The sequence below is a fragment of the uncultured Dokdonia sp. genome (assembly GCF_947492815.1).
In the GTDB taxonomy this organism is placed as follows: domain Bacteria; phylum Bacteroidota; class Bacteroidia; order Flavobacteriales; family Flavobacteriaceae; genus Dokdonia.
Map to the genome: position 1 here is coordinate 1 of NZ_CANLOB010000012.1, position 115,343 is coordinate 115,343.

At 33.1% G+C, this 115,343-nt stretch carries 87 protein-coding genes (1 of these 87 running past the window's edge); 45 read left to right on the forward strand and 42 right to left on the reverse strand.

Annotated elements, in window-relative coordinates:
* Positions 1–442: 442 nt before the first annotated feature.
* The 3 genes from Q1A01_RS12340 to Q1A01_RS12350 all read left to right on the forward strand — a co-directional run bounded on the left by Q1A01_RS12340 (position 443) and on the right by Q1A01_RS12350 (position 3,750).
* Positions 443–832, forward strand: a complete 390-nt coding sequence (locus Q1A01_RS12340) for a nuclear transport factor 2 family protein (protein ID WP_299681078.1) — start codon at positions 443–445, stop codon at positions 830–832.
* A 295-nt stretch (positions 833–1,127) separates the two neighbouring features.
* On the forward strand, positions 1,128–2,609 hold the full coding sequence (locus Q1A01_RS12345; RefSeq protein ID WP_299681331.1) for a carboxypeptidase: 1,482 nt from the start codon (positions 1,128–1,130) through the stop codon (positions 2,607–2,609).
* A gap of 127 nt (positions 2,610–2,736) precedes the next feature.
* Positions 2,737–3,750 carry a pirin family protein gene (locus Q1A01_RS12350; protein WP_299681081.1) on the forward strand — a complete coding sequence of 338 codons (1,014 nt, stop codon included), beginning with the start codon at positions 2,737–2,739 and terminating at the stop codon, positions 3,748–3,750.
* A 219-nt stretch (positions 3,751–3,969) separates the two neighbouring features.
* Here Q1A01_RS12350 and Q1A01_RS12355 read toward each other — a convergent pair whose 3' ends face one another.
* Both Q1A01_RS12355 and Q1A01_RS12360 read right to left on the reverse strand, forming a co-directional pair.
* Positions 3,970–4,866: a M57 family metalloprotease gene (locus Q1A01_RS12355; RefSeq protein ID WP_299681084.1), complete on the reverse strand. Its 897-nt coding sequence runs from the start codon at positions 4,864–4,866 to the stop codon at positions 3,970–3,972.
* A 345-nt stretch (positions 4,867–5,211) separates the two neighbouring features.
* Positions 5,212–5,850 (reverse strand): LON peptidase substrate-binding domain-containing protein, encoded by a 639-nt coding sequence (locus Q1A01_RS12360; protein ID WP_299681087.1) that lies wholly within the window; start codon positions 5,848–5,850, stop codon positions 5,212–5,214.
* 147 nt (positions 5,851–5,997) lie between these two features.
* On the opposite strand from Q1A01_RS12360, the gene lysA reads away from it, so the two are divergent.
* The 4 genes from lysA (at position 5,998) to Q1A01_RS12380 (ending at position 9,740) form a co-directional block, all read left to right on the forward strand.
* Complete coding sequence (lysA, locus tag Q1A01_RS12365) at positions 5,998–7,221, forward strand: diaminopimelate decarboxylase (protein ID WP_299681090.1); 1,224 nt, start codon at positions 5,998–6,000, stop codon at positions 7,219–7,221.
* A gap of 90 nt (positions 7,222–7,311) precedes the next feature.
* Complete coding sequence (locus Q1A01_RS12370; RefSeq protein ID WP_299681093.1) at positions 7,312–8,442, forward strand: serine hydrolase; 1,131 nt, start codon at positions 7,312–7,314, stop codon at positions 8,440–8,442.
* The gene (locus tag Q1A01_RS12375) at positions 8,439–9,044 is read left to right on the forward strand and encodes a hypothetical protein (protein ID WP_299681096.1); all 606 of its coding nucleotides are present in this window, start codon (positions 8,439–8,441) and stop codon (positions 9,042–9,044) included. Before Q1A01_RS12370 ends, Q1A01_RS12375 begins: the two co-directional genes overlap by 4 nt.
* A 129-nt stretch (positions 9,045–9,173) precedes the next feature.
* On the forward strand, positions 9,174–9,740 hold the full coding sequence (locus tag Q1A01_RS12380) for an alkylphosphonate utilization protein (protein WP_299681099.1): 567 nt from the start codon (positions 9,174–9,176) through the stop codon (positions 9,738–9,740).
* Here Q1A01_RS12380 and Q1A01_RS12385 read toward each other — a convergent pair.
* A complete protein-coding gene (locus tag Q1A01_RS12385) occupies positions 9,737–10,723 on the reverse strand; it encodes a T9SS type A sorting domain-containing protein (protein WP_299681102.1) in 987 nt (328 codons plus the stop codon). The genes Q1A01_RS12380 and Q1A01_RS12385 overlap by 4 nt on opposite strands.
* Before the next feature lie 450 nt (positions 10,724–11,173).
* On the opposite strand from Q1A01_RS12385, the gene Q1A01_RS12390 reads away from it, so the two are divergent.
* A complete protein-coding gene (locus tag Q1A01_RS12390; protein ID WP_299681105.1) occupies positions 11,174–12,124 on the forward strand; it encodes a T9SS type A sorting domain-containing protein in 951 nt (316 codons plus the stop codon).
* Positions 12,125–12,521: 397 nt separating this feature from the next.
* On the opposite strand, the gene Q1A01_RS12395 is transcribed toward Q1A01_RS12390, so the two are convergent.
* The 6 genes from Q1A01_RS12395 to Q1A01_RS12420 all read right to left on the reverse strand — a co-directional run bounded on the left by Q1A01_RS12395 (position 12,522) and on the right by Q1A01_RS12420 (position 18,976).
* Complete coding sequence (locus Q1A01_RS12395) at positions 12,522–13,424, reverse strand: M57 family metalloprotease (protein ID WP_299681108.1); 903 nt, start codon at positions 13,422–13,424, stop codon at positions 12,522–12,524.
* A gap of 292 nt (positions 13,425–13,716) precedes the next feature.
* Positions 13,717–15,975 (reverse strand): aminotransferase class III-fold pyridoxal phosphate-dependent enzyme, encoded by a 2,259-nt coding sequence (locus Q1A01_RS12400; RefSeq protein ID WP_299681111.1) that lies wholly within the window; start codon positions 15,973–15,975, stop codon positions 13,717–13,719.
* Positions 15,976–16,008: 33 nt separating this feature from the next.
* Complete coding sequence (locus Q1A01_RS12405) at positions 16,009–16,869, reverse strand: M43 family zinc metalloprotease (protein ID WP_299681113.1); 861 nt, start codon at positions 16,867–16,869, stop codon at positions 16,009–16,011.
* A gap of 121 nt (positions 16,870–16,990) precedes the next feature.
* Positions 16,991–17,461, reverse strand: coding sequence for a RidA family protein (locus Q1A01_RS12410; protein ID WP_299681116.1), 471 nt, complete (start codon positions 17,459–17,461; stop codon positions 16,991–16,993).
* A 33-nt stretch (positions 17,462–17,494) separates the two neighbouring features.
* The gene (locus Q1A01_RS12415) at positions 17,495–18,295 is read right to left on the reverse strand and encodes a Rid family hydrolase (protein ID WP_299681118.1); all 801 of its coding nucleotides are present in this window, start codon (positions 18,293–18,295) and stop codon (positions 17,495–17,497) included.
* 264 nt (positions 18,296–18,559) lie between these two features.
* Complete coding sequence (locus Q1A01_RS12420) at positions 18,560–18,976, reverse strand: VOC family protein (protein WP_299681121.1); 417 nt, start codon at positions 18,974–18,976, stop codon at positions 18,560–18,562.
* A 166-nt stretch (positions 18,977–19,142) separates the two neighbouring features.
* Here Q1A01_RS12420 and Q1A01_RS12425 point away from each other — a divergent pair, with 166 nt between their 5' ends.
* Positions 19,143–19,553 carry an Lrp/AsnC family transcriptional regulator gene (locus Q1A01_RS12425; RefSeq protein WP_299681124.1) on the forward strand — a complete coding sequence of 137 codons (411 nt, stop codon included), beginning with the start codon at positions 19,143–19,145 and terminating at the stop codon, positions 19,551–19,553.
* A 177-nt stretch (positions 19,554–19,730) separates the two neighbouring features.
* Here Q1A01_RS12425 and Q1A01_RS12430 read toward each other — a convergent pair whose 3' ends face one another.
* Positions 19,731–22,382: a T9SS-dependent M36 family metallopeptidase gene (locus Q1A01_RS12430; RefSeq protein WP_299681127.1), complete on the reverse strand. Its 2,652-nt coding sequence runs from the start codon at positions 22,380–22,382 to the stop codon at positions 19,731–19,733.
* A gap of 757 nt (positions 22,383–23,139) precedes the next feature.
* On the opposite strand from Q1A01_RS12430, the gene Q1A01_RS12435 reads away from it, so the two are divergent.
* The 4 genes from Q1A01_RS12435 (at position 23,140) to Q1A01_RS12450 (ending at position 27,452) form a co-directional block, all read left to right on the forward strand.
* On the forward strand, positions 23,140–23,607 hold the full coding sequence (locus tag Q1A01_RS12435; RefSeq protein WP_299681130.1) for a hypothetical protein: 468 nt from the start codon (positions 23,140–23,142) through the stop codon (positions 23,605–23,607).
* A gap of 5 nt (positions 23,608–23,612) precedes the next feature.
* Positions 23,613–25,511: a GMC family oxidoreductase gene (locus Q1A01_RS12440; RefSeq protein WP_299681133.1), complete on the forward strand. Its 1,899-nt coding sequence runs from the start codon at positions 23,613–23,615 to the stop codon at positions 25,509–25,511.
* 2 nt (positions 25,512–25,513) lie between these two features.
* Positions 25,514–26,740 (forward strand): ferritin-like protein, encoded by a 1,227-nt coding sequence (locus Q1A01_RS12445; protein WP_299681136.1) that lies wholly within the window; start codon positions 25,514–25,516, stop codon positions 26,738–26,740.
* A 316-nt stretch (positions 26,741–27,056) separates the two neighbouring features.
* Entirely contained in the window at positions 27,057–27,452 is a 396-nt protein-coding gene (locus Q1A01_RS12450; RefSeq protein WP_299681139.1) for an antibiotic biosynthesis monooxygenase, read from the forward strand.
* A gap of 478 nt (positions 27,453–27,930) precedes the next feature.
* Here Q1A01_RS12450 and Q1A01_RS12455 read toward each other — a convergent pair whose 3' ends face one another.
* The 15 genes from Q1A01_RS12455 to Q1A01_RS12525 form a co-directional block, all read right to left on the reverse strand.
* The gene (locus Q1A01_RS12455; protein ID WP_299681142.1) at positions 27,931–28,710 is read right to left on the reverse strand and encodes a transglutaminase-like domain-containing protein; all 780 of its coding nucleotides are present in this window, start codon (positions 28,708–28,710) and stop codon (positions 27,931–27,933) included.
* The gene (locus Q1A01_RS12460; RefSeq protein WP_299681145.1) at positions 28,694–29,353 is read right to left on the reverse strand and encodes a flagellar motor protein MotB; all 660 of its coding nucleotides are present in this window, start codon (positions 29,351–29,353) and stop codon (positions 28,694–28,696) included. The genes Q1A01_RS12455 and Q1A01_RS12460 overlap by 17 nt, the downstream gene beginning before the upstream one ends.
* Positions 29,354–30,157 (reverse strand): hypothetical protein, encoded by an 804-nt coding sequence (locus Q1A01_RS12465; RefSeq protein ID WP_299681148.1) that lies wholly within the window; start codon positions 30,155–30,157, stop codon positions 29,354–29,356. It lies immediately after the preceding gene.
* A gap of 2 nt (positions 30,158–30,159) precedes the next feature.
* Positions 30,160–31,764 carry a hypothetical protein gene (locus Q1A01_RS12470; RefSeq protein ID WP_299681151.1) on the reverse strand — a complete coding sequence of 535 codons (1,605 nt, stop codon included), beginning with the start codon at positions 31,762–31,764 and terminating at the stop codon, positions 30,160–30,162.
* A gap of 13 nt (positions 31,765–31,777) precedes the next feature.
* Positions 31,778–33,046: a hypothetical protein gene (locus Q1A01_RS12475; RefSeq protein ID WP_299681154.1), complete on the reverse strand. Its 1,269-nt coding sequence runs from the start codon at positions 33,044–33,046 to the stop codon at positions 31,778–31,780.
* Positions 33,036–36,422 (reverse strand): hypothetical protein, encoded by a 3,387-nt coding sequence (locus Q1A01_RS12480; RefSeq protein WP_299681156.1) that lies wholly within the window; start codon positions 36,420–36,422, stop codon positions 33,036–33,038. The genes Q1A01_RS12475 and Q1A01_RS12480 overlap by 11 nt, the downstream gene beginning before the upstream one ends.
* A 5-nt stretch (positions 36,423–36,427) precedes the next feature.
* Positions 36,428–37,876, reverse strand: coding sequence for a hypothetical protein (locus tag Q1A01_RS12485; RefSeq protein WP_299681158.1), 1,449 nt, complete (start codon positions 37,874–37,876; stop codon positions 36,428–36,430).
* 3 nt (positions 37,877–37,879) lie between these two features.
* Positions 37,880–38,308 carry a hypothetical protein gene (locus Q1A01_RS12490; protein WP_299681160.1) on the reverse strand — a complete coding sequence of 143 codons (429 nt, stop codon included), beginning with the start codon at positions 38,306–38,308 and terminating at the stop codon, positions 37,880–37,882.
* A gap of 4 nt (positions 38,309–38,312) precedes the next feature.
* Entirely contained in the window at positions 38,313–39,821 is a 1,509-nt protein-coding gene (locus Q1A01_RS12495; protein WP_299681162.1) for a hypothetical protein, read from the reverse strand.
* Positions 39,822–39,981: 160 nt separating this feature from the next.
* A complete protein-coding gene (locus Q1A01_RS12500; protein ID WP_299681164.1) occupies positions 39,982–40,356 on the reverse strand; it encodes a glyoxalase superfamily protein in 375 nt (124 codons plus the stop codon).
* Positions 40,357–40,359: 3 nt separating this feature from the next.
* Positions 40,360–41,310, reverse strand: coding sequence for a nitronate monooxygenase (locus tag Q1A01_RS12505; RefSeq protein WP_299681334.1), 951 nt, complete (start codon positions 41,308–41,310; stop codon positions 40,360–40,362).
* Complete coding sequence (locus Q1A01_RS12510; protein ID WP_299681166.1) at positions 41,307–42,920, reverse strand: S8 family serine peptidase; 1,614 nt, start codon at positions 42,918–42,920, stop codon at positions 41,307–41,309. The genes Q1A01_RS12505 and Q1A01_RS12510 overlap by 4 nt, the downstream gene beginning before the upstream one ends.
* An 18-nt stretch (positions 42,921–42,938) precedes the next feature.
* The gene (gene mnmA, locus Q1A01_RS12515; RefSeq protein ID WP_299681168.1) at positions 42,939–44,198 is read right to left on the reverse strand and encodes a tRNA 2-thiouridine(34) synthase MnmA; all 1,260 of its coding nucleotides are present in this window, start codon (positions 44,196–44,198) and stop codon (positions 42,939–42,941) included.
* 85 nt (positions 44,199–44,283) lie between these two features.
* Positions 44,284–45,669 carry a DUF3179 domain-containing protein gene (locus Q1A01_RS12520; protein WP_299681170.1) on the reverse strand — a complete coding sequence of 462 codons (1,386 nt, stop codon included), beginning with the start codon at positions 45,667–45,669 and terminating at the stop codon, positions 44,284–44,286.
* Positions 45,670–45,762: 93 nt separating this feature from the next.
* Complete coding sequence (locus tag Q1A01_RS12525; RefSeq protein WP_299681172.1) at positions 45,763–46,458, reverse strand: hypothetical protein; 696 nt, start codon at positions 46,456–46,458, stop codon at positions 45,763–45,765.
* A 68-nt stretch (positions 46,459–46,526) separates the two neighbouring features.
* On the opposite strand from Q1A01_RS12525, the gene Q1A01_RS12530 reads away from it, so the two are divergent.
* Positions 46,527–47,927, forward strand: a complete 1,401-nt coding sequence (locus Q1A01_RS12530; RefSeq protein ID WP_299681174.1) for a fasciclin domain-containing protein — start codon at positions 46,527–46,529, stop codon at positions 47,925–47,927.
* 351 nt (positions 47,928–48,278) lie between these two features.
* Positions 48,279–49,679, forward strand: a complete 1,401-nt coding sequence (locus Q1A01_RS12535) for a fasciclin domain-containing protein (protein WP_299681176.1) — start codon at positions 48,279–48,281, stop codon at positions 49,677–49,679.
* Between the two features lie 133 nt (positions 49,680–49,812).
* Here the strand turns inward: Q1A01_RS12535 and Q1A01_RS12540 are convergent, their stop codons facing one another.
* Complete coding sequence (locus tag Q1A01_RS12540; protein ID WP_299681178.1) at positions 49,813–50,664, reverse strand: CPBP family intramembrane glutamic endopeptidase; 852 nt, start codon at positions 50,662–50,664, stop codon at positions 49,813–49,815.
* Positions 50,665–50,965: 301 nt separating this feature from the next.
* Between Q1A01_RS12540 and Q1A01_RS12545 the strand changes: the two genes are divergently transcribed.
* Positions 50,966–51,352 (forward strand): hypothetical protein, encoded by a 387-nt coding sequence (locus Q1A01_RS12545; RefSeq protein WP_299681180.1) that lies wholly within the window; start codon positions 50,966–50,968, stop codon positions 51,350–51,352.
* Positions 51,353–51,412: 60 nt separating this feature from the next.
* Here the strand turns inward: Q1A01_RS12545 and yidC are convergent, their stop codons facing one another.
* Both yidC and Q1A01_RS12555 read right to left on the reverse strand, forming a co-directional pair.
* Positions 51,413–53,299, reverse strand: coding sequence for a membrane protein insertase YidC (yidC, locus tag Q1A01_RS12550; RefSeq protein WP_299681182.1), 1,887 nt, complete (start codon positions 53,297–53,299; stop codon positions 51,413–51,415).
* A gap of 96 nt (positions 53,300–53,395) precedes the next feature.
* Positions 53,396–55,012, reverse strand: a complete 1,617-nt coding sequence (locus tag Q1A01_RS12555) for a CTP synthase (RefSeq protein ID WP_299681184.1) — start codon at positions 55,010–55,012, stop codon at positions 53,396–53,398.
* Between the two features lie 242 nt (positions 55,013–55,254).
* Here Q1A01_RS12555 and Q1A01_RS23910 point away from each other — a divergent pair, with 242 nt between their 5' ends.
* Positions 55,255–55,959, forward strand: coding sequence for a DUF805 domain-containing protein (locus Q1A01_RS23910; protein ID WP_366520097.1), 705 nt, complete (start codon positions 55,255–55,257; stop codon positions 55,957–55,959).
* A gap of 239 nt (positions 55,960–56,198) precedes the next feature.
* Here Q1A01_RS23910 and ychF read toward each other — a convergent pair whose 3' ends face one another.
* From ychF to Q1A01_RS12590, 6 genes are all read right to left on the reverse strand, one after another.
* Positions 56,199–57,293, reverse strand: a complete 1,095-nt coding sequence (ychF, locus tag Q1A01_RS12565) for a redox-regulated ATPase YchF (protein WP_299681187.1) — start codon at positions 57,291–57,293, stop codon at positions 56,199–56,201.
* A gap of 195 nt (positions 57,294–57,488) precedes the next feature.
* Positions 57,489–58,082: a hypothetical protein gene (locus tag Q1A01_RS12570; protein ID WP_299681189.1), complete on the reverse strand. Its 594-nt coding sequence runs from the start codon at positions 58,080–58,082 to the stop codon at positions 57,489–57,491.
* Between the two features lie 122 nt (positions 58,083–58,204).
* Positions 58,205–59,593, reverse strand: a complete 1,389-nt coding sequence (locus Q1A01_RS12575) for a hypothetical protein (protein WP_299681192.1) — start codon at positions 59,591–59,593, stop codon at positions 58,205–58,207.
* A 661-nt stretch (positions 59,594–60,254) separates the two neighbouring features.
* The gene (locus tag Q1A01_RS12580; RefSeq protein WP_299681195.1) at positions 60,255–61,088 is read right to left on the reverse strand and encodes an alpha/beta hydrolase; all 834 of its coding nucleotides are present in this window, start codon (positions 61,086–61,088) and stop codon (positions 60,255–60,257) included.
* Between the two features lie 111 nt (positions 61,089–61,199).
* Positions 61,200–61,730, reverse strand: a complete 531-nt coding sequence (locus Q1A01_RS12585; RefSeq protein ID WP_299681198.1) for a hypothetical protein — start codon at positions 61,728–61,730, stop codon at positions 61,200–61,202.
* A gap of 203 nt (positions 61,731–61,933) precedes the next feature.
* Complete coding sequence (locus Q1A01_RS12590; RefSeq protein ID WP_299681201.1) at positions 61,934–62,803, reverse strand: alpha/beta fold hydrolase; 870 nt, start codon at positions 62,801–62,803, stop codon at positions 61,934–61,936.
* A 213-nt stretch (positions 62,804–63,016) separates the two neighbouring features.
* Here Q1A01_RS12590 and Q1A01_RS12595 point away from each other — a divergent pair, with 213 nt between their 5' ends.
* From Q1A01_RS12595 to Q1A01_RS12625, 7 genes are all read left to right on the forward strand, one after another.
* Entirely contained in the window at positions 63,017–65,893 is a 2,877-nt protein-coding gene (locus tag Q1A01_RS12595; RefSeq protein WP_299681203.1) for a pitrilysin family protein, read from the forward strand.
* Positions 65,894–66,303: 410 nt separating this feature from the next.
* Entirely contained in the window at positions 66,304–67,758 is a 1,455-nt protein-coding gene (locus Q1A01_RS12600; protein WP_366520098.1) for a BCCT family transporter, read from the forward strand.
* A gap of 141 nt (positions 67,759–67,899) precedes the next feature.
* Entirely contained in the window at positions 67,900–68,484 is a 585-nt protein-coding gene (locus tag Q1A01_RS12605; protein WP_299681206.1) for a hypothetical protein, read from the forward strand.
* Positions 68,485–68,625: 141 nt separating this feature from the next.
* On the forward strand, positions 68,626–69,177 hold the full coding sequence (locus tag Q1A01_RS12610) for a hypothetical protein (RefSeq protein ID WP_299681209.1): 552 nt from the start codon (positions 68,626–68,628) through the stop codon (positions 69,175–69,177).
* A 14-nt stretch (positions 69,178–69,191) separates the two neighbouring features.
* The gene (locus tag Q1A01_RS12615; protein WP_299681212.1) at positions 69,192–70,484 is read left to right on the forward strand and encodes a hypothetical protein; all 1,293 of its coding nucleotides are present in this window, start codon (positions 69,192–69,194) and stop codon (positions 70,482–70,484) included.
* 551 nt (positions 70,485–71,035) lie between these two features.
* Positions 71,036–73,096: a hypothetical protein gene (locus tag Q1A01_RS12620; RefSeq protein ID WP_299681215.1), complete on the forward strand. Its 2,061-nt coding sequence runs from the start codon at positions 71,036–71,038 to the stop codon at positions 73,094–73,096.
* Between the two features lie 346 nt (positions 73,097–73,442).
* Positions 73,443–73,802 carry a hypothetical protein gene (locus tag Q1A01_RS12625; protein ID WP_299681218.1) on the forward strand — a complete coding sequence of 120 codons (360 nt, stop codon included), beginning with the start codon at positions 73,443–73,445 and terminating at the stop codon, positions 73,800–73,802.
* 52 nt (positions 73,803–73,854) lie between these two features.
* Here Q1A01_RS12625 and Q1A01_RS12630 read toward each other — a convergent pair whose 3' ends face one another.
* Positions 73,855–76,152 (reverse strand): ATP-binding protein, encoded by a 2,298-nt coding sequence (locus Q1A01_RS12630; RefSeq protein ID WP_299681221.1) that lies wholly within the window; start codon positions 76,150–76,152, stop codon positions 73,855–73,857.
* Between the two features lie 109 nt (positions 76,153–76,261).
* Here Q1A01_RS12630 and Q1A01_RS12635 point away from each other — a divergent pair, with 109 nt between their 5' ends.
* The 3 genes from Q1A01_RS12635 to Q1A01_RS12645 all read left to right on the forward strand — a co-directional run bounded on the left by Q1A01_RS12635 (position 76,262) and on the right by Q1A01_RS12645 (position 78,296).
* On the forward strand, positions 76,262–76,459 hold the full coding sequence (locus Q1A01_RS12635; protein ID WP_299681224.1) for a hypothetical protein: 198 nt from the start codon (positions 76,262–76,264) through the stop codon (positions 76,457–76,459).
* Positions 76,460–76,636: 177 nt separating this feature from the next.
* Positions 76,637–77,635: a phytanoyl-CoA dioxygenase gene (locus Q1A01_RS12640; RefSeq protein ID WP_299681227.1), complete on the forward strand. Its 999-nt coding sequence runs from the start codon at positions 76,637–76,639 to the stop codon at positions 77,633–77,635.
* Between the two features lie 133 nt (positions 77,636–77,768).
* Positions 77,769–78,296, forward strand: coding sequence for a hypothetical protein (locus tag Q1A01_RS12645; protein WP_299681230.1), 528 nt, complete (start codon positions 77,769–77,771; stop codon positions 78,294–78,296).
* Between the two features lie 22 nt (positions 78,297–78,318).
* Here the strand turns inward: Q1A01_RS12645 and Q1A01_RS12650 are convergent, their stop codons facing one another.
* Complete coding sequence (locus Q1A01_RS12650; RefSeq protein WP_299681233.1) at positions 78,319–79,122, reverse strand: lysophospholipid acyltransferase family protein; 804 nt, start codon at positions 79,120–79,122, stop codon at positions 78,319–78,321.
* Between the two features lie 58 nt (positions 79,123–79,180).
* Complete coding sequence (locus Q1A01_RS12655; protein ID WP_299681236.1) at positions 79,181–79,825, reverse strand: CoA pyrophosphatase; 645 nt, start codon at positions 79,823–79,825, stop codon at positions 79,181–79,183.
* A gap of 2 nt (positions 79,826–79,827) precedes the next feature.
* Here Q1A01_RS12655 and Q1A01_RS12660 point away from each other — a divergent pair, with 2 nt between their 5' ends.
* Positions 79,828–80,541: a peptidylprolyl isomerase gene (locus Q1A01_RS12660; protein ID WP_299681239.1), complete on the forward strand. Its 714-nt coding sequence runs from the start codon at positions 79,828–79,830 to the stop codon at positions 80,539–80,541.
* A gap of 31 nt (positions 80,542–80,572) precedes the next feature.
* Positions 80,573–80,992 carry a hypothetical protein gene (locus tag Q1A01_RS12665; RefSeq protein ID WP_299681242.1) on the forward strand — a complete coding sequence of 140 codons (420 nt, stop codon included), beginning with the start codon at positions 80,573–80,575 and terminating at the stop codon, positions 80,990–80,992.
* A 34-nt stretch (positions 80,993–81,026) separates the two neighbouring features.
* On the opposite strand, the gene Q1A01_RS12670 is transcribed toward Q1A01_RS12665, so the two are convergent.
* Together Q1A01_RS12670 and Q1A01_RS12675 are read right to left on the reverse strand one after the other, a co-directional pair.
* Positions 81,027–82,271, reverse strand: coding sequence for a M48 family metallopeptidase (locus Q1A01_RS12670; RefSeq protein ID WP_299681245.1), 1,245 nt, complete (start codon positions 82,269–82,271; stop codon positions 81,027–81,029).
* Positions 82,272–82,325: 54 nt separating this feature from the next.
* The gene (locus Q1A01_RS12675; RefSeq protein ID WP_299681248.1) at positions 82,326–83,123 is read right to left on the reverse strand and encodes a TrmH family RNA methyltransferase; all 798 of its coding nucleotides are present in this window, start codon (positions 83,121–83,123) and stop codon (positions 82,326–82,328) included.
* Positions 83,124–83,190: 67 nt separating this feature from the next.
* Here Q1A01_RS12675 and Q1A01_RS12680 point away from each other — a divergent pair, with 67 nt between their 5' ends.
* The 5 genes from Q1A01_RS12680 (at position 83,191) to Q1A01_RS12700 (ending at position 90,161) form a co-directional block, all read left to right on the forward strand.
* Entirely contained in the window at positions 83,191–85,059 is a 1,869-nt protein-coding gene (locus Q1A01_RS12680) for a T9SS type A sorting domain-containing protein (RefSeq protein WP_299681251.1), read from the forward strand.
* A 7-nt stretch (positions 85,060–85,066) separates the two neighbouring features.
* Entirely contained in the window at positions 85,067–87,496 is a 2,430-nt protein-coding gene (locus tag Q1A01_RS12685; protein ID WP_299681254.1) for a T9SS type A sorting domain-containing protein, read from the forward strand.
* 55 nt (positions 87,497–87,551) lie between these two features.
* A complete protein-coding gene (locus tag Q1A01_RS12690) occupies positions 87,552–88,448 on the forward strand; it encodes a T9SS type A sorting domain-containing protein (RefSeq protein ID WP_299681257.1) in 897 nt (298 codons plus the stop codon).
* Between the two features lie 7 nt (positions 88,449–88,455).
* Complete coding sequence (locus Q1A01_RS12695; RefSeq protein WP_299681260.1) at positions 88,456–89,250, forward strand: DUF6503 family protein; 795 nt, start codon at positions 88,456–88,458, stop codon at positions 89,248–89,250.
* 146 nt (positions 89,251–89,396) lie between these two features.
* Positions 89,397–90,161: a hypothetical protein gene (locus Q1A01_RS12700; protein WP_299681263.1), complete on the forward strand. Its 765-nt coding sequence runs from the start codon at positions 89,397–89,399 to the stop codon at positions 90,159–90,161.
* Between the two features lie 58 nt (positions 90,162–90,219).
* Here the strand turns inward: Q1A01_RS12700 and Q1A01_RS12705 are convergent, their stop codons facing one another.
* Positions 90,220–92,259 carry a dihydrofolate reductase gene (locus tag Q1A01_RS12705; protein ID WP_299681266.1) on the reverse strand — a complete coding sequence of 680 codons (2,040 nt, stop codon included), beginning with the start codon at positions 92,257–92,259 and terminating at the stop codon, positions 90,220–90,222.
* Positions 92,260–92,351: 92 nt separating this feature from the next.
* Between Q1A01_RS12705 and Q1A01_RS12710 the strand changes: the two genes are divergently transcribed.
* The 4 genes from Q1A01_RS12710 to Q1A01_RS12725 are packed head-to-tail and all read left to right on the forward strand — an operon-like array spanning position 92,352 to position 94,334.
* Positions 92,352–93,374 (forward strand): GyrI-like domain-containing protein, encoded by a 1,023-nt coding sequence (locus Q1A01_RS12710; RefSeq protein ID WP_299681269.1) that lies wholly within the window; start codon positions 92,352–92,354, stop codon positions 93,372–93,374.
* 16 nt (positions 93,375–93,390) lie between these two features.
* Positions 93,391–93,762 carry a fluoride efflux transporter CrcB gene (gene crcB, locus Q1A01_RS12715; RefSeq protein ID WP_299681272.1) on the forward strand — a complete coding sequence of 124 codons (372 nt, stop codon included), beginning with the start codon at positions 93,391–93,393 and terminating at the stop codon, positions 93,760–93,762.
* A gap of 13 nt (positions 93,763–93,775) precedes the next feature.
* Positions 93,776–94,120 (forward strand): hypothetical protein, encoded by a 345-nt coding sequence (locus Q1A01_RS12720; RefSeq protein WP_299681275.1) that lies wholly within the window; start codon positions 93,776–93,778, stop codon positions 94,118–94,120.
* On the forward strand, positions 94,077–94,334 hold the full coding sequence (locus tag Q1A01_RS12725) for a hypothetical protein (RefSeq protein ID WP_299681278.1): 258 nt from the start codon (positions 94,077–94,079) through the stop codon (positions 94,332–94,334). The genes Q1A01_RS12720 and Q1A01_RS12725 overlap by 44 nt, the downstream gene beginning before the upstream one ends.
* A 68-nt stretch (positions 94,335–94,402) precedes the next feature.
* Here the strand turns inward: Q1A01_RS12725 and Q1A01_RS12730 are convergent, their stop codons facing one another.
* Both Q1A01_RS12730 and Q1A01_RS12735 read right to left on the reverse strand, forming a co-directional pair.
* The gene (locus tag Q1A01_RS12730) at positions 94,403–97,114 is read right to left on the reverse strand and encodes a carbohydrate binding domain-containing protein (protein ID WP_299681281.1); all 2,712 of its coding nucleotides are present in this window, start codon (positions 97,112–97,114) and stop codon (positions 94,403–94,405) included.
* A 443-nt stretch (positions 97,115–97,557) separates the two neighbouring features.
* Positions 97,558–100,362, reverse strand: coding sequence for a two-component regulator propeller domain-containing protein (locus tag Q1A01_RS12735; protein WP_299681284.1), 2,805 nt, complete (start codon positions 100,360–100,362; stop codon positions 97,558–97,560).
* A 453-nt stretch (positions 100,363–100,815) separates the two neighbouring features.
* Here Q1A01_RS12735 and Q1A01_RS12740 point away from each other — a divergent pair, with 453 nt between their 5' ends.
* The 7 genes from Q1A01_RS12740 to Q1A01_RS12770 all read left to right on the forward strand — a co-directional run.
* On the forward strand, positions 100,816–103,932 hold the full coding sequence (locus tag Q1A01_RS12740; protein ID WP_299681287.1) for a glycosidase: 3,117 nt from the start codon (positions 100,816–100,818) through the stop codon (positions 103,930–103,932).
* 6 nt (positions 103,933–103,938) lie between these two features.
* The gene (locus Q1A01_RS12745; RefSeq protein WP_299681290.1) at positions 103,939–106,224 is read left to right on the forward strand and encodes a carbohydrate binding domain-containing protein; all 2,286 of its coding nucleotides are present in this window, start codon (positions 103,939–103,941) and stop codon (positions 106,222–106,224) included.
* Positions 106,225–106,353: 129 nt separating this feature from the next.
* The gene (locus Q1A01_RS12750; protein WP_299681293.1) at positions 106,354–107,220 is read left to right on the forward strand and encodes a glycoside hydrolase family 16 protein; all 867 of its coding nucleotides are present in this window, start codon (positions 106,354–106,356) and stop codon (positions 107,218–107,220) included.
* Positions 107,221–107,410: 190 nt separating this feature from the next.
* Positions 107,411–110,881: a hypothetical protein gene (locus Q1A01_RS12755; protein WP_299681296.1), complete on the forward strand. Its 3,471-nt coding sequence runs from the start codon at positions 107,411–107,413 to the stop codon at positions 110,879–110,881.
* A 119-nt stretch (positions 110,882–111,000) separates the two neighbouring features.
* Complete coding sequence (locus tag Q1A01_RS12760; protein ID WP_299681299.1) at positions 111,001–112,290, forward strand: glycosyl hydrolase family 17 protein; 1,290 nt, start codon at positions 111,001–111,003, stop codon at positions 112,288–112,290.
* 5 nt (positions 112,291–112,295) lie between these two features.
* Positions 112,296–113,804, forward strand: a complete 1,509-nt coding sequence (locus Q1A01_RS12765) for a glycoside hydrolase family 30 protein (protein WP_299681302.1) — start codon at positions 112,296–112,298, stop codon at positions 113,802–113,804.
* A 134-nt stretch (positions 113,805–113,938) separates the two neighbouring features.
* A protein-coding gene (locus Q1A01_RS12770; protein ID WP_299681304.1) for an MFS transporter crosses the window boundary here: on the forward strand, positions 113,939–115,343 show its 5' portion. It continues 920 nt past the right edge of the window; the window shows 1,405 of its 2,325 coding nt (coding positions 1–1,405); it begins with the start codon at positions 113,939–113,941; its stop codon lies beyond the right edge, outside the window.

Below are 115,343 nucleotides of genomic sequence, written 5' to 3' on the forward strand. Positions count from 1 at the left end.
AAAATGATTTGTAGCTTTTGGCACAAATCAGTTTTGAATCTTCCGTTATTATAATGCTAAAGGCATCAGTAAAAGTAGGAAGTACAAGGTTTGAAGTACGAAGGTTGAAATGAAAAAAGTTCAAATAGCATCCATGGTGGTGGTGTATTCAAAATGGTTTGTAGCTTTTGGCACAAATCAGTTTTGAATCTTCCGTTACTATAAAGCTAAAGGCATCAGTAAAAGTAGGAAGTACAAGGTTTGAAGTACGAATGACGAATATTGAAATGATAATGAGATTCCCGCCTTCGCGGGAATGAAAAGAAATCTTCCCTCCTAAGAAGGCGCTGCACTGAGCCTAGCCGAAGTGAGAGATTGAAGGAGGTGTAAAAAATAGCTATTGACTATTAGTCGTTAGCTTTTAAGATTGACTCAAAATAAAGTGATTATACAATACTAAGACATGAGTACTGTAGATAAACAAAAACTAGAGGTTATCAAAAGTTATGTGAATGCATATAACAGTTTTGATGTGGAAGGAATGTTAAAGAGCCTATCGCCAAATGTTATATTTAAAAATAGTACGAATGAAATTGTTGACTTAGTTACAAATGGAATTGATGAATTTAAAGTACAAGCAGAAAAAGCAACATCCTATTTCAGTAATAGAGAGCAAAAAATAATAAATACTATACAAGAGAATGGTATTATAACAATTGATATTGATTATACTGGAACGCTAGCTATTGATTTACCTAATGGATTAAAAGAAGGAAGTATACTTGAAATGCAAGGAAAATCAATTTTTAGATTTGAAGGATTACAAATCATTGAGATTAATGATTTTAGTTAAATATGTTGAAAAATAAAAAATACCTTGATGTAGGAGACTGAGTGATTTTATTTCGCCGAAAGGCAGAGAGAAAATAGTATCGAAGTCCCATTTTATAACTATAAAAATAGAGTACTACTCTAAAATAGAACAATACTCTATTTTAGAATAACCATAATAATGAGATTCTGCTTTCGCGAAAGCAATAACAAGACCTCCGCCGGAATTTATGCTGAGCATAGTCGAAGTACGGAGGTAAAAATAAATAACCATGAAAAAAACACGATCCCTATTTGTATTAGTTAGTCTTTTATGCATGACGTCCTATGCACAAGACAAGATGATGTCTAAAGAAATGATGTCACAACAAGTACGCGTTCCAGTAGATGAAACGATGGTCACGAATCATACAACCACCATTAAAGGAAAAACAATTCCATATAGCGCAACAGCTGGTTTTCAACCAGTATGGGATGACGAAGGGAATCCTGTGGCTTCACTATTGTATACCTATTACAAACGTAGCGATATTAAAAATGATGAAAACAGACCTTTAGTGATCTCTTTTAATGGGGGTCCAGGATCTGCTTCGGTATGGATGCATATTGCGTATACAGGACCTCGCATTTTAAAAATAGATAACGAAGGGTTTCCTGTACAACCTTATGGCATAAAAAGTAATCCAAACTCTATTTTGGATGTTGCCGATATTGTTTTTGTAAATCCTGTAAATACAGGCTATAGCCGTATGTTACCTGGAAAGGATGGGAAGATGCCAGACAAAAAAATGTTCTTTGGAGTAAATGCAGATATCAAATATCTCGCTGACTGGGTAAATACCTTTGTAACAAGAGTAAACCGTTGGCGTTCGCCAAAATATCTTATTGGAGAAAGTTATGGTACCACTCGTGTTTCTGGGCTTGCTGCTGCACTTCAAAACAGAAAATGGATGTATATCAATGGAGTGATTTTAGTATCTCCTACCGAAATTGGGTTTGAATTTGATGGTCCTGTAGAAGTGGCTAATCGTCTTCCCTATTTTACAGCGGCGGCATGGTATCATAAAGCCTTACCACCAGCTTTACAAAGTAAAGATCTCACAGAAGTACTTGCCGAAAGTGAAGCCTATGCGGTAAATGAGTTACTTCCTGTAATGGTTAATACGGGGTTTATAGATCCAGCTAAAAAAGACGCAGTAATCAAAAAAATGGCATATTATTCTGGATTGTCTGAACGTACCATAAGACAACATAACTTAGAGGTTCCTAAAGCATATTTCTGGAAAGATCTTTTGAGAGATCGCGACGGACTTACCATAGGTCGTTTAGATTCTCGTTATAAAGGATTAGATGTAAAAGAGGCTGGTGATCGTCCAGATTATAATAGCGAACTCACCGCTTGGTTACACGCCTTTACGCCTGCTATTAATTATTATTATCAGCAAGAGCTTAATCTTAAAACAGACTTGAGTTATAATATGTTTGGTCCTGTACGTCCTTGGGATCGTACGAATAATAATACGGGAGCTAGTTTAAGAGAAGCAATGGGGATTAATAAAAATCTACACGTTATGATTCAAAGTGGTTATTTTGATGGTGCAACTACCTACTTTAACGCAAAGTATGTGATGTGGCAACTTAATGCTTCAGGAAAGCTTTCTGATCGCCTTAGTTTTAAAGGGTATCGTAGTGGACATATGATGTATTTGCGTAATGAAGATTTGATTCAGGCAAATGAGGATATACGCGATTTTATTCAAAAATCTTCTGCAAATATTAGCCAGGGAGCTCGCTACTAAGACTGTAAAAAAGATATACTAAATACGACTCATCTGGAGTGTTTATGGGTACGCTTTCGCGAAAGCGTATACAGGAATGCTTCATGCTAAATTAGTATGTTTAAAATACTAAAGTCACTTATAGAATATGAAAGCAATAAAAAAGATTAGACAATTAGGTGCACAATGGGAAACACAAGATCCCTTTTTATTTTGTGCGTATCATTTAGACAACTACCCGAAAGGAAATGCGACTTTAGGTCCTGATGCTTCGCTTGCTGGACGTAACATAGGCATGGATTTTCACGGAAAAGATGGTTGGAATATGTATCATGGCACTACGGTTCCAGGTTTTCCTGCACATCCACATAGAGGATTTGAAACGATTACCGTTGTAGAAAAAGGACTCGCAGATCATAGTGATTCTTTAGGAGCGGCAGGTCGTTTTGGAGAAGGAGATGTACAATGGATGACCGCTGGAAAAGGAGTGCAACATAGTGAAATGTTTCCATTACTAAATCAAGAGGAAGAAAATCCGTTGTTACTATTTCAATTATGGCTAAATCTTCCTAGAGCTAGTAAAATGGTAGAACCACATTATAAAATGTTATGGAATGAAGATATTCCTATTGTGACACATCAAGATGAGGAAGGTCATGATATCCGTGTGAAAGTGATTGCAGGTTCTTACCAAGACACAGAAGCACTAGCGCCTGCTCCAGATAGCTGGGCAGCTCAAAAAGAAAATGGTGTCGAGATTTGGTTAGTCACACTTGCGGCTAATGCAACATGGTCTGTTCCCAAAGGAGCCGTAGGACTTAATAGAACGCTCTATTTTTATGAAGGTCACGAAATAATAACTGAAGGATATCAAATTCCAAAAGAACATGGTCTTGATCTTATTTCTAATGAAGAGATCACTATTCAAAATGGAAATCAGACAGGATCTTTCTTATTTATTCAAGGAAAACCTATTGGAGAGCCTGTGGCAAAACAAGGGCCATTTGTTATGAATAGTTATCAGGAAATCAATGAAGCTATTCAGGAGTATCGTCAAACAGAGTTTGGAGGTTGGCCTTGGCCTAGTCGTGATCATACGCACGATAGAGAAAAAGGTAGATTTGCTACTCATGCAGATGGCACCGAAGAAATAAGAGACTAAATCTCTAATAAGTACTGGATTAAAAAAATTAAGTAAAAGAACGAGTTATTAATCATAGGGAACCCTACTGAAAAGTAGGATTAATTTAACGAGTTTGAATTAAATTTGTTCTTCACACTTTTTAAAACAGTATTTCACTCATAAAAAAACGCTTCCTGGGGGATAAGGAAGCGTTTTCAATTTTAAACTAAATAAATTATTTCACTTTACAAATAATTCCTAGTACATATTACGAAGTGCTGTAATATCATTATTATTAAATTCTCCATCTTCATTATTCGAGAAACAAGCTTGCATGATAGAAGTAACATCTCTTCCTGTTGGTGTTCCCGCAACGTGTACAGCTCCAGTAGATCCTGCACTTTCTCCTCCACCGCTTCCACAACTTAAACGATCAAACCAATCTGAGTGACGGAAACCTACTGAGTGACCAATCTCATGAGTAATTACATGCTCATTTACATTTGTAGAAAATCCATCAAGATTATAAATCTGGATAAATTTATGTGGAGCTCCTGCGTTTGTTGGAAATCCAGCGACACCTCCAGAACCACTATTATTTGCAGAGTTATCATACACAACCATATCTGCTGCATTAAAGTTTGTTCCAAAAGTTAGGTTAAACTGTAATGAAACACCACTTAAACGATTGTAATTGTTTACAGCCCAACCTAGTGCAGTTCTTCCCTTATTGGAAAGCCCAAACTGATCATTTCCTGTATACCCTAGAATATCGATAGTACGGTTATTTCCAGTTACTAGATTAAAAGTACGATACTGACGACTTTGAGCGTCTACAGCTTGCATTGCTTTTAATTGTTCTATTGTAACTACGATATCATCTCCAATATAGATACGTTCTTCAATCGAACCATCTGGTAGATGAAAATCTCCTTTTGTGATGCTTCCCGCATCAATTTCTAAACCTCTAATAAGGTCTAATACTGTTTCGTCTGTGACTGCATCTCTAGGGGTTGTATCAGAGTTTACAATGTCGGTAACTTCACTCACAAGATTTGCATCATCATCGATAGAAGCCTCGTCGCGTTCACAGCTAGAGAATAATAACATAGCCCCTGCTGCTAAAAGAAAAACTGATTTAAAATTTGTTTTCATTTTGATAAATATTTTGATTAGTAAGGTATAAATATACTAACAAAATGCTAAAACAATGAATATTATTTAAAAAATTAACATAAATTATATTAAAATTTACGGTAAAACCACAAAAAACACGGTTTTATATAGTTTTCTGTAAAGTGATTTTACAAGTAAATAAATAAAGAGAATTGATTTTTGTTGCACTTTTACAACGTGAAGTATTAGATATACGAACCAAATCAAAGAATGGATCTTTTCAATGTAAAATTATTTCTTTTTGAGGATATTTTTTTAATCACAATTAACCCATCAGATATAAAAGCTACTTTTTATACTAATGTACATAGCGCTTATTTCTATTTAATAGTCTTCAAAATCTAATGGATCAAAGTTTTTAAAATGTCCATTCATTTTTATGATTTCTTTGGTTCTATTTACAGATCGTATGGTAGGCAATATCGTATTAAGATGTTGTATCAAATATTCATATCTTTCTTTTTCTGAAAAGATTTGAAGTAATTCATATTCTTGTGGTATTGTAAGTCCCATTTTATGAGATAATGTATACGTAGTTATTGTTTGTGGGTTAACTACTGGAGTTGGTATCTCTAATTCTTTATAAAATGAAGTAAGTAATTGTATGAATTGTTTTCTTAATGCTTCAGTACTATCATTGATCGCAGTAAAAAATTGTACCGTACCACCAGCATATAATCGATCATCTAATCGATTATAAAAATCGACCAATTTAAACACCCGTATTCCTCTACAAATAATATCACTCGCTCCTGTCGGGTAACGTTTAACAACTTTAAGAAGTTCCATCTCTGTACCATATTCAAGACGCTTATTAATGTAAGTAGGTATTCCAAATGTTACCCGTTCTTCTTCACAGTCTTCTAAGAGTTGCTGATACCGTTGTTCAAAAATATGAAGCGGCAATTCTTCTCCTGGAAAGGCGACTAGTTCAAGAGGAAACATAGGTAATGTAGCAATCATTCTTTCTACTTTTAGTACGAAATTTACAAAAGAAGCATACAATTGTTATCGAAATCTTAAATTTTAACCTTCTTGTTGAACTTTTTAGGTTTTAGGCATTGTACATTAAGAATAGTCTACTAATTTCGTAGGCAAAAAAATGTTGTTATGACAAACAAAGATCTTTTACAAGTAGTTCAGGAACATGGTAGTCCTGTATATGTGTATAATGCTGAAACAATTACTAGGCAATATAAACGTTTGACGTCTGCTTTTAAGAAGGTCAAACAATTACGCTTAAACTATGCTGTAAAAGCGCTAAGCAATGTTTCTGTCTTACAACACATACATGGTTTAGGTGCAGGATTGGATACTGTTTCTATACAGGAAGTACGTTTAGGATTGGCCTCTGGTTGCCCACCAGACCGCATCATATTTACACCTAATGGAGTCTCATTAGAAGAAATTGAAGCAGTGTCAAAAATGGGGGTTCAAATCAATATTGACAATTTATCAATACTTGAACAGTTTGGAACTAAATATCCGAATATTCCGGTATGTATTCGTATAAATCCGCATGTAATGGCTGGAGGAAATACCAATATTTCTGTAGGACATATTGATAGTAAATTCGGAATTAGTATTCATCAGGTACCTCATATTTTACGTATTGTAGAGAATACCAACATGAATATTAATGGTATTCATATGCATACGGGAAGTGATATTTTAGATATTGATGTATTCTTATATGCCTCTGAAATTCTTTTTGAAACAGCAAAACACTTCAAAGAGTTAGATTTTATAGATTTTGGTAGTGGTTTTAAAGTACCGTATAAGCCTGGTGATATTGAAACGAACATAGAAGAGTTAGGTGACAAATTAGGAACGCGTTTTAACGCTTTCGCGAAAGCGTATGGAAGACCCTTAACATTAACTTTTGAGCCAGGGAAATTCTTAGTAAGTGAAGCAGGGAAATTCTTAGTAAACGTAAATGTGGTTAAGCAAACTACTTCTACTGTTTTTGCACAAGTAGATAGCGGTTTTAATCATTTAATTCGTCCTATGCTCTACGGAAGTCGTCATGAGATTCATAATATCAGTAATCCTAATGGCCGTGAGCGTTTTTATAGTGTTGTAGGGTATATCTGTGAAACAGATACGTTTGCAAATAATAGACGTATTGCAGAGATAAGTGAAGGAGATATTCTCGCTTTTAGTAATGCGGGAGCATATTGCTTTACCATGGCTAGTAATTATAATAGCCGCTATCGTCCTGCCGAAGTGCTTTGGAAAGATGGAGAAGCACACTTAATACGCAAAAGAGAAACCTTTGACGATTTACTTCATAACCAAATTCCTATAAAGAAACTTGCGGAAGTCGTGCTATAAATAGTATTACTTATAAAAGAAGGTATTTCTTAGGAAATATCTTCTTTTATAAAATCAAGAGTACCATTTTAAAAATTAGTACTTTTAAGAATGCGTATTTCTATTTTTATAGGTTGTATTATAGGTAGTTTATTCTTGGTGGCATGTACGACTCCTATAGATACTGTGCTAGAATCGTCTGAGCATTTAGCGATTCAAAAAGTAATGGATAGTTTGGAGCACCATGAAGTTCAAATCCTATATACGCAGATAGATACCACAGACAAAGGACTTATTACGTTTACAGATTATGCATTTCAAGAAAATAAAAAACACTATTTCTATCCAGCGAGTACTGTAAAACTTCCTATTGCATTACTCGCCGCAGAATATGTAAATAAACATCCTGAACTACACTTAGATACTCCTTATATTTCAGCAAGAGATTCTGTATTACATAGTGTTGCAGATGATATACGTCAAATTTTCGCCGTGAGCGATAATGAAGCTTATAATAGATTATATGATATGTTAGGGAGAGATTATATAAACAAACGTCTTAAGGAATTAGACCTCTCTCCTACGCGTATTTCACATCGCCTTTCTACAGGAAAAGCTGCTATTCCTGAAAGAGGCACCATTAAGTTCTTTCCATCATATGAAGGAGAGATTGTTGCCTTAGAAAATCTAGTAGATCAACCCATAACTAAAGTCTCTATTAGAAATCAACATAAAGGAAATGGCTATATTAAAGATGGGAACCTTATTCAGACACCTTTTGATTTTACGGAGAAGAATTATTTTCCATTACAATCGCAACATCAACTCATGAAGCGTTTGTTTTTTGAAGATCAATTTGACAAAGATGAGCGTTTTGATATTTCCTATACAGATAAAGTACGTATTCAAAAATCAATGTATACGCTTCCGCGAAATGCAAAGTATGATGTAGATACGTATTATGACAGTTATGTGAAGTTCTTCTTGTATGGAGATACAAAAGATACGATTCCTGATCACATCAAAATATGTAATAAAGTGGGCTATGCGTATGGAACTTTGACCGAAACGGCTTATGTCGTTGACGAAAAAGAGCACATTCAGTTTTTACTTTCTGCTACCATACTCGTGAATGATAATGGTATTTTTAATGACGACACCTATGAATATGATGCTGTAGGTATTCCATTTTTAGCTCAATTGGCTAGGGAAATTTATGATTTGGAAAAAAGTAGGAAATGATAAAATTAAAATTGGGAGAAATATCAGAATTTGACTGGATTCAAGAAGGGGTGAGATTGGCTCTTTCTTCCAATTTAATTTGTATCACAAAGCCTGAATTTGAGCAAACCGGCTATTCTCCTCTTCAATGGTTCGGGACTAATGTAATTCAGGAAATTGCAAAAAAAGGAAATACTGAAATCTGTCCACTCTTTGGAGAACACATAAAATCTATTAATGACTACTGTTATCAATTATGCCGAAGTATTCCATGGGGTTTTGAGATGGGTAGAAATAGTCATGCAATTTATGATGTCCTTTTAAACTTTGAAACTGAACCTGAAAATCGAATTTTCATTTGGTATGATTGCCAAACATTATTTAAAAAAGATAAAAAACTCTTTAAAGAAATATTCGAAAGAATGATCGTTGCAGGATACTTAAACTCTATAGGCGAATCGACGAGTAACTATCAAGTAAATCAAAAAAATATATTTATGTTTCGCGATACACAAATTGACGAATTGACAGCGTTATTAGAAAAAGAGTATTATACTCCTAAAGTATCAATGAAAGAAGAGTTTTATATGAAACATGAATTTGAAATTTTAGAATTAAAATAAAAGAAAGTTAGAAATCTCATTTTCTAGTCTATTTCTCTAATTCTATATTCTTTTTTAAAAAACGATCTAGCATATAAAGATGCATTAATATTTTTTTGTTTCTTCGCGCTTATAACAACCTGAATATACATGAGCAATTTAAGAGAATTACAAAAAAGAAGTACCATATGTGAGTTGTGTAGCAGTGATGAAGGATTACAACCCTATACCGTTATTCCTAAGGAGGCACAAATTCTAATATGCTCAAATTGCGCTGAACAAATAGCAGCTCCAGATACGATGGATTCTAATCACTGGAGATGTCTGAATGATAGCATGTGGAGCGAAGTAGATGCTGTAAAGGTAATTGCTTGGCGTATGCTTCACAGACTTAAAAAAGAAGGTTGGCCACAAGACTTACTAGATATGATGTATCTGGAAGAAGATACACAAGCATGGGCAGAAGCAACAGGAGAACATATTGAAGAAGATGAGCATACAATCATCCATAAAGATTCTAATGGCGCACGTCTATCTCATGGAGATAGTGTTGTTCTTATAAAAGATCTTGATGTTAAAGGTGCTAATTTCACTGCAAAACGAGGAGCTTTTATGCGTAACATTACACTCGTACACGATAATGCTGAGCATATTGAAGGAAAAATTAATGGACAACAGGTGGTGATTGTAACTAAGTATCTAAAAAAGAGTAATTAGTTCTTTATTATTTTATGAGTTTTTCCGTTCAACTTTAAAAAGTATACACCTACTGACAAGTTAGAAATATCAATTTTAGTATCTTCAAGTCTAATGTAAGATGTATAATCTTGACCAAGTATCGTATACAATTTAATGTCTTGAACTATTAATCCATTTGTTTCGATTTGAATGTATGTACTACTTGGATTTGGATATACTTTCAAATCTTCTGATTCAAAATTTTCGACACTCAACGCAGAGTCAAATGGATATAGATCAAAACCAATAGTATCAAAATAACTTAACCTGTTTGGAATTGTTTGAGTAATGGTATTATAATCTTGACTGGAAATCACATCAGCTCGATACCTAACAGCCAACCATGTCAAAAAACTCTCAGCTATATCTTCTGTGGTTGGGTTTGCTTCCGCATAGGTAGAAATAAATTCATCATCTAAATTTTGAGCACTTATCCATCCGTTAGATGCTGCATGTATTGCATCTAGTGATGTATGACTAGCCTCATGTATTAATGTTTCTTCAAGGATTCCATCGTTTTCATATAGAACAGTTTGTCCAGTATGAATGAGTATAGAATTATTTCCTCCTCCAAAAAGTTCTGTTCCTTGATGAATCCATATTTCATCTACATCTACTCTCAAAGCTGTAGGCAATTGTCCAATTAAAAATGCATATTTTTCTGCTTCAATAATAGCATTAGCGACACTACCAAACTCGCTATTAACTTGAGCAACACTTGTTAATCCATCATCCCAAACTACATCAAACAAAAAAGCATTCACGGTTACCCAATCATTTACTCTTCTATCAAACATCACCACAACATCTTGTCCTATATATGTAGTACTTAAAATTGCAGAAGGATCTTCTGAAGTAATAATATCTGAATCAAAAAAAATAGTCCCATTATAAGGTGCTTGAGCCTTTAGGCAATTCGTAGAGATTACTATTAGAAAAAATATAAGTAGTTGCCTTACCATTTTATTAAATTTTAGATATGAATAAAGGTAATTTATCCTTTAATAAATCGGAAAAATGATATATGCTCATTCCCTTTGAATTAAAATAGATGTAACGGTATTACATATAATAAAAAATTGAATGCACTTTTCAAATTAATTTACCTTACGATCATTCGTGTATCAAATTCAATACAATAAATAGTCAAAATATCTATTGCATCTATTATACTTTTAGCATGTTATTTTTATTTCAATTGAAATCATGGTTTTTTACTTAAAAAACCATGATTTCAATTGTTTTGTATGAATTATTTCACACAAACACTTTCACGACAGTAAATTTCTTATCTAATTTTAATCACATAGTATACTATATGTTTTTAGAAAATAATTTCTAGGCTTACAATTCTAAAACTAAAATAAAGAGCCTAACAATCACTTATATTATCCTACAAATAAACTACAATTATGAAAAAAATTACACTTTTGGCATCTTTAACTGCCTTAACAGCATTTGGACAACAACCAACAACAGCTTCAGAATATATAGAGAATGGCTTGCATAATTTGGAGAGTCCAACATCTTCAATTAGTAGAAATACACTTAACAATCAACCTGAAAATATAACATTATTTGCAACTAAAGAAGAATATCTTGCGAACTGCGCCAATGGGGAGTTTTTAACTTTTGAAGATTTTGCTGGAGGTCCTAACGAGGATTTTGAAGGGTGCGGAATCGCTATAAGTGCTGCGGGTGACGAATGCTTTCCATCTGGAGAAATACAAGAAGATGTTGTATTTACAAATAGTGGAGCTGATGTTGGAGCTACAATGATATTTATTAATAGTGGTCCATTTTTTGGGATTGAAGATCCAGGAGTATCATCAGACAATTTTTTTTCATCTACAATTGTAAATTTCACAGCAGATACTTCAGTAACTAGTGTAGGGTTTGATTTGTACTCTCCAATAGGAGAAGGTCTTATCGATATTAGAATATTTGGAATAACATCAGGATTATTAGAAACTATTACTTTTGATGCAAGTAATGTTGCACAATTTGTTGGTTTTACAACAGAAGAACCTCTTGAACGAATAGAATTACAAAATCTCGATAATGTCCTCATAGAAACAGTAGCGCAATTCTATTTTGGAAATTGTGAAGCTCTTCATATAGGAGAAAATACTTTTGAAAATTTTAATTTCTTTCCTAATCCAACTCAAAATGCAGTAACGATTAGCTCTACGGTAGCGGTAGAAAAGATTTCCATCTATAACCTTTTAGGACAAAAGGTTAAATCACAAACGGTTAATTCAACCACCTCAAATATAGATATTTCTAATTTAAAAACAGGAGTTTACATTCTTGAAGTGACTTCAAATGGCCAAGTAGGCACATTTAAAATGATTAAAGAATAATCGTAGAAATTATTGATTCTTTTAAAAAAATAATTATCAAGGAATTAAAAATCCTTTCAATATAAAAAGTGACTATCTAGACTTTTAGACAGTCACTTTTTATATGAATACATACTAATTACTATTCTAACTGTATTTTTCATAAATAGTAGTTATTTAGATAAAAATAAACTGATACTCCCAAACAGGCATAAGTTATATTATAATAACTTAAAAACATCTTATTATTTAGATCTGTGCAAATACAAAATAGATAACTTGGTATTTTTATTTTAATATTGATTCCAAGCGTAGTCATTTTTTAAACGCTTTCGCGAAAGCATATACATAAAAAACGCTTCCCTTAATTAGGAAGCGTTTTAGTATAACTTTTAAAATATTACAATACTAAACTAGCTTAGTAAATATTTCTAAGTGCAGTAATATCATTCGCATTAAATTCTCCATCTGTACCTCCTCTTACACAAGCGTTCATTATAGAGGTAAAGTCATTCCCCGTAGGCGTCCCTCCAATATGTACAGCTCCATCAGATCCTGAACCCTCGTTTCCTTGTAAATTTGCAGGACAACTAATTCTATTAAAAAAGTCTGTATGTCTAAAACCTACTGAATGTCCTATTTCATGTGTAATTACATGCTCTATAGTATTTAAAGGTGCATTTCCTATACCAAATATTTGAACGAATTTAAATGGTCGTCCTGAACTAGGAAATCCAGCTTGACCTCCGGAATCAGTAGGTCTGTTTGCTGAATTATCATAAACAACCATATCTGCCGCTTGGAAATTGGATCCAAACGTTAGATTAAATTGTAATGTAACTCCGCTAAGACGATTGTAATTATTTACTGCCCACTGCAATGCAGTTCTTTCATTATTACTGAGTGAAAATTGATCATTGTTTACATACCCTAAAATATCAATAGTTCGGTTATTACCCGTTACTAAGTTAAATGTACGGTACTGACGACTTTGATCTTCTACAAATTGCATTGCTTTAAGTTCTGCTTCTGTAGTAACAATATCATGACCAATGTAAATACGCTGTTCTACAGTCCCGTCTGGCAAATGGAAATCTCCTTTTGTTACATCGCCTGAATCGATTTCAAGAGTTCTAATAAGATCTAATATTTTTTGATCTGTTACGGGTTCTTGAGGGGTAAATTTGTCTACTACTTCTTGTGAAGAATCTGTTACAAGATTTGCATCTTCTTCAATAGAAATTTCATCTCGATCACAGCTTAACAAAAAGAAAGTAGTTCCTGCCAATAAAAGAAAAATTGATTTTAAATTTGTTTTCATTTTAATAAAGTTTTGATTAGTAACGAATTAAGTTTATTAAAACTACATACTCTTAAAGTTTTCTTAAAATAGAATCGTTGGTTTTTCTATTATTTTAAAATTGAAACAGGTTTTTAATTATAAAATTAGAATAGATTTAACATTTTTAATTAATAATTATCAATAAAACTAAAAAATACATGTATTATTAATTACATATTAACTATTCAAAACATCTTATAAGTAAAAGAAATTTAGGAATAGCAAAATAACGCAATTCATTTAAGATAAATTAATTAATAATTTTCAAAAACTATGAGAGTAATATTTCATCTAGGGCATGTATGACCTCATCTACATTTTCTTTGGTAAAACATAACGGAGGTTTTGATTTTAATACATTATTGTAAGGACCGTCTGTACTAATCAAAATACCTCGATTGCGCATTCTATTTTTAATATTAGCAGCTAAATCTGTATTTGGTTTTGTAGTATTTTCAAATACAATCTCAATGCCTAAAAACAATCCCGAACCTCGAACATCTCCTATGCATTTATATTTTTTTTGTAGCTCTTTAAGACCATTTTTATAATACACTCCTACTTCTTCTGCATTTTCTTGTAGCGCTTCCTCTTCTATCACATCTAAGACTGCAGTAGCAATAGCACAAGAAACTGGATTCCCTCCAAAGGAACTAAAAAACTCTACTCCTTTTTCAAAGGATGCTGCTATTTCATCTGTACAGATTACAGCACCCATGGGATGACCATTTGCTATGGGTTTTCCCATGATCACAATATCTGGTACTACGCCATGTGTTTCATAACCCCAAAAATGACTTCCTAAACGTCCAAATCCTGTTTGAACCTCATCGCTTATACAAACACCTCCTTGTGCCCTAATAGCTTTATAAACCGGTGCTAAATAGCCTTTTGCTATTGGGATTTGACCAGCACATCCTACGACAGGTTCGCATATAAAAGCAGCAATCGTATGCTCCGCATCTGTTATTTGTTGTATTGCTTCTTCTGCATATAGCTTTCCAACCTCCTTATCTGTACTTGTGTATTTGCCGTTATACGTATTAGGAATTTGTGTTTTAATAATATACTCTTTCTGACCTTGCCCTTTTGGATTATTAAATTTATAATCACTAATATCGATCGAAGTTTGTGTGTTACCATGATAACCAGATTCCATTACCATGATCTTTTCACGGTTTGTATATGACTTTGCCAATCGGATAGCGAGATCGCTTGCAGCACTTCCCGAGTTTACAAGAAATACTTTATTTAAAGACGCAGGAAATTTAGCAGCTAACCGTTCTGCATACTGAGAAAGATTATCATAAAGGTATCTTGTATTTGTATTTAACGTAGCCATTTGCTTTTGACCAACTGCTACTACTGTAGGATGTGAATGTCCCACATGCGGAATATTATTATAAGCGTCTAAAAAAGTATTCCCATAAGCATCATACATATATTGAAAAGTCGACTTCACCATATAGATAGGCTCATTGTAACTAACAGATAAAATAGCACTTATATTTTTATTTCGTTTCTGTAAAACTTCATCTACTCTAAAAGGTTGTTTCATAGAAAGACCAATCGCTTTCCTAAATTCATTTTCAGCATAGATAGGATTTATCTCTAATAGACGATACAACATTCCCCAAGCATATTTTTCACTTACTGATGCATACGTATTATCAGGGTCTACTTTTTTTGAATGTGCAGAATTACAAACACTTATACATAGCCTTGCCGCTATGAGGTAATATAAAACAGAAACTTCAATGTCTACTATAGGTAATGTACTATGATAGCTTTCTAAGATAAAACAAGCCCATTGTATAGGATCTTCTTTATCGTAACACGCATAGGTAATTGCAACAGCTAATTCATTAATAAGATAGGTATAAGCGACATCACCAAAATCAATAATGCCAGACACTTCGTTATTTTGGACCAACACATTCCATTCATTAGCGTCATTATGAATGATCTGCTTTCTTAATCTTTGTGAGATCGGTCTCACATTTGCATCATATTGTTGAAAAAAGTAGTTTACAATACTTCGATCTTTAGCATTCGGAATGTCTTGTATATATTTTGCATTTAACTCCAGAGATGCAATATCCCATTCCCATTTTCTTGATTTAATTGTATAATTTGAAAAGCTTTGTAGAGATAGATCTAGTCTTGCTAGAAAATTTCCGAGTGATCTATATACTGTTTCAGAAGGAGGTGTGTCTCCTAAAAAATCACCTTCTAAAAAAGATAACATTCTACAAACATGATCTTTCCCATTAAGATGCATCACCTTTACATATGACGTATCTTTAAAAGGTATAGGCTGAGGACAGTTCTTATTATTAATAGACTTAAGATATTCCAATAATGCATTTTCTGCCACAACAAAATCATATAATTCTTCCTCCTTAGGGTAGGTTTTAAAAATATAATTCCCTTGTTTACTTTTTACTAAATAATTTGAATTATCATATCCATCTAATCTTACTATTTCTACATCTTCTAATTCGAACTCATCATAGAATACTTCTTCCATAACTATATCAAAACATTTCTTTCAAATATAAGATTATTGCAAGTAAGACCTCTCGGTATTTAATACGTCTATCATTTTTTCTACTTGACCATTAGAAAATCTACGCCTACACAATAATCCGTTTGTATCAGTACCTGCCCATTGTGTCATAAAATTAAATGTATCTGGCATATAAAGATCTCCATTACTATCTGTTTCAGTTCCTATGTAATTACAGGTAGGTTCATTTATATTGGAATCATTCAAATCTGGCGATGCTGGAGTATCACATATAAAGTCTCCTGCAGTTTCACAGTTAGAACCATTAACGAATTCTAAATTACCATTTGCATCTGTAAAATCATCACTTGTATGATATAATCCAAAATAATGACCAATTTCATGAGTAAGTGTTGCGGTATTTTCAGTAGCAAATGCAGACACACTCAATTTAACATTGTTTCCTTGATCTGGGAACAATGCAGTAGCACCTAGTGTACCTGTGATTACACCATTAATCCTATTCCCTATTTCATTAAAGTAGAAAATATTTAAACTATTTGGATCTTCAAAAGGTTCTAGAACACGTTGCTCTATAAAATCATCTTGTTTAACAAATTGTATATTCCATTCTGTATGATCAAGATATTCTATTTGTTTTGTCCTAAATTGTATTCCCCAAGCGTTAAAATTAGTATTCAAGTAACTCATCATAAGGTCTATTCTCTCAGTATTTGTTACCGCATTTTCTCCATTATCATCTCTTGATATATGATGAACTATAGCTATTTCTATAAAATTACTTGTATCTCCTATCTCATCATCAGTAGACGCATTCGTGTCATCATCACAGCTAGTAAATGATATCATTACTAGTAATGATATTAGCATATATACATTTTTAGTTAGTTTCATATTTTTTAAAATTAATTAGTAAAAAAAAATCTTTTGAGTATGTAGGTTTTTTAAACTCCAAGGAATTATTATTAAAGTTTGAAATGAATATAATTTATGTGCTTTATTATATACTGCAACACTATTTAGCGGCAATAGCCTCAATTTCTAACAACCAATCTTGATTATAGATTCCAGTTATTATGATAGTCATAGCTGGTTTTATTTTCAGGAGCTTTTGTTCTCTTAATTCACCTATTGCATGTAGATATTTTCTATCAGATACAAAAAACGTAACTTTAACGAGATTTTTTGAAGTCATATCTGCTTTTTTTAACTGAGCTTCAATGTTTGACCAGGCAACATCACATTGATCTTTAATATCATCAGGCACTTTATCGTCAATAGTAACTGGAACTTGTCCGCTTATAAATAATAATTCAGAATAATCAGATATTTTTACTGCTTCGGAGTAATTCCAATTAGCCCCACCTCCTATATTTTGCTTTTTTAAAGTTTTAACTTCAGAGGTTTGGCTAAAAATTAAATTAGGCAACATTATAAAAGCGACTATGAACACGTAAACACGATAAATTTTTGTGTTATTTTTCATCTTACTATACTAATTAATAATAAGGTATTTTTTTTATTTGATAAGTACTGCTGTTCCCGATAATTCAATCAATTTCTCCCTGCTATAAAGTGAAGAGATTCCAATAAATACATTTGGTGGCATTTTCATGTCTCCATAGAGTCTTTCTCTTACTCTAAAAAACATATCTAAATCTTTATCTGGATCATAATCAACAATATAAATTTTCATTTCTACCAAATCAGAAAAGGAAGCACCAGCTTGTGCTAAGCGCTTTTCAATGGATTTATAAGCTGTTTCAAGCTGTGCTTCTTTAGTATCTCCAGTACCTACTTGACCAGCTATGTATATGTTTTTAAAATTTTCATATTCTACAGAAACTACATTTGTCAATGCAGTAATTGGATCTATATATTCTTTTGTGATTTTTTCTTTTTTGGCAGAAAAAAAATAGTTAGAAGGAACTGGTTGTAAAATATCTTCAAAATATTTTTCCCAAACACCATCTTTCAATCTTTCTCCATATTCATGAAATTCACCATTTTTTGTCTTCTCAAAAGTAAGTCGACCTTTAGCATTAAATTGAACTACAAATTTACCATCTTCATAATACCCTTTTGACTTCTCATAGCTTTCGGTTTTACTTGTAGGTTGATAATAATAACAACTATCTTCTAAACTATATGTTATAAGTGTATGAAGTTGAACAGCTGAAGAGATTACATCTAAAGTAATCGCATTTCCATCTAAAATATAATTTACACTTTCGTTAACTTTAATTTTTGTGGTGTCGCTTTTTTTAAATGAATAAGAAGTACCAGACCAATTTCCAATTAAGAAAGATAGCTTAGCCATATGCTGTCTTTCGGTTTCTTGACTATATATTAAGCTAGTTAAAGTTTGAAATACTAAGAAAACTATTATCACGTTGGTTTTCCTTAATCTATTTATCATAATATTTATGTTCTTGGTTTGTGTATTAAGTGTTATATAAAAGCTACCTTACAAACTATATCTATCCTATAAATCACATAAGGTATATGCTATTATTATGATTAAGAAATAGAAAATAGATTAGTAAATTAACAGCTTAAATCTTTGATTTTAAATGGATTTAATTCAATTAGCAAAAATTCCTTTTGAGTACTTATAACTTTTAAATTCTAAAGGGTTATCGCTAAAATCTAATACAAACATGGTTTGCTGTTCTCCACCTAATCCTTTATATCTATCTTGAGGTTTTATAATAAAGTCTAATCCATTATTCTGTAATCGTTCTTTTATAATTTCAAAATCCTTGTGTTCTAAAACACACCCAAAATGAGGGATAGGAACTTTAAGTTCTTCTACAAAACCACAAAAGTCTAATGGAGGCCTATTCTTAGAGACATGTGCAGAGAGCTGATGACCAAAAAAATTAAAATCTACCCAATTTTCTGTTTCTCTTCCTTTTTCACATCCTAATATATCATGATAAAACCTTATAGTACTTTGGATGTCTTTTACTTTAAATGCGAAGTGAAATGCGGTATTCATTATATTATTTGTGATTAAATTATTACATTTTCTATGTGTTCAGCTATCCAAATCTGGATATTTTAAAATTACATGTAGTATATTGCATATAGAAATTGATTCATCAGGTTTATTAAATATTGACAAATGAATCAACTTTAATTTAACAATTTAAGCGCAAAAACAAATGATAGATTCTATTGACAACAAGCTTTTAGCTATTTTAAAAGAGAATTCACGATTATCTTTTGCAGATTTAGGTAGGAAAATAAATTTATCTCCTTCGGCGGTTCGTGAGCGAATTCAAAAAATGGAAGATAATGAGGTGATTGAAAAGTATAGCATAGAGATAAATCAACGAAAACTAGGGTACGACATTGAAGCTTTTATTCTTCTTAAGGTATTTCAAGGACAATTAAAACATGTTATTCAACAAGTAGCAATACTGCCAGAAGTAGTTGAAGCACATAGAATTACGGGAAGTCAAAATATTCATTTAAAAGTACTTCTTAAAAGTCAGCTTGATCTTCAAAAATTAATAGATAAATTAATGGTTTTTGGGGATACGAATACCTTTCTAATCCTTTCTAAAATATAGTATACCTTCCTATTTACTATCGGTTGCATTTTTAGCATCCTAATTATATACTTTGGTACCTTATTATTAAATAGCGGTTACACGCTTTCGCGAAAGCGTATAAAAAAGACAATAGAAAAGCATAAAAAAAGCTAGTCTATTAAAACTAGCTTTTATACTTATTATAATTTGTGGTGCTTATTCAATAATAAGTTTAGATGTATAATTACTACTATCATTTATGATATTTATAATATATACACCTCTAGATAAATCTGTAGCATTTACAGATACCCTACCCTGAAGTGTGGCAGGTTTATTATACACTTCTCTACCGTTCATATCGTAAATACGGATTTGACCTTCTCCAAATGTACCAGCTACATTCACAGTAATTTCACCATTTGAAGGATTAGGGAATATGCTAAATACAGTGTCTAAATCATTTTCATTGACACTTAATAAATCTTCGCAACTCTCAATAACATCACTAGGAAGATCGAAAGCCTCCGTTTGATCAAATCTGTTATTAGAACTTCCTTGTTCAGCACTAAAGCCAACACCACGTGTAGCAAATACGTTCCATATCGTACAAGTTGCAAAATCTTTCTCGTCTTCAGGAATTATTGTATTCATTTCGACAGCGGCAAGAATACCATCTCTACCGTCTACAAAACCAGGACTACAAGATTGTAACTTTAATCCATCTACTACTAATTGAAGAGCGATATTATTTCCTCCTGTTCCATTATAAAAATCTTCATCAAAACCATACTCATCTATAAAAGCCCAAGTCATATCCCAAAGAATTGTTGCCCAAACAGTTCCTATTCCATGAGGCTGAGATATATTTGGATTATTTACGTCATCGTATGTTAATGAGTTTACAGAAAAGTCAGTACTATATTGTGCAGGTCTAATTCCTTGTCCATCTATAGGTTGTCCGATAGCGTATGTTCCAATACCCCTTCCTTGTTCAGCGGTATCTGCTGAGGTCATAGTAAGTATCAATCCAATATAATCAGACCATCCTTCTCCCATCTGCTCTGCATTTTGCAAGCATCCTACATTATTACCTCCTCCCGTTAATCTATTAGAAAGTCCGTGACCATATTCATGAGCGATAATTCCATTATCTACACTTCCATCTAACATAAAAGGACCTCCATTCATTAAAGAAACATTAATAGTCTCTCCCCCTTCCAATGCTGCAATGATAGCTTCTCCATCAGACTGACTTACCATGATACTAGGAATTGACACTTGATCTCCAACGGTACCTGGTCCCATAGTGATAGGATCTCCCGCATCATTATTTACCATTATAACAGCAATAGCTCCTTCGTTTTCTGCAGCTAATATCTTTACTCCAAATTCACATTCACCTCTTCTTATAACAACAACCTTCCCATCTAAATCCGTTCCATTTATAATAGTATCACAAGCATCTAAAGGATCTGTAGAGTTTCCTGCATCGTCATCTTGCACTAAAGAGAGATCTCCAACTAGCGGTGTATCTTCTGGTAATGAATCTCCAAAATTTGCAGGTATACCTATGTAAGATCCATCAAGAGAACCTCCATTTATTGTAAGTGATTCCCCAGGAGGTCCTGAAGCATTCCATAGAAACATTTGCATTCTTGGATTTACACCATCTGGTGGTGTTCCAAAAAAAGCATTATTTAACCCTCCTCCATCTTGAGATTCTGCATTCACGGAATCACTTTGTCCTCCTCCGTTTCCATAATTATTTTCTTGAAAATTTCCACTTTCTTCATCAAAACCATATTGATACAATACATCATGTAGTACGTTATTCCAATAAAACAGGTTAGTAGTAACCGCATCCAAATTGTTTATAGGTGATGTATTAAAGTTATATTCAAAATTAAAACTTAATTCTGAACCTCCATCAGGAGAACTCCCTGGTGAATTAGAATCATTAATATCATCATATGCATATACATTATTTCCTCTAGTGATGGTAAATTCGGCACCTTCTGCGCCGTTTGTATCATGCCATCCAAAAGGAGATGCTGTTAAATTTTGAGGGTCTGTAACTAGTACTTCACCTCCATGATTAGGACTCTCTAAAGGAAATGGAAATACGTTATACTGTTCTCCTGCTAAAAGTTCTCTGGAAGTGATTTCTTCTTGAAAACTAACATTCGAAACTTCTATTTTATTAGGAAATGATGATACTTCATGTCCATGAGCTTCAAAAGTACAATTTGCTACCCAGTCATGTTGTTGAAGAAGTTCCCCATTAAGTGCATCTATACGTACGCTATACCAATGCCTAGCATCTGTAGTATGAATACTAATATCCCAAGCGAGTTTGATCTCATTACTCTCAGTAGGTTGATATACCAATTTCACTGGGACTTTTTCTAAAGATACACCACCTTGTGTTAAAATAAATTCTTGTGAAGAAATGGTTTGATCTACTGAAAAATTAGCATTCCCCAGACCTAAAGAAGTTGCTGCATTAGAAGCTGCTTGAATAGGCAACAATACTGGAGAAACTACATTTACTCTAGAGGAGATATCACTTTGTAAGTTATTTGCCACATGAATGATAGTACCATTCCTAAAAGCGACATTTACAACACTATTAAAAATTTCGATGTTATTTATTTTTTGGATAGCATACACATGAGTTGTATTGCTTTTCTTACTAAATACTTCATTTTGGACAGTTAATCCTGAAATATCTTGATCCGTAATTCCGAAGACACTTTTATTGGTCTCTAAGTGATTTTTGATAAGTATACCATAGTCTTGTGCACTTAGGGAAGAAGTAAAAGCAACAACAAATACAACAAGTAATAGTTTGTAGGATTTTAACATATTATTTATATTTTAAATTAAAGATAAAAATACTTCCTCATGTGTTGTTACTGAAATCGAATCGGTTGTTTTTCGATCATATTTCAGAAGAAAAATGTATTTAGGTTCTAAAAAAAAAACGAATATAATGTTACACCTTTTAGTCATCTATTACTTAACAATGGATTAGTGAATAATTAAGTAACCTGTTGTGCATTCTGAATAGATTTCTTGATTTCCTCCTCCCTAAATGGTGAATCGGAGAAATCTTCATTACTTTTCTTTAGGATTTGAGGTAAATAATAGAGATTGATAGGATAATATCAATTGTTTTGTCTAAATACACAACGAGTTGAGTAATATGCCATTACTATTGATGTGATAATAGATAGTGTATCAACATGCAAGTTTGTGAATTTTCCTATGAAAATTATATCTCAAAAAACCATTAACCCTTTGTGCACTTAGATGTTCGTTACTCTCATCCCCTTGTGAAATTTTAATCTCAATCTTGAAGGAATAACAAAAAAATTGTCAGTATTCCTTTTAAGATTTTGGAAAATTCAATAAAATCACTCAAAATGAATAACAGATACTACTGCTAATATTGACACGTTTACAGTATACGCTTTCGCGAAAGCGTATAAAAAATATTCAAAAAACATATACATGCGTTATTTTAAAAGGTAACTGCATTAATTATCATCAAAAATACCCGTATAAATACCTATAAAAATCATTCTTAAAAAAAGTATTTTCGATTCATAACCAGTTTATTATGAAAGAAAATAACAATGGGCCTGAAATCTTATTAGAAATTTCGGCATACCTAACTGGCTTTGAAAAAGCCGATCTACTAGGTACTGGAATGTTAGACCCATACTACAGGTATACTGTAAATCAGTATGTAAATGCAGACGATTCAAGTACCCTACAGTCCTTTTTAATGGAATCTAAAGACATCGTAGACACCTTTGGTCCTGATGAAGATGCTGTTATCAGTGCCGTTAAATCTCGCTTTTTGCCTTACTCAAAATTCAACACACTCGTTACTCAAATAGTCACTATGTGGTACACAGGAGAGTGGAATGGGAATATCATTTCTATAGATGGGTATACCAAAGGGCAAGCATATGTGCAAGGTCTTATTTGGGATGCCGCCGAGACACATCCTCCAGGTGCAAAACAACCCGGATATGGTTCATGGGCAAAAGAACCAATTAACTCAAAAGGAAACATAAAATAATTGCTATGAAAGAAAAAGAATACGACGTAGTCATCGTAGGGTCAGGAATTTCTGGAGCTATCATGGCAAAGACATTGACGCAAGCAGGTAAAAGTGTACTTATCCTGGAAGCTGGGCTTACCGCAGGAGCATCCATGAAAAGTAATGGAGCTTATTACAATTATATGACTTATATGGAAACGTTTTTTAACGCTTCCGCGAAAGTTCCTAACTCTCCATATCCAAATTTAAAAGATGCTCCGTCTATAGATGTGATCAATATAGAAACCATCCCTAGCCCTACAGAACCTAGTACAAAAGGAGACTATTTGGTACAAGCGGGGCCATTACCATTTGGAAGTGATAACTGGCGAGGACCTGGAGGAACGACCATGCACTGGTTAGGAACAACCCCTAGAATGTTACCTAATGATTTTCAAATGAAAACTAAATACGGTGTAGGTGTTGATTGGCCATTTACTTACGATGATCTAAAACCCTACTATGAAATGGCAGAACTAGAAATAGGTGTTTCGGGTAGTGTTAAAGAACAAAAAGGTCCTGGTGTTACTAAAAACTATTATGGAAACTATGAGTTTCCAATGGAGAAAATACCACAAAGTTATCTCGATCAAGTCTTTATGAAAGAGATGAAAAAAGGGGGTGATTCTGTCGTAAAACTAAATGGTAAAAAATATAAAATAGAATTTGTAAGCACCCCACAAGGTCGAAATTCTATTCCTTGTCCTGAATATCAATACAGTGACATTAAATGGGATAGAAGAAGAAAAAAATTAGTACTAGAAAAAAGCACGCCTACAAATAGGTATCAACAAGCAGGCGCTATTTGGAGCCCTAATGTTGGTTTACGTTGTGAAGGAAATGCAAGTTGTGTTCCTATCTGTCCAGTACAAGCAAAGTACAATGCTTTAAAAACACTACGGAAAGCTGTTGGCGATCATCTAGATATTAAAACACAGGCCGTAGCTTCAAAAGTACTCGTCGATAAAAAAGGTGAAAAAGTAACAGGTATAGAATATAAAACCTTTGATACAGGCGATGATGTTGTATATAACACATATGTTGCCAAAGGAAAAATATATGTTTTAGGAGCTAGTGCTATAGAAAATGCTAAGATCTTATTGGCTTCTGGTATTGCAAATTCGAGTGATCAAGTAGGTCGTAATCTGATGGATCATTGGGTACTACTCACTTGGGGATTAATGCCTAAAAAATCATATCCATATCGAGGACCTGGATCTACAACGAATATCCCTACTTTTAGAGATGGGGCTTTTAGAAAAAACCATGCCGCGTGGATTTCTCCAGTAGACAATTGGGGATGGGCTTGGCCCGTATTCTCTCCTGGGTCAGACTTAAGTAACGCACTGAGTCAAAATATGCTTGGTAAAGAATTGAAAAATCACTTAAATGATGTCCTTACTAGACAAGTACTGCTACATTTTGAGTGCGAGCAAATTCCAGATCCTGAGAATAGAGTAACAATTGATGAAAAATACAAAGATCCTATAGGTAACTATCGCCCTATCGTTCATTATCATACCAATGAGTATATGAATAAATCATTGGAAGCTGCTGTAAAGGTATCAGATCAAATCTTTAAAGAAGCTAACATTGAAGACCATACGAGCTATAGTCAAGATCTTGATCCTGACTATGTAGAATATAATGGAAAAGGGTATAATTTCTGGGGTGCTGGACATATTGTAGGAACGCATAGAATGGGAACAAAACCTGATAATTCTGTAGTTAATCCAGATCAGCGTACATGGGATCATGACAATTTATATTTGATAGGATGTGGTAATATGCCAACATTAGGGACTTCAAACCCTACCCTTACCATGTCTGCATTAACTTTTAAGGCTGCAGAAGCTATTCTTAAACACTTAGATAAAAAATAATCATGAGCAATTCATATCAACATAATAATAATCCAAGACGTCAACAACTTAATAGTCGTCTTAAACATAAGCAACAACAGGAAGAGGAGGCTAAAAAATCCCCTAAAACAATGCTTAGAGGTGCTGCAGCACCCGCAACAACTAAAAAAACAGCAACATTAGAAGATTTGAAAGAAAACCTTCAAACTGCCATGGAGCTAGAACATTCGACCATTCCTCCATATTTATGTGCTTTATATTCTATCAAAGAAGGAAAGAATTTAATGGCAGCAGAAATTGTAAAAAGTGTTGTTATTGAAGAAATGTTACACATGGTCATGGTGGCAAATTTGATCAACTCCATTGGAGGAAGTCCTATTATTGGAAAAGTAAAAGGCAAACCTTTTATACCATCATATCCTACGAGATTGCCTGGTAATGTAGATAAAGACCTTATCATTAACTTAACATCGCTCACCAAAGAACAAGTACGTGTGTTTTGTAAAATAGAACATCCAGGCGATGAAGAACGTGAAGTTAAAGTACAGTTACGTGTAAATAGCGGAGAGATAGAATACCACTCGATAGGTGCTTTTTATGAGGCCGTGATGGAACAAATAGAAACATTAGAAGCCGAAGCCCAGAAGAAAGGGAAAACTATTTTTACAGGAAAAACCCAACAAGTAACGCCAGAGCACTATTATGGTGCTGGAGGAAGTATCATCAACGTACATAGTATAGAAGATGCAAGAGCTGTAATAGATGAAATTGTAGATCAAGGTGAAGGAAGCTTTGGGTCTATTTTTGCTGAGCCTTATGGAGAAGGTCAAGAAGAATACCTATGGTTTGGCGCAGATGTAGAAGAATATGCACATTACTTCCGATTTAAAGAAGTACAATATGGTCGTTTTTACAAACCGACAGATTCTGCTCATAGAGATAGTCCAAATGGAGGACTTCCTACTGGTGAAGAAATAGATATTGATTGGGATGATGTTTATCTGATGAATGATAATCCAAAAATGGAAGACTATCCAAAAGATTCTGAAGTATATCAAAAAATGTATGATTTCAATAAAACGTATTGTAATCTCCTCGATAATCTTGATAAAGGATGTAATGGAAAACCAGAGGTTTTACGAGAAGGGATTATGATCATGTTTGATATGAAATACAAAGCGCAAGAGCTCATGAAAATTCCAGGTAAAAATGGACTTGCCGCTGGGCCTAGTTTTGAATATATAGATTAACCTGTTGTGCATTTTGAATAATTTCATCGATTTTTCTCTCTACTCTAAAGGGAAGATCTCCGAAATTTTAGTGCTTCCTTTAGGACGGAGTTAAAACACTAAAAAATTCACTAGAAAACTAAAGAGATAAACATCTAAATGCACAGCGAGTCAGATTAATAATACATTCTATCTATACTAATAAATACTGTGTTGCTTGAGTATAATGTCTCTAACACAGCGAATGTCATTTCTAGCGCAGTCGAGAACTACTCTCTAAATATCGAATGCGTTTGAACGGACAAAACAACTTTAATTTTTATATACCATAAACACTATGATATCTGTCACCGCCATTTGGACTATTTGTAAAGGGAAAGAAAAAGAAGCTATTCCTGCAATAGAAGCACTTGCTTCCAAAGTACAAGCTTCAGAACCTGGTACACTTTTATATCTTCCACAAGCTATTAATACCAAAGGGTATAGTAATCCAATACCAAATCCCAATGATATTGTTTTTGTAGAAATGTATAAAGATCAAGCTGCATTTGATTATCATTTATATGGTCCCAACGGGCAAAGTGACCCGAGTGGTACTTTTGTTGATTTTGTTCAGAAATATGGTCATCTTTTTGAATGGGATACTACTTCAGATATGCCAAAAATGGTAGTTACTGCGTTGAACCCTTTTACTGGGTTTGTAAGGGAAGAGATGGGGTTTCCGTGTAAATAAGGAATAGGTTTTATACGCTTTAGCGCTACGCTCTCCCTGGTCGTAAATTCGCTTTCGCGAAAGCGTATAAGGAAAGAATGTTATAACTAAATGCTCTTATTTAAATTGATATAGAAAGGAATTCATTTTATCACAAACCAATAAATTTTTATTTGAAATCATTCAAACAACTTATAAATAAAAAATACAGCGACTCCTAATTCAAAAAGAAAGAACATTACAAAACCAAAGTTCAATTTTATTTTATTTTTAAATATTCGTAATAACAACCATTGCAAAAATAGCAGAAAAAGTATAAAGAGAATTTTTATTGTCACTCCAAATCTAAATATCCAAAGGTGCAGTAAATAAAAAAGACCTAATAAAACAATAGGTATTCCTAAATAGTTTTTAGTTGTTGGTCGTCTATTATGACTATATCTCATAGGTATTAATCTGAATTAGGGTAATACTCTCAGATAAAATAAAAAAACAAATATTAAATATCATCAAATATTTTAAGATTATTCTTGTATTTATAATGAGACTTCCCTTTAAACCAATCTAAACTGATCCACTTACCTTGATCATCGACTCTATAATCTTTACTATTAAGTAATGGATTTGAAAAGTCATTTTCAGGAACTAAAATTTCAGAAAAAGCGTGACCATTTCCGTTATCATCAAATGCAGCTACAATTCTAGCTTCTAAACCTATTTGTCTTGCAAAAGAAGCCATCAAAATCGCAAAATCATCACAATCACCCGAATAGATTCCTTTATATTTTAAAGAAATAGTAGCTTCAGCAGATCTCCAAGTGTCTTTATTTAAGGAAGGATCAAAAACATAATGCCATTTACTATATACATAGTCATTCATTGCAAATATTTGCTCTAATTGAGAACTAGAAGTTTTAAGATCTATAGTCAATTTGTTTACCTCTCTTAATACTAAACCTTCTACTTGGATAAGTTTACCTTGTGCTGGAGGAATTTTATTATTAATTAGTTCGTTCTTTATTTTATTTTTTTCTTTTGGAGTTACAACGTCATCAATTTCGACAACTTCCGGATCAACATCTTTTTTTATAGTTTCTGGAGTAGGTATTGTTGATTTTTTATTAGCTTCTTTTTTTGCCATTACAGTCGCTATCAATTTTGCTTTTCCAGATTTAGAATTACTTTGACAGGATTGTGTCAATATTAATGTACTAACTACTATAAGTAAGCCAATACTACATATGTTTTTGTAGATTTTACTATTATTTATTTTTTTCATTTTTATTGAAATATTTACCAACTTTGGAGGTTACTTGTATTATAAATCTTTTATTGTTTTGCTCAGTAATAGTATCTCGAGATTGACTAAAATATCCGCTTCCGGCTATAATTATTTCGCATTGATTATTACCAATTTCCCCAAAATCAAAGCCTTCATCTTTCCAAAAATTAAATAATGCTAAAGCTCTATTATAGCTTAATCGATATCCTTTATCTGGATCTCTAATATAATTTTCATTATACCTAGCAGCATTACCTTCAATTATTAATAAATAGTCAACAGATTCATTCACTTTAACAATACTGTCTATTTTATAAAATAATTTTTTACCGGCTAATGCTAATTCTTGTCTTTTTGAGAATGGTATATCGCTGATTTTTGAGCTATTAGGTTTAAAATGCACGTCGATATTCAACTTATATCTTTTATTAATTTCATCAAACGAGTAATATCTTGAATCTAAGTTTTCAATTGCATTTTGAACACTTTCTATTTCTTTTAATTGATCTGCTGCTGCTTGTAATTCGCTCTGTTTTGATTTTACTATAGCAAAAGAAATTATATACAAGATTAGCATAACGAAGAAAAGGCTTGTCATTAAGTCTGCGTAACTAACCCAAAAAAATCCAGCTTTTTTCATTTAGTCTGCTTTTCCTATTTTAGGAATAATTTGTATAATGAATCGTTGGTTTTTTGTTTCATTTTCAAACCGATTATTTCGATCTCTTTTAAACCTTCCAACTCCTCCCCAACCATTACCTGAAATTTGTAAATCAACTAATCCTTTATATCTTTCATCTTCAAAATTAATTCCTAAGTCTTTCCAATACTTCCAAAGATTATATGCTCTTTCATAACTATATATATAATCAACACTCTCATTTGCAATTAGTAATTTAGAGGCATAGCCCGAAATAATAACTATATACGATACATTTTTCATTCGGGGGTCAGATATCTTCTTCTTTGCTAAATCGTCTATAGTTTTTTTTAACTGGACCCCTACTTCTTTAATTTTTTCAGAAGTTTTTACAAATTTTTTTAGACTTGTGTTATTAATTCCTCTTCTTCCTGTATTAAATTCGACATCAAAAGCAAGAGTAAACCGCTTATGTTTTCCTTCGTAGCGAAAAAGTATCGTATCCTTTTTTAAAGGTTCTAGATTTTCTTCTATGGCTTCAATTAATTTTATTTTTTTAGCAGAAACACGTAAAGTATCATTTTCAGTTTTTAAATATCCAATTATGGATTTGGCTTCATCTAGATTTTTTTCAGAAATCGCAAGTTTATCTCTTGTCTCTTTAAGCTCTTTATCAATCTCTGTACTATTTATAATTTGTTTTTTATAAAAAGTAAATGAAACCACATATAGTACCAACATTACAAAAAACAGACTTGTCATTAAATCTGAAAAACCTATCCAAAAGAAATTAGATTTTTTCATTATTATACAACATCAAAATACTTTAGTACCGAATGAATCCCATAAATAATAACTATCGTATATGCTCCAATTTTTAGGATCGTTAATAAACTATTCAAAAATGTTTTTTTCTTTTTATTAAGATAAGTTTCATTTTTGTTAAAAGATCTATTTTCTCCAGTAGTATTCAGTTTAGAAAGTGCTGTCACTAATTCTCTGTTTCCATTTGAAATCACTTTTACTAGTTTTTCTTCAAGACTTCCTAATCTTTCATCAATTGTTTCTAGCTTAAGCAGTTTATCTAAGTTATTAAGTTTTTCAAATTTAGGCCTCGCATTTTCAAAAGCTTCTTCTGTTCTTCGAACTTGATCATCCATAATCTTTGTAAAATTCTCAACAGATTTAGTAAAAGCTCCTGATAATTTAGAATCAAACGAGGATATTAAATTATTGAAAGAATCAAATTGTTTTAATGTTGCATTAGACAATTGACTTACTGCATCTTGAAACACAGAGTCATTTTTCGCAACAGCTATATTAATAGCGTCATTATATCTTTCGAAAGATTGAATATGCTTATTAAAAAAAGTAGTTGCTTGATTGCTTTGAATAATACTATCTTTTATTTCTGTTAAAATAATATTCACATTTTGAGTATTATTTACAAATTGTTTTAAGTTAGATAATAACTCTGTTGTGCTTACCATGGATTTATCTAACTCATTATAATATTTAGCAAAATTTTGAAAAGTTCCCATCATCCCTTCTAAATCCTTAAATATTTTTGAGTTTGCAGTTGATATTCCTTTAACATCAAGATTTGATATATCCTTAATTAAAGTTTGCTCATGAGTTATTGTTTCATTAGACATTTTTACAATATCACTCAATTGTGACACTGAGGTATTAGTAGCTCTTGCAAATACATCAAGTTTATCAGATAGAATTGAAACTTCTGGTAAATTTCCTATGACCATTTTTGGCATTAACTCAGATTGCAATTTTGAAAGAAACTCGCTCTTTTCTTCATCAGCTTCTGTCTGAGCATCTTTGTAAATCTTAATAGAAAATATTGTCGTTATAAGCAGTCCAATCACACTTGCAGACATTGCCCATTTAACTCCATCAATTAATGGTTGAATTGCATCTAAAGCATTATTATCTCCACTAAAACTAACAGAAAATAACCCTACAATTATTCCAATCATTGTAGCTGCTAATCCAAGATATAACGGAGCAGGTATTCTGTTTTCAATTTGGTTTTCTATGGTTTCAGTGTGCTTATTGATTATATCTTTTATTATATGAAAATCAATAGAAGCTCCTTTATTCTTGATTAAATAAACATTAATATATTTCACTATTGTTTCCAACACTTGGCTTTTTGGAGAATATTCGAGATACGTAATACTAATGCTACTTTCTTCTCCTTTATAGGATAGCATTTCATGTATATTCCCTTTATCAAAAACACCTTTTGATATGTTTTTTTCTGTAATTATTGGTAAATCCTCTACATCATAAATTGCTTTGTACATTTTAATTTTATACCATAGTTTATATGCTAAAAACAATTGCAACAAAACAATGACTACTATTATGAGGACTTCTAAATATTTATAATTCATAAAACTTCTATGCTTAAATAAATTTAATTCTAACTTTTTCTGTTACTATCCAATCCTCTCCCTCAAGTTTTATCTTTCCTTTATTAGTAACTATAATTGCTTTTGCATTATTAGAGTAATCATTATCGTAGATGCATGCAGTTTTTAAATATGTATCTGGTGAGTTTAACGCTTTTGATAAATTAGCATCTACTAAAACCGATAATTCACCTGTTTTCATTTGCTTATTAAACTCAATCATATATAGTGAGTTTAATGTTCTGTCTTTACTTGCATCTTCATTTGCAAAAGTCAAATCTTGAAATGGAGAGGGTAAGTAAATTAGATTACTTGATTTATCATGAGATACATCTAGTTCAGTGGCTTTAGAAGACGTTTCCTTTAATGTTATCGATTTAGAAGGTGTATCATTTGTAGAATATTCATTTACTGAAACTAAATTACTCTTCAAAGTTGCAACTTCCATTTTAAGATTTTTCACTTCTCTCTTAAGACTTTGTATATTCCCATTGAGTCTATCTTCTGATATTTTAAGATGATGCACATCATTTTTTAATTTTTCAATTAAAGAATTAAAAGAATCATGATTAGTAATAGTCATATTAGAACCATCATTTCTCATATTTACACCATTTTTTAATTTATTTTTCTTGAAAAAGAATATGAAAATTATAGCTATTATTAATATGCTTAAAACCCAATATAATAGAGATGATGACTCCGAAGTTTTTTTGATTGTATAATCTGTTGAATCTTCAGGTAATGATTCAGTCATAGAATTCTCTATATTACCTTTTTCTATATTATTTTTAGCATTTAGTAACTCTTCATATTTTTTATTTAATACAATTATTGTTTCATTAAAACGTTGTTTAGAATTTTTTTCATCGTATCCTGATGCTTGTATACTCTGAAAATTAAATTCTGAATCTATATTTAACGTATTATAATGATCAAAAACATTTATTTTGGTTCTTGACCAACTTCCATTCGTTAATAATTCGCCTACACTGTCAAGATTTATTACTTTTTCATTTGAAAAATTTTGATATTCATTAACTAACTTTATATAGGTTTGAAATTCGCTTTTATTATTGTTCTTTGTTTCAGGTGTCCATCCTCTTAGATCCTCTATATATGCAATTGTTAACTTAACTACAGCCCATTCTTTTAATTGATTGTAAATTTCTTGTTCTTCTTTATTAGATTGTGCTATTGTTGATACTGTCGGAAGGAAAATCATCCATAGCAATACAACCAATTTTCTCATATCAATTTCCATTTATTTCTTTTGCTAACTCATTAAGCTTACCAATAAGTGGATAAAAGAATAAAGTTTCACTTAAAGCTTCATCATCATCTGAGTCTTTTTTAACTGCATTTAAACCTGCCATAATAAAATCTTCTAGATCAGTGGATTTATGATCATTAAACACTTTCAATGAAGTTGTTGATATTCCGAATTCATCTATAAAATTTAATGATTTATTTAGTTTAATGAATAGTTTATAAAACGTCTCTACATTTTCTATTACACCATTTCTAAACTCACTATCTATATTATTATAACTAACTGCAAAGTCATCTGACTGGGTTCTTTTTTGAACTTTTTTATCATTAAAGTTTCCAATACTAAATTCAACTAATTCTTTATGACTATTAACATCTAGATTTTTATCAATATAAAACCCTCCCTTACAAGTAATTTCTTTTGGATTAGCATTTGCTCTTAAATCAATATTTGATTCATCTGTCTCAAACACTTCATTAAAAATTGCTTCAAAAAGTTTTGTTAATGACCCTAAGTTTCGGTCACTATCTATTATGTTTAATATTTTAGATCCTGTACCGCTAAACAAAATATTGCGAGGAGTTTCCATCCCTTTTATTTTCATCATTTCGGCTATATGGTAAATAATAGACGCATAAAAGAGTAAGAAAATGATTTTAAAATCGCTATCCGTCTTTAGCATCTTTGAAAAATCAATATCAACTTGCTTATCTAATAGACTCTTATTTTTTTTCAGAGAAAAGAGAAAGTTTACTAAATCTGCAGAAGAAGCATTTTCATTATAGATCTTATCCAAAATTGTTAATTCTGATTTCAATTCATTTTGAATAAGCAAGTCTTTAAATAATGGGAAATATTTTTGAACAAAACCATTAGACTTGATATTTCCGTTAAATCCGTCTCCAAAAATTGAATTCCCTGCAAATTTAAAAGAGGTTATTAATTGTGGTTCACCATTAGCATAAATCATTACGTCACTTGTTCCTCCACCAATATCTATTGAAACAGAAGGTTTAGCATGGGCGTGTATTCCTTCATTAGCCTTATAGTAATAAAATGGAGCAATACTTTCAGGGTAGTTAGATAGATTATCTAGGTTTAGATCAAATATTTGCTCAAACTTTTCTTGCCATAAAGTTTTAAAAATTTTCAACCTATGTGTTGTCATTGAAACTGGATAGAACCAAATGATTTTAGTATTGCTTAAATTACCATTATTCATTAATACTTTGTTTTTACAAAGCATCAACAATTCTTCTATATAATGTCCAATTCTTTTTAAATTATCTTCATCATTACTTGCCCATTTTAAATCTGTATATGCTTTTAAATATTTTCTTATAGTATTCTTTTCATAATCAAACCCAATATTTGTGTGAGTGAAAATATTTGTTGGTTTTGAAAAATTAATATTTTGATTTTGAATCAAACAGGTTCGGAAAGGAGCATTTCTCAACTTTCCTTCTCCAAATTGTTTACTTAAAATTTCTTGTGTTAAATGATTTTCCCCATCAAGTATATCTCTAATAGACTGTGATCGCAACTTTGATTCTTCTTGATTTGGCATTAGAAAAGCGATTTGCTCATCACTTTCTGAAATGTCATATGCTTTCTCTGAACCGTGTCCTTGAATTTTATATTCAATATGTGAATTTGTAGTTCCAAAATCAATAGCAAATTCATAATCATCTCCACTACTACCATTATATTCAGACCATTTTGGTATAATAACATTCTGAACCCTTCCAACTTTTATAAATATAATATCAAATTGATCATCAATTATAGATTGTTGCGTTTTAATAGGTTTTTCTGCTCTATAAGATTGATGCTTACATTGAACAGATTTTGTATATTTTGAATGGTAAAAGTCAACTCCTAAAAGTTCATTTTTATTTGGACTAACATCTGCTATTCCTATTGTATATGATATTTTTCTTTCTATACTTTTTACAAACGGATAGACGGATAGCGCAAATGATTTTTCTACTATTGTTCCTGTTTTAGAGTCATTATTAGTAGTACCTGCTGAACTTTTAGGGTAGTATATTTTCTTATACGTAATAAATTCTCTCTTAACGGGAATACTTATCTCAATTTCAACACTTCCTCCGGAAAGATCTTTGATTTTAACTAAGTCATTTTCAATAATATCTTCAATACTGAAATAAGTGAAGAAATTCTCTTTTATCGGTAATAAAAAAAATCTACTTCCTACTGTCAGAAACTTCATATTATCAACTTCATATGGTAATTTAACTATAGAATCTGTTAAGAAGTCATTCATCGTCAAATAAGGATATGCATCTCCTTGATTTGGAAGCGTTCTTTCACTTAATGGTCGTTTATCTTCTGCAGGTACTATAGTATTTATGTCCCAATCATCTTCTGTATATTTATAGCGTAAACTAAATGGTTCTACTGGTAATACTAAAGGTTTGTTTCCTTCTACCTCTTTAATTGTTTTAATTGTAAAATCACTTTGTCTTTCTATTATGAGGGGATTTTTAACAAATTGTTTTACAGGTAAATTATTTATTATTTCTAATGGTTCTCCTGCATTATTATTAAAAAAAACACTATTTAAAGAATTCATATACTCTTCACAATCTAAATTCATCAAAGAGTCATAAAAAGCAGCATCATACGTAGTTAATTTTTCGACAGTTTCAATTAAATACATATTAAACTCTGGAAAATTTTCATTAAAATTATCTACAGTACTTGATAATGCAAATAAGTATTTAATATAATCTTTATCTCTTTTATAAAGTGGTAGTAGTTTCGTGTCAAGCATAATATCTTGACCAAAAATAATTTGCGTATCTCTAGCATTTGGAGCCGCAAAGAATAAAGTTCTAGGAGAAGTTCCTCCTATGACTTTATGTTTATATTTTAAAATGTAAATTTTATCGAATTGGTCAAAATTATATTGCGAATTATCCTGATTTAAAAATAATTCAAGCGTTTTTCCTAAATGTCTTTTTTTTGAATTTCCATTTAATAAAGCTCCTAAACTATTTGTTTTATCCCAAGCTTCCAGTTTCAAATCATCTTTATGCTTATCATAATTAAAAAATATTTGTCCTATATCTAAAGCATCTGAAATCAATTTATGGTTATCTGTAGCAGTACTTACTCCATTACGTTCTAATCCATCTAAATTACCTTCCTCTGCCACTCTTGCAAATGCAGTTCTAACTAAATCAATTCTTGCAAATGGACTAGGTATTGAAGTAGGTAGTTTTTTTCCATCACCACTATCAGTTTGTATACTACTTATTAAATCATTATTTATATTTACAGAAGGAAACCAATCAATATTTGAAGCTCCTGCATTATGGATTCTAAATACTTTTCTTGCCATTTTTCTTAATTTAGTAGGTTACTTACTTGTTCTTCTATAACTTCATCAAACATTTTAAGAAACATTGAAGGAGTATCTTCATTTTTATAAATTTCTTTATGAGCAAGATTATTTAATTGCTTAATTATAATATCTCCTTTGGAGTTGCTTTTTCCGAAAAAATTTTTCTTTGGCTCTTTTCCTATTATATAATCCATAATCTTAGCATGATCTTGATTACTATGAAAAGGAGCAAAAGCAATGTCATTGTTACTCATTTCATTTAGCCAATCATTGAAATAATTCATGAACTTGGAAAAATTGTCTTTATAAAAATCAGAAGTATAAAATTCTTTTGTAATTGCTTCATTACTAAAATCTCCTCTGGAGTTTAACAGTTGATTCATAGATTTTTCTAAAAATCGTTGTAGTAAACTCAATTTTGATAGAGGAAGACTAATTTTTTTCTTTGTATCAACTCCTAGATTTTCATACACTAACTTCTTCCCATCTTCTTCTATTCCAAACTCTTTAATTGTATGGTTTAAATTTGATATAGAATCAACATAATCTACTATAGCTAATGCTCCTGCCATTTCTAAAAAATGAGCATCATTCTTCTGTTGTCCTTTGCCTTCGGCATAATCCATGTTATTATTAGAATGATCACCTAAATGATAAAAAGCATCCAATGACATATTATCAAAAATCGCATGTTGATAATAACTTAATGCAGCTTTTGCTTTACTAAAAAACGTAGAAGAATCAATTGTTTTTTGACCATCATCAGGTTCTGAAACTTTAAAGTAAGGCAGATATGTTATTGCTCCAATTCTAGACTTACTGATAATATTCGAGTTAATAACACTTGGGTCTTCTTGTCTTAAATTTTTGAGTAATAAAGGGAAACCAGAAGCTCCTGTTCCTCCAAAAATTGAACTAATAATAAAGATTGCATCTCCCTCATTAAATGAATTAGTAAACTCCTTATATTCTACTGAATCAACTATTTTATTAAGTACAATACTCCCAATATTAGGATTTCCTTTAAAACCCACTGTCATATCAGCTTCAATATTTTCTTTGGAAAATAACAAGTCGATAAATGCTTTATTCTCGTTATCTAAACCATTATAGTCTATAGACTCTCCAAATTTTTGTCCACTTCCGTCTACATTAAATTTAAAATTATCACTTAAGTTAGAAACATTTCCATCAGTTAATTGAGGAAGTGTGCTAATTCTAGTGCCAAAAAAATTATTATTTGTACCTACTTCTTTAAAAATATTTTGGTATTTAGTAAGAATGTCTCCTGTTTTATTGAGATCTCCGTTTGCTGTATCTGGATCTATTATTATCGGCACAACAGTATCAAAACCATTACTAAGTTTAACACCCGATGCTAACAACATTGCTAACGCTTTTATTACTCTAGATCCAGTACCTCCTATTCCGAATACATATAATTTTGCCATAGTTTAAAAAGGATTGTGAGAATTATGTTTACTAAATCGTTTTATTATTAAAGTATATATAAGTGATACTATAATAGAATAGAGTACTGTTATCATACCTATTTGAAAGATGAAGTATTCTGGATTTATTTGATCTCCAGTATACACTCCTAATTCATCAAGTATACATGTATTATTATAGATAATCCCTGTCGTTGCGGCATAGTGTATAATAGAGATTATTAATATGGTAATTAACCACATCAATCTTTGCTTACGAATTGGTTCCCATACTTTATAAAAAAGCACTAAAAGAAAAAAAGGAACTAGAAATAACATCCAACCAAACTTCCCATAGTCATTATTTTCCCACAAACAGGTTAATAATATTTCATAATTGTCCCAACTGAAAAAATATTCATAAATAGGAGCTAATAAATTGTTCAAATTCATGGTTTTAATGTTTAACTTTTAATACTAATTTTAAATATTCATCACTTTTGCTTACTTTTTTATATGCTTTCGAAATTCCTGTCATAAGATTATCAAAAGCGAAAGTTTTCCCTCTATCATTTTCTATATCACAATCATTTTCTATACCCGTGTTTTTAATCCAAGAAGGAAGATTATTTTCTAATATTATCTCTAATTCTCCAGTTACATTATAATCTGCTTTAATAGTTATTAAATGGGACAAAATGACATTTTCATTTTCATTTATTTTTTCAATAGCTCTATAAGTAGCACTATTTTTAGATAAACTATCTATTGTTTTTATTTCCTCTATTATATATTGAGTGTCACCTTCTATTCTATAATTTTCTTTATCTAATACATAAGATGGCGATGTAGGTACTCCCAAATAATTAATTGCTATTGCAAATTGTAAATAATTTTCACCTCCACGATTAAATCTTTCTGCATCTTCAATCTCTTTTACTAATCCGTTTCCACCTCTTCCTACTTTTTTAAACGATCCTTTTTTCTCTTCACCTTGAGTAAGTATCGTATAGTCATACTTTAAATTATCAGTTAAAAAGAACCTGGCTTGTTCCATGAAACCTGACAATTCTTCTATAATGACAGTATTTTTCAATGCACTGTCAATAATTTCTTTACTTCCGAATAACAAGATATAATAAGGCCTTTGTTGATCTATACTCACATTATCACAATTAGACTCTGTATAATAAGTACCTTTGTAATTTGATGATAATTTTAATACAACTGTTTCTATAGCATTCCCTCTAAGAGCACTTACAAAAGCTTTTTCTATATCTACTTCAACTATATTTACATTACCATCACTAGTAGAATAGATGCCATCAGTCACAACAATACTCAGATTATCCCCAATGGCATTTTTTATTGCATTCGTAAAAATAAATTCATGATCAGAAGAACTAGTTCCCTGTGTTCTAATATTCTTATTATCTATTTTATCTAATAAATTAGAGGTTTTATATTCTCTAGTATTTACAAAGTAAGGAGTGAAATCTGGATCATTTTTATCAATTATTCTATGCATGTTTTTATTGAAGTTATCTCCAGTTAAATAACCATTCATAGAACCTGAATTTTCAAAATAGAAATTTATTTTAGCGCCTTTATTCTCAATATCATCTATTGCATTAATCTCTGGATTAAATATTACAACTTCATTTTTATGCCTCTTTTTTTTTGAAATAGATATAATTAAATTATGAAGCTCATCATTATTAATCGTATTATTTTCTCCAATTAAGACAGCCAAATCTTGTTTATTTTTCATTGTATATTTTACAAGACTATTCCACTCACTTTCATCAATTGTATTGTCATTCCGAAGTGCTATACTTATTTTTTTATTTAATTCATCAGTGGGATCAGTAGTACAAGAATTTAAAAACATTAGTATCCCTAATAAAAACATTGTTTTTAAAAAAAATAATGTCAAATTCACTTTTTGAATGGTAATTCTGTTCATACTCATTATTCTTAAAATTCTCTCTGATACAATAATAAAGTAATCATCACTTTTTTGATTACGGAAAACCATAACCAAAAAAAACAAAGCAAAAAACCCCAGTAAATACTGAGGTTTATAAAAAAAATAAATTAAATTTTAATTGATTACATACTGAAAATCAAACATCCACATAAAACGTCAGTCCATTCATATCTGGATCGAAAAAGGCAAATTCTCGTGTGCCCCAAGATGTTTCTTTTAGAGAAGTTTGTTCGTGGAATACATCCTTTGTCTTATACTCATCATATAAAGCGTCTATATTTTGTATCACAAAACGTAAGGAAGAAGCATTCAGTTGCTTCCAGTTAGACACATCATGCCATTGTAAGTGAATCTCAATACCATCACGCGTAATTCCAGCATACATAGAATTGTGTTGATCATCGGCGAAGGCAATTTGAAATCCTAATTTTTCTACATAATAACGTAAAGAAGCTACTACATCTCGTACAGGAAGTACTGGATGAATTGTTTTTATGTAACCCTTAGCCATGATTTACAAATTAGGAAGCGAACTAAGTTCCGTTTTCGCCTGATTATATTCAGTGATCATTTCTGAGACAATCTGACCCGCAGGTTTGATATCGTGAATCAATCCCGAAATCTGTCCAATCTCAAGTTCGCCATCTTCTAGATCACCTTCAAACATACCACGTTTTGCACGTGCACGTCCTAGGAGTTCTTTCAATTGCTCTGGTGTAGGCGATGTTTGATATAACTGAGCGACTTGCTCATAAAATTTATTCTTTATTAAACGTACAGGCGCCAATTCTTTCAATGTTAAAACCGTATCGCCTTCCTTGGCATCTACAATTGCTTGTTTAAATAACTGATGCGCACTCGACTCTTCACTAGCGGCAAAACGACTTCCTACTTGTACCCCATCGGCACCAAGTGTCATCGCAGCAAGCATTCCTCTACCCGTTCCTATTCCTCCAGCTGCAATCAATGGAATGTCGAGTTGTTCCTTCACCATTGGGATTAAGGCAAACGTGGTGGTTTCTTCACGTCCGTTATGTCCTCCAGCTTCAAAACCTTCAGCAACAATGGCATCTACACCAGCTGCTTGTGCTTTAAGAGCAAATTTGACACTACTAACCACATGTACCACTTTGATGTTATGTTTTTTGAGATGTGCCGTCCATAGTTTTGGATTTCCAGCACTTGTAAACACAATAGGAACCTTATAATCAACAATAGTTTTCATATGCTCTTCTATGTTCGGATAGAGCATGGGGATGTTGACTCCAAAAGGTTTGTCGGTTGCTTTTTTACACTTTTCTACATGTTCTACCAATACTTCTGGATACATGGAAGCAGCTCCAATTAATCCTAATCCTCCTGCATTACTAACAGCACTTGCGAGGCGCCATCCACTATTCCATATCATGCCGCCTTGGATAAGCGGATATTGTATTCCAAATAAATCTGTAATTTTTCCCACTATTGTTTGATGAGCTTTTGTGTTGTAGATCGTTCTGAATCTTGTATTTGTATAATATATACACCCGAAGTAAGTGTATTTACATTAACGGTATTATTGTTTCTAGCAATGTCTTGTGCTAATACTCTTTTTCCTAATAGATCGTATACAACAATAGTTGCTAGTGAACTCCCTTCTGGAAACTGTACTTGAAAAATACTATTAGCAGGATTAGGGGATACGGTATACGCTTTCGCGAAAGCGGACTCCTCTAGACTTAAAACAGCATTATATGCATCTTCAAAATTAGGGATTCCATACCCCATCTGTGGTGTAGGTGCTTCAAATAAATGTGCCGATTCTCTTACAAATTGCATGATCTCTTCATTCGTAAGTTCTGGAAAAGCTTGCCATAAACTTGTTACAGCACCTGCCATAATAGGCGAACTAAAACTTGTTCCGTTGCTTGTATCAATACTACCGTTAGGTCTAATCACAGCACTACCTTGTCCCTTTGCCATCACATCAGGTTTTACACGACCATCACTAGAAGGGCCTATACTACTAAAACTCACATAATTTCCATTGCTATCTACAGCTCCAACAGTCAATACACCAGGTGCATCTGCTGGCGCGGCAATCATACCCGTACCTGAGTTTCCTGCGCTTGTTACCAATAACATTCCTTTTTCAAAAGCAATATTAGAACCTCTGGAGATAAAAGCCGTTTGTCCATCCATATCTTCATATGTATAACTATATGCTGGATTATCATATTCACGATATCCTAACGAAGTATTAATCACATCGACTCCTAAACTATCGGCACGCTCGGCTGCTTCTACCCAATAAGATTCTTCTACCGGGTTTTCACTATTAATATCTTCTGTACGGAAACAATATAAAAAGGCATCTGGGGCCGTTCCTACAAATTGATCTTGTATAAAACCAACAATATCACTTGCCGTACGTGTACCATGACTACTATTAGAAAATGCAAACTCATCATCTACACGATCTACAAAATCATATCCATCTAGCAAGCGTCCATTATCACGTGTTCTCGCAAAACCTGCATTGGTATCTATCCCTGGGAAACCAGAATCTAATACAGCAACAATCAATCCGTCTCCTGTAAAATCTTGCTGGTGTAAAAAATCAGCACTTAACATCGTTACTTGATTTTCAGTAGCGCCATAATCATATTCTACACGTTGTTGACCTGTAGAATCTGGATCATTTTTAACAAATCCAAATCCATCTGAAGCTCTAGTAAGACTATCATCTGCAAATTCAATACTATCAACAAATTGTAGATTTCCAAGTGCATCTATGGCTTCTTGTGAACCACGTACGTGTACACAATTAAACCATTTTGATTTAGCTAATACAATAATCCCGTCTTCTGCTTTTACCTGAGTGATATACGACTCATTTACAGGAACATCACGTTCATCTATTGCTACGCCATGCATTGCTTTTCTATCAATGGCTTCTTGTGTGAGAATGCTTATAGGATTTGCAATACTTTCTGATACGTTTTCTTTATCTACAAAAAACACCCATGCATCTTCTTGTGCAAACGTAATAAAGGGAATTAGTAGGAATACCCATCGTAGTAATCTTTTCATCATCTGTAGTTTTTTATAAAGTTACGAAATAACTCCGGAACCTAAACAAGATGCTCCGTCATACCATGCTACAAATTGCCCTTCGGCGATAGCCGTTTGCGGATTGTCAAAAATTACATACATCCCTCCTTCTACACGATACAAAGTTGCTTTTTCTAAAGGTTGTCTATAACGTATACGCGCTTCAACCTCCATCGTTTCATCTACAGCCAGCGTTAAGTCTTCTCGTATCCAGTGAATCTCTTCTTCTCTTACAAAGAGTCCTTTTCGGTATAATCCGGGATGACTTTTTCCTTGTCCTGTATAAATGACGTTTTCTTTCACATCGGTTTCAATTACAAATAAAGGTTCAGCAGTTCCTCCTACGGCCAATCCTTTACGTTGCCCTTTTGTAAAATAATGTGCACCTTGGTGTTTTGCAACTACCTTACCGTCTGTAATACTGTATACAGGTTTTTCTGCGAGTTGGGGTAAGTCCGCTTTCGCGAAAGCGTTGCTAGCCACATCTTCACCTATCATTTGGGGTACCACTTCTTTAGGAATCTCTACAATCACACCTTCTTTAGGACGTAACTGCTGTTGAAGAAAATCCGGAAGACGTACTTTACCAATAAAGCAAAGTCCTTGTGAATCTTTCTTTCCGGCTGTCACTAGATCTTGTGCCAATGCAATCTCACGAACTTCTGGTTTTTGAAGGTGTCCAATAGGAAATAATGTTTTTGCCAATTGCTCTTGTGATAATTGACATAAAAAGTAAGATTGGTCTTTATTAGCATCGGCTCCAGCTAATAGTTGATGGATTTCTTCTCCATCTTTGGTAATCGTTTCTTTCTGACAATAGTGTCCTGTAGCTACATAATCTGCACCTAAACTTAATGCGATTTTCATAAACACATCAAACTTAATCTCACGATTACAAAGCACATCAGGATTTGGCGTACGTCCCATTTCGTACTCCTTAAACATATAATTAACAATACGTTCTTTATACTCTTCACTAAGATCTACCGTTTGAAAAGGAATCCCTAGTTTATTTGCAACGAGCATCGCATCATTACTATCATCTAACCATGGACATTCATCAGAAATAGTTACCGAATCATCATGCCAGTTTTTCATGAAAAGACCAATGACATGATATCCTTGCTCTTTTAACAAATAGGCAGTTACACTACTATCTACACCTCCACTAAGACCTACAACTACTGTTTTCATAATTCTCACCCGCAATTCACTTCTAAGAAGAGAACGTTTTAGGGTGTTCGTTTTATTATTATACATTATTTATGCGCTTTCGCGAAAGCGTATAAACATTACTTTTAAATAGCCTACAAAATTACGCAATTATTTGAGGCAGAACTATTCCTTACTTCACAAGTTTTGTATCTGGGTATGCTGCTTGCCATCCAAACCAAAATGCATTAAATGTATGGATTCTAGGTCGTATCTCTCCTGATGCATTTTCAATACGGTCTTCATAAACTGTCCAAGTTTCACCTCGTATGTCTGTAGCTTTCGTGTATTGATCATATTTTTTGAAGTTCAAATGGGTTGCATCATATACTCTATTGGCGCCTGTTTTATCAGTAAACACCACAAACCGACTCTCCCCAATGGTAGATTGATATACAGGGTTTTTCTTAAGATATTTTACAGAAATAGCCAAAGGTTGTTCGGGATAGTCTGGAAGTCTTATGGCAAGTATGGATTGTTTGTTTTTTAGTTTCCCGTCTACAGTTGGCACATTAAACATTAAATTGTCATCTGCAAAATAGGCTTGATAGGCAACTCCTTCACCATAATCACGTTGATAGCCTGTCTGTAGTGAAAGTACTTGTGTTTCGGGATGGCGTTTCTTCCATTCACCCCAGGTAGTAGTGACTACACTTAAATAATCCATTTGAATTCCTTTCCCTACGAGTGGTCCGACTACAGGTTTTCCTTCTAAAGTACTCCACAATGACTGGGTAGCTTGATCATACATCAATTTATTAGATCTGTATAAAAAGCCACTAGTTCCCATTTGATGTACCGTACCGTTTACGTCACTCTTATAAAGTATTACAGTACCACATAAAGTACAATAGACTCCAGTAACAGGAATGCCTCCTACTTCATCTACAAACATTTCATGCCATGCTAATATACGTTTAGGATACGCTCTTGCATCTCCATTTACTTCAATCCCAAATACAATATGATCATCCTCAAGGTAGTTTGCTCGATTTGCTGGAATCATTGTTGGGTTTCGTAAAGGAGGAATACCATCTTGTTGCACACCTCCCCATCGTATTTCATCCAAACGAATTAGACTATTCTCTTGTCTGCCTTGAAAATACTGTTCAAATTTAGGATCTAATGATTTATGAAGTTGTGATTTGAAATAGTCATAGTCAGGAAGTATTTTCTGTTCTTTATTCCAAACATATTCATACCATTTATTAAAATCTAAACCGAAATTTTGACCTGTTTTTTTCTGTAGGAGTAGTGCCATTTTTAAACCTACATCTGTAGAATATCCAAAATACATAACTTCTAATGCCATGATTTCAAATTCAGGTTTCCAGTTTTTTTCAATGGTTTTTAAGGCTTTTTCTTGTGCAGCTCTGCTAGAGGTTCTTACAATATTTAAAAAGTAATGTATTTCACTGTCTGATAATACTTCTTGCGCTTGTAATGGTGAAGTGGTAGCCAATCCAGCTAATACTCCTATAAAGAGTATCAGAGATACTTTTTTAATACGTTGTAACATAGCTTTTCTTTTAAAAGTCGTTACAAGTGTTTAGTGCTAACGTTTACTAACAGAATTTTAAGGAATTATGCCATTTTCACAAAAGATATGGCATCAATGCACCCCTCCTATTTTATTAAGTGGAAATCGAAGAGTTTTCTCTAATTTTCCATTTTTATAATACTTCCAAGTTCCGTGCTTTTTATTGTCTTTGTAATTTCCTTCACGCATAATGGTACCATTAAGATCATATAAATGTACAGGCCCTTCTAATTTACCATCTACATGTGTATAGCTTTTAATAATGATCCCTTTTTTAGAGTAATGTGTTTCAGGACCATTCTCTTTTCCTTGTACATATAACATACGTTGAGCTACTGCTCCATTTTCATAATAAACAATACGCTCTCCATCCAAAAGGTTGTTTTTATACATTTCTTCTGTCATCACTGTAGTGCCATTTTGGTGAAAATAGATCCACTTCCCCTCTCTAGAACGTTGCTTCATTTTACCTTCACTCACTTTTTTACCAGCAGTGGTATAAAAAACTACTCTGAATAATTCTTCTCCTGTTGTGTATTCTTTAACTGCTGTTGGATGCCCTCCTTTTTTATCATAAAACTTAAATACACCTACTTCTTTTCCATGCTCAAAAGTACCTTCATACCGCAATTGGTTCGTTCCTTCATAGAACTTTTGCCAATTCCCATGCTTTTTATTATTTGCATCTACATTGTTAAACTCTTGCGCATTCCCTAGAAAACAAACAAAAAAACAACATAAATAAAAAATCAAATTGCGTTTATCCATTTTATGAAAATTAAAACGTTTATTTATTAGTGATACGCATATATTTGCAAAAACAATGAGTATCAATTATGAAAAAAATTTTACTAAATACTAAGATAATAATCCTAGTTATAACGGCAATAGGAATTATTTCTTGTGCAGATGATGATGATAATGGAAACATTATTGATAACACACCTAGTAATACCATTTTAGATATTATTATTAGTAACCCAGATTACAGTTCTTTTCTTGCTGCATTAAGTCAAACGGGTGTAAATGCTACAGTAGCTGGTAATGGTAACTTTACGGTATTTGCTCCAAATAATGCTGCTTTTGATGCATTATTAGGTGGTACATCTCTTGAAGATATTGATAATGCAGTATTAACGCAACTAGTGTTAAATCATATTATTAATACAGAACTTTTTGCTGCTGACCTTACTACTGGATATCAGAAAACGCTTGCTATAGAAGATGCTTCAAATGCTACTATAGATATGTATATTGATACCACAAATGGTGTTGTTATTAATAACCAATCTTCAGTAATAGCTACAGATACAGATGCTGATAACGGAGTATTACACGAAGTTGATACTGTTATTAATGTACCTACTATTGCTACATTTGCAGTTATAGATCCTAGATTAGATTCATTAGAAGCAGCTTTAACAGACGAAGGAAATACAACATTTACAGATATATTATCTGATGCTACATTAGATTTTACCGTATTTGCACCTACTAATGATGCATTTACTACATTTTTAGATGGAGCAACTTTAGATGATATCGATAATGATGTACTTGATCAAGTACTTTCTAACCATGTACTTCCTGAAACTGTAGCAGTATCTAGCGCACTCACGAATAGCTATGTAAATACAGCAGCTATATTTAATGGAGATACAAATGCTCCTATTACAATGTATGTAAATACCGATAATGGTGTGCAGCTTAACGGAGCTTCTTCTGTAACACAAGCAGATATCGTAACTTCAAACGGCGTTATTCATGTTGTAGATACAGTAGTACCACTTCCAGATGTTACAACATTTATATTTGCAGATCCAAATTTCTCTTCTTTATTAGAAGCTATTTTAGCTGATCCAAATGTAGATTATATTACTGCATTACAAGCTCCTATCGGAGATGGCGCAACACCATTTACTGGTTTTGCTCCAACAAACGATGCTTTCGCAAATTTATTTACAGATCTTAATGTTACAGACATTTCTGAAATACCGCTTATGGACTTATCTACTATTGTAGAGTTGCATAATATAGTAAACATGAATATTAGAGCCGAAGAACTAACGGCTATGGATGGTATGAGTTTTACTACTTTTTCTGGTTTAGACATTACAATAGACGCTACAACACCAGCGATCATAGGTCCAGATGGAGAATCTAGTTTATTACTTATGACTGATTTACAAACTACCAATGGAGTTGTACATACAATAGATAGAGTACTAAGAAACTAAATAGAAACACAAAATCTATTTTTAAAAGTCTCAATATGCATTGACATATTGAGACTTTTTTATTGAAATTACGTACACTTTTGTAACCAAACATATTTTTTTTCAAAAAAACATCCAAGAACACACGTTTAAGCGTATCTATTTAAAAGTAGATTGTTAGTATGAAATAACGTGACACTTTTACTTCCAAATCATTGTAATCATGATTTGCAATCCCTTACATTTTATTGCTAAAAAATCATACGTTTTATTGTAAAATTTTTACACTTTGTTTAACTATTTTAACTTTATTTTAAACAAATATTTTGTTTAACTATTTTACATTTGTATTAAACACACAAACACAATTCTATGAAAACACTAATTAATTATGTAAGAATAGCTGTATTAGCTATAGTATTCACAGGAGTTATTTCTTGTGGAGATGATGATGATAACGGAGTTATTGTTGATGGTACTTCAAACACAATAGCCGATATTGTTGTTAACAACCCCGATTTTAGTTCTTTATTAGCTGCATTACAGCAAACAGGGCTTGATACAACACTTGGAGGAAACGGAAACTTCACAGTTTTTGCTCCAACTAATGCTGCTTTCGAAACCTTTTTAGGAGGAACTGCATTAGAAGACGTAGATAATGATGCACTAACACAGATTCTACTTAATCATGTTTTAAATGTAGAATTAGCTTCTACTGATCTTTCTACTGGGTATCAAAAAAATCTAGCAACAGAACCTTCTAGTGGTTCTAACATAGATATGTATATAGATACAACCAATGGCGTTGTTGTTAATGGTCAATCTACAGTAACCACTGCAGATGTAACTGCAGATAATGGTATTATACATATTGTAGACACCGTAATTGAACTTCCAACAATCGTAACGTTTGCAACTACAAATCCTGCATTAAGCTCCTTAGTTGCTGCATTAACAGATGAAGGAAATACAACCTTCGTAAATTTACTTTCTGATACCAATGCAGATTTTACAGTATTTGCTCCAACTAATGACGCGTTTACGACATTTTTAGATGGCGCATCATTAAGTGATATTGATAATGATGTACTTGGGCAAGTATTATCTAATCATGTGATTCCAGGAACAGTGGCTGTTTCTAGTGCTTTAAGTAATTCTTATGTAAATACAGCTGCTGTATTTAATGGAGAAACTGATGCTCCAATAAACATGTATATTAATACAGACAATGGAGTTACACTTAATGGAAGCTCTAATGTTGCGCTAGCAGATATTGTAGCTGTAAATGGTGTTGTACACGTAGTAGATGCTGTAATAGGCTTACCAGATGTAACGACATTTGCAACTGCCGACCCAACATTCTCATCATTAGTAGCTGCATTAACAGCAGACGCATCTTTTGGTTATGTAGCAGCACTTCAAACTCCAAATGGAACTGATCCTGCTCCTTTTACCGTATTTGCGCCAACAAATGATGCTTTTGCAGATTTATTAACTGACTTAGGACTCGGAGCATTAGGTGATGTACCTGTAGATATACTTGCTGCTACTTTAGAATTACACGTAGTAGCTGGTGCCAACGTAAGAGCTGAAGATCTTTCAGGAATTGATGGAAATGCTGTTGAAACATTAGGGGGAGGTGATATTACTATAGATGCTGCGTCGCCAGCAATTATAGATCCCGATGGAGGGTCTAATGGAATTGTTGTAACAAATGTGCAAGCTGCAAATGGAGTTATACATGCAATAAGCCGTGTCATAAGAGATTTATAATTCATAATTAGTCCCCTACTGGCACCCCAACTTATACTTTTAATAGTACAAAAGTCAGTATGGTAAAAAGCTTCGATATAATTATATCGAAGCTTTTTTTATACCATCTTATCTAGAATAAGTAGTAACGTATTTATGAAGCTAATGCTGGATAGGTAAAAGTCAAAAGATGTATCAAATTGAATAAAACATGCAAAAGCATTGATGCTTCTATTCTTTTAGTTCTATAATAAATATAGCCATAAAAAAATCCTGCAACTGAAGCAAGTAGTATATATAATAGTCCTCCATTATAATGTGCTATTCCAAATGCTAACGAAGCTACTAGTAAACTAATTACTAATGCATATTTAGAAGATATAGTATCATATATCTTTTGCTGAATAAGTCTTCTAAAAATTGCTTCCTCTGCCAAACAAGTAAAAAATAAATTGACTATAATCCAAACGGGTGTGAAATAAGGAAGTTTAGGCTCAAATTTAGAATAGCCCAATACAATAGCTAAAACAAAAAATAGCAATACCATAAGCAATAAATGAATTGCTACTTGTTTTATAAAAGACAGCACATTTATTTTTAAAGATTCGAAACCAAAAGCTATGATAAAGATTCCAACAGCCGTTTTGTCTAAATTAAAATAAAGATTATAAGGAACAGAATAAGGACTTAATTTTATGGCATTTATATATTTATAATTATCAAAGCCTAGAAATGAAAAATGAAACATCAAAGGAATAGACACTATAAGTACCAAACAAAAAACGTATCCATTTTTTGTTTGATAATAACGATGTATTATAAAGCCTACAATACTCGTATACATAATAGAGATCAATGAAACTCTTTCAAATAAAAAAGCAAATAGGAATGATAGTGTGAGGAAAAATAACCACAGTGGTATTTTATTAAAAATCTTATACTTAAACCAAATAGAAATAACACTTATAAGTAAAGTTCCATACGTAAGAATAATTGTTATATCCATAATATACTATATCATTTCAAAACTAACTGTAATTACAACAACGACCTAATACAATACTTGATTTTAAGCATGCGCTCCAATTGTTGTTATGTTATACCCCCCTTAGAAAGCAACATATAGATAATACTCAATTAACATCATCACAACAAACGTTCTCTATTTTTAATATACTTATTTCTAAGTATTTAAAATGAAACATAAATCGTTAGTTGTTTTCTTAATTAGTTGTTTAATTATACTAGTCTTTTTATGTACTCCTTCCCATCATATACTCAAATCAGGTACTATTTCTTTCAAGAGTATGAATGCTCAAAAAGACGCATTTACCATAAGAACAACATCTATCATTCTTCCTAATACTTATATTTATTTTACAGATACTGAATGGAATGGTACTTATTTTGGAATAGATGAACATACAATGATTTGGAATTCTGGGGAAGATAGTATTCCTGCAGGTAGTATTATTTATTTTAAGAGTTTCACATCACATACTATAACCTCTATTGGTAGTACTCAAGGGATATTGAAAATAGCATCTAAAAAGGAAGCTATTTTTGCCTATCAAGGAACCCTTAGAATGCCCACTCACTTTATTGCTGGTATTGCTTTTAACCCATCCGATTATGGAACATTAGAAAATACAGGACTCATTATAGATAGTACTGCATTCGTTTTACCTCAATAGACATCAAACAAAAAAAGTGGTACATGTGTACCACTTTTTTTGTTTGATATATTCAAAAGATTATTTTCCTTTTGCATTCTTTTGTTTCTCAGCTTGCTCCATAATTTCAGCCATTTTCTTTTGAAAACGACCTTGTTTTTTAGGTTTTGCCTTTTTTACTTCAATTTTTGCTTTAATCTTTTCTTCATCAATAATATACCCTTTAATTACTAATATAATTCCAATTGTAATAAGGTTAGAAATAAAGTAATATAAACTTAATCCACTGGCATAATTATTAAAGAAGAATAACATTAATAATGGAGAGAAATACATCATATACTTCATCATTTTCCCCATATCAGGCATTCCTTCTTGAGTAGGTTGTTGCATGGCTTGATTTCCTGTAGTTAATCGCATAGAGAAGAAAATAGTCACTGCCGCTAAAATTGGAAATAAACTCACGTGATTTCCATAGAAATTAGAAATAATAGGAATATTAAAATCCCAAGAAAAAATAGCATCATAAGAACTTAAATCTTCTGCCCATAAAAAACTTTTCCCTCTTAAATCAAAAGCAGATGGGAAGAATGTGAACAAGGCATAGAAAACAGGAATCTGCAATAAAGCTGGTAAACAACCTGCGGCGGGACTTGCTCCTGCTTTGCTGTATAATGCCATTGTCTCCTGCTGTTTCTTCATAGCATTATCTTTATACTTCTCTCCAATAGCAGCAATTTCAGGTTTAAGCACCTTCATTTTTGCTTGAGATACATATTGCTTGTATTGTACAGGTGATAATAATAATTTAATAGAAATTGTCATTAAGATAATAGCGATTCCTGCAGGTAAGAAACCTGATAAAAATCCAAAAAATGGAATTACTAAGTATTTATTTAAGAATCCGAAAATACCCCATCCTAGTGGCATTGCTTCGTCTAAGTTACGATCATACTTTTTAAGTATTTGATAATCTGTAGGACCGTAATACATATTCATTGCATAATTTAACTCTCCGTTTTTAGGCGTCAATAAAAGGTCTGCTTTATATTCTTTAGTAAACTCCGTATCTAACTCAGCATCGGTTGCTTTCTTATGGAGGTCATTAGAAGTTAATTTAGCTTCTTCAAATGGTATATCTGTTAATAGCATAGAGCTAAAGAAATGTTGACGATAATTCATCCAAGAAAGATTTTTTAATATATCATCATCATCACCTGCTTGTGCTAACTTATCCGTTTTATCACCTTCATACTCGTATGTAAGACGTGTATAGCGATTTTCATATTTTATACTCTTTGCATGACGCATTCCTTGAAAATCCCACTGTAAACGCATAGGTTGACTCGTATTAAAAACACGAGAAAGTCCTTGAGACTTTAATCCAAAATCAATCATATAATCGCCTTGCTTCAACTCATAACGGTACTCTAAAAATTCTGTAGGAGAGACTTTAAGACGCATCGTTAAGACTTCATTATCGCCATTCTTAGAAAGCACCGGTTGAAAGAACAAATCTTTGGTATTTAGATTTCGATTATCTGTTGTACTAAAAGAAATATTAAATTGACTATTTCCATCTTTAATCAAGTATACAGGAATAGAATCATAGGTTTTATGCTGTAACAAGGTCGCTTTAACAATATGACCTCCTTTATTATTTACTTCCAATTCTAGGACATCATTCTTAACAATAGTAGTTCCTGCCGTTGTTCCTGAATATGCAAAAGCACCTATTCTATTTTGCAATTGAGAACGCCCAATAGAATCTGTAGGCGTAACGGTATTTGTAAATTCTTGGGTTGCTACTTCAGAAGTTTCTTGAGTTTGTGCCTCTTGTACTTGCTCCTTTTTTGCTTCTTCTTGAGCTTCAATCTCTTCAGGAGTAGGCCTTGTATACATGATGTATATGATAATAAGCCCCATTAAGAGCATTCCTATAACTGAAGTTCTATCAAATTTTTTCATTAATTGGTGTTATATAAATCGCTTTTGCGAAAGTAGTATTTCTTATTAAGAGATAGCAATTCTATCTCCAAACGTTTATTTTATGCCATAGTGACACTATTTTTTTTCAGAATGTGTTAATGCAGCCTTTACAAATGCCACAAATAATGGATGTGGATTTGCAACTGTACTCTTGTATTCTGGATGGTATTGTACACCTACAAACCATGGATGATTTGGTAATTCAATAATCTCTACAAGTCCTGTATTAGGATTTGTTCCTGTTATTTTCATTCCAGCTTCTTCCAATTGACTTCTATACGCATCATTAAACTCATAACGGTGACGGTGGCGTTCTTCTATAATGTCCTTTCTATATACATCCTTTACGATACTTCCGTCTACTAATGCACACTCCCATGCACCCAAACGCATTGTTCCCCCCATATCAGTAATGCTTTTCTGCTCTTCCATTAAATCTATAACTGGATGTGGGGTATCAGCATCCATTTCGGTGGAGTTCGCTTTCACGAAAGCGCATACATTACGGCCATACTCTATCACTGCCATCTGCATCCCTAAACAGATACCTAAAAACGGAATCTTGTGTTCACGAGCATATTGTACAGCCTTGATTTTTCCTTCAATACCACGCTCACCAAAACCAGGAGCTACTAATACACCGTCTAGTTTTGAGATTTGATTATGAATCACCTCATCACTGATATATTCACTATGAATACTCTCTACTTTAACCTTTACTTCATTTTCTGCACCAGCATGAATAAAAGCTTCCAGTATAGACTTATAAGAATCTTGAAGTTCTACATACTTCCCAATCAGTCCTATAGTAACGTGTGATTTTGGATTTTTATGTTTGGTCAAAAACTCATTCCAACGGGTAAGTGTAGGAACTGTTGATGCATCTAAATCTAATTTTTTAAGCACAATAGTATCTAATCCTTCATCGAGCATTAAATTTGGGACATCATAAATAGTACTTGCATCTATAGATTCTATTACAGCTTCTTGTTCTACATTACAAAAACGTGCTAATTTAGAACGTAAATCATCATTAAGTGTATGTTCTGTACGGCATACTAAAATATCTGCCTGAATACCACTTTCCATCAGTGTTTTTACACTATGTTGCGTAGGTTTTGTCTTGAGTTCACCTGCTGCCGATAGATACGGGATTAAAGTTAAATGAATTACTAAAGAGTTACTCTTTCCTAATTCCCATTTAAGTTGACGTATACTTTCTATATAAGGTAATGATTCAATATCACCTACAGTACCTCCTATTTCTGTAATAACAATATCAAAATCTCCACTCTTACCAAGTATTTGGATACGTTCTTTGATTTCATTAGTAATATGAGGAATTACCTGTACTGTTTTTCCTAAAAACTCTCCGCGACGTTCTTTATCTATAACACTTTGATAGATACGGCCTGTCGTTACATTGTTTGCTTGAGAAGTAGGAACATTTAAAAAACGCTCATAATGTCCTAGATCAAGATCGGTCTCTGCGCCATCATCAGTCACATAACACTCTCCGTGTTCATAAGGATTAAGTGTTCCTGGATCTATATTTATATAAGGATCTAATTTTTGAATTGTTACGCGATGTCCTCGTGCTTGTAGAAGTTTTGCTAGCGATGCTGCTATAATACCTTTACCTAAAGAAGATGATACTCCGCCCGTTACGAAGATGTATTTTGTGGTTGCCATTAATGGAAATCTATGATTCGTTTACGGGGTGTAAAGGTACAGAATTTTATAGGTAGAAATGGAATTTTTAAGGGTTATTTTTAGCCGAATTCATAATTTATGATACCTCATATGATTATTAATTGAATAGTAAGCGTATACCTTTTGGTTCTTTAAATTTAAGAACTAAATTATTAGAAAATTTATATTTTAAGATTATAAATTGTAATATAGCGTGTATAACTAACCATAATCAAAACTATATGAACAGATATGTAGAAGCTTTTAAAAAGTATGCGGAATTTAGTGGTAGATCTAGAAGGTCAGCATATTGGATGTTTGTATTGTTCAATATATTATTTTCTATTGTAGCATTGGCACTTGATTATGTATTTGGAACTGTCATGCGAGAGTTTGGATTTGGTCCTATATACATATTATATGGACTTGTAGTTTTTATACCTGGATTAGCACTTAGTGTGCGTAGACTTCACGATGTAGGAAAAAGTGGTTGGATGCTACTTGTTGGGATGATTCCTTTAGTTGGTCCTATTTGGTTACTTACACTATATGCTACAGAAGGGGAATCTAGAGACAATCAATATGGCCCTGATCCAAAAGGAACTTCTTCTTCAAACTTAGGAATTACGCATGGCACTACTTCTGAAACAAGATCAGGACTATCTTCAGGAAGTGATAATATTATCTTATTTATAGTGGTTTGGCTTGTCTTCTCAAGGCTCTTTTACTTTTTAATTCCTTTATTTAATATTGATTTTTATTCTACGGGAATCTTTAAGATCGTTAATATTATATTTTCTATTGTTTGGGGTGCCATTCCTATATTATTAGCATTATCTATAAAAGACAAACAGAAACAAGTCATCCTTTTTGTACTTGCGGGTGTATATGTTATCATGACTATCATTGAAATCATACAAAACTTTACCGGAAGCTTTTTTTACTAAATCCTTCATTAATACATTTAATTTAAGTCCACTTATTTTAATAGCAGGAAAAAACAAAAAAGCCAGAACATCAGTTCTGGCTTTTCTAATATGTATTCTTATGTTTTACAAGAAGTGCATTACATCTCCAACGATATATGCTAAACAGTATAAACGGAAAATTCCATAAAATTTGTGCTTCGTAATTACAAATTTTATGGAATAAACACCCAATAATTAGGTATAGAAGGAAAACTAAATTATACGTTAAAAAGGAAATGCATCACATCACCATCATCAACAATATATCCCTTCCCTTCTACACCTAATTTTCCTGCTTCTTTTACTTTGGCTTCACTACCATAGGTAACAAAATCATTATATTTAATAACCTCAGCACGGATAAATCCTTTTTCAAAATCTGTATGAATGACACCAGCTGCTTGTGGTGCAGTAGATCCTATATTAATCGTCCAAGCACGTACTTCTTTAACACCTGCTGTAAAATACGTTTGTTGATTTAGAAGCTTATAAGCACTACGTATTAATTTTGCACTCCCAGGTTCATCAAGACCTATATCTGCAAGAAACATTTGGCGCTCTTCATAATCGTCTAATTCTGTGATATCTGCCTCGGTCCCTACAGCAAGTACTAATACCTCTGCATGTTCATCTTTTACGGTTTCTCGTACTTTATCGACATATGCATTTCCATCTACAGCACTATTTTCATCTACATTACATACGTACATTACAGGTTTATCTGTAATAAATTGTAATGGTTTTACATACTCTTCTCGTGCATCATCGTCTATATCTATAGCGCGTACAGAAACACCTCCCTCTAAACCTTCTTTCAGTTTTATAAGAATTGCTTCTTCTGCTTGCGCTTCTTTATTTCCTGTGCGTGCAGCACGTTTTACTTTATCTAGTTTTTTATCTACTGTTTCTAGATCTTTTAATTGTAATTCAATATCGATTGTTTCTTTATCGCGTATTGGGTCTACACTTCCATCTACGTGTACAATGTTATCATTATCAAAACAACGTAATACGTGCAAAATCGCATCGGTTTCACGGATGTTTCCTAAGAACTGATTTCCTAACCCTTCTCCCTTACTAGCTCCTTTTACAAGTCCTGCAATGTCAACAATCTCTACCGTTGCTGGTACTACGCGTTCTGGATTTACAAGTTCTTCTAATTTCTCAAGACGTGGGTCTGGTACATTTACGACTCCTATATTAGGCTCGATGGTACAAAACGGAAAATTGGCGCTTTGTGCTTTAGCATTAGATAAACAATTAAATAATGTTGACTTCCCAACATTCGGCAATCCTACGATTCCTGCTTTCATAATAGATACTTCAAATGATTATGTATACGCTTTCGCGAAAGCGGTCTATTAACCAACCACTTTTTTTCAAGATGCAAAGATAATAGGAAAAAGAGAGATTATAACGATTACTTATAACCAAAAAAGACGAACTCGTATACAAAAAGAAAAGCTTCAATTATTATTGAAGCTTTAAAAACGAATTAGACTAAAATATTATCTCTGTATAGCATCAGCAGCGCATTGTAGCGCACATCCAGCTATAATAAATTGGTTAGCTATTGTACAACCTATAACAACGATTGGATTTTCTGTACATTGTTCGATAGCTTCTGATATACAGTCTTCAAAACAACCCTTTGTTTGTATTTGCCATTCTACTCCCGCCTCTTTATCTGTATTAGTTACTGTAAATTCTGAAAAGACTTGATGTACCATATTACGAAGCTTAAAATTCACATTATTAGTACCTGTTATTGTTTTACTTTCTATAATTAGAATTTTATCAACTTGATTATCTACAACCGTAAAAAATAATTCATCCTGATCTACTTTCCCAATTGTTAAATCTGTATTATTTGAGATATCTACTGAGTATAATACCTGTTCATTTTCTTCATACTTTATTAAAGATTTATTCATCGCAATCTTATCTAAAGAAGGATAATTAGTTTCTATGTTTTCAAAAAAATCAGTAGAAAATAAAAGTTGAACTTCAGGTTGAAATTGTGAATTTTCATCAAAATCTGACTCTGTTTCACAAGCAGTAAAAGCCAATAACACTAAAAATAACGTGAATAATTTTTTCATTATAATAACATTTTATGGGTTAATAATGATGAAAAGTATTTTTAAAAATATAAGTGTAAAAAAAAAGGAAGTTTTAATGTATAAACGCTCTTATTATTTTCAAATTTGAAATATGACAGTACTTATTTATTACTATTTACGGTCACCTCTCCTACGGCACCATACCATTTTGTAATGGTATTTTCTGCTGGTTTAAAACGTGGCGTAAAGTCTACATTTGTAGAAGCTCCTTTTGCAGTGGTACGCGTATGCCACTGCCAAATATAGCATCCAGCAAACCAAGGTTCGTCCCATAGTTTTTGAAACATCGCTTCATAGGCGAGCTGTTGGGTTTTATCAGATTTTTTTTGGGTAAGTGCCCCTGTTAAAGCACCCCATTCCCAAGGAGCAATGGTAGCTGTCGCATCACTTCGGTATCCTATTTCTGTAAATAAAATAGGCATCTCATATTGTTCTGAGGCATTCTTTAATGCTGTAATATGAGCATCCCAACCAGCTTTAATAGTTTCTAAGTCAGGCTCTTCCTGAGTTGTTAACGGAAAATAGGCCTGCACGCCTATATAATCTAACTCCTTCCAAAAAGGAATATCTTCAATAGGGTCATCCCAATTGGATGCATAAGTTAATTTCCCCGAGTAGATTTTTTTGATTTCTTTTATAAATGGTAGCCAAGCTTCAGGTTGATGTTGAATTGCTGTACGTAACTCTGTACCAATACAAAATAAAGGAACTTCCATTTTTGTAGCGATACGTGCATACTGTAACATTCGTTCCTCATAGCTTTTAAACCAGATCTCCCAATCTTCCTGAGAAAGTTCAATATTAGAACGCCAGCCATCTCTTAGCCAAATATGTGGTTTTAAATGAACTCTAATATCCCGTTCTTGCAATCTGCTAATGTGTTTCATCGTGACAGAGTCTCGACGAGACCAAACACCAGGGGTTACGGTTCCACCTATTCTATTTGTTGTTTCATCTTGTTGGTCTATAAATGGAATCACAGTAACCCATTCTATATTATCCTTTATAATATCTTTAGTGGCTTTCTGCACATCTTCCTTATCATAAGACCAAAATACACTCATCCCCCTATGTTTACCATCTATTGCATATAGGTTTGTGGCTTTCTGAGAAGTATTTTCTATACTATAATCCCAAGTATAGTTAAAGAACTCTGCGCTATTCAATGAGATCATACCTTTAATGCTTATATAAATAACAAAAATTGGTATTACCAGTGAGAAACTAAATCGTTTTAACGCTAAACTCCATCCTTTTTTCTTAAATCCACGCACTGCGTATCGTATACTAATAAACAATACATATACTAGTAAAAAGAATATGTGAAATAGGAAAAGAAAACCTTTTGAAGGTACAAAGGTTCCTAATGTTTCAATGGATTGCTCAAAAGATATATTAGCTCTCCAAATACCTATATAATAGAACAAGAAAAACACTCCCCAAGTACATAGGTATAGTTTTAAAAGCGTACGGAAAGTTTTCTTATCCATGGTAGTTTTCTAAAAAGGCATGCTACTTCTTAGAAGTTTATCCCTATTAATTGTTACAATTCTATTAAACAACATCTAAAAGTAGAAAAAGAAATAATCACTTCAAATGCAACACGAACTAAATTACTTTTATAGTATAAGTATTTGTTTCTAAGCTTTCAAAAACTCTTAACGAATATATATTGCTACACCTGAAGAAAAAAGTCTTTTATCATTTCATTTTTATATCGAATTAATATTAAAGTAAAATTGCAGGTAAACATTTGTGGTTTAAGTAAAACTTTATCGGAAATCACTTATTTTTTAGCTGCTTATTTTCTCTTTACGGCCAATTAATTTTAAACCATTTAATTATGAAAAAACAAAATCTTAAGTCTCTTAACCTTAACAAAATGACTATTTCCAATTTAGATAGTAAATCTATAAAAGGAGGGGATAATAGTATTAACCATCCACTATGTCCATCTCTTGGAGAAAACTCTTTTGCTTCATGTTTGCAAGGGGTATGTCACACAGAGGTTTTCTGCTCAAGAAATTGTGAGACTGGAATTTGTATTCCTGATTAGCAGCAATTGACAACAAGCGAACTTAGGTTCGCTTGTTATTATATAACAGTAATCTACTTCAGAATATGAAGCTTTTTGGTGTTATCAAAACATGATTACCTCCCCTTTTCAAGAACTCGATCTATAGCGTTTGTATATGTTGGAAATGTAATCAAATTATTATGCCCCCCATCAGGAATAGTGATAAATTCTTTAGAAGCAGTTGTTATTGTATTGAATAATTTTTGTCCGTGCTCATAAGCAACAACGGCATCTTCTGTACCATGAAAAACCGTAATAGGGCAAGAAACATTCCCAATAAATGTATACGTAGGCATCCTATATTTTAATAATCGTTTTACAGGAAGCCATTTAAAACGGGAAACCGCTTCATCTTCTATACTGTAAAATGGTGTTTCTAATGTGAGGTTTTTAGGATTGTTTTTACTCGCTACATAGGTTGCAAATGTGGTTCCTAAACTTCTACCATATACATGAATTTGTGATTCTTCATAGTTCGCTTTCGCGAAAGCGTACCAAACCTCACTATCATCATATAATGCTTGCTCTGGCTTAGTACTCTTACCAGAACTAGTTTCGCTTTTTCCATAACCACGATAATCCATCACAATCACAGCATACCCTTTTTGAGTAAAAAACTGTGTAATCTCACCCCAACGTCTCACACTGCCTGCATTACCATGATAATATACAATCACGCCTTTGGCATTTGCAACAGGAAAATGAAGTCCATGAAGTTGTACTCCTCCTTCTCCTTCTTGATATATTTCTTCAAAAGGAACATCAAATTCAAAAACATAATCTTTTGGTAATTGTTCAGGATGAAAGAGCATACTCTCTTGAAAAAAGTATAATCCCCCACATAAAATTCCATAAAGATTCCCCAAAATAAACAACAGGATCGCTCCTCTTTTTAGTGTACGCTTCATTGCATAAATTTATAATACAACAAAGTAACAGTTTTTAAAAGGAATAAAAAATAACACCCCAGCTTATAAAATTATAAACTGGGGGTGTTTGTTTGTATTTAAAAATGATAATTAAGGTGCTATAATTTCTGGTGAATCTTCAGTTACAGTAACTGTTTTATTACATCCTGCCCCCGCTGTACAAGCAGTACATTTCCACTTTCCACTATCCTCATCTTTTTCTGGATCACAACCTTCTAAACAATTAAAGCCTTTACATTCAACAGTTGTTCCAAAACGTACCATCTGCATACTACCATCTTTATCTTTGATTATTTTTACTTCTGAAGCCATTTTAATTGTTTTATCATCACTTATAGCCATGAGTATTAAGCCAGACGTTCCGTTTTTCTGTAAATCCCCTGTAACAATAGAAATATTTTCAAAAACCACTTCATCCCCTTTTTCTCTTTGTAATTGTTCCCATTCTTGCTTTAATCCTTCTTCATTATAAAAATGATATTCCCCATCTTCAAAAACACCTATTTTATGTACTGATAACTCTTCTGTTTCAATTGGTTTTGAATTTTCATCTGTTGTACATGAAAATAATACTGTACAAACAACACACATAGCAACTAATATTGTTTTTATTTTATTCATAATAGTAAAGTTTAAGTAATTCCTACTCTATAATGGCTTTTCGGTTACGCCTTGATATATACCTGATCAGAGTATTATTTTGTTTGACAAATATCTATAAGAAAGTAAAGGATCTACAAGGGATCTAATTCGGTTTTCATGAAAACATATAGGAATATTCATGAAAGTTGATATCAAAAAAAAGAAACGTAAACTGTTAATACCTACGCATTCTTACGCTTTGTGTTATGAATCACCTTAAAGCTAGAGCCCTCTAAATCAATCTTCTTGGATGTAGAGTGAAGAATTTCAGTAAGCATTTTATGATAACTCTCAAAATTATTGAGGTTTTTATGCCCTCCATCAATGACTGTATACAACTTGGTAAGCTTAGGTTTAATCTTAGAGAGCTTTACACTGGTTTTATATGGAATCAATTTATCATCAGTACCATGAATAATATGAATAGGGCATTGTACATATTTAAGCCATTTATACGTTGGTAAAGGGTATTTTATAAGCATTGATAAAGGCATAAATGGTGCATATCGTGCTGTCACTTTGGTAAGGCTGTAATAAGGTGCATCTAAGATTAACATCCTTGGGTTATTTACAGAGGCAATTTTGGTGGCAAGTCCAGAGCCTAGACTACGACCATATAAAATAATATGCTTCTCATCTACATGTTCTCGTAGCTTATTATAAATTACTTGTAAGTCACGTTTCAATGCTTTTTGATTACGACGTCCTGTACTTTTCCCAAATCCTCTATAATCCATCATCACCACATCATATCCATTACGTGTAAAATCTACTGCAAATTTCCCCCATCCTTTTATACTCTTAGAATTCCCTTTAAGGTACAAAACAACACCTTTAGGTTTCTCAACTTTAAAATGAAGACCATTGAGAATAGCACCATCTCTAGTTTCTATATTATATTCATCTACTTCTTGATTTTCATAAAAGAATTGAAAATCTGCAGGCAACTTTTCTGGTTTAAATAAAAAGTAATCCTGTAAGTAATACAATAGTATACTTATAATTACATATACGATGAGTACAATAAGTACTATAGGTCCCCAATATGACATGCTTAAAGGTAGCAAAAAAGCATCAACTATACAGCCCCATTATTTTGAAGTATTTCTTACACTTTCGTGAAAACATATTCAGGAGAAATTATACTTAAATAGACAACATATAAAAGCGTTGTAACTTCATATAAACGTTAAATTCTTTAACACAAAACCCCTTTTATACACAAAGGGAGAGTCGTACATTGTACCCCTCTAATAAACAAAAAAATGACTTTACAAAAATCTTTACGACTAGCGTTTATGGCAATCATATGTGCTAGTTTTTTTATTGCTTGTACAGAAGGAAATGATAGCACTGGTGGAGACGCCGAAGATAGCACATCACTTTCTGTAGATTATGAAAAATACGAACTTGAAAATGGACTTGATGTTATCTTACATAAAGATAAAAGTGATCCTATTGTTTCCCTAGCTATTCAATATGGTGTAGGATCTAATCGTGAAAAAACAGGACGTACAGGGTTTGCACACCTTTTTGAGCATATGTTATTCCAAGAATCGGAGAATGTACCACAAGATCAATTCTTTAAAAAGATACAAGATGCTGGAGGAACATTAAATGGAGGAACTTGGAAAGATGGTACCATCTATTATGAAATAGTACCAAACAATGCGATGGAAATGGTTATGTGGTTAGAAAGTGACCGTATGGGATACCTTATTAATACAGTAACTGAATCTGCTTTTTACAACCAACAAGAAGTTGTTCAAAATGAAAAACGTCAGCGTGTAGATAATAATCCTTACGGACATACAAACTGGGTACTAGACAAAAACATCTATCCAGAAGGACACCCTTATAACTGGCAAGTAATTGGGGAATTAGTAGATCTTCAAAATGCTACTATTGATGATGTAAAAGAATTTTATGCAAAATACTACGGTCCTAATAATGCGACACTAGTACTTGCTGGAGACTTTGAGACTGCAGAAGCAAAAGCAATGATCGAAAAGTATTTTGGAGAAATCAAAAGAGGACAAGAAGTTCCTAAATTGAAGCCACAACGTGTTACACTTGCTGAAACAAAGAAATTGTACCATGAGGATAATTTCGCGCAAGCGCCACAATTACATATGGTTTGGCCTACACTTGAGCAGTATACTGATGATGCATACGCATTAGACTTCTTAGCAGAGATTCTTTCTGATGGAAAAGAAGCACCTATCTATGAAGTACTTGTTAAAGAAAAAGAATTAACTTCAAATGCATTTGCATATAACAATGCACAAGAATTAGCAGGAGAGTTTCACATTATTGTAACTGCTAGTGCTGGAAAAGATCTTGACGAGGTAGAAGCTGGTATTTTTGAAGCTATGAAGCGTTTTGAAACAAATGGCATTCCTGAAGGTGATGTAGACCGTATCAAAGCAAGTCTTGAAACAGATTTCTATAACGGAATAAGTAGTGTATTAGGAAAGTCTTTCCAAATGGCACAATACAATGTATTTGCAGGAGAGCCTAGCTTTATAGAAGACGACATTAAAAATATCAAAAAAGTTACCGAGGCAGATATCATGCGTGTATACAATACATACATAAAAGAAAAGCCATATGTATTAACTAGCTTTGTTCCTAAAGGGCAATTAGATCTTATTGTTGAAAATTCTGAAAAAGCGCCTATCGTAGAAGAAGCGATTACAGAAAATGTAGCTAAAGAAGTAAAAGACTTAGAAACTGAAGTTGTAAAATCAGAATCAAGTTTTGATCGTTCTGTAGAGCCTGCACAAGGGCCTGCACCAGCACTTAGCATTCCAAGTAGCTGGACTGCCGAATTATCTAACGGAATGAAAGTATATGGTATCGAACAAAACGAAATACCTACTGTAAACTTTAATCTTGTTATAGAAGGAGGTCATTTATTAGATAATAAAGAAAAAAATGGAGTAGCTAACTTAATGACTGACATCTTAATGGAAGGAACAGCTACAAAAACACCAGCAGAATTAGAAAAAGCAATTCAAAGCCTTGGTGCTAGTATCAGAATGTTTACAGGACGTGAGTCTATCGTGGTACAAGGAAATACATTAACACGTAACTTTGAAGCTACTATGGATCTAATAGAAGAAATTCTACTAGAACCACGTTGGGATGAAGAAGAGTTTGGACGTATCAAAACTGCTACTATTAATGGTATAAAGCGTTCAAGTGCAAATCCTAATGTGATTGCAAATAGAGTGTATACAAAAACATTATATGGAGACGATCATATTTTCTCATACCCAACAAGTGGTACAGAAGCTTCTGTAAACGCATTGACGATGGATGATTTAAAAGAGTTTTACAACAAAAACTTCTCACCATCTATTAGTAGATTCCATATTGTAGGAAAGATCAAGAAAGAATCTGCTTTAAATGCCTTAAAAGATTTAGAAACAAAATGGGCTGCAAAAGAGGTGACCATACCTACGTATGAAATTCCTGAACAAAGAAGCAACTCTTCTTTATTATTTGTAGATGTACCTAACTCAAAACAATCGGTGATCAATATCGGATACTTAGGCTTAGCACGTACAGATAAAGATTTTTATCCTGCCGAAGTAATGAATTATAATTTAGGAGGTGCTTTTAATGGAGTTGTAAATAGAATTCTTCGTGAAGAAAAGGGGTATACCTATGGTGCTCGTACTGGCTTTAGTGGTACAAAAATACCTGGAACGTTTACTGCTTCTTCAAGCGTACGTACCAACACTACAGGAGAATCTGTACAAATCTTTAAAGACGAAATTGAGCGTTATAAAGAAGGTATTACTGCAGAAGACCTTGAGTTTACTAAAAATGCACTGATTAAATCTAATGCACGTCGTTTTGAAACACAAGGTGCTTTATTAGGCATGCTACAAGAGATGAGTGCTTATGGCTTATCTCCAGATTATATAGAAGGAGAAGAGGCTACTGTACGTAATATGACGTTAGAGCAGCACAAAGCACTTGCAAACAAATATCTAGATGAGTCTAGAATGGCATACTTAGTTGTTGGAGATGCTGCAACGCAATATGCACAATTTGAAAAAATGGGATTTGATGAAGTAAAATTACTAGATAAAGATGGTAATGAAACGACTTTAAAACCTGTAAAGCAATAATCGTTTTTTAACGATACATAAAAAGGGGCATCGATATGATGTCCCTTTTTTTTTCCTTGAAGAAAGGAATCTGTTTCTTTTTTTGGCGATTAAAAAAGAAAAGAATGAATCTTGAGATTCCTATTTTTCGTTTCCCCGACCCTAAAGGAAGCGAAAAATAAAAACGGTAGTACTTAAGAATATACTCGCCTTTTAAGGATAGGAGAAGAAAAACATGTTCAGCTATGTAGAATGAATACTGAGATTCCCGCCTTCATGGGAATGGAAAGAAGACCTCTGATTAAAGTTTATCCTGAGTAATAGTCAAAGGACAGGAATAAAAAACATATTTTAAGTACCTTAGTCTTTATCATCAAACACTAGATACGCTGAAACTTTTCGAACACATTAAAAAACATCCTGTTCTTATTATTTCTATAAGTCTACTCCTCCTTTTTGCGGGATTTGTGGTTGTAAATACGGCAGGGTTTTATACTAGTATCGAGCATGCCTCCTTATGGGTTCGTAAATGGTTTGGACATTTTTACCTCTATCTAGGATTATTTTGTGTGCTCTTTATATTGATATTAGCGCTTTCCCCTTTCGGGAAACAAAAATTAGGCAACGCAACCGATGTTCCAGAGTTTTCACGTTGGGCTTGGATTGCCATGCTTTACAGTGCTGGTATGGGTGCTGGTATTCTCTTACGAGCCGTTCAAGAACCTGTATTTATGCAACAAAACCCACCCATACAGACAGGTGCTTCATCTAATATCATTGCATTAGAATACACTTTTTACCAATGGGGATTTACCGCTTGGGCATTTTATGGCCTCTTTGCACTAATTATAGGTTACTATTTATTCACTAAAAAACGTTCTGCTCTTATTAGTGCTTCTATACAAAGCATCACGACGCATCAACTACCCAAACACAGCATTGATATTTTAGCGACCATTACCACTGTTTTTGGACTCGTGGGTGCTGTAGGATTAGGAACTACTCAAATTAATGGAGGATTGAACCATATCACACAAGGAGATTTTGGGCTTTGGACAACCATTGGAATTACCCTGTGTATCGCTATTCTTGCTTTCTTTTCTGTTTGGAAAGGAATGCATAAAGGTATCAAACGTATTTCGACACTTAATATATGGATCACGTTGGCGATCCTGCTGTATGTATTTGTTCAAAGTGATATGGTGGCAGTTGTATCCGCTTTCGCGAAAGCGGTCACACACTACATCAAAGATTTTATTCCACTAAGTCTTGCTATCGGATCCTATGATCCTGGCGAGGCCTTTTTAACCGACTGGACCTATTATTATTGGGCATTTTGGCTTGCTTGGGCTCCGTTTACAGGTATTTTTATTGCCCGAATCTCTCGTGGAAGAACCATTAGAGAACTGTTACTGGGTGTCTTGATCATTCCTGCGATGGGTACATTTTTTTGGTTTAGTGTTTTTGGCGATAGTGCATTTACCATCATAGAAAATTGGGGGACGTATACCAACGAATTTGGAGATGTATTTTCTTCCATATTTGTATTTTTTGAAAACTACCCTTTTGCGAGTGTACTCAATGTGATTACCATGATCTTATTAGTAAGTTTTTTAGTCACTTCGGTAGACTCTGCGGTATTTGTATTAAGCATGTTTACTGACCACGGAAACCCAACACCCAAACGCAGACACCGACTTATCTGGTCAATAGGAATTGCAGTATTTGCCATTGCAATGATTCTCTTGGGTAATGCCCGTCCAGAAATTAATGTGCTAGTTGCTCTTCAAAAATTATTGATCATTACCTCCCTCCCATTTGCCTTATTTATGGTGGTTATGGTTATAGTATTTGTAAGAGATATTGTAAAGAAAAAACATACATAAACTACTCTACTACCTACTAAATCTAGTACAAAGCCTTGTTTACTCATCCAAACATTGTCTTCCCTAATTTATCGTATACTTCATATGGGTTGTCTCCTACATTTGATAGAAATCATACGCAACCATTAGCTATACCCAAATATGAATACATTAAAAATAATACTACTTTGCTTTTTATTAGGTACGCCACTTACTGCCATTTCTCAAAGCGGATTTAGAACAATACGTAGCGCCGAGAATACTATCGCAGAAGGAAATTTTAAAAAAGCATTAAAACAATTAAATAGAACCGAAAAATCAAATTATGGATTTTGTGGAAACGTGTATCTAGAAGCAAAAGACCAAATTAACATTTTGCGCGGTGTAGCTTATTTAAAAAGTAAAAATTATGAGCAAGCTCGTGCAAGTCTTGATGCCATCCCATGGTTTGGACAACGAAGGGATATTGATTCTCTAAAAGTCTTAAGCTATCAGGAACAGCTTGGAACAAAATACCTTCGCGATAGAATTGATGCTGCCATACCATTTTCAATGGTAGATTGTAGCACAGACGACTGCTATGCTTTCATACCTATTGCAGATAAGAATATGTCATTAAAGTTTAAAATTAGAGAAGACTTTGCACTTTATTTATTTGAAGAAAACCCAGAGAAGCGAAATGAAATATGGATTCATTTTTTTCTCAAATCAAATGCATATAATTTCATTAAAGGAGAAAACGAATAACTATTGTATATTGTAGGTATTACTTTTTAAAAGCTGAAAATCACATAGTTCATTTATAAAGGAAAACCTTTAGAAAAGTAATTTAAAGTAGCTAATCTGTATGAAGTTGTAACATACTTCTCATTTGTAATTAATTAGAAAATGAAGACAATACTATTTTTCACATTAAGCCTAATTTTTCAGTTTACATTTTCACAAACTGAAAAATCTGAAGAACTTTATAAAGAAGCTTATCTATATATTACAAAGGGAAAGTATAACAATTCAATTCAATTATTATCTCAAGCAATTGTACTAGATAGTTTAGGAAACTGTGGCACAGGAATTAATGGAAAAGCTCAAAATGAATTAGGATATGCAAATATGCGCATCCAAAACTTTGAATTAAGTAGGGATTTTTTTGACAAATCTATACAATTAAACCCTAGAAATCCTGATCCTAGAGTAAATAAAGTGGCTTCTTATATTTTAGAAAATAACATTGAGAAAGCTAAGATTGAATTAGATTTGTTCATTAAAGAACTTCCAGGATATCCTTTAGCCTATTGGCAAAAAGGAAACATTTTAGAGAATGAAGGTAACATCGAACAAGCACTTTTTGAATATAAAAAAGCAAGAGCATTTAATAGGCAATTAAACATACTCCCTGAATCTATAATTAAAAAGCTTGATGAAAAATTAAAAAATAATTAAACATCATAGAAACTATGAAAGCTTATGCGCAGCTAACTCTCCTATTTGTTATATTCCTACTCGTTAGTTGCAAAGAAAATACAACAGAACAAAAAGTAGTCAAGTCAAAAACACAGATTGAATTAAAAGAGCCAAAAGATATTCCTGTAGATACTATTGGCAGTAAAAAGAAGGTAGAAGTACCAAAACAGTATAAGCATAAGTTTGTGATAGCAAGATCTGGCTTAAATTACAGAGATGCACCAAAAGGAAATATATTAGGTAAATTTCCTTTAAACACACAGTTAAAAATAATTGAATATCCAAAAATCACAGATCAAATAAAAGAGGGAGAAACAATTATGAATGGTGAATGGGTAGGTGTCGAAAAAGATACAGATACTGTCTATGTATTCAACGGGTTCTTATCATTTGATTATGTGACTTCAGATATTAAATTATATCTAGCTTCCTCCTACTATAAAGAACAAGAAGGTACTATAAGAACGGCCTTTATAAATGTCTCTGAAACCTATTTTGAAAATAGATATAACGAAAGTAATGATGATAATGAAAATAGTATCCTCACTGAGGCTAATTTAAAAAAAGATACCATACGACTTACTAAAAGTCAGCGAAGTAAGTTTCTTAAATTTTCAAATATCTCAGAATCAGATACGGCTTACATCTATTCCATAGCTGATGGTAATGTAGAAACACTTCCCATCAAAGATCTACCAGTCATTGCGTGTATGAATATTTACGGTTCTTATAATGATAATCTAAATCAAGAACACGACTATGAGTTTGGATTTGATTTAGGTACTAATTCCTATGGGGAATTTGTTTTTATTGGAAAAAACAACCCTTTTCATACCGAAAAGCTAACACCCATTATCTGGAAAAAAATAGATACTCAAGACGTCCAAAAAGAATTCAATCCTGATATTATAACAGATCATAGAAAGCGTTGGTTTAATGGTTATGAAGTAACGGCATCATATTCATTTTCGAAGGATCATCTAACGTATTATATTCAGGATTTAACAGTTAACAAAACAATACATAGATATCTCATTGTAGTAAATACAGATACAGAAAAGATTGTTTTCGAACATGTTTTAATAAACTCGGAAAGCACCTATTTAGTTCCTTTAAGAATAACAGATAGTACTGAAAACTATAACGGTCAATGGACAGGAAAGCTATTTAAAAATAAGGAAGCGGTACTATTTGGGTTTTTAGGATACAGTTTTGGTTGTCCTTCTATTTCGATTTTAGATACGACAGAACCACCTATACGTATACTGTGTGATAATAGGCACTAAAACAAAATCTTAATCAAAAGAATCGTCATAATTCTTTTCTCTTAAGATACGCTATCTACAAAAATCAACCTGAAGACGCTCGCAATATTCGTAACAGTAAAAAAATGAATTACAGTTTTTAAATGTGACAATAAAGGTAGAATTATAAATTTGGCTAATTACTTAACTGAAAGGTTAGTGCTTGAAAATCTGCTACTATTCTTATACTAGACTGTTATGCTCAATTCCTTCTATAAAGAAACCCTATTAATTTCTTTGGCTTTGGAAAGACCAACTAGATAAAATTATTGATGAGTATAAAAGAATGATGGCCTTAAAGATTTCCTTTCAGCAATTACCGGAAAAGAATAACGCTCTACAACAGAGAACTGAGACAAATCAATTCAATACGTTATTATATCACTTTACGCTGAATGTATTGATGTATCAAAAATACAGGTAAAAATACCCTACTATAGAATAGTGCAAAATAGTACTTTGCCAATCTATATAACGAATTATCTCTAAAAGAGACATTGTACTATAGACTTCACTTAAATCCCTATAAACTCATGAAAGCGAACAACGATTCTCAAACGTATGCGATATTTTTCTCTAATCTGGAAGAATCTTCTGAAATTAAACGAATTGCATTACTCAAAAAATTCACTGCTGATGGTTTGAGCTCTACTATCGAAGTTCAGGAAGACTTTATTTTTGAACAATCACATTTCCTTTCTGCAATTATCATTGTAAAGGCTTCAAATAAAGAAGTAATCGAAGAATCACTAAAGCCATGTATAGGAACATTCAGCTATAAAGTAACAGCGATCACTTCATATCAAAAGGATTCTTCTATTGCATTTGCTAATCAATGTGTAGCTATTGGAGGAAAAGATCTTACTGAAATAAGCATACCAGATCATATAGCTGTTAGGGTAAAAGCGAAAATAGACTTACCAGAAGACAGTCCATATAGCTGTCTATTTCTTCTACAAGTGGATGCCATACACAAGGCGCATGAGTTTGCTACTGCACTAAATGTTGATAATGCCATGCATATAAATGAAGTCACACATATGACTGACTACTTTGAGTATATATCAAATAAAAAAGAAGAAAGTAGCTATCCACAAATTGTCAACCAAATTGACAATCGATCTACTACTTCAACTACCATAGAAAATAAAGGAAGTGCTGCATATTATGCAGATGTAGCAAGTCCCGTTGAATATATAAATTTAGTCTCTGATAGACATCCTATTGCTTCTGGAAGCAAAGTCCCTAGCCGAGGAAAAAATTATTTTTGGAAATCCCTTTCTGGAAAAATTGAGTATAAAATAGGTAAACGTAGAGGTCAAGGGCAATTCGCAAATGTTTATTATTCACCAGCCAGTATTGATACAAATTGTCCTTTTCCTGTGGCCAGTGAATCTATCTATGCAAATGAAAATCTTGAATTTAATCTCAACACTAAAGATAATTTTCATATAACTTCTGATTTTTACACAAAATTACATGGCATACTTAACACCAAAAATTATGATGATCATTGGCCTGAAGAAAATTATGAAGAGGGAAGTGATAGATACTTAGTCTATGCATATATTCTAGAGCAGTTAAAAATTAGAGGTTATAAACTCCCTCCAAACCAAGGAACATTAAAAGCTGACTTGATATCACAAATAACCTATCCTCAAGATCAATCTTTTTCTGAAGATGCATTTAAAGAAGTAAGTGATCATTTAAGAACTGAATGTGATTATTTTGAGGAATCTGCTAAGTGGTACGGACCTAAAGGTATTATGTCTGCAATCACAGAGACTATTGCAGAGGTTTCTACAGATGATCTTATTGCAGCAGCAGGTTATATGAGCGTACCTCCTGAAACTTCCAAACTAACACTTTTTCTAGAGGTCATATTTAAGGAGATAACTTCAATCATTAGTGTAATTCCTGATATTGGATCTCCAATAGCAGGCGTCATTAGTGCTGGTATGTCTACCATTACAGAAATTCTAAAAATGAGAGATGAAAGCACTTCCATCGAAGCGAGCATCGCTGATATGGCACTTAAGTTGACAGACTATTTAGCGATTCTAAAAGAAGCTCAGGATATAAATTATAAAGAGATTAATGGGAACTGGGGGAAATTAAAACGTTTTGCTCTTTTTTCAATAAATAAAGAAATAACAGCTGATCATTTAGGTGTTACTTTCTCTAAACAAGGGTCTATTGCTCCAGAGAGTTTTGTAAAAGGTCTTGCCAAAGCTTGGAGAATTATTATTTACAAAAATTTGTTCCAAACAATCCACAAGGCTGGTTGTACAATGAACACAACTAAAACGATTCCTGCGCCCAACCCTTTTAATCCTTCCAAAAATCAATATTCGTTTACATATTATCTCAAAGGTTCGTTTAGTTCTGTATCCGATAAAGTAGTAGATGGATACATTACATTTACTTGTTCTTCTAATGCTCCAAAAGAAGCACTTCATGATCTTTTTAGTCCAGATAGACTTGACCAAGATCCTATCCCATTTTTCTTTGGATTAAATGGATGGCCAAAAGTAAAACCCTATTTCTATAACTCAGATAACGGAGATCCAATTATAAAGAGAATATTCATCTAATATATGTTGAATAGAAAAAGACATACTCCATTTTGGTATAGGTACATGATCAAATTCTGAAATAGAAACTCTCATTAATTCATTACAAAAATCATCTTAGAAAATAATGATTTTATGAGAATTTATAAATCAAAATATAAATAAATATGCTTTTCAAAATGATGATAAACGTGGTTTTTGGTAAAAAACAGGAATTCACATTAAAATAGAACAACCAACAAATCTTTATACAAAACCCAGTAGCATTTTTCGCGAAAGCGAAATGATTTTACTACCTTTCCATATGAAAACTATCAAAAACCAATCTACTCATATTTGTAATCCTGTTCAATCTATCACAATGTAAATGGAATTAATACTAATTATCTTAACGGGATGTATCGCTGTAAGTATTTTTGATTCATTAGGTGCTATCTTATCAAGGGTTTTAAAATTTAAATATATATGGTTAACATTTGGCTCAATTATAATTTATGGCATCGTTGCTTTTTATGCTGCAAAATCTAATGGTCTCTTGATTGGAGTTATTGCCAGTGGTATTATTGGAATTTTTGATGCTACAGTAGGTATGTTGATTTCAAAAAAACTTAATGCAAATATTCCTAAAGAAGATATCGCAAATATGAGTATTACTCCTAAATTAGTTTTTTCAATAGCTGTCACTGCTTCAGTTATAGGATTAATTACAATTCTCTTGTTTAATTAATTTACTGAATAATAGTAGCTACAATAATAACTACTCTTAAAAGAATATAGTGCTATCCTAATCGCTGTAATTCGTCATTTTGATGTATTGATAAATTATAAATAATTATTTTTTTGAACTTATCAATATCATACGGCTTTAGGATAATATCATTCATCCCAGCGTTAAAAATTTGAGCTTTTTGATCTTCTATCTCAACAGCTGTTAAAGCAATAATAGGAATTGATTTATTAAATTGTCGAATTTCTATAGTAGCATCAAATCCATTTTTAATAGGCATATTAATATCCATTAAAATTAAATCAAATATGTTTTCTTTTACAAGGGCTACTGCCTCTTCTCCATTTTGCGCAATAGTACACATCACATCTTCATTTTCAAGAATCTTTTTTGTGACTATCTGATTTATTCTATTATCCTCTACTACAAGAATTTTTTTCTTAACGAGTTGTTTAAAACTTAAAATAGAAGTAGGCTTAATGGTATGTAACTCATTAGAGATTGTAATATCCAAACAAAATGTAAATGTTGTTCCTTTTCCTAATTCACTCTCTACAAAAATTTCACCTCCAGCTTGTTCTACCAGTTTTTTAACAATAGGTAATCCTAAGCCAGTACCTTGGTACATAGAAGACATGGGATCTATCTGTGTAAATTCGTTAAAAATCTGATGCAGTTTATGTTTTTCAATACCTGGTCCAGTATCACTCACTGTAAATTGAATCTTAGCTTTTTGAGAAGACTGTTCTACATTTTTAATTGTTACTATTATTTTACCTTTTTCAGTAAATTTAAAAGCATTTCCTACTAAATTCATTAAAATCTGAGATAGTCGTACAGGGGCACCAAATAATAAAGAAGGAACATCTTTATCTATTTGAATTTGAATTTCATTTTGATTCTGTAACCTTACATATTCAAAAGAAGACACAATCGTAGAGGTAAGTTCTCTTACATCAAAGGTAGTCTCATCTTCAGTAAAACTATTGTTTTCTATTTTATTAAGATGTAATAAATCATTTACTAAAGCTAACAGGTAATTTGCAGAAAATTTTAATGACTTCAGGTCTTTCTCATGTTTCTTTAAGTCATTATTTTCAAGCAAAATAGAACTTAAACCTACGACTCCATATAAGGGCGTCCGTAACTCATGACTGACCGTTGCAAAAAATTTTGATTTTACTTTGGCAAGTTCGTCACTCTGTTTTTTTGCAGCCAAATATTCTACATTTTTATCTTTTAGGTCTGTAATAAGTTCCTTTCGGTCCAGATTAGATTTATATGTCTGCGCAAAAATGATACAGATAAAAATTAGAATGGCTAGTATCACAAAAATTAATAAGGTTTTACTATCTGCTTGCTCTTCTAATAATTCTTTTTCTAATTCTTTAGATTTGATCTGATCTTTAAAACGTTCGGCATTTAATTTTGCTGTTGCAGATTCAATAATATTTTTATTATCATCTTTATCTTTCTCTATTTCATACATTTCTAATTTTTTATCAATCTCATAAACCCCTTTATAATCCTCTTTCATTGCTAAGGCTTCTTTGTATCCTGTATACCCTTCAATCAATGCTTCTTTAAATTCATTAGCAGGAGAAAGAGCTATAGTTTGCTTAAAATTTTCTATAGCTTCATCTGGTTTATTTAATAAAAGAAGCATTCTTCCTTTATTATGAAGGTGACTCGCTTTAAAATGAGGAGGATTATTAAGACGATTTAGATAGATTTCTGTTTTATCTATATGATAAGCGCTATTTTTTGCATCTTTTACTTCATTGTAAGCTCTTGACAGATTATGATGTAAAATAAATAGCCGCGTTGTGTCGTTTAAGCGTGATGCAATTTCAATACTTTCTAAGTAAGTACTTATCGTTTTACGTTGATAACCTTCCATAGAATAATAGAGGTTTGCAAGGTTACCTTTTGATGCTAAAATAAGTGAACTATCCTTCTCTTTTTCTGCTTCATTTAATGAGTTAAGAAATAACTTCTTAGCTCTTACCGTATCCTTAACAGCTAGTAATGTATTACCTATAACAGATCTCACTTTATGTATGTGCGATTTATCATCACTTTTCGCTGCTAGAGATAATCCTTTTTCACTATAAATTAAAATGGGAGCATAATTCAAATTATAATGCTCTTCTGTCATCCAGTCAATCATTACTTTAACATGCGTAGTCACCTCAATATTAGTAGAATCTATTGAGATTTCAGGTAATTTATCTATGATAGAGTTTATGGAATTTGAAGAAATATCAAAATCAATACTTTGTTCTTGACTAAAAGAAAATAGACTACAGAAAATAGCTATCAAAAACAGCGCTTTATTTAAGAGCTTCATATCAATTATAAATAATTTAGGGAATATAATATTATTTATACAAAAAAAAAAGCAATATATCGTCACTATTATGTTTTTAATCGACATAACCAACCAATCAAGTTAGTAAATGTTAAAAAAAAGAGACTCATTCAACTATCTATTTGATATGCGTCTTACAGACTTTACAAAATCGTGTCTCACTAAAAAACTGTATCTAAAAACCTATAAACTAACATATTCTAAAAAAATATTCTCTATATACGCTTTCGCGAAAGCGTACTCAGAAAACATACCATATAGTAGAAACCTTCATGACGCCTTTTAGAGTTTGAGGAAAAGAATAGTGATTTTGTAGTAACGCTATTACGCAAAGGGTATCGTTTATATCACGTTAGTAAAAACATTTTATATACTATACAAGTCCGTTTTCTTTTTATATTTTAGATGTCTATCTGCTATTGATCATAATTCGTATTAAATAGCTGAAAATTAAACGTGCATAATGACTGAAAATAAAGTAATCGATCATATTAAAAGAATAACTTCTACATTGCTAAAGGAACCATTACAACACGATGAAGTGGTAAAAAACATTAATGAAATTCATTCTCATTTTAAGCAAATTACAGAGATTACGGGATACGATACTAACATTGAGCATTTAGCTGCTATTCCTACTGCAAAAGGAAGTGCACTTGGACTAAACTATGCCGCACAATGTTTGGTAGATTACAAACGAACTGTAAAATTCTTAAAAGGTATTATTGCTGCTATCAAAGAAAAACAAGCAAAACATCCAGGTGAATTGATACAGATATTTTACGCTGGATGTGGTCCATATGCAACCCTTTTTACCTTAACAGCACCTCATTTTACGCCTGAAGAAGTACAATTTACATTGTTAGAAATTAATGAAAATTCAGTTGATGTTGCCAAAAAATTAATCCATTCACTAGAATTAGATAACTACGTTCAGGAGTTTTATGTAGCAGATGCCGTGACTTTTAAAATTCCGAATCCTACTACATTTCATATGGTGATTAGTGAAACCTTAGATGCTTTATTGTATAGAGAGTGCTATGTCCCTATTGTATTCAATTTGTTATCTCAAGTACGTAAAGATGTCACGCTCATTCCAGAAAATGTAGTCATAGAAATGTCTTTAATAAAGGATATTAAAGAAGATCAAAGCTTTAAAGAAAAAAGGATAGAAACAGTCTTAGATGTTCGTAATACGATCACGCATCATGGTGACCATCAACTTATGCCTGCTCAATTACCTGATAAAGAAATTGATTTAAGTGTATTAGATATAGATACCTATGAAGGTATATTATTAGACACCAAAGTTCATGTGTATCATGATATTTGGTTAGATAGAAATGAATCCTCATTAACGCTACCGCTTAATATTGCACTAAACAAACCCGTTCTAAGCAAGTCAGCTATTTTTACCTATTATTTAGAACCCGAAATTGAATTAAAATGTACGTTTCAATAAACGATTAATGTGTCTATTGTTGTTTATGTAAAAACGTTGCTATCAATGCAAGATTGGGATTTAATAGATGAAAATTTAAAGAATACTACGTAGAAATAAATTGTATAGGTAACTAACTTCTGTATAAAATATTATGTGCCAATTTGATGAAAATTTTGTGCTATGTACATGTTCAAATGATCTATCTGAAAAAGATATCGACTGGAAATTAAGAAGGCGTATCCCTAACACAAGTAATTTAGAAACATGGTTATTAAATAACCCTCCTATAGAATTACTTAGCAGTATAGGTGGTATGATGTATATTCCTGATAAATTTAAAACAATAACTCCAGACGTAATAGATTACCATTATATACAATTAGAATCTGTGTTTGATAGCTTTTATGAAAATGAAAAAAAATTGAATAAATTAAGAAACCAGAAAAAAATTGAATACAAAAACACAAGTTTTTCTATTCAATTAGAATTAAATAGGAAAAATTGCTTTGATAAAGTCATTCCTATAAAAGAAATGGATACGTTAACTATTAGGTTGGATAAAGAGTTGAATGTATGGGCTAACTTTATGTACAAGAAGTCAAAATGGTTTGTAACTCATATATTATCAAGTGATGAGGATCATGATGAAATTTCAAAAGGAATCGTCAAAAAAATCTAACCATTTCGAATAGGTCAGAATCCTAATACTCCCACTGTCGCTTTTTATTGAGTTCTTCTTCTTTTTCTAGCTCTTCTAATGGAATTACTTTTAAGAATGATGGATGTTGCTCTATCGCATATTCTAGCTGTTCTACAATCTTTTCTACAGAATCATTTTCATAATCAATTTCAAGAGGTTCTTTGATTTCAAATGATTGTAAGATATTACGCTTTTTAATACGTAATCCCTTTTTGTCAAAACTACGCCTAAATCCATCTATCACGATAGGTACAACAACAGGTTTATATTGTTTTATAATATGTGCGGTTCCTTTTCGAATAGGCTTCCAAGGTTTTGTGGTTCCTTGCGGAAATGTAATAACCCAACCATCATCCAGCGCAATTCCTATGTTTTCGGTATCCTGAAAATTCACCTTACGATCTATTTCCTTTCCTTTTTCGCGCCATGTCCTACTCACGGTGATAGCACCAGCATACGCTAAGATACGAGGTAACAAACCACTTTTCATCGTTTCACCCGCAGCAACATAATACAAATTCATTTTAGGATTCCAGAGATATCCAATATTCTTTATAGAATCGTCACGACCACTTAAACTCGCATTAAAAACATGAAACATAGACACCACATCTGCAAAATACGTTTGGTGATTAGAAACAAATAGGACATTAGTCTCTTGTAAGTTTCTGAGTATCTCAGAACCTTCAATTTGCAATTCATTAAAACCTCGGTAACGTCTATGAGTCATCGCGCCAGCAATGCGAATCAACCATTTTTTTAAGAAAAGTATATGTCCGAAGGGATTCGTTTTAAATAGACCCATGTAGTAATTTAAATATTGTACTGTCGTAAAAACAGAACTGTAAATATACAAAACCTTCCTATTTCTGCCCAGAAAGTAACAATACCTTTACTTCGCTGAGCATCATTGCAGTAGCTCCCCATACAATATGATCGTTTAATAAAAAGGCAGGCACATCAATATCATCCATATATGAAGTAGACATTTTCTTAGAAATCACAGCTTCATCAGCTAAAAAATCTGCAATAGAAACTTCAATAAGCCCTTCTACCTCTTCTTCCTGAGGGATAAACGTTAACGGAGTATCACTATACCCTAAAAATGGATATACACAAAAATTACTCGGTGGGATATACGTCACACTCATCTCTTTTACCACGGTAATCTGATCTCTAGTAATTCCAATTTCTTCGGCAGTTTCACGCAAAGCGGTATCCAACATATTCGTATCCTCCTCCTCTACTTTTCCTCCTGGAAAGCCTACTTGATTAGAATGCACACCTTTATACGTTTTTCTAAGTATTAAAATCATCTTTGCTATACCTTCTTGATCTGGATAGAATAGTACCATCACTCCAGCTTTACGAGGATTCATTTTTGCAACATCCAAATCACTAAATTCTTTTACACGCTCCATAGGTGCCATCATAAACTGTGCTTTTTTACCTGGCAACGGCAAATTGCTTATTTTTGAAAGTAATCGTAAACACGTATCAAATTTCATGTATGTATAGGTCTATTATTCTTTTAGTACTATTAGCTGTTTTCTTAGGATGTCAAGATACTAAATCTACCAAAAAAGAGGTACCTAAAACCTCGGTTATTAAAGATACTCTCTCCCAAAAAGAAAAACCTGAGGTAGAAGCCCCTAAAGGAACTCCAGAAAACCCAATGATTGCCTCACAAGCCGAATTAAAACCGTTCTTAAAAAAATACGGAGAAGAAAATCCAGAAACCAACGTGCGTATCAAAACACGTTTTGGAGATATTGAAGTAGAACTTTATGAAGACACCCCTTTACACAGAGCCAATTTTATTATGCTCGTAAAGAATGCATACTTTAATACCACACAATTTCATAGAATTTCGCCCGATTTTGTAGTACAAGGCGGTAATAATGACACCAAAACAACCGCTCGTAATCGAAGAAGCATGGGCAACTACTTGTTACCTAATGAAGCTAAAAAGAAGTACCCTCACGTAAGAGGTGCTTTTTCTGCAGCAAAATACAGTGATCAAAATGTAAGTAAAGCCTCTTCCCCGTTTGAGTTTTTTATTGTTCAGTCCAAACGTGGCGCACATCACATAGATGGAGAACATACCGTTTTTGGGAGAGTCACCAAAGGCATGGACGTGATAGATGAGATGAATAAAGTAACTGTAGATGGCACCGAATGGCCAGAAGAAAATATTTACATGAAAATTGAGATTATTGAATAATGAGCCTACACTTTCGCAAGTATACTTTTATATGATTCTTATCATATATACACTCCTTGGATTTATAGTACTGGTTACATCAGAAGATACTAAGGATGATAAACGATTTTATAACTTTCTGAAAATAAGTACAGGTATCGGAAGTGTAGGTATTCTTATGGAAGTAACAGGATGGAATTATTTATGTCCTTTTCAATGTATTTTATTTACATTTTCTCCTTTCATAGCATTAGTTACGGTGAAGTTTATCACATATATTTTTATACATCTATATCGAAAAGAGCCCTATGCTATCTATAAAAACCAATTATCAGATGGAATTTGGGCAAAGAATAAAGGGCATTTAAAGCATAAAAGATATTACAACATATACTCAGCAGTACTATTAGTATTACCCATTCTGGTATTTGTATTTATATTTACGTTTTTAAGAGAAACTAGTTGTCCTTAAATAATAATAAGAGTAAACCGCTAAAGACTAAAATCTAAACAACTGTATTCTTCCTCAAATTTTCGACACGTTGCAACAAGGTTGGATGCGAATAATTTAATTTCACATATAATGGATGCGGTGTCAGGTTACTTAAGCTATTTTTAGATAGTTTTTTAAGCGAACTAATAAGTGGTTCGGCTTCGTAGGTTTCGGCGGCGTAATTGTCTGCTTCATATTCATGCTTTCGCGAAAGCGCACTCATAAAAAATCCAGTAACGGCAGAAATAGGTGTATATAAAATACCAAATACCACCATGCCTACATGAAAAGAAGGCGTCGTAACACCCACAGCTTCTGCTATAATAGGTTGCGCTAAACATAAAGAAAATAACCACAGTGTTACCCCAGTAATCATTACAGAAAGTAATAGGTTTGTAATAATATGCTTTCGTTTATAATGCCCCACTTCATGGGCAAGTACCGCAACAATTTCTGTATCCTCCAGATCATTAATTAAGGTATCGTACAATGTAATTCGTTTTTCGCGTCCCAGACCTGAGAAATAAGCATTTGCTTTGGTACTACGTTTAGAACCATCTATCGTAAAAATATGCGTAAGATTAAATCCCACTTGTTTTGCATAGTGTTCTATTTTTGAACGCAACTCCCCTATTTCTAAGGGTGCTTGTTTATTGAATATAGGTACTATTAATCGGGCATAAAACATATTCATAAACACCGAAAATACTGTTACAACACCCCATGCGTATAGCCAAAAAGTATGTTGTGTCGCTTCATAAATCCAAATGATTAATGCTAATAAACCTCCCCCTATCACAATGCTCATTGCCCAACCTTTGAGCTTATCCATAAAAAAAGTAATTGGTTTCATTTTATTAAACCCAAACTTCTCTTCGATCACAAAGGTGTTGTAATACGAAAAAGGCGTGGTCAATATATCACTAGCTAACATAATGATACCAAAAAAGATAAGTGCAACGCCTATAGGATGGTCTGTAAATGATCGTGCCCATTGATCTACAATCGCAAACCCATCAAAAAAGAAGAATGCCAGCATTAATAGTAAACTAAACGTAGCTGTATACGTTCCAAAACGGTCTTTTGTTCTTTTATAGGCCTGTGATTTTAGATATTCTTCTTCGTTATACACATCTTTTAAAGCCTCAGGAATGGGATCATTAAAATGTTTGGCGTTGAGATATCCCATTACAAAATCGACTACGTATCCTATCACGAGAATTGCAATGATGCCATAAAATAATGTTTGCGATGTCATAAATAGTATATGAATTTTAAATTATTTAGTTTGTATTTGCTTTCGCGAAAGCGGTTAAAAACCACGTTGACGTTTTGCTTCAAAAGTAAGAATTCCTGCCGCTACACTCACATTCATACTGTCTATTTCTCCACACATGGGAATGATAATATTTTGAGTACTTGCCGTGCGCCATGGAGCTGTGAGACCCGTAGCTTCTGTTCCTACAACAATAGCTGTGGGTTGGGTATAATCTTGCATATGGTAGGATTGTGCTTCTTGTAGAATAGCACTAAAAATCTGAATTCCTTTCTCTTGTAAAAACGAGATCACTTCTTCTGTAGGAGCTAATGCAATTTGATTGGTAAAAACACAACCTACACTAGATCTTATGATATTTGGATTGTACAAATCTGTTTTAGGATTTGCAATGATCACTGCATCTACTGCAGCAGCATCGGCGGTACGTAATAAAGCACCTATATTGCCTGGTTTTTCAGGAGCTTCGGCAATAAGTACCAGTGGGTTTTCTGGTAATTGTAACTCTTGTAAAGTGGTTTTTTTTGCTTTCGCGAAAGCGATCACAGCCTCCGTCCCATCTCGATACGCCACTTTACGATATACCTCATCAGCCAGTGATGTGACCAGAACGCCTTCTAAAGAATCAATAAGTGCAACTACGGAAACATCTTCAATAAAAGATGCTTTTATATACAATTCTGAAATACTATATCCACCAGCAATCGCCAAGTTAATTTCTCGCAACCCTTCTATAAGAAATGCATCTTCTAATTGACGAGCCTTAGCTTTAGACTGTATCTTTATGAGCTTCTTTACCGTAGGATTTTGAGAACTTGAAATATACTTTAACATAAATAATAGATGCAATTATTCAAAGAGCAAAGGTATTATAACTATTTTTACTTTTAAACTACTAATTATGAATAAACTATTACTTTGTGTCCTGATATTGGGATGTGTTTTTACGACCAACGCCGCTTCTTTAGAAGCCATCGAAAACCCGCCTGTAGATCTTGGAGCATGTGATGAAGATAATGGGGTTGCTACCTTTGACCTTACTCAAAACAATACTATTGTTTTAGGGTCTCAAAATCCTGCTGATTTTAATATTACATATCATCTAACACAAGCAGATGCAGAAAATAACACTAATGCAATTCCTAATCCAAATGCATATACAAGTAGTGATGCTACGGTATTTGTACGTGTAGAAGAAACGGCTAATACAGATCTATTTGAAATTGGAGTGTTTAATGTGATTGTATTATTTCTTCCAGATATATCTTCAAATATAAGTGATCTTATAGGATGTGATCTAAATCAAGATGGATTTATATCTATTGATCTTGCTTCAAAACAAGATGAGATTCTTTTAGGTCAAGATTCTATTGATTTTATTATCACTTACCATACTTCTTTTTTAGATGCTACTGACGGTATAAATTCTATAACTACACCTTTTAACTATACAAATCAAATAGCAAATACTAATGAAACTATCTGGGTGCGTGTTCAACGTAATGATGGTACTATCAATGACTGTGTAGCGATCACAAGTTTTAATATTATTATTGTGTCTCCTCCTGAAATCAATCCATCAGGGATGGATATTAATATCACTGTTTGTAATGATGATAGTGTTAATGAAGACCCTATAGGAATTACTACATTTGACTTAACCACTTTTGAAGACGATATTACAGGTGGTGATGTGACGTTAATGGTATCTTATTTTGCATCACTAGCTGATCTGAATGCAAATATTCCTATTGCTGATCCATCGGCATATACCAATACCAGCAATCCTCAAACAATTCAATTTACAGTAAGTACATTTGTTTTTACTTCTTGTGCTACTCAGGGATCATTTGATATCGAAGTACTACCGTTACCAAGTCCAGTTCCTAATACTGAATTAGCACAGTGTGACGATGATGCAGATGGTTTTGCTTCCTTTGATTTATTTACTTTAAATGATGTGATTGCAAATGGAGAAGTAGTTAATATTTTCTATTTTGAAACAGCATCAGAAGCAGTCATTGGAGACCCTAGTACTGCTATTGATCCTAATGTTCCCTACAACAATAGTATCCCATCTTTACAAACACTATATGTTAGAGTTGAAAGCACTGTAAGTATTATAGATGGTCTTCCTTGCTTTGTGATTGTAGAAGTCAACTTAGTTATTGAAAATTGTGTAGATACCGATGATGATGGCATTCCTGATGAAGAGGAAGACTTGAATGGTAATGGAGATTTAGAAGATGATGACACAGATAATGATGATATTCCTAATTACTTAGATGATGATGATGATGGAGATTTAGTCATGACCATCGATGAAATCACAGGAATAGGAGCTGGTATTGCGCCGCAAGACTTTATAGATACCGATGATGATACCATAGAAAATTATTTGGACGATGACGATGATGGAGACGGTGTATTAACCATAGATGAGGATTATAACAACAGTGGATCTCCTCTAGATGATGATATAAATGATAATGATATTCCAGATTTCTTAGATCCTGATGTTGCGTTAAGCACTGATGAATTTGAAATAGCAAACTTTGCTGTATATCCAAATCCTGCTACATCAGTAGTTACGTTAGAAAATATTGATGTAGATGCTACAATTACCGTTTACGACACTTTAGGGCGTACTGTATTATTCTTTACAAATGATACTACGGAAAGGTATTCTATAGATATAAGTACCTTAACGAACGGGCTCTATTTTATAAGTGTGAGTAACAGAAGACCAGTTACATTCATTAAAAACTAATCATCAAATGAAAAAACTACTTTTTTATATCCTACTAGTAGGATGCGTTTATACGACGCAAGCTTCTATAGCATCTATAGAAAATCCGCCTGTAGACCTTTACATATGTGATGATGATAATGATGGTTTTGCCACATTTGATCTTACTCAAAATAACGCTATTGTCTTAGGAACTCAAAATCCTGCAGATTTTCAAATTACGTATCATATATCACAAGCTGATGCGACTACTAATGTGAATCCTATACCAAATGCAAACGCATTTACAAGCATGACTACTACTATTTTTATACGTGTAGAAGAAATTGCTAATTCGAATATGTTTGAAATTGGAGTGTTTAATGTGTTTGTTAACGATAATCCTCCTATAGCAACTCCATTACCAGATCTTATACAATGTAATGATGGAAGTAATCAGGCTGTATTTGATCTTCATATAAATACACCAACGATTATAGGAAATTTGGACCCTACTGACTATACAGTTACATATCATGAAAGTCAAACGGATGCAACTAATAACGCTCTTCCTATTGGTAATCCATTAAATTATCTTGTTAGCGCACCAGGTACTGTCATTTGGGCACGATTAGAAAGTGCAACAACTGGATGTTTTTCCATTGCTTCTTTTAATGTAATTATTAACCCTCAACCTGTTTTTACGACACCTGACCCTGTTGAAGTTTGTGATGACATAGAAAGCGGTAGCGATGTAGATGAATTAGCAACGTTTGATTTAAATAGTCTTGCTATTGATGCTACTAATGGTGATCCAAATTTGGCTATTTCTTTTCACCTGACACAATCTGATGCAAATAATAGCCAGAACCCTTTACCAGATATGTATCAAAATGTTACTCCTGGCATACAAACTGTTTGGATGCTTGTTTGGATCACTGCTCCTAATAGCTGCTCAAGTGTTGTGCCTGTCACATTAATTGTAAATGCTTTACCATCTCCAAGTTCTATTCCAAATGTTATTGTGTGTGATGATACTAATGATGGTATCGGATTTTTTGACCTAGCTCCATTACAAGAAGATATATTAAATGGAGAAACTAACGCTTCTTTAACTTTTCATGAGACATTAGAAGACGCAGAAATAGGTACACCATCTATTGACATAACTATACCTTATGAAAGTGTTGCTAATCCACAAATTCTTTATGTACGTGCTACAGATATAGACCCTCTTACAACTACAGAATGTTTTAGAATTATTACAATTACATTAGAGGCATTTCCTATTCCTATAACTACGACTCCTTCAGATTATGAAGTATGTGACGATGATAATGATGGAATTTTTAATGCATTTGTTCTATCGAGTCGTAATGATGAAATTACTGGTGGAGCTCCAGATGTAGAAGTCATTTATTATTTTACTGAAAGTGATGCGATCAATGCCGTTGTTGGTATAGATATAGATGATATGAATTATATCAATAGTAATGACCCTTTTTTCCAAACAGTATATGCCAGAATAGAAAATACAATTTCAGGTTGTTTTGCAATAGAACCACTTAACCTTGTCGTATTAAACACTCCTGAAATTAACAATACTCCTAGTGCTTATAGTGTCTGTGATAATGATAGTGACGGACTTGGCTTTTTTGACTTAACCACCAGAGAATCTGAGATATTAAATGGTTTAAATCCTGCAAATTATGAGATTAATTGGTTTGTAAACCAAGTTGCCGTAGATAATAATGTTCCTATTGCAGATCCTACTAATTATACTAGTAATGCATCTACTGTTATTGCAGTAGTTACTGATATTGATCAAAGTACTACCACTTTTTGTTCTGCACAAGTAACACTCGAACTTAATCTAAATGCGTGTGTAGATACAGACGATGATGGAGTTCCTGATGAAGAGGAAGACTTGAATGGTAATGGAGATTTAGAAGATGATGACACAGATAATGATGATATTCCTAATTACTTAGATGATGATGATGATGGAGATTTAGTCATGACCATCGATGAAATCACAGGAATAGGAGCTGGTATTGCACCTCAAGACTTTATAGACACTGATGATGATATGATAGAAAACTATCTGGACGACGACGATGATGGAGACGGTGTATTAACCATAGATGAAGATTATAACAACAGTGGATCTCCGCTAGATGATGATACAAATGATAATGATATTCCAGATTTCTTAGATCCTGATGTTGCGTTAAGTATTGATGATTTTGAAATAGCAAACTTTGCTGTATATCCAAATCCAACAACAGCAAATATTACAATAACAGGTACTATTCCATTTGACAAAATTAGTGTCTACGATATTACAGGAAAGTTACTTCTAGAGCAAACTATAGCTTCTCAAATCATACATACAGTAGTACTTCCTTCTATTAAAAAAGGTATCTATTTTATACGCATCGATAATCAATCTCAGACATTGCGATTTATAAAGAAGTAAGCTAGCATCCTATAAAAGTATCTCGGAATTCTATAAAGTTCCTTACTTTTATAGGATGAAAAAAATTACTATAAAATTACTTGGAGTGCTGTGTATGCTAACTTCTTCAATTGCTATTTCGCAAGTAACGGCAAACCAACCACAGGATTTATTTACTTGTGATATTAATAATCCTGGAGATGGGTTTGAATTCTTTGATCTTACGACGACTATTCCTGAGATTATTGGAGATCAAACCAATGTAAACGTCTCGTTTCATCTTACGTCTGGAGATGCGCTTGGTAATGGTCCTGGTTTCCCAAACCCTGGGAGTTATCAGAATGTCGTAAACCCTCAATTGGTGTTTGTACGTGTACAAGGTAATGGAGATAGTCAGATTACTACTTTTACTATTGAAGTACGATTGGCTTTTGAACCAGATACCACTACACCCGAACCTTTACTTATTTTTGATGTTGAAGGTGATGGTTTTGAAGTATTTGACCTTACCGACATTATCCCTCAGTTCACGAATGATCCTTTTGTATTAGATATTACATATTATGAAACATTAGAAGATGCGCAAGCTAATTTAAACCCTATTGCTGACCCTGAAAATTATACCAACACTATTCCAGAAATGCAAACTATATATGTGCGTTTTCAAAATGCACCACAGGAAGAGTGTGTAACCATTGCTACTTTTGAAATCATTGCAGATCCAGAGTTAAGTATTGACGATGAGCGTTTATCTTCTGTTAAAGTATATCCAAATCCCTCTTCTTCTGTAATTACTGTAGAAAATATCGACTTAGATGCTACAATAACCATATATGACACCTTAGGTCGTACTGTATTATCTGTAGTAAATAATAACACAACAAGTTATTCAATGGATGTGCATACGCTTACCAATGGTGTTTATTTTATGGAAATTGATAACAGAAAACCAATACAATTCATTAAAAACTAATCATCAAATGAAAAAAATTATCATTTTAGTTGCTGTAGCTATTTTCGCTTTAAGCTGTAAAGAAAAAGTACAAGAAACTACAACAATTGTTACTGAAGAAGTTACCAAAACCATTGCAAAAGAATATCCAGAAGGAATTGCTCCTGTATTCAAGGCACATGGCGGTATTCAGAAATGGAATGACATGAAAACGCTTGCATTTACCTTAAAAAAGGAAAATGGCAATGAGCATCATACGGTAGATTTAAATTCCCGTAAAGTTACCATCGAAACAGAAAAATACACACTAGGATTTAATGGCGAAAAAGTATGGATTGCACAAGATTCTGCACATTTCCCAATTAAACGTGCTCGTTTCTATCATAACTTAATGTTTTACTTTTATGCGATGCCTTTTGTATTAGGTGATGATGGTATTACCTATAGTGATGTCCCTGCATTAGAATTTGAAGGTGTAACATATCCTGGTACTAAAATTTCTTTTGGAAGTGGTATTGGAGATGCTCCAGATGATGAATATATCGTATATCGTAATCCAGAAACAAATCAAATGGAATGGCTTGCGTATACAGTAACCTATGGAAAAAATGAAAAAAGCGATCGTTTCAGCTTTATCAAATACGATCAGTGGAATGATGTTGGAGGATTACAATTACCAAGTGTATTACAATGGTATACTGTAGAAGATGGAGTTCCTACAAAAATAAGTGGTGAACGTTCATTTACAAATGCAACAATCACTGAAAAACCATTAGATGCTTCTAAATTTGCGATTCCTGAGGGAGCTGAAGTTGAAGAGTAAACACTTTACAAAAGTATACTATATAAAATAGGCTTAGTTTTACAACTAAGCCTATTTTTATTTTAGTTAACTATTATCGGTTATGACTACTCTTCTTCACGACGTTATTAGTTTCACTAAACATCAATACTAACTAAAAACAAACCATGAAAAAAATTACTATTTTATTTTTACTAATATCTATCTCTTTATACACTTCTTGTTCTTCTGATGCTGATCCAGATCCAGGACCTGAAACCCAAGAGTTTCCAGAAAATATTTTTACAGGAAATGTTACTCTCGAAACACAACAAGAAGTAAATGAATTTGGAGCCAACAACTATACTATTATAGAAGGGCAAGTAGTTATAGGGAAATTGTTTGATGAAGATAATGTGAGCGACCTAACACCTCTTATTGCTCTCAAAGAAGTTAGATTATTCTCATTACGTATTCATGCTGATCTTATTACTTCTTTTGAAGGTCTGAATAATTTAGAAAAAGTAACCGGCTTAACAATCAGCACAACACAAAATCTAATTAATTTTGAGGGATTAGACAATCTAACTACTATTGGAAATCCTGGAGAAAACTTTCGATTTAATATTGATACAAATATAGCATTAACATCATTCGAAGGGCTAGAGAGTCTAACTACACTTAATACTACCGATTTTATCTTCGGGAATAACCCTGTATTAAGCAGTTTAAATGGATTAGAAAATGTGACTACATTACCTGCTGTTTTACTAGGTCAAAATGCTACTTGTGCAGGGTCCTCAACAACGGTTTTGTGCGGAAACCCGATGTTAACAGATTTTTGCGCTATTCAAAATGCAGTTTTGAATACAGATTTTGTTCTGTTTAGTATTGAATTAAATGGATATAATCCTACTTTAGAAGACTTTGCAAATGGTGACTGTAGTATATAAAACAAAAAAATGGCTGTCTATTCTATGTAGACAGCCATTTTTTTTATGAATAATATACTTATTTTAAGAAACCATACGTCTTAGCATATTCCAACATTTGCGTTTGGAAATCTGTTGGCTGTTCTACTGCAAAGCCAGTAATTTCTCCATCTCCCATAATTGGAACAATCACAGGATTTACAAAACCACTATAAGCAGCACTTTTAAACTTGCTATTACGATCTAAAACTTCTTTATGAAGTGTAGGATCTACCTTTACACCATAATCTTCTACAAGTGCCTTAGCTGCTTCATAATCTCCTTCTGATGTGATGCGTTGTGTCTCACGTAATAACTCTCCAAAGATCGCTCTAAGCTTCGTATAATCGTTTATGTTATAGAATGTCTTTCCTTCACGGGTTACTTTTTCTATAACATTTTCTTTTTCTCCTTTTTCAAATGCCCATGCACTTACCCACTGACGGTTACGCATATGTGCTTCTTCTACATCATCTCCTAATTCAAGACGTACCAATTGAGAGACTAATCCATTACGAATATATCCATCATATGCAGCCATCCCTGTTTTTTCCCAATCTTCTACCAACCCTAATTCTTGAAGTTTTGGATCCATTAAGTAGTATAATCCAAACAAATCGGCTCTTCCTTCTTCTATCGTAGATTTATAACTCTTCAATGTCTCTTTAGGCGTCCCTACTCCTTCATTAATTTGTCCAGATGCATGTCCTACTACTTCGTGTAAAGCAGTGTGTAACTTATCTGCTAACTGTCCATATTTTTTTTCTAATTCAACTTCTTCTCCATCATGTGCAAACTCCTGTAAACGACCAGATCCTCCTGCATTTGCATAAGAGTTTATAATATTACCTAAAGAAACTGACTTACTTCCGTGTGTTTGTCTAATCCAGTTGTTATTTGGAAGGTTCACTCCAATAGGTGTACTAGGCGAAGCATCTCCTGCTTCTCCTGCAACAATTACAGTCTTATACGAAACTCCTTTTACCTCCTTCTTCTTATGTTCTGCCATTAATGGTGAATTGTCTTCAAACCATTGTGCATCTTGAGAAAGTACTGCCATTTTTTTAGACATATCAAAATCCTTAATCTGCACGATAGTTTCGTAAGAACCTTTATATCCTTTTGGATCGTTATACACTTCTATAAATCCGTTGATCCAATCTATATTCCCTTCTGTAGAAGTTGCCCATGCGATACAGTAATCATCCCAAGTATCTAAACTTCCTGTTTTGTAGTATTCTATAAGAAGACCTAAAGCTTCTCCTTGTTTTGGGTTTTCTGCAACTGTTTTTGCTTTTTCTAACCAACCAATAATTTCATCAATGGCAGCACCATACATTCCCCCACTTTTATATACTTGCTCTACAAGTTTTCCATTTTCTTTAACCAGACGTGTATTTAATCCTACTTCTATAGGCTCATTCTTGTCTACTTCTATAGCTCCGTAATATGCTTCTACATCGGCTGTAGTTACATCAGGTCCATAAAAATTAATGGCGCTCTCTAATACAATATCTGCATCTTTAGAAAGATTTACCTTTTTTGCATCTTGATCATTAAAAATTACTTCAAAAGCTTCTCCTTCTAATGTTGCTCCAGAAGCAACCAATATTTCTTTTAAGTATGCTGCAGAAAATTCAGGTTGTAATTTTGCATTACTATAATGATGGTGAATTCCGTTTGAGAACCATACACGCTTTAAATATTCCTCAAAGTGTTTCCAATCTTCAGAACTTTTATCTCCAGTATACGAAGTATATACTTTTTCGAGCGCATCTCTAATTTCTAAGTTGTGACGGTAGTTTTGCGCCCACATAATATCGCGCCCAGCAAGTCCCGCTTGCGTCATATAGTATACTAGCTTTTGCTCTTTGAGTGTCAAATCTTCAAAACCAGGTATTTGATATCGTAATATTTTGATATCTGCAAATTGATCTACTTGGTAATTAAATGCTTCTGTTTTCGCTTTCGCGGAAGCGTTACCAGAAATATCTTCGTTTTTTGTAGTTTGTTGATCTTGACCACAACTTACCGCTAGTAATGCAGCAAGTCCAAAGCCATATAATGCTTTAAATTTCATTTAGATTCGTTTTTTTGTATGCGTAAATATACCAAAAATAGAAGTTTTAAAAATCTACTATCTTAGCTACACTAACTAACCCCATATATACAATGAAAGTTTTCAAATTTCTATTCTTTCTTTTACTCATTTTTTTAATTGGCAGTGCTATTTATTTTGCTTCAAAAGATGGTCGTTATGATATCAAAGAAAGTAGATTAATTGAAATACATCCTTCTATTTTATACAATACTGTAAATGATTACAAAACATGGGAACATTGGGGACCATGGAAAAAAGAAGACTCTACAATGACATTTTCCTATAATGCGAACACTGTAGGGGTTGGTGGTGGATATTCTTGGGACGGTGAGTTTCCTGGTAGTATGAAAACCACTGCAGTTCAAGAAAATGTTGCTATAGAACAAAATCTCACGCTCGAAACACCAGGAGGTGAACGTTCTTCTAAAGTAGGGTGGGAATTTACTCCAAAAGATAATGGCGTTGTGGAAGTATCTTGGAAAGTAGAAGGTGAACATACCTTAATGGATAAAGTATATTTTGCTTTTTCAGGAACTGACTTTGAAGGTGATATGCGTACGATGTATACTTCTGGTCTAGAAGGGCTGGAAACATATGTAAGAGAACAAATGGAAGACCACGAGGTTACTATACACGGAATCACTGAACATGGAGGTGGCTTTTATCTATATAAAACAACCTCTGCCAGCGGCACTAACATTAGTACTATTATGGGGAAGAATTATGGAGAAATTGACCAGTTTATGAAACAAAAAGGGATGACACAGTCTGGTATGCCTTTTACGATATATAATGAAATGAATCCCAACGGAAGCATCATCATGAGCAATGCAATTCCTGTTCCCAATGCTGTAGATATAACTGAAGATAGTACTGTTTTAAGTGGGTATCTACCCAGAACAAAAGCAGTTAGAGTTTCTCTACAAGGTGATTACACCTATTTAGGAAAAGCATGGGCCGAAGCAATGCAGTATATTACGCAATATAAACTTACACAAAGTGAACAGAAACCATTTGAGATTTACACAAATGACCCCGGAAACTATCCTAATCCTGCAGATTGGACGACAGATATCTATATCCCTATAGAATAAAAGAGATAAACATCATATGAAACAATTACTACTAGTTTTTATAGGAGGAGGTACAGGAAGTATAGCTCGATATTTACTAAGTAAAGCTTGGAATACATCTACTACAGGTATTCCTTATGGTACGTTTACAGCAAATATAATAGGAAGTCTTATCATAGGGCTAATCTTAGGATGGGCAATAAAAAATGATACACTTTCTAGTAATACAACTCTTTTATTAGCGACAGGTTTTTGTGGTGGGTTTACGACCTTCTCCACATTTGCTTATGAAAATCATACGTTCTTAAAATCTGGAGACCTTATGCAATTTGCTTTCTATGCCATTGCCAGTTTTACCATAGGTATTCTTGCTGTATTTGGAGGTATGTGGATTGTAAAAACACTATAATATATTTTCACCTTTGCAAGAAGAAGCATTACAACTTCAAATTACAACATATGAAAAGCCATTACAAAAATTGATAGGCAAATCAATTATGAATGTGTTTTATTATGAAATTAATTATGGAAAACCAACTTGGAATCAGGACAAATTCCATTCTTTAGATTACGGGGTGGAACTTCAAATGTCTGATGATACATCTTATTATTTTATTTGGGATAGTATCTATCATCAATATGACCTAAAATTTAGTACAGGAAGTATTGTATCTGAATTTAAAATGAATGCTGATATTCAAAAAAAGTCCTGTAAAAGAAAATTTGTTTTGGGAAAAACGTGTTTTACAGAAAATCAAAAGCATTAAGAGTTTTTGGTCCTATTGGACAATAGCAGGACATACAGATCGCACCTATTATCCACAAGATATTTGTATTGAGTTTGAAAATAATACTAAAGTATGGATCTCAGCTATAGAAATTACGGAAACCTATACTAATGCGGGTAGTGATCATATTACAGTTACTTTTGATGAAACAACAAGGAGTAAATACCATATAGATGATAGATCTTTAAATTAAAAGGGCTATCATCCTAAGATAATAGCCCTCTCCTACTAAAATTAAGTAATCCCCCTAGGATTAAGAATCTAGCGTTTAATTAGTTTTATTGTTTCTTGCCCTTGGTTTGTAGTAACTGTTGCTAAATATATACCTGTTCTTAGGTTTGAAGCATCGATATCAAATGCATTTGCATTTGGTGTTGCAACAGATACTCTTCTTCCTAAAAGATCATATACTGCTACAGATGTAATAATATCAGTACTTGTTGAAACTGTCCAACGATCTGAAGATGGATTTGGATATACACTAATATCTACAGCTGTAAATTCTTCTGTACTAAGCGTTGTATTGTTATGAAGATAGATGTTATCTAAAAAGATAGTTCTTGCTCCATTATCTGCACCTGCAACGGTAAGTACAAATTGTCTTAAAGCATCTCTTTGTTGTGTATTATCTCCAAAATCAAAATCTACAAGAGGTACATCTACAGATACCCACTCTCCAAATGTATTAACAGGATTTGTTAATCCAAATACAGACGTTTCTCCAGCATCACCTACGTGGTTTGATAATGCAGGGTTGGCTATTAATCCTGTAGATAAATCAGTAGAAATCCAGTAATCCATGTGGAAATGTGTCATAGCAGTATTATCTACTATAGTTCCCCAATCAACCAAAAGAAATTGTGGGTCAGGTTGGGTTGCAACTACTTGTTGCGTGTCATCACCTTCTATTTGAATGGTTGTAATATCCTGAGTACCTACTCCAAATGCTCCAAATACTACATCTGGTTGATTTGTATATGCATTACTAAAAATAGAGAATACAGCATCTTCAGCTCTATTAGGAGGAGTTGGTGCAGCAACTAGTGGCATTTCAGGATCTTCCTCCTCTTCAGTCGTATTATTATGAAGGTATATATTATCTAAGAAGATAGTTCTTGCTCCATTGTCTGCTCCTGCAACTGTAAGTACAAATTGTCTTAAAGCATCTCTTTGTTGCGTATTATCTCCAAAATCAAAATCTGCAAGAGGTACATCTACAGATACCCACTCTCCAAATGTATTAACAGGATTTGTTAATCCAAATACAGACGTTTCTCCAGCATCACCTACGTGGTTTGATAATGCAGGGTTCGCTATTAATCCTGTAGCTAAATCAGTAGAAATCCAATAATCCATGTGGAAGTGTGTCATAGCAGTATTATCTACTATAGTTCCCCAATCAACCAAAAGAAATTGTGGGTCAGGTTGGGTTGCAACTACTTGTTGTGTGTCATCACCTTCTATTTGGATAGTTGTAATATCCTGAGTTCCTACTCCAAATGCTCCAAATACTACATTTGGTTGATTATTATATGCATTACTAAAAATTGAAAATACAGCATCTTCTGCTCTGTTAGGAGGTGTTGGTGCTGCTACCATTGGTATTTCAGGATCTCCTCCTCCTTCAGCTAACATTAAAGAAACATTATCCAATACTAAGACACCATCGTCTGCTCCTAAATCAAACAATACACGACTATTTGCACTTCCTGCTGGGGGTGTTAATGTAAATGTATAAGTTTGTAAATCTGAAGTTACAGTAACTACTTCTGTAGCTGCAGAAAAATCACCTTCATTCAGACCAATTCCTGCAATGATAGTTCTACTCCCATCTTCCATAGAAGTAGATGCATCAAAACTAAACGTATAAGCAACTCCTCCTTCTAATGCTACTGGATGACTTAAATTTACATCAAATGGGTTTCCTGAAACTTCATTATCCGATAGATTGAAACTGTTTCCTCCATCTTCTTGTACATTAAACGCGTTACCAAACCAAGTAACCATTCCTTGTTCAAAATCTCCATTGGATAATAGCTCATCACCATTATTCATTTCTTCATTTAAGGTAAGAACTACATTATCGATTACAACAATACCTTCTGCTGCACCCATATCAAATAACACACGGCTATCTGCTGAACTAAAATTAGCAGTCAGTTCTAATGTAAATGTTTGTGTTGCTTCCGTAACAGTAATTTCTTGACTTTGATTTGTAAAAGGATCAACAAAAAGACCTATTCCCGCAATCATGGTACGACTTGCTGTTGTTGCATCTGTAGACGCATCAAAAGTTAAAGTAAATGTTTGACCTTCTGCTATATTGATTCCTCTTTGACTTAAATTTACAGCAAAAGGATCTCCAGCTGTAGCAACATCTACAAAATTGAAGCTATTCCCTCCATCTGTTTGTACATTAAAACCATTTCCTTCCCATACAGTCATTCCTTCTTCGAAATCACCATTTGATAATAAATTGTCTTCGTTCATTGTTTCTTCAACAGTAAGAACTACATTATCAATAACTAAAACACCGTCGTCTGCTCCTAAATCAAATAAAGCACGGCTATTCATACTACCTGCAGGTGGAGTTAGTTCTAAAGTATATGTTTGTGTATCTGAAGTAACAGTAACTGTTTCAACTGCTGCTGAGAAATCGCCTTCATTAAGGCCTATACCCGCGATAATTGTTCTGCTTACGTCTTCCATAGATGTTGATGCATCAAAACTTAATGTATATGTTAATCCTGCTGTAAGAGCTACTGGATGGCTTAAATTTACATCAAATGGATTTCCTGAAACCTCATTATCGGAAAGATTAAAACTATTTCCTCCATCTTCCTGTACATTAAAAGCATTACCAAACCAAGTAACCATTCCTTGTTCAAAGTCACCATTGGATAACAAATTTTCCTGAGCTTGCAATGCAATAGCCCCAAAAAACATAAAAAGTAAAAAAGTAATTTTTTTCATAATTGTGTGTGTGTATTAAGCATTCATTAAATATGAGTAGCTTAGAATTTATAATGTTTGTGTGTGAATGACTTGGACCATTCTTTATTATACTTTTAATTCTAAGGTGATCGAAATACAATCTTACTGAATCAAAGCTATTATTAATTATGAAATTAAAGTCAGTAAATAATAGCAAATTGATAAACTTATCCAATGGTAATTTCGAATTAATCAAATTTAAGGGGTATTTTTTGATGAATCCACAAAGAAGACCTATACAAAAAACATACAGCGTTTTTTTATTTTCTGTTTAGAGTTTTGATTTTCAAACAACTCCAAAAAAGCCTATGTTTACAGTGTTTTAGAAAGAATTTATAGAAACGTTAAAAAGATAAAAAGTTTGAACAAAATACATCATTGTTGTGGTAATGTTGTATTCTAAAACTCACATGTTGTATCGCTTAAAGATTAATGAAGTAGTCATTTAGATTTACATCCCTTGATAAATCTAGTTTCTTTCGTAATCTGTAGCGTTTTATTTCAACACTACGTGAGGAGATATTTAATAATGGAGCAATTTCTTTAGAAGACATATTAAGTCTTAAATAAACACATAACTTCAAATCATTTGCTGTTAATGAAGGGTGTTTTTCTTTAACCTTTCTAAAGAAATCTTTATCTGCATGGTTAAATGCTTCTTCAAAGAAATTCCAGTCCTCTTCATTTTCAATGGTTTTATCTACTAAAGAAACTATTTTATTTATATCTTCAATCTTCTCAGCTTTTAATAGCGCATTTTTAATAGCATTTAAGGTTTTGTTTTTATTAACCATGTTCATAGTAGAAACAGCGAGTTCTCTATTACGAGCATCTATGTCTTGTTTTAAATTAGCATTATTTAATTCTACAATTTGCTTCTCACTCTCTAGAGCTTTGAGTTCCATATCTTTTTTAGTTCGTTCAAGCGCGAGCTCTTGTTGCTTTCTGTAGTAACGTTTATAAAACCAATTCAATAAAATAAATAAGAATACTGTTAAAATCACATACAGTATAATACTAAGGTTAGATAAATACCATGGACGCTCAATACTAAAGGAGTATATTAATTCATTACTAGTCTCTTCTCCTCCCACACGAGCCTTAGCCTTAAAAGTATAAGAATTATGTGGTAAATTTTCGAAGTGTATATTTGAATTTGTTGTCCAAGGACTCCAGACATCGTATAAGCCTTCTAATAAATAGGAATACTCTGTAGTGTGAAACTTATCATATTCAGGAACACTATATGAAAAACTCAAGTTATTATCTCTTGAAGAAAATTCCACTTCATCATCATAAGATATTAATCTAGATTCGTTACCTAAACTATGTACACTTACGGATTTTAAATTTATTTTATAATCTTGAACTTCTGTATAAGCATCAGATGTATTTACAACGATATACCCATTTGAAGTTCCTAACAGATATTCATTTTCTCGGATGTTAACAAAACTCTCATACCCCTCAACAGTATTACGTAGACTAATGGGAATAGGTATTTTTTTAATACTATAAGCGCCATCTAATTTATCACTAGAAATACTAATAAGATTATCTTTTGTAAATGCCCATAATTTATTTTGATCTTCTATTAGTTTACCAGTCACAAAGGTATCATCATTAAATATGAGACTAAGTTTTTGATTAATTACAAATTTTTGATTTTCAGAGTCATACACAAATACTCCTTCTTTATTTGCATAAAAAACAGCATTGTCTAATCGTGATAAACTTGAATGCTCTCCTATATTGACACTCGTATGCTTAAATACTTCTGTAGCTTCTTGATATTCGTCATCTACTTTAATTTCAAAGACTCCTTTATATTCATGATTAACAAGAATTTCATCTGCATCAATAATTTCAAAATGCTTAGAAGAGTTTACAAAGTTTTGGATTTTATTTCTTACACGCCATCCAGAATCTGCACGTTCTAAAACATATAATCCGTCATAATTACCTTGTAAAAGAAGGTTTTTATGAGTTGGTATTTGTTTGATATCCCATGTCCCCTCAATAGTAGCAATTAATTGTTGGCTTGATTTTTCTATAATATAGGTTCCGTTATTATGACCACAAAAAAGGACTCCATCTATAATCCTCAAACTCCAAACCTGTCCTTCAGTACCTGGCATTCTAACAAAATCTGATTGTGAGGTTTCTGGTTTATAAAATAAGCCCTGATTTGTACCTAGATACATATAACCATTTATTGTAGCAGAAGCATATATAGTACCTAATTCACCACTTACATCTATGTATTGATGAAAAGGACTTTGGCTATTTATACAGTCAATTCCAGCATCTAATCCAACCCACAAGTTTTGATCCTTATCTTCTAGTAGAGTCAATGCCGTATTATTATTTAAACCATTCCCTTGTTTAATTTGATATTGAAATACCCCATCTTTAGAAAGTTGAATAATTCCATTTTCAATAGTTCCTAAAACAATAGATTTATTTTTACGCTGAATAGCACTATATACAGTGTATTTTTTTATGGACTCATTACTTAATACTTCCCAAGATGTTGCTTGTTGTTCATCTATAACATAGAATCCATCATTAGCAGTAATACCAATCAATTTCCCATCTATCTGAAAAAGATTAATTAAACGTTCTTGAGCGAGTACAGAACTGGAATTATAAAGAACAGGTTTTCCTTTTTGTATCGTATATAATCCTTCTCCTTTTACCTGAAACAGCAAATCATCTCCCACTAGAAACAGACGTGTTATTTGCGCATTTGGAGTCACCACTTGAACTTGTCTACCTACAGTATCATAAATATAAATACGATCTAAAGATTGAAAAAGTACATACTGCCCATAACTCTCTATATTCCAAATATGCTCATCCTCAATCATTTCTATATGCAAATTAGCAATAATTGAAGTATATTTTAAAACTCCTGTAACCTCTTTCTCCCAAACACCAAAATCCATATAAGCGCCCGTATATACCTTATCTGAAACAGCTTTTACAGCTCTAACAATTGTTCTATTTGGAGAAGGGTACAAATCCCATTGTGCTCCATTAAATGTTAATAAACCTCTATTATTTGCAACAAATATGGTCTTGTCTGGACCTTGAGTGAGCATCCAGTTTTGATTATCAGCATCGTAAACACTAGGCGGATAATTTACAACAGGCGGGAGTTCTTGCGCTTTCGCGAAAGCAAAGAAAAATAATAAAAAACTTATACGTATGATATACTGTGTCATTTTGAATATTTCTCTTTAATGAAAATTTAAAAAAGTAGCATTTCCTAACCAAATGAAGGATACTATACTACCGTAATAGTCATTCATTTATTTAAAAAATAATAAACAATGATGCTTTTTACTTACATCTAATGGGAGTAATGCCTATACAATAAATAAAAACACTACAACATGAGTACAACATTAACACAAAATTAACACAACACAGCTATATGTTAGCATTTTTTTAAAGTTAAAAAAACGAGTTGACAAATATCAATATTCTCAATATTTATAGGCTAAAATCATCAAATTCTTAAAAAATCATACTCAAATAAGCAAAATGTATAGTTTTTGTGCATTTATAATTAATAATATTTACATCACATAATTATATATTTACTAGATACATAAGATTAAAATTCATCATTATCTCAAAATGATGTATACATACTTACTAAAACCAATGATTCAATGAAACATTATTTATTAAGACTATTTCTATTTCTGGCCACAACATCATTAGTCGCTCAAGCTAATAAAGTAACTGTGGAGAATACTAGTGATGGCGCAAAATTGATAGTAGACGGGCAAGACCTTATGATTAATGGTATGAATTGGGATTATATCCCAATTGGTCAGACCGTAGCAACAACTTCCTATCAATTCTGGAATCAATCTGATGATATCATAAAGGAAGCTTTAGATGCAGAGATGTCACTCCTTAAAAACATGGGTGTAAATGTCATAAGACAATATGTAGGATTAAAACCAAAATGGGTTCAATATATTTATGAGAATTATGGTATTTATACCATGATCAATCATTCATTTGGACGTTATGGCCTTACCATAGATGGTGCATGGCAACCTATTACAGATTATGCTGATCCTCGTGTAAAAGAGCTTCTAATCAAAGAAACTACTGCAATGGCTCGAGAGTTTAAAGATACTCCTGGAATATTAATGTTTCTATTAGGTAATGAAAATAACTATGGCCTTTTTTGGGATGGAGCCGAAACAGAAGACGTTCCTGAAGAAGATAGTCGAATAAAGCCTAGAGCTAGAGCTATGTATAAGCTTTTTAATGAAGCGACTATCGAAATGAAAAAAATTATCACCTCACAACCTATTGCGATTTGTAATGGAGACTTACTTTTCTTAGACATCGTAGCAGAAGAATGTAAAGATATTGATATCTATGGTACAAACATGTATCGAGGCGTTTCTTTTGGTGATGCTTTTGAAAAAGTGAAAAATGAATTTGGAAAACCAATCATGTTTACTGAATTTGGATCAGATGCCTTTAATGCGAATCAGAACCAAGAAGACCAAAAAGCGCAAGCTTATTATATGGTGGGGAATTGGAAAGAAATTTATGCCAATGCTGCCGGTTTAGGAAAAGCAGAAAATTCATTAGGTGGATTTACTTTCCAATTTAGCGATGGCTGGTGGAAATATGGTCAAACCACAAATTTAGATACTCATGATAATAATGCTTCATGGGCTAATGGAGGATACCAATTTGATTTTGAAGAAGGAGAAAACAATATGAATGAAGAGTGGTTTGGTATCTGTGCAAAAGGACCTACAAATGCTAAAGGACTTTATACATTGTATCCAAGAGCTGCATATTATGCCTTAAAAGAAGCACACGAATTAAATCCTTATGCATTAGGAACCACTGCTGCTTCTGTTGAAAATCACTTTAATAATATTCAACTTATTGACGCCGTATTAAGAGCTCGTGGTGATAAAGCAGCCTCTGGAAGCTCCGGAGGAAGTAAAATTAAACTAAGTTCGTTAAGAGCTGAGTTTACAACATTTAACACGGGAGGTAAACGCATAACAACACCAGATGATAGAGACCCAAATGCAAACGTATTTCCTGACCAATTAGGATTTGATAATATGGAGTCTTATTACATTGGTGTAGAAGCAAATCCAATGCCTGGACTAAAAGCAAATGTGGTAACCAACATTTTAGGAAATGTCGCTAGAAATCCTATCGATGAAATTTTCTTTGAAAATAGAGGTCGTCCAATAAATGTCCAAACTGACAATGGAATTGTACCTATTACAGATAATAATAGAGTTCAGATATACCAAGCTGAATTTGATTGGAATACAAAATATACAAATGTAAAAGGATTCTATCGTACAGGACATTATCACTGGGGATACGAAGGTGATTTCTTCGGATTATATCCTGAAGCAAACTATGGACCTAATATAGACCTATATAATGGTTTAGCTCCTTTTGGTTTTGAATTTGAAGGAAAGAAAGAATTCAAAGGACTTAAGGTCGCATTTGGTCCAGAATTATGGTGGGGAGCTAACCCTGCTGTTCTTGTAAAATATGAGAAGCAATTCGGAAAATATAAAGTAGCAGGTATCTTTCACGAAGATATCGCACAACAAGGAGGTGCTGGTGTAACATCTGGAGCTATTCCTCAGCCAAGAACGAGAAGGTTTACAGGATATGCACAACGCAAGTTTGGTAAGTTTGATGTAGAATTAGGTGCTATTTGGGGTGGTCAACCTTTAAATGGAAGAGAATATCAAGTTATTCAGAATGATGAAAATGGAAATACAAATGTTTTTGTCAATACCATCGATTCTGATGATAACTGGGGAGGTAAAGTAAAACTTAAATATACTGGAGGTAGGTTCAACTGGTATGCACAAGCTGCTGCTCAAGGACTCGTTGCCGGCGGTGGTGCAGATTATACAAAAACATTCACAGGTTGGAGATTAAAAGATAGTGGAAGTGGTAATCAATATAACTTCTTAACTGGTTTTACATATACTATAGGAGATTTACAAATTGCTCCTAACTTCTTATGGCAAGAGCCTTTAGTTGATCCAATTCCATTAGGATCACCTGCTCCTGCTAGAGCTAGAAATATTCTTGCTGATCCTTTTGTTGTAAGATCAAACAGAAGAACAACAGCAGGAGAACTATTATTAACCTATGATCCTACTCCTGGATCTTGGTTTTATGAGTGGGATAATGACAGAGCTGAAGATGCTCCATTTGCAGCTAGTTTAGGGTTTGTATATAGACATCTTCCAACAACACAAGATGCAGCTATTGGATTCTTTGGAAATAGTCGTGCTCCTGTGGCTTTTGACTCAGCGCCATCAGCACAAGATTTGTGGGAGATAAATGGTAGAGTGGTTTCTAAGTTTACACCAGATTTTGGATTGATAGCTAACTTCTTTGGAGGAAATGGTCAAGCAAACGGAAGTGATGATAGAGTTATTTATAGATATGGTACAGATGTGCGTGTGATCTATAATAAACTTAAATTAATGACTGAAGTAAAAATAGATGATTGGGGTCCTTTTGATTTCCATAGAGATTTCAACTTAACATTCCCTTTTCAGTTTAAGGTAGACCTTTCTACTACTGTAGGTAAACCAGACTGGTTTATCTTACCAAACACACGTATTGGTATCCGTTATACTTGGCGTTCTTTAGATAATTTCTCTCCGAGATTTCAATTTCAAGACCCAATTGACATGGGATTCCCTAACGGAAATGAGTGGGAAATTAGAACATATTTACACATTAACATTGGAAAATAAAAAGTCATGAAGAATATATTCACAACAAGAAAAATAAGCTACTTAATAGCCGCGCTGTTTTTAGTTATTAATTATAGTTGTCAGCCAGATGACGAAAATTTACAAGAAGCCACTTTTCCAAATATAGCAGATGTATTTATAGACTCATTTAGTGCTAGTCTAGAATACGCAGCTTTTGGAACTTCTAAAGTAACTGCTTTTGATGTAGATTCAGATATTACATTCCAAGGGGATCTCGCTATGCGTTTTGATATACCAAATACAAATGATCCAGAAGGAGGATTTGCAGGAGGTGTATTTACTACCGGCGTAGGTAGAAACTTAACAGATTATAATGTATTGACTTTTTATGCAAGAGCATCAAAAGGAGAAACTATCAATCAAATAGGATTTGGATTAACCTTTGAAGGAGAAGTATTTAGAACACAAGTGAACGGCATTCAAGTAGGAACTGCATGGCAAAAATACTTTATCCCAATTCCTAATTCTGCAAAACTTACACAAGAAAGAGGAATGCTTTGGATAGCAGAAGCTGCAGACGATGGATCTTCATACCAACTATGGATAGATGAAGTAAAGTTTGAAAACTTAAGCACATTTATACAAGAAAGCGCTCAAATATTAAACGGAGTAGATCAAGTAACAGCTGCTTCGGCAGGAAGTACAATTACGATAGATGGAGCATCGGCTACTTATAACCTTCCATCTGGTGTCTTACAAAGTCTTACGACAACAGCAGCATATTTTGATTATACTTCTTCTAATGAATCTGTTGCTACAGTAGATGAATTTGGTGTTGTATCCGTGTTAAGCGATTCAGGCTCTTCAATTATAAGCGCTACATTAAATGGTCTTGAAGCAGACGGATCTATTACATTTATGGATGTAGATGCCTCTGGAAATGTAGATGATTCTGATGCTACCGAAATAGGACTCCCATTAGGTTTTGAATCAACAACACTTAATTACAATCCAATAGGGTTTGAAGGAGCAGGTCCTTCTATAGCTGCAAATCCAGTAGTAGGTGGATTAAATAATAGTTCCAATGTCTTAAGATCATTAAAAAGTGAAGGATCACAATTCTTTGCAGGACAATTTATTGATCTAGATGTACCTGTTGATTTCTCAACAAATCAAATAGTGAGTGCTTTAGTATTAGCACCAAATGCAGGTACTCCTGTGAGAGTAGCGTTAGAAAACAGTCAAGATGCAAGTACACAAATCAGAGTAGATATTACAAACACCGTAAGTAATCAGTGGGAAGAACTCCTTTTTGATTTTACAGGACTTGTAAATCCTAGTATATCCTATGATCGATTAGTGATCATTTTTGATATAGATGAAGCAAACCCAATGCCTGGTGATGGTTCTGTATATTTTATAGATGATATTCAATTAACCGACGGCGATGGCGGCGGCGGCGGCGGCGGCGACAACCTATTGATCAATGGAGATTTTGAGCAAGGAATGACCGTATGGGAAGGAAATGGATTTAATGTTCAAACAGAAGGTGGTAATAGCTTTAATTTTGTAGATGTTGCTACAGCTGGTAATCCTTTTGATGTAAACTTAAGTCAAAGAGGTTTAGACATTGCAGAAGGTGATACATACACATTAACCTTTGATGCTTCTACAGATGCAGGTACAGGTAGTCGAACTATGATTGCTGGTATAGGACTCTTTGTCGCACCGTTTACAAACCAAACTATGGAAGTTACAGTTACTGAAACTACACAAACGTTTACCTTAGAGCTTACTGCTAATTTTACGTCTGTAGATAGTCGTGTGTTATTTGACATGGGAGCAGATACAGGTATTATAGTTATTGACAATGTTATTTTAGAATTAAATGACGGAGGCGGAGGCGGCGGAGGTGATAACGAACTCACCAATGGAGACTTTGAACAAGGAATGACTGTATGGGAAGGAAATGGATTTAATGTACAAACAGACGGAGGTAACAGCTTTAACTTTGTAGACGTTGCTACAGCTGGAAACCCATTTGATGTAAACTTAAGTCAGAGAGGATTAGTCATCAATGATGGAGAAACGTTCACATTAACGTTTGATGCTTCTACAGATACAGGTAGTCGAACCATGATTGCAGGTATAGGGCTCTTTGTCGCACCATTTACAAACCAAAGTATGGAAGTCACAGTGACAGATACCGTTCAAACATTTACCCTTGAACTTACTGCAAATTTCTCTTCTACCGATGGTCGTGTGTTATTTGACATGGGAGCAGATACGGGAGTTCTGGTAATTGATAATGTATCATTAGTACAAAACTAAAGACAAAAAATTATTTAATAAAGTGATAAAAGATATAGCTTCAGGGTACGCTTTCGCGAAAGCGTACTCAGTAACCACCCAACTGTAATGTATGGATCTATCTCTTTTGTTTCTCACAAAAAAAGGAAAATGAAAATAAAAAATGGAATCTTAAAAAGTATCGCATATGGTTTTATCTGTATGGCAGTACTAAGTTGTAATGACGACGAAGGAAGTACGATAGGTCTAACAAATCTTAATCTCGTATTTGAAGACGATTTTAACGGAGAAGCAGGAGCATCAATTAATCCTGAGTTTTGGAATTTTGATATAGGTACTGGAGATAATGGATGGGGAAATCAAGAACTTCAATATTATACAGATCGCCCAGAAAATGTATCCTTAGATGGTCAAGGAAATATGGTCATTACGGCTCGTAGAGAAAACTTTCAAGGATCACCTTTTACCTCTGCTAGAATAAATACTAGAGATAAAGTAGAGCAACAATATGGCCGTTTTGAAGCAAGAATACAAATGCCTGGAGGACGTGGTGTTTGGCCAGCTTTTTGGATGTTAGGAAGTAATATTGAAACTGAACCAGATGATGATCCTGCTACTATTGCATGGCCATTTGTAGGTGAAATAGATGTCACAGAAATGAGAGGTCAAGAGCCTTTTAGAACCATTGGAAGTATACATGGCCCAGGATATTCTGGAGGAGGTGCCATCTCTGGTGAATTAGATCTAGAAGATGAGCGTTTTGATACAGAGTTTCATGAGTTTGCTATTGAGTGGAGTCCTGATTTCATAGATTACTTTATAGATGGTATTCGCTTTAATAGAATCACTAAAGATGATATTCCAAATGGCGCCGACTGGGTTTTTGATGATCAACCTTTCTTTATACTATTAAATGTTGCGGTAGGTGGAACCTTTGTTGGATTTCCAGTAGACTCAACACCTTTACCTCAGCAAATGATTGTAGACTATGTACGTATATACGAGATAGGAAATTAATCAAGGTGTAAACAACAATATATAATAGCATCTATAGCATCAAATGGAAACATCATCTCCTGTTTGATGCTGTAGATAATAGAATAATCCCCTAAAGTGAAATACGGTCTTATCTGATAATTCAGATAACATACTATTTCTTAATCATAATGAGCGCTATAAGAAGTGCCATTTTCGTGAAAAATCATAAATGACAAAACAATCTATTTATATAGGACATCAACAAGCCTCTTATAATGAGCTTGAAATAAAAGGAGAACTTCTCAATATTGATAACGAAATCTATTATAAGATATCCAACAGTGATCAAATGAGGCCTTTTTTCATGAGTATCATTAGTAATTCAAACCATTGGATGTTTATTGCCAGTAATGGAGGGTTATCTGCAGGTAGAAAAAACTCAGACAATTCACTATTTCCTTATTATACAGATGATAAGATTACTGAATCTGCAGATGTAACAGGTAGCAAAACACTACTTAAAGTACAAAAGAAGGATAAAATATTTTTATGGGAACCGTTTTCAAACACATACAAAGGAGTCTATAATATCACTCGGAACCTATATAAAAACAACTATGGGAACAAAGTCATTTTTGAAGAAAAAAATACTGATTTAGGACTCACCTATAGATACCAATGGAGTTCTAGCGATACCTATGGTTTTGTCAAGAAATCTACACTTATAAATGATCAGGAAACGTCTGTAAAAGTAACTGTATTAGATGGTTTACAAAATATCGTTCCTTATGGTGTGGGTGAAGATTTACAAAAAGCAAGTAGTAATCTAGTAGATGCGTATAAGCGTAACGAACTTATAGAAGATACAGGTATTGGTTTATATGCACTCAGTGCTATTATTGTTGACAAAGCAGAGCCAAGCGAAGCATTAAAAAGTAATATTATCTGGTCTTTAGGTATAGACAATCCTACGTATCTTGTATCATCTCTTCAGTTAGAATCTTTTAGACGAGGAAAAACTATTCATCAAGAAACAGATGTTAAAGCAGAACGAGGTGCCTATTTTGTGGCTACAGAAATTGAGTTAGCAAAGAGCGAAAAAAAAGAATGGATGCTCATTGCTGATGTAAACCATACGATAAGTTCTATCACAGAGATTTCTGAAAAAATAAAGACAACTCCTAACCTTATGGAGTTAGTTCAAGAAGATATTGATGTAGGGACAGCACACCTTTTAGAATTAGCAGGTGCATCTGATGCGATGCAACTCAGTGACAATAAACTCAGAAATACACGTCATTTTTCAAATACGCTTTTCAATATTATGAGAGGTGGTATTTTTGATCACAATTATCAAATAGAAAAATGGGATTTTGAAACCTATATTGCAAAAGCAAACACCGCTGTTTTTGAAAAAGAAAAAGCAGTAATAGCAGCTTTACCTGATACATTCTCACTTCCCTTTTTAAAAGATATAGCTTCTAAAAGTAATGATCCACATTTTAAGAGATTATGCTTAGAATACATGCCATTAAAATTTAGTAGAAGGCATGGAGATCCAAGTAGACCATGGAATAAGTTTTCAATTAACACACGTAATGAGGTTGATGGTTCTAAAGTATTAGACTACGAAGGAAACTGGAGAGATATTTTTCAAAATTGGGAAGCATTATCACTTGCATATCCAGATTTTATTGAGAGTATGATTCATAAGTTTCTCAATGCAACTACGTTTGATGGATACAATCCATATCGTGTTACAAAAGGTGGCTTTGATTGGGAAACTATAGAAGAAGATAATCCTTGGGCATATATAGGATATTGGGGAGATCATCAAATCATTTACCTACAGAAGTTTTTAGAAATTATTGAAGGGCATCATCCTGGAAAACTTGCAAGTTTTTTTGATACAGACCTCTTTGTATATGCTAATGTTCCTTATATCATAAAAGAGTATACAGAAATATTAAAAAACCCAAAAGACACGATCGACTTTGATTTTAATCTTGATGATAAAATACGCAAGAGAAGAGCAACTTTAGGGGTAGATGGTGCTCTATTACAGACCTCAAAAAATGAGATCTACAACGTAAACCTCATCGAGAAAATATTAGCAACAGTGTTGGCTAAAATATCCAATTTCATTCCAGAAGCCGGTATTTGGTTAAATACACAACGTCCAGAATGGAATGATGCTAATAATGCACTTGTAGGGAATGGCGTCTCTATGGTAACCTTATATTATTTAAGACGATTCCTTCACTTCTTTGGAAATAGTATTGCAAATGCAACTATTGAAGAAACCAAAATATCTAAAGAATTACATGATTTTTATACAGGGATCACCTATACCCTTAGCGCACATAGAGATGTATTAAATAGTGCTATTTCTGACACAGATCGTAAAACGATTTTAGATGGTTTAGGTACTGCTGCTAGCATCTATAGAACGCAGATATACAAAAACAACTTTTCAGGAAAAAAAGAAACGATTTCATTACATAGTATATCTGATTTTATAACAACATGCCTATCATATATAGAACATACTATAGATGCAAATAAACGAGAAGACAATCTGTACCATGCATATAATTTGATGACCGTACATGGTGATAAGGAAGTTACAGTAAGTTACCTAGAAGAAATGCTAGAAGGGCAAGTAAGTGTCTTGAGTTCGGGATATCTTAGCTCAAAAGAGAATCTTGAGGTACTAGACGCTTTAAAAAGTAGCGCCTTATTTAGAGAAGATCAATACAGCTATCTCCTCTACCCTAACAAAGAATTAGCGAAGTTTTTAGATAAAAATCAAATCCCTGAAAAAGCAATAAGCGAATCAAAGCTTTTGCAACAACTTCTTGACCATAATAATAGTCAAATAGTACAGAAAGACATCAAGGGTCATTATCATTTCAATGGTAATTTTAATAACGCAAAGCGATTAAACGAAGCATTAGATACCCTAGATACTACCTATCAAAAACTCGTTACTAAAGAGCGTCAATTCTTATTAGACACCTATGAATTAGTATTCAACCATAAAGCATTTACAGGAAGATCAGGAACCTTCTTTGGATATGAAGGTCTTGGCTCTATTTATTGGCACATGGTTTCCAAATTACTACTGGCTGTACAAGAATGTTGTTTAAAAGCTATTAGAGAGCAGGAAAGCGATGAGATTATTGGTAGATTATTAGAACACTATTATGAAATAAATGAAGGCATTGGCGTTCATAAATCACCAAAACTATATGGAGCTTTCCCAACAGATCCGTACTCACACACACCGGCAGGTAAAGGAGCACAACAACCAGGAATGACAGGACAGGTAAAAGAAGACATCCTAAGTCGTTTTGGAGAATTAGGCGTTTTTGTAAATGATGGAAAACTTCAATTCAGTCCACATATGCTTCGTAAATCAGAATTTTTAAACACCCCACAATCATTTGATTATATCGATATAAACCTAAAAAAACAAACGATTCATATCCCTAAAGACGCTATTTGCTTTACCTATTGTCAAATACCAGTGATCTATACCATTTCAGAAAAAGCATGTATAGAAGTACGCTCAAAAGAAGGGACTTCTCAAACTTTTGATGCATTGCAATTAGATAACACCATAAGTAAGCAAGTATTTAGCCGTACAGGAGATATTGTTCAAATACATGTATCAGTAACTAACAACTATTTAAAATAGTATGTATATGCTTTCAAAAAATATAGTGATGCAGAAGTTTATGCTGAGCTTGTCGAAGTACGAAAGCGTATAGTAGCAACATACTTTTAATAAGAAAATATAAAATAATACAAGAACCCATGAAAAATATAAAACACATCATAGTTGGATTGCTTCTATCTTTTTGTGGATGGTCTTGTAAAAAAGATATGAAAGCCCCTGAAACTCCAAAAGAACTAATAGTGAAAAAAGTGACTGCAAAAGATATATTAGGAAATTCAGATTACTTAGCCATCTCTTATGGTGGATATCGTATGACTTCTCGTGATAGCCAACCTACTATACCGCAGCTAAAGGAAGATATGAAATTGCTGCATGCGATGAATATTAAAGTAATAAGAACTTATAATGTACAGTTAGCGCAAGCATCCAATATCCTAAAAGCTATTAAAGAGCTTAAAGAAGAAGATGTAAGTTTTGAGATGTATGTAATGTTAGGCGCCTGGATAGATTGCTTAAACGCATGGACAGATCAAGAACCAAATCACGATATAGAGAGTCCAGATAATGCCGCCGAAATTGATAGAGCTGTAAAGCTTGCTCAACAATACCCAAATATTGTAAAGATTATTGCGGTAGGTAATGAAGCTATGGTCAAATGGGCTACCTCTTATTATGTACAGCCAGATGTTATTTTAAAATGGGTAAACCACTTACAAGATCTTAAAGCAATAGGGACACTTTCAAAAGACTTATGGATTACGAGTTCAGATAATTTTGCTTCTTGGGGAGGTGGAGAAAATCAATACCACGTCAAAGCATTAGAAGATCTTATACAAGCAGTAGATTATCTATCTGTACACACCTACCCGATGCACGATACACATTACAATCCAACTTTTTGGGGAGTATTTGGTCAAGAAAACGAACTATCGCAACTTGAAAAAATAGATAAGGCAATGTTACGTGCCAAAAACTATGCCATTGCACAGACGGATAGTGTTGCTCGTTATATGAACAGCCTAGGAATAGATAAACCTATTCATATTGGCGAAACCGGATGGGCAAGCGCATCTAATGGTTTATATGGGCCTAACGGCTCTAAAGCTACTGATGAATATAAAGAGGCGCTATACTATGAACATATGCGTGATTGGACCAATGAGAATGGGATGTCATGCTTCTATTTTGAAGCCTTTGATGAACCTTGGAAAGATGCACATAACAGCGGAGGATCAGAAAATCATTTTGGCCTTTTCACAGTAGATGGAAAAGCAAAATATGCACTTTGGAAACTTGTAGACAAACAAGTGTTTAAAGGGTTAACACGTAATGGAAATCCAATAACCAAAACCTATAACGGAGATAAAGAAGCATTACTTACTGATGTGTTATCTCCTCCTGAAAAAGGAAAGGTGCTAGTGAATTAATACTTATGAAACTATTTAAAACATATCCGCTATTTATACTTGTAATTACCATAATGGCATGCACTAAAGAAAAAGAACAATCAAAAACACTTCAAGTAGACGTCTATGAGACCTCAGCTAGTGGAAATAAATTAACGGCTGTACAAACAATTTCTGAAGCAGATACTTTAGAAAAAATCACGCTTTTTCCAGAAAAAGAATTACAAACTATTACAGGATTTGGAGGCGCTTTTACAGAATCTTCTGCCTATTTACTAAATCGTTTAAGTAAGAAAAATAGAGATACCATTATACAAGCCTACTTTAGTAAAGAAGGAGCTAATTATTCACTTACTCGAACGCATATGAACTCTTGTGATTTTTCATTATCACAATATTCATATTCACCTGTTGAAGATGATATGGAATTGGAACATTTTACCATTCAAGAAGACAAAGATGATCTTATTCCTATGATTAAAGATGCAATGACAGCTTCGGATGATGGGTTCAAAATCTTTGCATCCCCTTGGACAGCTGCTCCTTGGATGAAAGATAACAACGAGTGGGTAGGCGGAAAATTATTACCGAAGTATTATGACACATGGGCCTTATTCTTTTCAAAATATGTAGACGCATACAAAGCTGAAGGTATTGATATTTGGGGCTTCACAGTAGAAAACGAACCGCATGGAAATGGTGATAATTGGGAAAGTATGCACTACACACCTGATGAGATGACCAATTTTGTACAAAATCATTTAGGTCCAAAACTAGAAACAGATGGGCATGGTGATAAAATTATTTTAGGATATGACCAGAATAGAGAAGGCTTAAAAGAATGGGTAGACTCTATGTATGCTACCGAAGAAACCTCAAAATATTTTGATGGTACTGCCATACATTGGTATGAAAGTACGTATGAAGTATTCCCAGAAGAATTACAATATGCGCATAACAAAGCCCCAAACAAATTACTCATAGAAACAGAAGGCTGTATTGATTCTGAAGTACCTGCATGGAAAGATGATACGTGGTATTGGAGTAAAGAAGCTACAGATTGGGGGTTCGATTGGCGTGAAGAAGAAAAAAAATACTTACACCCTAAATATGCTCCTGTAAACAGATATGCAAGAGACATTATAGGTTGCCTTAATAACTGGGTAGATGGTTGGGTAGATTGGAATATGGTATTAGATACCCAAGGAGGTCCAAACTGGTTTAAAAACTGGTGTGCAGCTCCTGTCATTGTAGATCCAGAAAAAGATGAAGTATACTTTACACCGTTATACTACACCATGGCACATTTTAGTAAATATATACGCCCTGGCGCAAAAGTAATTGCTCTTGATAGTCCAGCAGATAAAAAATTTATGGTCACTGCTGCCAAAAATCCTGATGGCTCTATTGCTGTTGTTGTTTTTAATGAAAAACCACAGGCAAGAAATTTTAGCTTAATACTTAAAGAAGAAACGGTAAACCTTCATATTAAAGGACAAGCGTTGCAAACAATTATGATCCCGAGTCGTAAATGATACTATATAGCATACACATAATGAATACTACGATAACTCGTAATAAGATGGAGTCTTTATACGCTTTCGCGAAAGCGGACTTAGAATTATTACCGTTATTAATCAACTAATTACTAACTAAAACTCTAAAAATTATGTCCACAACTACCCAAAAAGTCCCATTCGGTCAGAAAGTAGCCTTTGGTGTTGGAATGCTTGCCAATCAAATGTTTCCTGCTGCTTTAGCAATTTTTATGGTAGTATTAACTCAAGATTATGGGATTTCTACAATTTTGTGGGGAGTTTTATTTTTTCTTCCTCGTATTTTCGATGCTTTTACAGATCCGTTAATGGGTTTTATTTCGGATAATACTAGATCTGTTTGGGGAAGACGTAGACAATATGTTTTTATTGGCGCAATTATTATGGGAATTTCTTTTTCTATTATGTGGCAATTATATGAAGCTGATGGCCCAGATTATAATTTTATATACTTCTTGATATGGTCATTGGTTTTTTATCTAGGTATGACCATATTTAGTGTTCCTTATGTTGCCATGGGATATGAAATGAGTGATGATTTTCATGAACGCACAAATATTATGGCAGTTGCGCAGTCTATAGGACAATGGGCTTGGGTCATTGCACCATGGTTTTGGGTAGTTATGTATAATGATGATTGGTTTGGAGTTACCACTGAAACAACAAGAACATTAGGTATTTGGGTTGGTGTTACTTGTGCTCTTTTAGCTATGGTACCTGCTCTTTTTATAAAAAGCAAATCAACTAAAGATGATGAAAGTCTGACTCCTTTAACTATGAAAAATTTAGGAGGTAGTTTTAAACAAATCATTGATAACTTCAAAGAGGCTTTTAAAATTGGAGCTTTTAGAAAATTATGCTTTTCAACATTTTTAATATACAATTCTTTTAATGTAGTTGCTGGTTTTTCATTTTTTATTGTAGTTTATTATTTATTTAATGGAGATGCAAAAGCAGCAGGACTATGGCCAACATTATTAGGAAGCGTAGGAGCCTTAGCAACGACTTTCTTAGTTATTCCAATTGTAGCAAAAATGTCAAAAACCTTAGGAAAAAAGAAAGCTTTCTTATGGTCTCAAGGAATTTCAGTTTTAGGATATATTATGTTATGGTTTTTATTCATTCCAGGTAAACCTTACATGTTTTTATTTGCATTGCCTTTTTTCTCTTTTGGAATTGGAGGCTTGTTTACGCTCATGATGTCTATGACTTCAGATATTATAGATATTGACGAATTAAATACAGGAAAACGAAGAGAAGGCGTTTTTGGCGCTATTTACTGGTGGATGGTAAAATTTGGTTTTGCCATTGCAGGATTATTGACAGGCGCAATAATGACATTAGTAGGTTTTGTACCAGATACCGTTAATTCTGAAGCCTCTATTACCGGAATAAGAATATTTTATTCAGGTTTACCCATACTTGGTACACTTGGAGCCATGTGGATCATGCGTAGTTATAATCATACAGAAGAACGCTCATTAGAAATAAGCGCAGAATTAGAAAGACGCAAAAAAA

Coding starts and splice junctions, on each gene's coding strand:
- Q1A01_RS12340 (WP_299681078.1), top strand. CDS start 443: ATGAGTACTGTAGATAAACAAAAACTAGAGGTTATCAAAAGTTATGTG.
- Q1A01_RS12345 (WP_299681331.1), top strand. CDS start 1,128: ATGACGTCCTATGCACAAGACAAGATGATGTCTAAAGAAATGATGTCA.
- Q1A01_RS12350 (WP_299681081.1), top strand. CDS start 2,737: ATGAAAGCAATAAAAAAGATTAGACAATTAGGTGCACAATGGGAAACA.
- Q1A01_RS12355 (WP_299681084.1), bottom strand. CDS start 4,866: ATGAAAACAAATTTTAAATCAGTTTTTCTTTTAGCAGCAGGGGCTATG.
- Q1A01_RS12360 (WP_299681087.1), bottom strand. CDS start 5,850: ATGATTGCTACATTACCTATGTTTCCTCTTGAACTAGTCGCCTTTCCA.
- lysA (WP_299681090.1), top strand. CDS start 5,998: ATGACAAACAAAGATCTTTTACAAGTAGTTCAGGAACATGGTAGTCCT.
- Q1A01_RS12370 (WP_299681093.1), top strand. CDS start 7,312: ATGCGTATTTCTATTTTTATAGGTTGTATTATAGGTAGTTTATTCTTG.
- Q1A01_RS12375 (WP_299681096.1), top strand. CDS start 8,439: ATGATAAAATTAAAATTGGGAGAAATATCAGAATTTGACTGGATTCAA.
- Q1A01_RS12380 (WP_299681099.1), top strand. CDS start 9,174: ATGAGCAATTTAAGAGAATTACAAAAAAGAAGTACCATATGTGAGTTG.
- Q1A01_RS12385 (WP_299681102.1), bottom strand. CDS start 10,723: ATGGTAAGGCAACTACTTATATTTTTTCTAATAGTAATCTCTACGAAT.
- Q1A01_RS12390 (WP_299681105.1), top strand. CDS start 11,174: ATGAAAAAAATTACACTTTTGGCATCTTTAACTGCCTTAACAGCATTT.
- Q1A01_RS12395 (WP_299681108.1), bottom strand. CDS start 13,424: ATGAAAACAAATTTAAAATCAATTTTTCTTTTATTGGCAGGAACTACT.
- Q1A01_RS12400 (WP_299681111.1), bottom strand. CDS start 15,975: ATGGAAGAAGTATTCTATGATGAGTTCGAATTAGAAGATGTAGAAATA.
- Q1A01_RS12405 (WP_299681113.1), bottom strand. CDS start 16,869: ATGAAACTAACTAAAAATGTATATATGCTAATATCATTACTAGTAATG.
- Q1A01_RS12410 (WP_299681116.1), bottom strand. CDS start 17,461: ATGAAAAATAACACAAAAATTTATCGTGTTTACGTGTTCATAGTCGCT.
- Q1A01_RS12415 (WP_299681118.1), bottom strand. CDS start 18,295: ATGGCTAAGCTATCTTTCTTAATTGGAAATTGGTCTGGTACTTCTTAT.
- Q1A01_RS12420 (WP_299681121.1), bottom strand. CDS start 18,976: ATGAATACCGCATTTCACTTCGCATTTAAAGTAAAAGACATCCAAAGT.
- Q1A01_RS12425 (WP_299681124.1), top strand. CDS start 19,143: ATGATAGATTCTATTGACAACAAGCTTTTAGCTATTTTAAAAGAGAAT.
- Q1A01_RS12430 (WP_299681127.1), bottom strand. CDS start 22,382: ATGTTAAAATCCTACAAACTATTACTTGTTGTATTTGTTGTTGCTTTT.
- Q1A01_RS12435 (WP_299681130.1), top strand. CDS start 23,140: ATGAAAGAAAATAACAATGGGCCTGAAATCTTATTAGAAATTTCGGCA.
- Q1A01_RS12440 (WP_299681133.1), top strand. CDS start 23,613: ATGAAAGAAAAAGAATACGACGTAGTCATCGTAGGGTCAGGAATTTCT.
- Q1A01_RS12445 (WP_299681136.1), top strand. CDS start 25,514: ATGAGCAATTCATATCAACATAATAATAATCCAAGACGTCAACAACTT.
- Q1A01_RS12450 (WP_299681139.1), top strand. CDS start 27,057: ATGATATCTGTCACCGCCATTTGGACTATTTGTAAAGGGAAAGAAAAA.
- Q1A01_RS12455 (WP_299681142.1), bottom strand. CDS start 28,710: ATGAAAAAAATAAATAATAGTAAAATCTACAAAAACATATGTAGTATT.
- Q1A01_RS12460 (WP_299681145.1), bottom strand. CDS start 29,353: ATGAAAAAAGCTGGATTTTTTTGGGTTAGTTACGCAGACTTAATGACA.
- Q1A01_RS12465 (WP_299681148.1), bottom strand. CDS start 30,157: ATGAAAAAATCTAATTTCTTTTGGATAGGTTTTTCAGATTTAATGACA.
- Q1A01_RS12470 (WP_299681151.1), bottom strand. CDS start 31,764: ATGAATTATAAATATTTAGAAGTCCTCATAATAGTAGTCATTGTTTTG.
- Q1A01_RS12475 (WP_299681154.1), bottom strand. CDS start 33,046: ATGGAAATTGATATGAGAAAATTGGTTGTATTGCTATGGATGATTTTC.
- Q1A01_RS12480 (WP_299681156.1), bottom strand. CDS start 36,422: ATGGCAAGAAAAGTATTTAGAATCCATAATGCAGGAGCTTCAAATATT.
- Q1A01_RS12485 (WP_299681158.1), bottom strand. CDS start 37,876: ATGGCAAAATTATATGTATTCGGAATAGGAGGTACTGGATCTAGAGTA.
- Q1A01_RS12490 (WP_299681160.1), bottom strand. CDS start 38,308: ATGAATTTGAACAATTTATTAGCTCCTATTTATGAATATTTTTTCAGT.
- Q1A01_RS12495 (WP_299681162.1), bottom strand. CDS start 39,821: ATGAACAGAATTACCATTCAAAAAGTGAATTTGACATTATTTTTTTTA.
- Q1A01_RS12500 (WP_299681164.1), bottom strand. CDS start 40,356: ATGGCTAAGGGTTACATAAAAACAATTCATCCAGTACTTCCTGTACGA.
- Q1A01_RS12510 (WP_299681166.1), bottom strand. CDS start 42,920: ATGATGAAAAGATTACTACGATGGGTATTCCTACTAATTCCCTTTATT.
- mnmA (WP_299681168.1), bottom strand. CDS start 44,198: ATGTATAATAATAAAACGAACACCCTAAAACGTTCTCTTCTTAGAAGT.
- Q1A01_RS12520 (WP_299681170.1), bottom strand. CDS start 45,669: ATGTTACAACGTATTAAAAAAGTATCTCTGATACTCTTTATAGGAGTA.
- Q1A01_RS12525 (WP_299681172.1), bottom strand. CDS start 46,458: ATGGATAAACGCAATTTGATTTTTTATTTATGTTGTTTTTTTGTTTGT.
- Q1A01_RS12530 (WP_299681174.1), top strand. CDS start 46,527: ATGAAAAAAATTTTACTAAATACTAAGATAATAATCCTAGTTATAACG.
- Q1A01_RS12535 (WP_299681176.1), top strand. CDS start 48,279: ATGAAAACACTAATTAATTATGTAAGAATAGCTGTATTAGCTATAGTA.
- Q1A01_RS12540 (WP_299681178.1), bottom strand. CDS start 50,664: ATGGATATAACAATTATTCTTACGTATGGAACTTTACTTATAAGTGTT.
- Q1A01_RS12545 (WP_299681180.1), top strand. CDS start 50,966: ATGAATGCTCAAAAAGACGCATTTACCATAAGAACAACATCTATCATT.
- yidC (WP_299681182.1), bottom strand. CDS start 53,299: ATGAAAAAATTTGATAGAACTTCAGTTATAGGAATGCTCTTAATGGGG.
- Q1A01_RS12555 (WP_299681184.1), bottom strand. CDS start 55,012: ATGGCAACCACAAAATACATCTTCGTAACGGGCGGAGTATCATCTTCT.
- Q1A01_RS23910 (WP_366520097.1), top strand. CDS start 55,255: ATGAACAGATATGTAGAAGCTTTTAAAAAGTATGCGGAATTTAGTGGT.
- ychF (WP_299681187.1), bottom strand. CDS start 57,293: ATGAAAGCAGGAATCGTAGGATTGCCGAATGTTGGGAAGTCAACATTA.
- Q1A01_RS12570 (WP_299681189.1), bottom strand. CDS start 58,082: ATGAAAAAATTATTCACGTTATTTTTAGTGTTATTGGCTTTTACTGCT.
- Q1A01_RS12575 (WP_299681192.1), bottom strand. CDS start 59,593: ATGGATAAGAAAACTTTCCGTACGCTTTTAAAACTATACCTATGTACT.
- Q1A01_RS12580 (WP_299681195.1), bottom strand. CDS start 61,088: ATGAAGCGTACACTAAAAAGAGGAGCGATCCTGTTGTTTATTTTGGGG.
- Q1A01_RS12585 (WP_299681198.1), bottom strand. CDS start 61,730: ATGAATAAAATAAAAACAATATTAGTTGCTATGTGTGTTGTTTGTACA.
- Q1A01_RS12590 (WP_299681201.1), bottom strand. CDS start 62,803: ATGTCATATTGGGGACCTATAGTACTTATTGTACTCATCGTATATGTA.
- Q1A01_RS12595 (WP_299681203.1), top strand. CDS start 63,017: ATGACTTTACAAAAATCTTTACGACTAGCGTTTATGGCAATCATATGT.
- Q1A01_RS12605 (WP_299681206.1), top strand. CDS start 67,900: ATGAATACATTAAAAATAATACTACTTTGCTTTTTATTAGGTACGCCA.
- Q1A01_RS12610 (WP_299681209.1), top strand. CDS start 68,626: ATGAAGACAATACTATTTTTCACATTAAGCCTAATTTTTCAGTTTACA.
- Q1A01_RS12615 (WP_299681212.1), top strand. CDS start 69,192: ATGAAAGCTTATGCGCAGCTAACTCTCCTATTTGTTATATTCCTACTC.
- Q1A01_RS12620 (WP_299681215.1), top strand. CDS start 71,036: ATGAAAGCGAACAACGATTCTCAAACGTATGCGATATTTTTCTCTAAT.
- Q1A01_RS12625 (WP_299681218.1), top strand. CDS start 73,443: ATGGAATTAATACTAATTATCTTAACGGGATGTATCGCTGTAAGTATT.
- Q1A01_RS12630 (WP_299681221.1), bottom strand. CDS start 76,152: ATGAAGCTCTTAAATAAAGCGCTGTTTTTGATAGCTATTTTCTGTAGT.
- Q1A01_RS12635 (WP_299681224.1), top strand. CDS start 76,262: ATGTTAAAAAAAAGAGACTCATTCAACTATCTATTTGATATGCGTCTT.
- Q1A01_RS12640 (WP_299681227.1), top strand. CDS start 76,637: ATGACTGAAAATAAAGTAATCGATCATATTAAAAGAATAACTTCTACA.
- Q1A01_RS12645 (WP_299681230.1), top strand. CDS start 77,769: ATGTGCCAATTTGATGAAAATTTTGTGCTATGTACATGTTCAAATGAT.
- Q1A01_RS12650 (WP_299681233.1), bottom strand. CDS start 79,122: ATGGGTCTATTTAAAACGAATCCCTTCGGACATATACTTTTCTTAAAA.
- Q1A01_RS12655 (WP_299681236.1), bottom strand. CDS start 79,825: ATGAAATTTGATACGTGTTTACGATTACTTTCAAAAATAAGCAATTTG.
- Q1A01_RS12660 (WP_299681239.1), top strand. CDS start 79,828: ATGTATAGGTCTATTATTCTTTTAGTACTATTAGCTGTTTTCTTAGGA.
- Q1A01_RS12665 (WP_299681242.1), top strand. CDS start 80,573: ATGATTCTTATCATATATACACTCCTTGGATTTATAGTACTGGTTACA.
- Q1A01_RS12670 (WP_299681245.1), bottom strand. CDS start 82,271: ATGACATCGCAAACATTATTTTATGGCATCATTGCAATTCTCGTGATA.
- Q1A01_RS12675 (WP_299681248.1), bottom strand. CDS start 83,123: ATGTTAAAGTATATTTCAAGTTCTCAAAATCCTACGGTAAAGAAGCTC.
- Q1A01_RS12680 (WP_299681251.1), top strand. CDS start 83,191: ATGAATAAACTATTACTTTGTGTCCTGATATTGGGATGTGTTTTTACG.
- Q1A01_RS12685 (WP_299681254.1), top strand. CDS start 85,067: ATGAAAAAACTACTTTTTTATATCCTACTAGTAGGATGCGTTTATACG.
- Q1A01_RS12690 (WP_299681257.1), top strand. CDS start 87,552: ATGAAAAAAATTACTATAAAATTACTTGGAGTGCTGTGTATGCTAACT.
- Q1A01_RS12695 (WP_299681260.1), top strand. CDS start 88,456: ATGAAAAAAATTATCATTTTAGTTGCTGTAGCTATTTTCGCTTTAAGC.
- Q1A01_RS12700 (WP_299681263.1), top strand. CDS start 89,397: ATGAAAAAAATTACTATTTTATTTTTACTAATATCTATCTCTTTATAC.
- Q1A01_RS12705 (WP_299681266.1), bottom strand. CDS start 92,259: ATGAAATTTAAAGCATTATATGGCTTTGGACTTGCTGCATTACTAGCG.
- Q1A01_RS12710 (WP_299681269.1), top strand. CDS start 92,352: ATGAAAGTTTTCAAATTTCTATTCTTTCTTTTACTCATTTTTTTAATT.
- crcB (WP_299681272.1), top strand. CDS start 93,391: ATGAAACAATTACTACTAGTTTTTATAGGAGGAGGTACAGGAAGTATA.
- Q1A01_RS12730 (WP_299681281.1), bottom strand. CDS start 97,114: ATGAAAAAAATTACTTTTTTACTTTTTATGTTTTTTGGGGCTATTGCA.
- Q1A01_RS12735 (WP_299681284.1), bottom strand. CDS start 100,362: ATGACACAGTATATCATACGTATAAGTTTTTTATTATTTTTCTTTGCT.
- Q1A01_RS12740 (WP_299681287.1), top strand. CDS start 100,816: ATGAAACATTATTTATTAAGACTATTTCTATTTCTGGCCACAACATCA.
- Q1A01_RS12745 (WP_299681290.1), top strand. CDS start 103,939: ATGAAGAATATATTCACAACAAGAAAAATAAGCTACTTAATAGCCGCG.
- Q1A01_RS12750 (WP_299681293.1), top strand. CDS start 106,354: ATGAAAATAAAAAATGGAATCTTAAAAAGTATCGCATATGGTTTTATC.
- Q1A01_RS12755 (WP_299681296.1), top strand. CDS start 107,411: ATGACAAAACAATCTATTTATATAGGACATCAACAAGCCTCTTATAAT.
- Q1A01_RS12760 (WP_299681299.1), top strand. CDS start 111,001: ATGAAAAATATAAAACACATCATAGTTGGATTGCTTCTATCTTTTTGT.
- Q1A01_RS12765 (WP_299681302.1), top strand. CDS start 112,296: ATGAAACTATTTAAAACATATCCGCTATTTATACTTGTAATTACCATA.